Source organism: Kitasatospora sp. NPDC040550 (assembly GCF_055594965.1).
The window spans coordinates 391,655-505,169 of record NZ_JBVIWC010000002.1 but is presented as its reverse complement, the minus strand read 5'-3'; the positions used below and the strand labels follow the sequence as shown (position 1 = coordinate 505,169).

The 113,515-nt window shown below is 73.9% G+C and carries 99 protein-coding genes and 1 riboswitch (1 of these 100 only partly in view); of the genes, 36 read left to right on the top strand and 63 right to left on the bottom strand.

What is annotated here, in order from left to right:
* On the bottom strand, positions 1-1,601 hold the 5' portion of the coding sequence (locus ACZ58X_RS05010; protein ID WP_470332282.1) for a hypothetical protein. The gene continues 586 nt to the left of window position 1, outside the view; only the first 1,601 of its 2,187 coding nucleotides appear in the window; the start codon lies at positions 1,599-1,601; its stop codon lies beyond the left edge, outside the window.
* Between the two features lie 172 nt (positions 1,602-1,773).
* On the opposite strand from ACZ58X_RS05010, the gene ACZ58X_RS05005 reads away from it, so the two are divergent.
* Positions 1,774-2,304, top strand: coding sequence for an HAD domain-containing protein (locus ACZ58X_RS05005; RefSeq protein WP_470332281.1), 531 nt, complete (start codon positions 1,774-1,776; stop codon positions 2,302-2,304).
* A gap of 132 nt (positions 2,305-2,436) precedes the next feature.
* Here ACZ58X_RS05005 and ACZ58X_RS05000 read toward each other — a convergent pair whose 3' ends face one another.
* From ACZ58X_RS05000 to ACZ58X_RS04940, 13 genes are all read right to left on the bottom strand, one after another.
* Positions 2,437-6,429 (bottom strand): LysM peptidoglycan-binding domain-containing protein, encoded by a 3,993-nt coding sequence (locus tag ACZ58X_RS05000; RefSeq protein ID WP_470332280.1) that lies wholly within the window; start codon positions 6,427-6,429, stop codon positions 2,437-2,439.
* Between the two features lie 176 nt (positions 6,430-6,605).
* Positions 6,606-7,088, bottom strand: a complete 483-nt coding sequence (locus ACZ58X_RS04995; protein WP_470332279.1) for a hypothetical protein — start codon at positions 7,086-7,088, stop codon at positions 6,606-6,608.
* Between the two features lie 149 nt (positions 7,089-7,237).
* Positions 7,238-7,792, bottom strand: coding sequence for a TadE/TadG family type IV pilus assembly protein (locus tag ACZ58X_RS04990; protein WP_470332278.1), 555 nt, complete (start codon positions 7,790-7,792; stop codon positions 7,238-7,240).
* A complete protein-coding gene (locus tag ACZ58X_RS04985; RefSeq protein WP_470332277.1) occupies positions 7,789-8,163 on the bottom strand; it encodes a TadE/TadG family type IV pilus assembly protein in 375 nt (124 codons plus the stop codon). Before ACZ58X_RS04985 ends, ACZ58X_RS04990 begins: the two co-directional genes overlap by 4 nt.
* A 47-nt stretch (positions 8,164-8,210) precedes the next feature.
* Positions 8,211-8,510 carry a hypothetical protein gene (locus tag ACZ58X_RS04980; protein WP_470332276.1) on the bottom strand — a complete coding sequence of 100 codons (300 nt, stop codon included), beginning with the start codon at positions 8,508-8,510 and terminating at the stop codon, positions 8,211-8,213.
* Positions 8,511-8,561: 51 nt separating this feature from the next.
* The gene (locus ACZ58X_RS04975) at positions 8,562-9,440 is read right to left on the bottom strand and encodes a hypothetical protein (RefSeq protein ID WP_470332275.1); all 879 of its coding nucleotides are present in this window, start codon (positions 9,438-9,440) and stop codon (positions 8,562-8,564) included.
* Entirely contained in the window at positions 9,437-10,396 is a 960-nt protein-coding gene (locus tag ACZ58X_RS04970; RefSeq protein WP_470332274.1) for a type II secretion system F family protein, read from the bottom strand. The genes ACZ58X_RS04975 and ACZ58X_RS04970 overlap by 4 nt, the downstream gene beginning before the upstream one ends.
* A complete protein-coding gene (locus ACZ58X_RS04965; protein WP_470332273.1) occupies positions 10,396-12,030 on the bottom strand; it encodes a CpaF family protein in 1,635 nt (544 codons plus the stop codon). Before ACZ58X_RS04965 ends, ACZ58X_RS04970 begins: the two co-directional genes overlap by 1 nt.
* Positions 12,020-13,369 carry a hypothetical protein gene (locus ACZ58X_RS04960; protein ID WP_470332272.1) on the bottom strand — a complete coding sequence of 450 codons (1,350 nt, stop codon included), beginning with the start codon at positions 13,367-13,369 and terminating at the stop codon, positions 12,020-12,022. Before ACZ58X_RS04960 ends, ACZ58X_RS04965 begins: the two co-directional genes overlap by 11 nt.
* Positions 13,369-14,217, bottom strand: a complete 849-nt coding sequence (locus ACZ58X_RS04955; protein WP_470332271.1) for an SAF domain-containing protein — start codon at positions 14,215-14,217, stop codon at positions 13,369-13,371. The genes ACZ58X_RS04960 and ACZ58X_RS04955 overlap by 1 nt, the downstream gene beginning before the upstream one ends.
* A 65-nt stretch (positions 14,218-14,282) precedes the next feature.
* On the bottom strand, positions 14,283-15,221 hold the full coding sequence (locus tag ACZ58X_RS04950; protein ID WP_470332270.1) for a hypothetical protein: 939 nt from the start codon (positions 15,219-15,221) through the stop codon (positions 14,283-14,285).
* The gene (locus ACZ58X_RS04945) at positions 15,215-15,838 is read right to left on the bottom strand and encodes a hypothetical protein (protein ID WP_470332269.1); all 624 of its coding nucleotides are present in this window, start codon (positions 15,836-15,838) and stop codon (positions 15,215-15,217) included. Before ACZ58X_RS04945 ends, ACZ58X_RS04950 begins: the two co-directional genes overlap by 7 nt.
* A 137-nt stretch (positions 15,839-15,975) precedes the next feature.
* The gene (locus ACZ58X_RS04940; RefSeq protein ID WP_470332268.1) at positions 15,976-16,827 is read right to left on the bottom strand and encodes a hypothetical protein; all 852 of its coding nucleotides are present in this window, start codon (positions 16,825-16,827) and stop codon (positions 15,976-15,978) included.
* A gap of 149 nt (positions 16,828-16,976) precedes the next feature.
* Here ACZ58X_RS04940 and ACZ58X_RS04935 point away from each other — a divergent pair, with 149 nt between their 5' ends.
* The 3 genes from ACZ58X_RS04935 to ACZ58X_RS04925 all read left to right on the top strand — a co-directional run bounded on the left by ACZ58X_RS04935 (position 16,977) and on the right by ACZ58X_RS04925 (position 19,517).
* Positions 16,977-17,420 carry a pyridoxamine 5'-phosphate oxidase family protein gene (locus ACZ58X_RS04935; RefSeq protein WP_470332267.1) on the top strand — a complete coding sequence of 148 codons (444 nt, stop codon included), beginning with the start codon at positions 16,977-16,979 and terminating at the stop codon, positions 17,418-17,420.
* 108 nt (positions 17,421-17,528) lie between these two features.
* Complete coding sequence (locus ACZ58X_RS04930) at positions 17,529-17,981, top strand: MaoC family dehydratase (protein ID WP_387924648.1); 453 nt, start codon at positions 17,529-17,531, stop codon at positions 17,979-17,981.
* A 357-nt stretch (positions 17,982-18,338) separates the two neighbouring features.
* Positions 18,339-19,517 carry an MBL fold metallo-hydrolase gene (locus ACZ58X_RS04925; protein WP_470332337.1) on the top strand — a complete coding sequence of 393 codons (1,179 nt, stop codon included), beginning with the start codon at positions 18,339-18,341 and terminating at the stop codon, positions 19,515-19,517.
* Positions 19,518-19,551: 34 nt separating this feature from the next.
* On the opposite strand, the gene ACZ58X_RS04920 is transcribed toward ACZ58X_RS04925, so the two are convergent.
* From ACZ58X_RS04920 to ACZ58X_RS04910, 3 genes are all read right to left on the bottom strand, one after another.
* Positions 19,552-20,514, bottom strand: a complete 963-nt coding sequence (locus tag ACZ58X_RS04920; protein WP_470332266.1) for a DUF389 domain-containing protein — start codon at positions 20,512-20,514, stop codon at positions 19,552-19,554.
* A 150-nt stretch (positions 20,515-20,664) separates the two neighbouring features.
* On the bottom strand, positions 20,665-23,370 hold the full coding sequence (locus tag ACZ58X_RS04915) for a DUF7824 domain-containing protein (protein WP_470332265.1): 2,706 nt from the start codon (positions 23,368-23,370) through the stop codon (positions 20,665-20,667).
* A gap of 86 nt (positions 23,371-23,456) precedes the next feature.
* Positions 23,457-24,812, bottom strand: coding sequence for an SWIM zinc finger family protein (locus ACZ58X_RS04910; protein WP_470332264.1), 1,356 nt, complete (start codon positions 24,810-24,812; stop codon positions 23,457-23,459).
* A gap of 126 nt (positions 24,813-24,938) precedes the next feature.
* Between ACZ58X_RS04910 and ACZ58X_RS04905 the strand changes: the two genes are divergently transcribed.
* Complete coding sequence (locus tag ACZ58X_RS04905) at positions 24,939-25,850, top strand: acyl-CoA thioesterase (protein WP_470332263.1); 912 nt, start codon at positions 24,939-24,941, stop codon at positions 25,848-25,850.
* A gap of 165 nt (positions 25,851-26,015) precedes the next feature.
* Positions 26,016-26,666: a TetR/AcrR family transcriptional regulator gene (locus ACZ58X_RS04900; RefSeq protein WP_470332262.1), complete on the top strand. Its 651-nt coding sequence runs from the start codon at positions 26,016-26,018 to the stop codon at positions 26,664-26,666.
* 94 nt (positions 26,667-26,760) lie between these two features.
* On the opposite strand, the gene ACZ58X_RS04895 is transcribed toward ACZ58X_RS04900, so the two are convergent.
* Positions 26,761-27,906, bottom strand: coding sequence for a sulfite oxidase (locus tag ACZ58X_RS04895; protein WP_470332261.1), 1,146 nt, complete (start codon positions 27,904-27,906; stop codon positions 26,761-26,763).
* Between the two features lie 56 nt (positions 27,907-27,962).
* Between ACZ58X_RS04895 and ACZ58X_RS04890 the strand changes: the two genes are divergently transcribed.
* The 5 genes from ACZ58X_RS04890 (at position 27,963) to ACZ58X_RS04870 (ending at position 32,929) form a co-directional block, all read left to right on the top strand.
* Positions 27,963-28,760, top strand: coding sequence for an alpha/beta fold hydrolase (locus tag ACZ58X_RS04890; RefSeq protein WP_470332260.1), 798 nt, complete (start codon positions 27,963-27,965; stop codon positions 28,758-28,760).
* A gap of 66 nt (positions 28,761-28,826) precedes the next feature.
* The gene (locus tag ACZ58X_RS04885) at positions 28,827-29,198 is read left to right on the top strand and encodes a MerR family transcriptional regulator (RefSeq protein ID WP_470332259.1); all 372 of its coding nucleotides are present in this window, start codon (positions 28,827-28,829) and stop codon (positions 29,196-29,198) included.
* A gap of 125 nt (positions 29,199-29,323) precedes the next feature.
* On the top strand, positions 29,324-30,976 hold the full coding sequence (locus ACZ58X_RS04880; RefSeq protein ID WP_470332258.1) for a BCCT family transporter: 1,653 nt from the start codon (positions 29,324-29,326) through the stop codon (positions 30,974-30,976).
* Between the two features lie 216 nt (positions 30,977-31,192).
* The gene (locus tag ACZ58X_RS04875; protein ID WP_402488284.1) at positions 31,193-31,372 is read left to right on the top strand and encodes a hypothetical protein; all 180 of its coding nucleotides are present in this window, start codon (positions 31,193-31,195) and stop codon (positions 31,370-31,372) included.
* A gap of 183 nt (positions 31,373-31,555) precedes the next feature.
* On the top strand, positions 31,556-32,929 hold the full coding sequence (locus ACZ58X_RS04870; RefSeq protein WP_470332257.1) for an FAD-dependent oxidoreductase: 1,374 nt from the start codon (positions 31,556-31,558) through the stop codon (positions 32,927-32,929).
* Positions 32,930-32,965: 36 nt separating this feature from the next.
* On the opposite strand, the gene ACZ58X_RS04865 is transcribed toward ACZ58X_RS04870, so the two are convergent.
* The gene (locus ACZ58X_RS04865) at positions 32,966-34,729 is read right to left on the bottom strand and encodes a DUF2398 family protein (RefSeq protein ID WP_470332256.1); all 1,764 of its coding nucleotides are present in this window, start codon (positions 34,727-34,729) and stop codon (positions 32,966-32,968) included.
* A 233-nt stretch (positions 34,730-34,962) separates the two neighbouring features.
* On the opposite strand from ACZ58X_RS04865, the gene ACZ58X_RS04860 reads away from it, so the two are divergent.
* Positions 34,963-35,670 (top strand): lysoplasmalogenase, encoded by a 708-nt coding sequence (locus tag ACZ58X_RS04860; RefSeq protein WP_470332255.1) that lies wholly within the window; start codon positions 34,963-34,965, stop codon positions 35,668-35,670.
* Positions 35,671-35,749: 79 nt separating this feature from the next.
* Here ACZ58X_RS04860 and ACZ58X_RS04855 read toward each other — a convergent pair whose 3' ends face one another.
* The 7 genes from ACZ58X_RS04855 to ACZ58X_RS04825 form a co-directional block, all read right to left on the bottom strand.
* Positions 35,750-36,337 (bottom strand): hypothetical protein, encoded by a 588-nt coding sequence (locus tag ACZ58X_RS04855; RefSeq protein WP_470332254.1) that lies wholly within the window; start codon positions 36,335-36,337, stop codon positions 35,750-35,752.
* A 183-nt stretch (positions 36,338-36,520) separates the two neighbouring features.
* Positions 36,521-37,324, bottom strand: coding sequence for an exodeoxyribonuclease III (locus ACZ58X_RS04850; RefSeq protein ID WP_470332253.1), 804 nt, complete (start codon positions 37,322-37,324; stop codon positions 36,521-36,523).
* A 183-nt stretch (positions 37,325-37,507) separates the two neighbouring features.
* Positions 37,508-39,295 (bottom strand): gamma-glutamyltransferase, encoded by a 1,788-nt coding sequence (ggt, locus tag ACZ58X_RS04845; protein WP_470332252.1) that lies wholly within the window; start codon positions 39,293-39,295, stop codon positions 37,508-37,510.
* Positions 39,296-39,531: 236 nt separating this feature from the next.
* Positions 39,532-40,638 carry an ROK family glucokinase gene (locus ACZ58X_RS04840; protein WP_470332251.1) on the bottom strand — a complete coding sequence of 369 codons (1,107 nt, stop codon included), beginning with the start codon at positions 40,636-40,638 and terminating at the stop codon, positions 39,532-39,534.
* Positions 40,635-41,513, bottom strand: a complete 879-nt coding sequence (locus tag ACZ58X_RS04835; RefSeq protein WP_470332250.1) for an ATP-binding cassette domain-containing protein — start codon at positions 41,511-41,513, stop codon at positions 40,635-40,637. Before ACZ58X_RS04835 ends, ACZ58X_RS04840 begins: the two co-directional genes overlap by 4 nt.
* Positions 41,510-42,550 (bottom strand): ABC transporter permease, encoded by a 1,041-nt coding sequence (locus ACZ58X_RS04830; protein WP_470332249.1) that lies wholly within the window; start codon positions 42,548-42,550, stop codon positions 41,510-41,512. The genes ACZ58X_RS04835 and ACZ58X_RS04830 overlap by 4 nt, the downstream gene beginning before the upstream one ends.
* On the bottom strand, positions 42,547-43,566 hold the full coding sequence (locus ACZ58X_RS04825; protein WP_470332248.1) for a sugar ABC transporter substrate-binding protein: 1,020 nt from the start codon (positions 43,564-43,566) through the stop codon (positions 42,547-42,549). Before ACZ58X_RS04825 ends, ACZ58X_RS04830 begins: the two co-directional genes overlap by 4 nt.
* A 310-nt stretch (positions 43,567-43,876) precedes the next feature.
* On the opposite strand from ACZ58X_RS04825, the gene ACZ58X_RS04820 reads away from it, so the two are divergent.
* Complete coding sequence (locus tag ACZ58X_RS04820) at positions 43,877-45,010, top strand: alpha/beta hydrolase (RefSeq protein ID WP_470332247.1); 1,134 nt, start codon at positions 43,877-43,879, stop codon at positions 45,008-45,010.
* A gap of 196 nt (positions 45,011-45,206) precedes the next feature.
* Here ACZ58X_RS04820 and ACZ58X_RS04815 read toward each other — a convergent pair whose 3' ends face one another.
* Positions 45,207-46,799 (bottom strand): PucR family transcriptional regulator, encoded by a 1,593-nt coding sequence (locus tag ACZ58X_RS04815; protein WP_470332246.1) that lies wholly within the window; start codon positions 46,797-46,799, stop codon positions 45,207-45,209.
* A gap of 398 nt (positions 46,800-47,197) precedes the next feature.
* Between ACZ58X_RS04815 and ACZ58X_RS04810 the strand changes: the two genes are divergently transcribed.
* From ACZ58X_RS04810 to ACZ58X_RS04780, 7 genes are all read left to right on the top strand, one after another.
* Positions 47,198-48,085, top strand: a complete 888-nt coding sequence (locus tag ACZ58X_RS04810; protein WP_470332245.1) for an FAD binding domain-containing protein — start codon at positions 47,198-47,200, stop codon at positions 48,083-48,085.
* Entirely contained in the window at positions 48,082-48,570 is a 489-nt protein-coding gene (locus ACZ58X_RS04805; protein ID WP_470332244.1) for a (2Fe-2S)-binding protein, read from the top strand. The genes ACZ58X_RS04810 and ACZ58X_RS04805 overlap by 4 nt, the downstream gene beginning before the upstream one ends.
* On the top strand, positions 48,567-50,933 hold the full coding sequence (gene pucD, locus ACZ58X_RS04800; RefSeq protein ID WP_470332243.1) for a xanthine dehydrogenase subunit D: 2,367 nt from the start codon (positions 48,567-48,569) through the stop codon (positions 50,931-50,933). The genes ACZ58X_RS04805 and pucD overlap by 4 nt, the downstream gene beginning before the upstream one ends.
* A 133-nt stretch (positions 50,934-51,066) precedes the next feature.
* Positions 51,067-51,204 carry a hypothetical protein gene (locus tag ACZ58X_RS04795; RefSeq protein WP_470332242.1) on the top strand — a complete coding sequence of 46 codons (138 nt, stop codon included), beginning with the start codon at positions 51,067-51,069 and terminating at the stop codon, positions 51,202-51,204.
* An 88-nt stretch (positions 51,205-51,292) separates the two neighbouring features.
* Positions 51,293-52,777 (top strand): NCS2 family permease, encoded by a 1,485-nt coding sequence (locus tag ACZ58X_RS04790; RefSeq protein ID WP_470332241.1) that lies wholly within the window; start codon positions 51,293-51,295, stop codon positions 52,775-52,777.
* A 91-nt stretch (positions 52,778-52,868) separates the two neighbouring features.
* Entirely contained in the window at positions 52,869-54,056 is a 1,188-nt protein-coding gene (locus tag ACZ58X_RS04785) for an XdhC family protein (protein WP_470332240.1), read from the top strand.
* A gap of 95 nt (positions 54,057-54,151) precedes the next feature.
* A complete protein-coding gene (locus ACZ58X_RS04780) occupies positions 54,152-54,451 on the top strand; it encodes a hypothetical protein (RefSeq protein ID WP_470332239.1) in 300 nt (99 codons plus the stop codon).
* A gap of 45 nt (positions 54,452-54,496) precedes the next feature.
* Here the strand turns inward: ACZ58X_RS04780 and ACZ58X_RS04775 are convergent, their stop codons facing one another.
* The 12 genes from ACZ58X_RS04775 to ACZ58X_RS04720 all read right to left on the bottom strand — a co-directional run bounded on the left by ACZ58X_RS04775 (position 54,497) and on the right by ACZ58X_RS04720 (position 69,361).
* The gene (locus ACZ58X_RS04775) at positions 54,497-55,117 is read right to left on the bottom strand and encodes a LysE family translocator (protein ID WP_470332238.1); all 621 of its coding nucleotides are present in this window, start codon (positions 55,115-55,117) and stop codon (positions 54,497-54,499) included.
* A 77-nt stretch (positions 55,118-55,194) separates the two neighbouring features.
* Entirely contained in the window at positions 55,195-56,928 is a 1,734-nt protein-coding gene (locus ACZ58X_RS04770; RefSeq protein WP_470332237.1) for an SDR family oxidoreductase, read from the bottom strand.
* On the bottom strand, positions 56,925-57,881 hold the full coding sequence (locus tag ACZ58X_RS04765; protein WP_470332236.1) for a M24 family metallopeptidase: 957 nt from the start codon (positions 57,879-57,881) through the stop codon (positions 56,925-56,927). The genes ACZ58X_RS04770 and ACZ58X_RS04765 overlap by 4 nt, the downstream gene beginning before the upstream one ends.
* A 12-nt stretch (positions 57,882-57,893) precedes the next feature.
* On the bottom strand, positions 57,894-58,988 hold the full coding sequence (locus ACZ58X_RS04760) for a PDR/VanB family oxidoreductase (RefSeq protein WP_470332235.1): 1,095 nt from the start codon (positions 58,986-58,988) through the stop codon (positions 57,894-57,896).
* A 197-nt stretch (positions 58,989-59,185) separates the two neighbouring features.
* Entirely contained in the window at positions 59,186-60,103 is a 918-nt protein-coding gene (locus ACZ58X_RS04755) for a metal-dependent hydrolase (RefSeq protein ID WP_470332234.1), read from the bottom strand.
* Positions 60,104-60,310: 207 nt separating this feature from the next.
* Positions 60,311-61,090 carry an IclR family transcriptional regulator gene (locus ACZ58X_RS04750; protein ID WP_470332233.1) on the bottom strand — a complete coding sequence of 260 codons (780 nt, stop codon included), beginning with the start codon at positions 61,088-61,090 and terminating at the stop codon, positions 60,311-60,313.
* Between the two features lie 357 nt (positions 61,091-61,447).
* The gene (locus tag ACZ58X_RS04745) at positions 61,448-62,908 is read right to left on the bottom strand and encodes a catalase (protein ID WP_470332232.1); all 1,461 of its coding nucleotides are present in this window, start codon (positions 62,906-62,908) and stop codon (positions 61,448-61,450) included.
* Between the two features lie 68 nt (positions 62,909-62,976).
* Positions 62,977-64,236 carry an allantoicase gene (gene alc, locus ACZ58X_RS04740; RefSeq protein ID WP_470332231.1) on the bottom strand — a complete coding sequence of 420 codons (1,260 nt, stop codon included), beginning with the start codon at positions 64,234-64,236 and terminating at the stop codon, positions 62,977-62,979.
* Between the two features lie 54 nt (positions 64,237-64,290).
* Positions 64,291-65,649, bottom strand: coding sequence for an allantoinase AllB (allB, locus tag ACZ58X_RS04735; protein WP_470332230.1), 1,359 nt, complete (start codon positions 65,647-65,649; stop codon positions 64,291-64,293).
* Between the two features lie 231 nt (positions 65,650-65,880).
* Complete coding sequence (locus tag ACZ58X_RS04730) at positions 65,881-67,023, bottom strand: glycerate kinase (RefSeq protein ID WP_470332229.1); 1,143 nt, start codon at positions 67,021-67,023, stop codon at positions 65,881-65,883.
* A gap of 455 nt (positions 67,024-67,478) precedes the next feature.
* Positions 67,479-68,372: a 2-hydroxy-3-oxopropionate reductase gene (locus ACZ58X_RS04725; protein WP_470332228.1), complete on the bottom strand. Its 894-nt coding sequence runs from the start codon at positions 68,370-68,372 to the stop codon at positions 67,479-67,481.
* Positions 68,373-68,518: 146 nt separating this feature from the next.
* Complete coding sequence (locus ACZ58X_RS04720) at positions 68,519-69,361, bottom strand: TIM barrel protein (protein WP_470332227.1); 843 nt, start codon at positions 69,359-69,361, stop codon at positions 68,519-68,521.
* A 218-nt stretch (positions 69,362-69,579) separates the two neighbouring features.
* On the opposite strand from ACZ58X_RS04720, the gene ACZ58X_RS04715 reads away from it, so the two are divergent.
* The 7 genes from ACZ58X_RS04715 (at position 69,580) to ACZ58X_RS04685 (ending at position 75,597) form a co-directional block, all read left to right on the top strand.
* Complete coding sequence (locus tag ACZ58X_RS04715; protein WP_380404961.1) at positions 69,580-69,825, top strand: thiamine-binding protein; 246 nt, start codon at positions 69,580-69,582, stop codon at positions 69,823-69,825.
* The gene (locus tag ACZ58X_RS04710) at positions 69,822-70,202 is read left to right on the top strand and encodes a helix-turn-helix domain-containing protein (RefSeq protein WP_360229668.1); all 381 of its coding nucleotides are present in this window, start codon (positions 69,822-69,824) and stop codon (positions 70,200-70,202) included. Before ACZ58X_RS04715 ends, ACZ58X_RS04710 begins: the two co-directional genes overlap by 4 nt.
* Positions 70,203-70,417: 215 nt before the next feature.
* Positions 70,418-70,921: a 2-oxo-4-hydroxy-4-carboxy-5-ureidoimidazoline decarboxylase gene (gene uraD, locus ACZ58X_RS04705; RefSeq protein ID WP_470332226.1), complete on the top strand. Its 504-nt coding sequence runs from the start codon at positions 70,418-70,420 to the stop codon at positions 70,919-70,921.
* A gap of 118 nt (positions 70,922-71,039) precedes the next feature.
* The gene (gene uraH, locus ACZ58X_RS04700; protein WP_470332225.1) at positions 71,040-71,375 is read left to right on the top strand and encodes a hydroxyisourate hydrolase; all 336 of its coding nucleotides are present in this window, start codon (positions 71,040-71,042) and stop codon (positions 71,373-71,375) included.
* 30 nt (positions 71,376-71,405) lie between these two features.
* Complete coding sequence (gene pucL / locus ACZ58X_RS04695) at positions 71,406-72,326, top strand: factor-independent urate hydroxylase (protein WP_470332224.1); 921 nt, start codon at positions 71,406-71,408, stop codon at positions 72,324-72,326.
* Between the two features lie 327 nt (positions 72,327-72,653).
* Positions 72,654-74,144 carry a nucleobase:cation symporter-2 family protein gene (locus ACZ58X_RS04690; RefSeq protein ID WP_470332223.1) on the top strand — a complete coding sequence of 497 codons (1,491 nt, stop codon included), beginning with the start codon at positions 72,654-72,656 and terminating at the stop codon, positions 74,142-74,144.
* Between the two features lie 67 nt (positions 74,145-74,211).
* The gene (locus tag ACZ58X_RS04685) at positions 74,212-75,597 is read left to right on the top strand and encodes an 8-oxoguanine deaminase (protein WP_470332222.1); all 1,386 of its coding nucleotides are present in this window, start codon (positions 74,212-74,214) and stop codon (positions 75,595-75,597) included.
* A gap of 337 nt (positions 75,598-75,934) precedes the next feature.
* Here the strand turns inward: ACZ58X_RS04685 and ACZ58X_RS04680 are convergent, their stop codons facing one another.
* Positions 75,935-76,336: an allophanate hydrolase-related protein gene (locus ACZ58X_RS04680; RefSeq protein WP_470332221.1), complete on the bottom strand. Its 402-nt coding sequence runs from the start codon at positions 76,334-76,336 to the stop codon at positions 75,935-75,937.
* A 115-nt stretch (positions 76,337-76,451) separates the two neighbouring features.
* Positions 76,452-78,152: a malate synthase A gene (gene aceB, locus ACZ58X_RS04675; RefSeq protein WP_470332220.1), complete on the bottom strand. Its 1,701-nt coding sequence runs from the start codon at positions 78,150-78,152 to the stop codon at positions 76,452-76,454.
* A gap of 201 nt (positions 78,153-78,353) precedes the next feature.
* Between aceB and ACZ58X_RS04670 the strand changes: the two genes are divergently transcribed.
* Positions 78,354-79,151 (top strand): IclR family transcriptional regulator, encoded by a 798-nt coding sequence (locus ACZ58X_RS04670; RefSeq protein WP_380521128.1) that lies wholly within the window; start codon positions 78,354-78,356, stop codon positions 79,149-79,151.
* A gap of 172 nt (positions 79,152-79,323) precedes the next feature.
* Positions 79,324-79,932, top strand: coding sequence for a hypothetical protein (locus ACZ58X_RS04665; RefSeq protein ID WP_470332219.1), 609 nt, complete (start codon positions 79,324-79,326; stop codon positions 79,930-79,932).
* Between the two features lie 96 nt (positions 79,933-80,028).
* Here ACZ58X_RS04665 and ACZ58X_RS04660 read toward each other — a convergent pair whose 3' ends face one another.
* Positions 80,029-81,339, bottom strand: a complete 1,311-nt coding sequence (locus tag ACZ58X_RS04660; RefSeq protein ID WP_470332218.1) for a glycoside hydrolase family 16 protein — start codon at positions 81,337-81,339, stop codon at positions 80,029-80,031.
* Positions 81,340-81,505: riboswitch (cyclic di-AMP (ydaO/yuaA leader) on the bottom strand.
* Positions 81,506-81,957: 452 nt separating this feature from the next.
* On the opposite strand from ACZ58X_RS04660, the gene ACZ58X_RS04655 reads away from it, so the two are divergent.
* Entirely contained in the window at positions 81,958-82,287 is a 330-nt protein-coding gene (locus ACZ58X_RS04655) for a phenolic acid decarboxylase (RefSeq protein WP_375891436.1), read from the top strand.
* A 118-nt stretch (positions 82,288-82,405) separates the two neighbouring features.
* On the opposite strand, the gene ACZ58X_RS04650 is transcribed toward ACZ58X_RS04655, so the two are convergent.
* Both ACZ58X_RS04650 and ACZ58X_RS04645 read right to left on the bottom strand, forming a co-directional pair.
* Entirely contained in the window at positions 82,406-83,566 is a 1,161-nt protein-coding gene (locus ACZ58X_RS04650) for an alpha/beta hydrolase (protein WP_470332217.1), read from the bottom strand.
* A 284-nt stretch (positions 83,567-83,850) separates the two neighbouring features.
* On the bottom strand, positions 83,851-84,516 hold the full coding sequence (locus ACZ58X_RS04645) for a TetR/AcrR family transcriptional regulator (RefSeq protein WP_470332216.1): 666 nt from the start codon (positions 84,514-84,516) through the stop codon (positions 83,851-83,853).
* Positions 84,517-84,614: 98 nt separating this feature from the next.
* Between ACZ58X_RS04645 and ACZ58X_RS04640 the strand changes: the two genes are divergently transcribed.
* A complete protein-coding gene (locus tag ACZ58X_RS04640) occupies positions 84,615-85,379 on the top strand; it encodes an SDR family NAD(P)-dependent oxidoreductase (RefSeq protein ID WP_470332215.1) in 765 nt (254 codons plus the stop codon).
* A gap of 295 nt (positions 85,380-85,674) precedes the next feature.
* Here ACZ58X_RS04640 and ACZ58X_RS04635 read toward each other — a convergent pair whose 3' ends face one another.
* The 6 genes from ACZ58X_RS04635 to ACZ58X_RS04610 form a co-directional block, all read right to left on the bottom strand.
* A complete protein-coding gene (locus ACZ58X_RS04635) occupies positions 85,675-86,331 on the bottom strand; it encodes a Pr6Pr family membrane protein (RefSeq protein WP_470332214.1) in 657 nt (218 codons plus the stop codon).
* Between the two features lie 159 nt (positions 86,332-86,490).
* Positions 86,491-87,441, bottom strand: coding sequence for a phosphotriesterase family protein (locus ACZ58X_RS04630; protein WP_470332213.1), 951 nt, complete (start codon positions 87,439-87,441; stop codon positions 86,491-86,493).
* The gene (locus ACZ58X_RS04625; RefSeq protein WP_470332212.1) at positions 87,438-88,046 is read right to left on the bottom strand and encodes a carboxymuconolactone decarboxylase family protein; all 609 of its coding nucleotides are present in this window, start codon (positions 88,044-88,046) and stop codon (positions 87,438-87,440) included. The genes ACZ58X_RS04630 and ACZ58X_RS04625 overlap by 4 nt, the downstream gene beginning before the upstream one ends.
* A gap of 17 nt (positions 88,047-88,063) precedes the next feature.
* On the bottom strand, positions 88,064-88,648 hold the full coding sequence (locus ACZ58X_RS04620) for a DUF4865 family protein (protein ID WP_470332211.1): 585 nt from the start codon (positions 88,646-88,648) through the stop codon (positions 88,064-88,066).
* Positions 88,649-88,796: 148 nt separating this feature from the next.
* On the bottom strand, positions 88,797-89,363 hold the full coding sequence (locus tag ACZ58X_RS04615) for a TetR/AcrR family transcriptional regulator (protein ID WP_470332210.1): 567 nt from the start codon (positions 89,361-89,363) through the stop codon (positions 88,797-88,799).
* A gap of 299 nt (positions 89,364-89,662) precedes the next feature.
* Entirely contained in the window at positions 89,663-90,682 is a 1,020-nt protein-coding gene (locus ACZ58X_RS04610) for an LLM class flavin-dependent oxidoreductase (RefSeq protein WP_470332209.1), read from the bottom strand.
* A 521-nt stretch (positions 90,683-91,203) separates the two neighbouring features.
* On the opposite strand from ACZ58X_RS04610, the gene ACZ58X_RS04605 reads away from it, so the two are divergent.
* The gene (locus tag ACZ58X_RS04605; protein WP_470332208.1) at positions 91,204-92,196 is read left to right on the top strand and encodes an aldo/keto reductase; all 993 of its coding nucleotides are present in this window, start codon (positions 91,204-91,206) and stop codon (positions 92,194-92,196) included.
* 127 nt (positions 92,197-92,323) lie between these two features.
* Here the strand turns inward: ACZ58X_RS04605 and ACZ58X_RS04600 are convergent, their stop codons facing one another.
* The 6 genes from ACZ58X_RS04600 to ACZ58X_RS04575 all read right to left on the bottom strand — a co-directional run bounded on the left by ACZ58X_RS04600 (position 92,324) and on the right by ACZ58X_RS04575 (position 98,402).
* The gene (locus tag ACZ58X_RS04600; protein WP_470332207.1) at positions 92,324-93,397 is read right to left on the bottom strand and encodes an LLM class flavin-dependent oxidoreductase; all 1,074 of its coding nucleotides are present in this window, start codon (positions 93,395-93,397) and stop codon (positions 92,324-92,326) included.
* Between the two features lie 3 nt (positions 93,398-93,400).
* Positions 93,401-94,306: an ABC transporter substrate-binding protein gene (locus ACZ58X_RS04595; RefSeq protein WP_470332206.1), complete on the bottom strand. Its 906-nt coding sequence runs from the start codon at positions 94,304-94,306 to the stop codon at positions 93,401-93,403.
* A 137-nt stretch (positions 94,307-94,443) separates the two neighbouring features.
* Complete coding sequence (locus ACZ58X_RS04590) at positions 94,444-95,232, bottom strand: ABC transporter ATP-binding protein (protein ID WP_470332205.1); 789 nt, start codon at positions 95,230-95,232, stop codon at positions 94,444-94,446.
* Complete coding sequence (locus tag ACZ58X_RS04585; protein WP_470332204.1) at positions 95,229-96,095, bottom strand: ABC transporter permease; 867 nt, start codon at positions 96,093-96,095, stop codon at positions 95,229-95,231. Before ACZ58X_RS04585 ends, ACZ58X_RS04590 begins: the two co-directional genes overlap by 4 nt.
* Entirely contained in the window at positions 96,092-97,120 is a 1,029-nt protein-coding gene (locus tag ACZ58X_RS04580) for an NrtA/SsuA/CpmA family ABC transporter substrate-binding protein (RefSeq protein ID WP_470332203.1), read from the bottom strand. The genes ACZ58X_RS04585 and ACZ58X_RS04580 overlap by 4 nt, the downstream gene beginning before the upstream one ends.
* Positions 97,121-97,352: 232 nt before the next feature.
* Positions 97,353-98,402 carry an ABC transporter substrate-binding protein gene (locus tag ACZ58X_RS04575; RefSeq protein ID WP_470332202.1) on the bottom strand — a complete coding sequence of 350 codons (1,050 nt, stop codon included), beginning with the start codon at positions 98,400-98,402 and terminating at the stop codon, positions 97,353-97,355.
* 530 nt (positions 98,403-98,932) lie between these two features.
* Between ACZ58X_RS04575 and ACZ58X_RS04570 the strand changes: the two genes are divergently transcribed.
* Entirely contained in the window at positions 98,933-99,715 is a 783-nt protein-coding gene (locus ACZ58X_RS04570) for an IclR family transcriptional regulator (RefSeq protein ID WP_360229722.1), read from the top strand.
* A gap of 214 nt (positions 99,716-99,929) precedes the next feature.
* On the opposite strand, the gene ACZ58X_RS04565 is transcribed toward ACZ58X_RS04570, so the two are convergent.
* From ACZ58X_RS04565 to ACZ58X_RS04545, 5 genes are all read right to left on the bottom strand, one after another.
* Positions 99,930-100,757, bottom strand: coding sequence for a winged helix-turn-helix domain-containing protein (locus tag ACZ58X_RS04565; RefSeq protein WP_470332201.1), 828 nt, complete (start codon positions 100,755-100,757; stop codon positions 99,930-99,932).
* A gap of 732 nt (positions 100,758-101,489) precedes the next feature.
* Positions 101,490-102,137, bottom strand: a complete 648-nt coding sequence (locus ACZ58X_RS04560; protein WP_470332200.1) for a GTP-binding protein — start codon at positions 102,135-102,137, stop codon at positions 101,490-101,492.
* The gene (locus ACZ58X_RS04555) at positions 102,118-102,729 is read right to left on the bottom strand and encodes a DUF742 domain-containing protein (protein ID WP_470332199.1); all 612 of its coding nucleotides are present in this window, start codon (positions 102,727-102,729) and stop codon (positions 102,118-102,120) included. Before ACZ58X_RS04555 ends, ACZ58X_RS04560 begins: the two co-directional genes overlap by 20 nt.
* A gap of 8 nt (positions 102,730-102,737) precedes the next feature.
* Positions 102,738-103,157, bottom strand: a complete 420-nt coding sequence (locus ACZ58X_RS04550) for a roadblock/LC7 domain-containing protein (RefSeq protein ID WP_470332198.1) — start codon at positions 103,155-103,157, stop codon at positions 102,738-102,740.
* A complete protein-coding gene (locus ACZ58X_RS04545) occupies positions 103,154-106,285 on the bottom strand; it encodes a sensor histidine kinase (RefSeq protein ID WP_470332197.1) in 3,132 nt (1,043 codons plus the stop codon). Before ACZ58X_RS04545 ends, ACZ58X_RS04550 begins: the two co-directional genes overlap by 4 nt.
* A 621-nt stretch (positions 106,286-106,906) precedes the next feature.
* On the opposite strand from ACZ58X_RS04545, the gene ACZ58X_RS04540 reads away from it, so the two are divergent.
* The 3 genes from ACZ58X_RS04540 (at position 106,907) to ACZ58X_RS04530 (ending at position 111,488) form a co-directional block, all read left to right on the top strand.
* The gene (locus ACZ58X_RS04540) at positions 106,907-108,736 is read left to right on the top strand and encodes an AMP-dependent synthetase/ligase (protein ID WP_470332196.1); all 1,830 of its coding nucleotides are present in this window, start codon (positions 106,907-106,909) and stop codon (positions 108,734-108,736) included.
* A gap of 273 nt (positions 108,737-109,009) precedes the next feature.
* Positions 109,010-110,164, top strand: a complete 1,155-nt coding sequence (locus tag ACZ58X_RS04535; protein WP_470332195.1) for a polysaccharide deacetylase family protein — start codon at positions 109,010-109,012, stop codon at positions 110,162-110,164.
* A gap of 433 nt (positions 110,165-110,597) precedes the next feature.
* Positions 110,598-111,488: a nitroreductase/quinone reductase family protein gene (locus tag ACZ58X_RS04530; protein WP_470332194.1), complete on the top strand. Its 891-nt coding sequence runs from the start codon at positions 110,598-110,600 to the stop codon at positions 111,486-111,488.
* A 112-nt stretch (positions 111,489-111,600) separates the two neighbouring features.
* Here ACZ58X_RS04530 and ACZ58X_RS04525 read toward each other — a convergent pair whose 3' ends face one another.
* Positions 111,601-112,398: an SGNH/GDSL hydrolase family protein gene (locus ACZ58X_RS04525; protein WP_470332193.1), complete on the bottom strand. Its 798-nt coding sequence runs from the start codon at positions 112,396-112,398 to the stop codon at positions 111,601-111,603.
* A 288-nt stretch (positions 112,399-112,686) separates the two neighbouring features.
* Positions 112,687-113,484, bottom strand: a complete 798-nt coding sequence (locus ACZ58X_RS04520) for an SGNH/GDSL hydrolase family protein (RefSeq protein WP_470332192.1) — start codon at positions 113,482-113,484, stop codon at positions 112,687-112,689.
* Positions 113,485-113,515: the final 31 nt, after the last annotated feature.

The window sequence follows — 113,515 nt, the reverse complement described above, 5'->3', positions numbered from 1 at the left end:
GTCGGGACCACGTCGGCCGGGACGGCGTCGGCCGGCACCGCGTCCTGCGGGACCTCGTCCGTCGGGCCGGTCTCGTCCGGGACGGCGTCCCGGGGCTCCTCGACGGGCTCGACCGGCTCAGCCGGCTCGCTGAGCTCGGCAACCTCCGTGGCACCAGCGGCGGTTCCGGCCTCCTCGACGGCCTCGACCGCCTCCACGGCCTCCATCGCCTCGACCGCCTCCGGCAGGGCCTTGCGCAGCGTGACGCCCGCCGCGGGGGGCTCCTCCGCCGGGGCGGCGGGCTTGTGCAGGCTCACTCCCGCAGCCGCCTCGGCGGGCTGCTCGCCCGCCTTGCGCAGGCTGACCGGGCGGACCGGGCGGGGCGGGGTCGGCGGCACTCCGGGCTTGACCAGGCTCACCGGCCCGCCGGCGGGAGTGACCGGCAGCGGGGCGGGCGCCACCGGAGCCCGCTCGCCGACGGCGTCCTGCGGCTCCGCCTGCCGAGGCAGCGGCACCACAGCGGGCATCGGCAGCTCGGTCGGCACGGCGTCCGCAACGGCCAGCACCTCCGGCACCGGCAGCACGACGTCCGCCACCGGGGCCTCGCCCCGGCGGGCGGTGTTGCGGAAGACCGGGCGGTCCGGGGTGTGGGTGGCCAGGATGACCACGTCCGGGCGCAGCACCGAGTACACCTGCTGGCGCAGCTGCTCAGGGGCCAGCACCTCGCCCGCGCCCGGACGGCCGCCGTGCAGCGCCTCGATCAGGGCGCGGGTGAAGGTGCCGATCTGCTCCGGGTCCGGGCTGACGACCGCCCACAGCGGGATGCCCTCGCTGAGCGGCGAGACGGTGCCCTGGAGGTAGGGCCAGGCGTTCTGGTCGGCGCTCAGGTCGGCGATGACCAGGGTCTGCCATTCGGCCGGACGGTGGCTCAGCTCGGCGGCGATCGCCTGCCACGGCAGGCCGTCCTGCTTGGCGTCGCGCAGGGTGAGCTGGAGCTGCCCACCGCGCTTGTCGGCCACCACGTGCCCGCCCAGGTGGACCAGCAGCGGGCCCGGGTGGCGGGAGGCGGCGCGCAGGTGGGCGAGGACGGTGTGCGGGTCGCTGGCGCCGGGGAGGTGGACGGCGTCCACCGCGTCTGCGGCGAGCAGTACCTGCGGCGACACGGCCGCGAGCATCGCGGACAGTACCGGCGCCTGGGCGGGACCGCCCCGACCCCAGGTGCGGCGGCCGGAGTTGCCGTAACCGCCCTCGATCACCAGGATCCGGCCGCGCGGCGCCGCACCGAGCCCGCCGGGGCCCGCCAGGGCCGTCGACGGCATGGCTGCCGCGGAGACCGTCGGCACCGCAGCCGCGTACGGCGCCGGCGCCTGGGCCGGCGCCTGGGCGCCCGCGGCGGGCAGGCCGGTGAGGGTCCATCCGGTGGGCGCGACCGGCGGCGCGGGCGGCACCGTGGCGGCGAAGGCCGCGGGCGGCACCGGGGGCGCGGGCGGCGGCTCGTACAGCGCTGCGGGCCCGGGCGGGTGCTCCTCGGGCCGCCCTGCGGGCTGCGGCGGTACGGCGTCCCAGGGGCCCGAGTCCGCGGTCGGCTCGGGACCTCCGGAAACAGCAGTCGTCTCCGCCATCTTCTGGTCACCGCCCCGCCCCGCCGCGTCCGCGGCGTCTGATGCCCTTGCCTCCGTGGTGCCTGCCACCACGTCCCGTGCGCGCCACCCTACGAGATCCCGGCACGCCCGAGCCAGGCCGGGTGGCCGATCGGCGCACCACACCGCGGGCACCGGCCGCTATCGTGCCGTCATGACCGATCCGGGGCTCCCCCTGCTGTTCCTCGACGTCGACGGTCCTCTGATCCCCTTCGGCGCCCCGCCGCCCGGCGGCCACCCGACCTACCCGGGCCCGGGCGCGGGCCCGGGCGGCAACCCGCTGGTGGCCAGGGTCGACCCGGGGCTCGGGCCCCGACTGCTCGCCCTGCCCTGCCAACTGGTCTGGGCCACCACCTGGTTGGCGGACGCCGACGCCTGCCTCGCACCCCGACTGGGCCTGCCCCGACTGCCGTACGTGGACTGGCCGGACCCCGACAGACCGGGCGACGACGGCACTCCGGACACCCAACTGCACTGGAAGACGGCGGCCTTGGTCGCCTGGGCGGCCGGACGCCGCTTCGTCTGGGTGGACGACGAGATCACCCGGGCCGACCGGCGCTGGGTCGAGGCCAACTCCCCCGCCGCCGCGCTGCTGCACCGCGTCGACCCCCGAGTCGGGCTCACCGAAGCCGACTTCGCCACCATCGATGCCTGGCTGCGCACCGCGCGACCGCACTCCTCCTGACCGCGCTCCGCCTGACCGCACTCCTCCTGAGAGCGCTCCTCCTGAGAGCGCTCCGCCGCCACGGCCGACGCCGACCGGCCGCACCCGACGGATCGGGTACGGCCGGTCGGCCCTCCGGGCGGCCCCGGCGGCTCAGGACCCGGCGAGCAGGTCCCGCAGCAGGGCGACCGTGTCGGCGTCCAGGTCCCGGCCGGTACGGCGGCTCAGCGCGTCGAGACGGTTGACGGCACGCAGGAGCTGGTCCCGCGCGCCGGCCGACGCGTAGGCGTAGAAGAGGTCCCGGTGCAGGAGTTCGACGTCCGGGGCGACGGCGAGGCCGCGGAAGACGGCGGCCTCGGCGCTGCGGTGGTCGCCGTACTGGAGGCGGCGGGCCGCGAGTTCGTGGGCGGTGTCCACGATCGCGGCGATCATGTCCTGGCGCTCGGCCTCGGCCCAGCCGTAGGAGGCCGGCGGCGCCTCGGCGAACGGGGCCCCGCGGACCAGCGCCAGGGCGTGGGCGAGGGCGGCGTCGGCGGTGGCACTGGTGCTGCGCATGCCGCGCCGGTAGAGGCTGCGGAACTCGTCCCAGTCGCAGGTGACGGCGGGGGCGAAGGCGTAGCCCTCGGTGGTGTCGGTGGGCAGGTAGGCGCGGCCGTCCGGTGTGCTGCCGAACCATGCCGCCAGGTCGGCAAGTTTGGCCGGCAGTGGGCTCCTGGCGTCGGCGGCGGTGGGGTGCGGGTCGAGGTGGGCGGCGCCCGGGTGCAGGTCGTGGTCGAGCGCGTGGTGGTCGGCGCCCGGCCGCAGCGCGAGGTAGACGGCGAGTTCGGTGAGCCGGGGCAGCGCCCCGGGTTCGACGGCGCCGGGGGTGCCCGCCACGTCGACCGGTCCGAGCAGCCGGATCCGGGGGGCGTTGCGCGGGGTGTGCGCCTCCGGGGAGCGCAGGATGGCGAGCAGGTCGTCGCTGTCGCTGCGGCCGGACGTGGTCCGGGCGACGGGCGCGACGGCGGCCGGGCCGGGCTCGACCGTCGCCGTCGCCGTCGCCGCACCGGCGGAGCCGCCCTCGGAGCCGCCGTCAGGACCGCCCTCGGGACCGGGGACGGCTCCGGGGACGGGGCCGACGCCGGGGTCCGGCCGGGCCGGGACGCGCGGGTCGACGCCGGTGGGCGCGGGCGCGCTCTGGTGCGTCGGCACCGGCTCGGTGGGCGACGCGGGCGACGCGGGCGACGCGGGCACAGCGGGCGCAGCGGCCACAGCGGGCGCCTGTGGGGCCACGGGTCGCACCGGCTGGACGGGGAGCACCGTCACCGTGGCCTCGGCCGGACCGTCCGCCCCGGTCGACTCCGCAGGCCCGGCGGGCCCGCCCGCCTCAACCGGCTCAACCGCCTCAACCGGCTCGCCCGCCTCCGCGGACTCCCCGGGCGCGCCCGGCAACCGCAGGTCGCGGGTGGCCTCGTCGGCGGGCTGCTCCGTCCCGGTGGCCGCCTGCCGCCCCTGCCCGTTGACGGCGAAGCGCGCCGGGCCGGGCGGCGTGGGAGCGGGGACAGCGGCGGGCCCGGGCACCGGAGCCGGCAGCGGAGCAGCAGTGGGAGCGGGCGCGACCGGGTCGGTCCCGGCGAACGGGCTGGCGCCGGTCCCGATGACCCGGGCCAGCAGCCGGGGACCGGCCGCCGCTCCCGCGTCCTCCTCGGCCGCCGCCCCCGGAGCGCCGACGGCGGCCAGCACCGCTACAGCGAGCGGGAGTTCGGTGGTGTCGGTGTCCTCGTCCGGGTCGAGGCCGGGACCGTCCAGGGTCCAGGCGGGCGCCGGGTGCTGGGTGCTGTCGTCGGCGACCCGGAGCAGTTCGGCGACCTGGTCGTACTGGTGGTCGTCCAGCCGCTGGAGTTCGACGGTCAGGTGCAGGCCGGGAACGGCGGCCTGGCCGGTGGCCGGCAGGGTCCAGCGGGCGACCGGTCCGGTGCCGCGCTCGGGGGCGCGGGTGATGACGGCGACGCAGGTGCGCGGGCGGGCGTCCAGCAGGCGGCCGAGCTCGGCCGGGGTGTCCCCGCCGGGCTGCTGGGCGCAGAGCACGATCTCGGGCACCCAGGACTCGTCCGCCTGGCCCCGGCTGCGGGCCTCGCGCGGGCTGGTGGCCTCGGCCGCGACCAGAGTGGCGCGGGCCTTGGCGGTGCGCGGGCCGAGCGCGGCGAGCGCCGCCTCCAGGGTGGGGTGGCGGTGGACCCGCTCGGCGGCCGGTCCGGTGATCGGCACCTCCTCGGCGAGATCCACCAGGTGCAGGTGGAGCCGGTCGGCCAGCGGGCTGTGGGCGAGCTCGATGGCGAGGGTGCGCAGCACGGCGCGGGCGTCGTCGGGGTGCCCGGACAGGTGGAGCAGCCGGACGGCTTCCAGATCGGCGAGGACCACCGAGCCGTCGGGCGAGGTGCCGAGGGTGACCAGCGCGGGGTAGGGCGCGGGGGTCTTGCGGGCCTGGGCGGGGCTCAGCAGGTCGGAGGACTCCTCGCTGCACCACCAGACGTTGGCGGCGTGCGCGGCGCGGAACGGCGCGATCGGGGTGGCCGGGCCGGACAGGTGCAGCTCGATGGTGTGGTCGGGGGTGATCCGGGCCGCCACGATCGCGGGCAGCCGCTTGCCGCCACGGGTGGTGTTGCGGGCCAGGGTCCGCAGGGCGCGGTCGAGCAGTTCCAGACCGGCCTGGTCCTGACGGACCATCAGTTCGTTCTCGAAGGCGGCGGCCTCGGCCTCGGGCATCGCGATGCGGTGGCCGGGGCGGCGGCCGCGCTGCTGGGTGCCGCGCTTGTAGGCGACGGTGCCGACCATGACGGCGGCGAGCAGCACGCCCACGGTGGACGCGGCGAGGGCGACGCTGTAGTCGTCGCTGGGTGCCGGGGAGGCGTGCGCGGCGGGGGCGGGTGCGCGGTCGGGGGCGTGGGTCGGTGTCGGCGTCGGTGTCGGTTTCGGTGTCGGGGCCTGGGTGGCCGGCGCGGGCTGGGGCGTGGCGGCGGGGGCGGGGGCGGGCGCCTGCCCGGCCCCGGCCCCGGAACCCTCAGGCTCGGGCGCGGGGGCGGGCGCGGGCGCGGGGGCGGCCGCGCCGGGCACGGTGAGCACCATCCCCGGCTCCAGCACGTCCGGGTCGGTCAGCCGCTCCCCGTCCGGCGCCTGGACGCCCTTGTTGGCCTCGAACAGCTTCGGCCAGGCCTCGGCGTCCCCCAGCTCCCGCTGGGCGATGGCCGACAGGCTGTCCCCGGACCGGACGGTCACCGTCTTCGGCCCGTCCGCCCCCGGCTCGGTCCCGGCCTGCGGCACCTGCGCCGTGGCGGCCGTCGCCGAGGCCGAGGAGCCGCCGGACGAAGGCCCCTGGGCCGGTCCGGAGGCCGGTCCGGACTCCTGCCCGGCGGCCTGGGCGGGCGCCGGGGCCTTCGCCTCGTCCGGCTTGGCGTCCGTCGGCATCAGCAGCTCCCAGCCGGGCTGGATCGGCCGCTCCGCGTCGAAACGGATGCCCGAATCGCCCATCACCCGGCCTTCGTTGAGCTTGGCGATCTCCACCCAGCGTTCCCCGGAGCCCAGTTGGCGCTCCGCGATGGACCACAGGCTGTCGGCCGGACGGCTGTCCCGCACGGTGTAGGTGGGCTGCTGGTCCGCCGCCTGGACGGGCGCCGCCGCGGGTCGGGCGGCGGGCAGCGCGGCCCGCTGCACGCCCGGGGTCAACTGCGCCTGGGCGGACGGGCCCTGGGTGAGTTCGGGAACCGCGGCGAAGGCCGAACCGGCCACCGGCAGCAGCGCCAGCACCGAGCCGACCAGCCCGGCCGCCATCCGCTGGCTCCAGCCGAAGGCCGGGATCCGGCGGGCGATCCGGCCGCGCAGCTGGGCGGGGATCTCCAGCAGGACGGAGAGCGCGAAGCACGCCCAGGCCAGCCAGCCGACCACCACCAGCAGCCAGAGGAACAGCCGCCCGTCGTCCGGACTGGTGAGCGCCTCGCCCACCCCGCCGGAGGCGACCTCACCCATCGAGGCGACGGCCTGGGTGCCGTACAGCAGCAGGGCGGGCACGCCGAACAGCAGGGCGAGCAGGGTGACCAGGGCGGCGAGCGCGGCGAGCACCGCGCCGCCACGGCCTGGTCGGCGGCGCCCGGGGCGGGCGTGCCCCCTCACCGTCGGCCTGCCGCCCTTCCCTGTTCCGGGCTGCCCGGTTCCGCCGTTCCCGGTTCCACCGTTTCCGGCGCCGTTCTTCCCGGCTCCGCTCTTCCCGGTTCCGCCCGGGCCGGCGCCGGCCCCAACCGTACGGGCCTGGGCGGTACGGGCCTGGTCCTTGGCACGTGGCGCGGCCATCAGTCGGTCTCCGCTTTCTCGACTCCGTGGACGAGGGTCGCACTGCCCTTGCCCGTTACCTTCCGCTCCCCGAGGGCGCCCAGCAGGACCGGCCGGTAGTCGGCCCGCACGGTGACGGTGACGACCTTGCCGTCGTCGGAGAAGACGACGTCGTCGACCTTCAGGCCGTACCGGTCGAGGTAGATCCCGGCGGCCTGCCGGACGTAGTCCTGGCGGACCTTGAAGCCCTTCCCCTGCAACACGTCCGCCTGGTCGAGCTGCTGGCCGCCGACCCGCGCGGCCTCCTGGGCGTAGGCGTCGGTGCGTTCGGCGACCCGCAGGCGGCCGCCCGCGTCGATCACCAGCGCGATGACGAGCACCAGGTAGGCGGCGCAGATCGCGACGAAGAGGGCGACCGCGCCCCGGTCGGACCGTCGCCCGGCCGTACGCCGGCGGCGGCCCCGCAGCCCGCTCAGCACCCGCACCTCCTCCCCCCGATCCACACGATCTCTCCCCACCGGCTCCCCACCGGGCGCCCCTCGGTGTCGTTGCGTCATCCCCCGAGCGCTCTCCGCTTGCGTCTCCCCCGCGCGGGCCGTCCCCAATCCCCCGGCCGCGCCCGTTGCGGCCCGTGCGCCGCCCCCTGCCGTGGTCATGTGCCGCGGTAGCGGTCCATCACCGAGGTGAACTCCCCGACGAGGTGCTTCGTCACGGGCAGCCCGGACGGTCCGCCGAGCAGGTCGGCGAGTTCGACGTCGCAGGTCACGGTGACCGTCACGGCCACCACCCGGCCGCCCGGCAGGTCCATCGGCGCCTGGGCGACCTGGACGTCCGAGTTGCGGCAGGACACGCCCTGCTGGCGCAGCGTCGCGAGCGCGGATTTCTTGGCAGGCTCGTCCACCGCGGTGACGCTGCGCTGGAGCGAGCCGGTCCGGGCCCCGACCCGGGCCGCGGCCTCGACCGTGCCGGCCGCGGTCTGCACCCGCCCGGCGGCGATCGCGAGCAGCACCAGTGCGACCACGCCGGGCACGACGATGGCCGCCTCGATCGCGACCCCGCCCCGGTCCGGCCGCCGGAGCCGCCCCCGCCACCCCGGCCGTCCCAGGCGTCCCGACCGTCCGGACCGCCCCGGCCGCTCCGCCCGTCCCAGGCGCCCCGGCCGCCGCTCGCCCTCCGACCGGTCGGCACCGGCCGGTGCCCGCCTCACGGCGTCACCACCGGGGGGACGAAGCGCTCGCGCGGCGCCTCGGCGAACTGCCGGACGCTGGGCCCGGTGAGCCCAGGGATCAGCAGCGGCGGCGTCAGCTCCACCGTGACCTTGATCGTGTCGGCCGTGCTGTCGTCCGTCCCCACCTGGTACGCGTGCACGCCCTGCCGGTCCAGGAAGTCCCGGGCCTGGCGCGCGGCGGCCTCGTTCGCCGCCTGCTCCGTCGCGTTGCCCTGCACCCGGCCGGCGTCCACGCCCTCCCGGGCGGCGGTGAGCGCGACCTGCCGGTCGTACCAGATCAACGCGGCCTGGACGACCAGCAGCAGGAGCAGCAGGACGACCGGGAAGACGATGGCCAGACTGATGCTCATCGATCCCCGGTCGCCCCGGCGGCGGAGCGGACGGCGACGGGCCCGGATCACTTGGTGGCGCCCCCCGCGCCGCCCGCGCCGCCACCGCCGGGCAGGTTCGGGTCCTGCTCGACCTTGGTGACCACCTTGTCCTTCAACAGGTACAGCGCGGTCGCGACGGCCCCGGCGACGAACACCAACGCGATGATGGCGAGGGCGAGTTCGATGCTGATGGCGCCGCGGTCGCCGCGGGCCCGGGCGGCCCGCAGCCGGCCCATCCGCAGCGTGAACAACAGCAGGGCGAACTGCACGGGCAGCAGGACGGGCCGCAGCACCCGGCCTGCCAGCTGGACGAGTCGTACGGTCATCGGGGTCTCCCGGGGGTGTGGTGTGTGGTGTCAGCTGCTCGGTCGGGAAGGTCAGTTGAGCATCTGGTGGAGTGCGGGGAAGACGATCAGGACGGTCATCAGCAGGGTCAGGGCGGCGCCCGGCGCGACCATCCGCTCGCTGTCGGCGTTGGCCCGGGCCAGGTCCTCGGCGAGCAGTTCGCCGCGCAGGCCCTTGGCCCGGGCCCGCAGGGTGTCGTAGACGGCGGCGCCGTCGGTCCCAGACAGCCGCATGATGTCGGCCACGTCCTGGAGCGGGCTGAGGCCCAACTCCTCGGCCAGCGCGTCCAGTCCGGCCCACGGCGGGAGCCGGTCGGTGGCCGCGCGCTCCAGCGCGTCGCGGATCCGCCGGAACACCACGCCCTGCCCGACCGAGGCCGCCCGGCGCAGCGCCTCGGCGGGGCCGCAGTCGGCGGCCCGCTCCATCGCGACGAGTTCCAGGTAGGCGGCGATGCCGTGCAGGTACTCGGTGCGGGCCTCCTTGGCCTCGCCGCGCACCACGGCGTCCGGGACGAACCACAGCAGCCCGGCCAGCAGCGGCCCGGCCACCAGCGGCAGCGCGAACGGCAGGCCGACGTCCATCAGTACGGCCATCGCGCCCAGGTAGGCGGGCAGCAGCAGGCCGAGCGCGGCGAACAGCAGCTTGTGCACCATGAAGCGGGCCGGGGTGCGGCCGATCAGGGCGAGTTCGCGGCGCGGGATCGTCACCCCACGCAGGGTGAGCGAGCGCTCGCCGATCCGGTCGTACCAGCGCGGCCGCTCGTCCGGGTCCGGTTCGCGGTCGGCCGGGGTGCGGTGCAGCCGGTCCAGCGCCTGGCGCAGGTCCGGTGGCGCCGGCCGCAGTTCGGCGACCAGCAGGGCGAGGCCGCCGGCCGCGACGGCGCCGGCCAGCACGGACCAGGGGGAGATCACCGGACCTCCCCGAGCCGCTCGACCGGCTCCGGCCCGGAACCGCGCAGCCGGCGCCCGCTCCTGCTGCGCCGGTCCGGGGCGAGCAGCCGGGGCACCGGCGGGTGCGCGGCCAGGGCCCGCATCCAGGCGATGATCGCGACGAACAGGGCGGCGACCACGGCCAGCACGATCTGGCCGAGGAAGGTCCCGTACGGGCGGGTGTACTCGCTGTTGAAGGAGCCGACCGTGACGACCAGCACGATGATGCCGACCAGCCAGCGGATGGTGGTGCGGTGCTTGGCCCGGTCCGCCTCGATGGCGCGGCGCTGGCGGACCTCCTCGCGCACCGACTCGGCCATGTCGGAGAGCGTCCGGGCCAGGCCCGGTCCGCTGTCCCCGGCCCGCAGCACCAGGGCGGCGAGCACCTTGTCGGCGGTGGCGTCGGCCAGGCTGTCGGCGAAGGCGTCCAGCGCCTCCTCGGGCCGCCAGCGGGCCTGCAGCCGGGCGGCCAGTTCGCCGATCTCCTCCTCCAGGGCGGCGGGGGCGGTGCGGCGGCTGGTGACGATGGCCTGGTTGAGGCCGACCCCGAGCAGCAGCACGTCGGCGATCCGCTGGGTCCACTCGGAGAGCGCCTCCAGCCGCTCGATCCGGTGAGTGTCCGGGCGGGTGGTGTCGAACAGCCAGGGCAGGCCGAAGACCGCCAGCGGGACCAGCAGGGCGGTCAGCGGGATGCGGGTGAACAGCCAGGCCAGCGGGGCGCCGACGAGTGCCAGCGGCAGCTGGATCCGGCGCAGCCGCACCATCCGCAGCGAGGCGCTGCCGGGGGCGCCGTACCAGAACACGTGGGCGCGGCCCGCCAGCGGGTTGTCCCGGCCGGCCGTCTCGTCCTCGTCGACGGGCTCGCTGCCGCGCACCCAGACCACCAGGGCGACCAGGCCGCCCGCGAGCGCCAGCCCGCACAGGGCGAAGAGCAGCATCACCGCGCGCCACCGCCGATCCGCAGCTGGAGCGGGGCGGCCCAACTCCCGTACCGGGAGCCGAGCAGCGAGGCGTCGAAGCCGGCCCGGCGCAGGTCGTCCAGGCACTGCGGCGGGGTGTGCGGGACGGCGCGCGGCTCGCCGAGGTCCGGCCGGGGGCCGAAGACGGTGTTCAGCGCGGGCCGGCCGCTCTCGCCGAGGCCGGTGACCTCCAGGACGTGGGAGACGAAGCGGTGCCGACGGCCGCCGACGGCGGTCTCGTCGACCATGGAGACGTGCACGATGAGGTCCAGGGCGTTGGCGGTGAGCCGGTAGGCGAGCGCGTCGGTCATGTGCGAGCCGTACTCGAGGCAGAGTTCGGCGATGCGGTCGACCACCATGTGCGGCCCACGGGCGTGCAGGGTGCACATCGAGCCGCCCTCGCCGTTGGTCATCACCCGCAGCATCGGGACGACCTCGCCGGAGCGGACCTCGCCGACGATGATCCGGGAGAGGGTCATCCGCAGCGCGGCCGGGATGAGGTCGCCGATCGTCAACTCCCCGGCCAGGCGGCCCTCGACGCGCTCCCCGTTGCCCTCCCGGGCCTCCATCGGGACGACCTGGCGCAGGTGGCCGAGGGTGTGCAGCCAGAGCTCGAACTCCGACTCCAGGGTGCCGATCCGCTCGTCCGGCGGGATCTCTGCGGCCATCGCGCGCAGCAGGCTGGTCTTGCCGACGCCCTGGGTGCCGGTGATCATCACGTTCTTCCGGGCCCGGATCGCGGCGGCCAGGAAGGCAGCCAAGGTCCCGTCCAGGGTGCCGAGTTCGACCATCTCGGGGAGCGTCGCGGAGGCCACCCGGTGGCGGCGGATCGCCACGTACGGGCGGGGCGTCACCTCGGTCAGCGCCTGGAGGCGCATGCCGCCCTCCAGCCGCAGGGCGAGGGTGGGGCTGGCGGTGGACAGGCTGCGCTCGCCGCCGCCGTGCTGCCGGGCCAGGTCCTGGAGGAGTTCGACGAGTTCGGCGTCGCTGTCGGCCACCGGCGGTACCTGGCGCAGGGGTTGGTGCACCTTGGAGACCCAGACGTCGTCGCAGCCGTTGACCAGGATGTTCTCGATCTCCGGGTCGTCCAGGTAGGGCTGGAGGCGGCCGGCCCGGAACAGCAGGTCGAAGACGGCCTCGGCGAGGGCGCGGTCCTGCTCCCGGGTGGGCGGGATGCCGTGGGTCTGGGCGTACGCATCGGACCAGCGGGCGACCGCCTCCTCGATCAGCGCACGGCCGCGCTGACGGCGGGTGGCCCGGTCCGGCTCGGCACCGGAGGTGGCGGTCAACCGGGTGATCTGCTGGTGCAGTTCGGCCGCGACCTGGCGCTTGAGCTCGCGCGCGACCTGCGTGTCGACGGCCGGCCGGGTGGCGCTGCCGCGCACGTCCAGCGAGGGCAGCTGGGCGGGCACGGCGGTCGGCCCGGGGGCCACCGGCTGGGGCGCCGGCGGCTGCGACTGCGACTGCGACTGCGGATGTGGATGTGGATGCGGCGCGACCGGGCCCGGCTGGTACGGCTGCTGCTGCTGCGGTGCGGCGGCCGGGACGGGCGCGGCCCAGGGCAGGGCGGCCGGGTCGGCCGTCGGGTGCTGGTGCAGGGGGCTACCGCGCACGGAGCACCTCCCCGGGGTCGTAGGGGTGGCGGTCGTCGGTCCGACGGTCGGTCACCGTCGGCTGCTGGAGCTGGTAGGGGCCGTCGTCCTCGTCGGCCGGCCCGGCGGCCCCCTGGACGTGCGCCGGGAACGGCGCCGGGGCGGCCGGCTGGGGCGCCAGCCCGGCGAGCGGCGCGACCGGGCCGGTGGTGATCACCGGCGGGGCGTACGAGGGCGGTTCCGCCTCACCGGGGGCGGGCCCGGGGGCCGCCTGGCCGTAGCCGGGCTGGGGGTAACCAGGCTGGGGGTGGCCGGGCTGAGGGTGGCCGGGCTGGGGGTGGCCGGGCTGCGCGAACTGGGGGTGGCCGGGCTGCGCGAACTGGGGGTGGCCGGGCTGGGCCTGACCCTGGTACGTCCGGTCCGGGTACGCCTGCGGCCCGTACCCGGCCTGCCCGTACGGGCCAGGCGTGGGCGCCACGGGCGGCACCGGCGTCGGTGGAATGGGCGTCGGCGGCACCGGGGCCACCGGCACCGGGGTCGGCGGCAGCGACGCCGCCGTCGGGCCCGCGGTGGGCGCGAGCCGCTGCCGCCGTCGGCGGACCAGCAGCTGCACCTCGTCCGCCGCCGACCGCGCCGTGCGCATCAGCTCCGAGCGGATGAACCGCCGGTCGGTGGTGTCCCCGCCGTCGGAGAGCACCCGGGCGGTGCGGGGGGCGTGCGGCAGCTCACCGAGCACCGGCAGGCCGAACTCGCGGGAGACCTCGGCGCCCGAGTAGGGCCCTTCGGAGACCAGCAGCAGCCCGAGCGCGTCCGTCCCGGTCCCGGCGGCGGCCAGGTCCTCGCCGAGCGCGGCGAGCCGCGGCCGGGCGGCGCTCAGCCCGCGCAGCGTGCTGCGGACCGTCACCGCCACCACGTCGGCGCGGCGGGCCAGCACCGCGCCGGCCCCGGTGGCGCCGGAGCGGCCGAGGTCGACGATGACGTCGTAGCCCTGCTGCTCGATGCCGTGCAGCAGTTCGGCGAGCGGCTCCCAGGTGTAGGCGAGGCCGGGGGCCTGGGCCGGGTCGGTGAGGCCGGGCAGCAGCAGGCGCTCGGCGTCGCCCTCGGGCGAGAGGTCGATGAGCTGTTCCCAGATGGTCTGGGCGAGCAGTCCGCGCCGGTCGGCGACGGCCAGGTTGCGCAGCCCGTACACCGCCTCGACCCGGCCCTCCAGGGCGCCGGCCAGCACCGCGCCGCCGTCCGGGTCTGCCTCGACCAGCAGGATCCGGCGGCCGGGCTGGAGCGGCCAGGCGAGCAGCAGTGCCAGGGCGGTGGTGGTCGCCCCGGGCGCGCCCGGGCCGCCGACCACCGCGATCACCGCCATCAGGCGCCACCCGCCCCGGCCGGGGTCGAGGGCCCGCCGGTGCCCGCGGGGGCCGCCCCGCCGGCGGGCGTCGTGCCCGAGGGGGTGGCGCCCGTGGGGGCCGCGCCGGAAGGGGCGGCCGAGGGCGAGGCCGGGGCGCCGGTGGCGGCGCGCGGGGCCAGCAGCACCTGGATCCGTCCGCCGGCCACCCACTGCGCCAGCCGGGGCCCGTCCGCCGTGCCGACCGCCACGTCGATCACCTGGCTGCCGTCGGTGTCCACCCGGCCGACGGTGATGACCGTCGCGGCCAGCGAGTCGGGCCGGCCGTTGTCGGGGGTGTTGACCACGACGATCTGCACCCCGGGCTGGAGCCGGCTGGCGGGCAGCTGGGTCCGCTTGGCCGACACCCCGACCACGATCTGCCCCGGCTGCACGGTCAGGCCCTGCGCAAGGTCCGAACCGGTCAGCATGGCACCGCGCTTGAGGTCGGTGGCGGCCCGCAGGCCGACCGCCTTGGCCCGGTCCTGGGCGGACACCGGCCGCAGCGCCGGGTCGCCCGCGATCCGGGCCACCACCAGGTCGTCGTCGGTGATGACCTGCCCCCAGGGCACGTCCCGGGCGAGCGCCAGCACCGCGACCCGCTGGCCGGTGCTGTTGTAGAGGACGGCGCCGCCGAGTCCGCCGGCCGCGATCAGCGCGACCGCCATGGCGAGCACCGCGGGGCGCCGGCGCCGGGCCCGCATGGTGCGCCCGGGCGCGTGCGGCGTGCCCCGGCCCCGGCCCTGGTCCTGCTGCTCCGGTACCGCCACGGACACCGCGGCGCCCGCCGGCGTGCCGGACCCCGGCGTCGCGAATGTACGGTTCTCCACCGGGTTCCGCCCTTCCCTCGTTCGCTTTCCTGATCGTCAGTGGCCGAACTGCCCTTGTGGCGCGGTCAGTTGAGGACCTGAACCTCGGCGACCTTGAGCGCGAGGTCCGCTCCGCGCGGCATGTCGATGTCGAAGGTCTTCGCGTTCGGCCCGGTGATCACCACATGGGCCCGCCAGTGCGCGGTCACCGTGCCGGTGAACACTCCGCCCTTGCGGGTGCCCGAGCCGACCGCGAACTCGTAGCCGCAGTCGGGGGACTTCGCGTCCCCGTACTTCGGGTCGTACGGCGTCCCGGCCGTGGCGCAGTCCACCGTCATGCCCTGACCGAAGTCCCAGGTCATGCCGTTCAGTTGCGCGGTGACGGTGACCGAGGCGCCCGGCACGGTGAGCGAACTCGGCCTGGGCGCCACCATGCCCTCGGCCCAGAGCCAGACCGGCAGCTTGACCACCGCGGTGTCCTTGGGCGCCAGGCTCGCCTTCGGGGTCGGGAAGGCCATCCGGTCGGCGAGCAGCTTCGCCTGCACGGTCAGGTCGATCACCGGGGTCGCGCCCGCCGCGTTGCTCACGAACTGGGTCTGCAGGCCGTCCTGCCCGCCGCCGGTCTGCGGACAGACCCTGGAGTAGACGGCGCCCTCCGAGGGCTTGTGTCCCTCCCAGGCCGGGTCCCCCTCCGGCGGCTGCGCGTCCAAGGGCCGGAAGTAGCACCCGACGTCGCTGTTGAAGTAGCCGCGCTCCGGGTCGTAGCAGGCCCACTGGGTGCCGTGGTAGCTGCACAGTTGCGGCCCGCCGCTCCCGGTGTCGCCCCCGCCCTGCGCGGGGCCCGTCGTCGAGCCGGTACTCCCGCCGGTTCCGGCGTGCGAGCAGATCACGCTCGGGGAACAGGTCTCCGCCCCGGCGCCCGGTGGTTCGTCCGCGGTCGCCGTTGCCGCCGAGGACAACAACAGCCCGGCGGACAACGATGCGACGGCCGCGAACCGTCGGCCCGGTTTCCGCGAGTTCAGCATGTCCGGTCCACCTCTCGCTTGAAGTCGTAGATCAGCCAGTGCGCTTGGAACCATCGCAGGGAAGCGGTCGCGAGATAGCGGTCGAGCCGGTCGGCCGGATCCTTCGCGGTACGGGTGACGGCATCGACGCGGTGCCAGTCCGAGAGGTCGAGGCAGTCCTCGATCACGGCGGTCTGCGGATCGGCATTCAGGTCGACGGCCTTCACCACCGCCGAATTCCGCGGCATTCCGGTCATCACCAGTTTGGCGTCGTGGAGTTGACGCAGGCCGACCAGGGCGTCGGACAGCGCCCGCCCGGACGAGTACGCCTCGAGCGCGGAACCGTCCGAATCCGTACGCCCGAAGGCCGTGGCCTGCGCCTGCCACCAGTCCTGATACGTCCTCAGGGCCAGCCGCCCCCGGGCCCCTTCCGGTCCGTCGGTCGGCGCGATCGCGCCGTTTGCCGGACCACCCGAAGGAGTTAACGGGTTCACTCCCGCGACCGTGGGCACGGGCGACCCGAGACGATCGACGGAACCGCCGCCACCGCCACTCGCACAAGCGCCGAGCAGCAACACCAGAACCGCCCCGCCAGTCCCAATCGCCCCAGGGCGCAACACATTTCCGCGCTGCCGCATCGCCCCACCTCGTCGCGACCGAGCCGATCCGTGATCAACGGTCGCCAGGAGAATTCCGAAGACCCGCCGATGTTTCCGCTGGGGATCGATTCTTCGCCAACCCACCCCATCACGGCAACACCTCAGGCCCCCTGACCTTACGCGTAAGGCGGTTCCGTCGGGGCACTTTCCCGCCACAGAACGGCCAACAGTTCTTCGGAAAGCGACAATCCGGCCAATGCGCCCCGAACGGCGGCCCGATTGCGCATCAACAAGCGCCCGCCGTGCGGCGGAACGAGCAGGCGCGCGCCCGGCGCTCCCGAACCACCGGACGGATCGCCACCGTCCAGCAGCCCGGCCACGGCGGGCTGGAGGTCCAGCGGGGCGACCGCCGCCGGGGCACCCGGGACGCCCTGCCGCAGGACGGTGGTGAGCGCCCGGCTGAACGAGCCCTCCTCGCCCGGCAGTACGGCGTCCCGGCCGCGTCTGCCCGGGGCGTAGCGGCCGATCCGGCCCCACAGCGGCACCCGGGAGTAGCTGAGCAGTTCGCCCGCGCTGTCCTCGCCGGCCCGCTCCAGCGCCGTCCAGGTGTCCCGGTCGGCCACCGCGTCGACCAGCAGCAGCGCCTCCTCCTGGTCCCCGTGCACCATCGCGCTGACCACCCAGTCCCAGGCCAGGCCCCGCCGGTAGGCGTTGCCGGGGGTGCTGCCGCCGGTGACCAGGGCGAGCCGGCGCCCGCGCGGGTCGGCCACCAACTGGCCCACCAGGCAGACCACCAGCCAGCGGCCGGGGCGCCGGGCCGCGTCCCGGACGGCCGTGAGCATCGCATTGGCGTCCGCGTCCGGCGCCACGGCCGTCACCCGGCAGCCCGCGGCACCGGTGTCGAAGCACATCCCGGGCAGCACCTCGGCCAACAGCCGGGCGCCCGCCGGGGCGTGCGCCGACCCGCCGTAGGCCCGCTCGGGCCCGCCGTCCGCCCCGATCACCACCAGATCGATCCCGCCGGCCATCCGTCCGCCCCCTCCTGCGCCCGCCCCTCCACCGATCCCGACGCCGGGCAGGCTACCGCTCCGGGCGGGCGCCGACGGGGCTCCCGGCCCGTCCGCTCAGGGACCATGGGCCCTATCGACGCCCGCGCCGACCGAGGACGATCGGACGCATGGAGCGTGAGGACCGAGTGGAGACCCTGAGCGAGGCCGAGTGCCTACGGCTGCTCAGCACCGTGCCCGTCGGGCGCGTGGTGTACACCGAGCACGCACTGCCGGCCGTCCTGCCGGTCTCCTTCGAGGTCCTGGACGGGCGGCTGGTGCTCGCCGTGCGCCGGGGAAGTGCCACCGCGCGCGGGCTGGACGGCACGGTGGTGGCCTTCCAGGCGGACCTGCTGGACCCGGTGACCCGCACCGGGTGGAGCGTGCTGGTGCACGGCCGGGCGGACGCGGTCAGCGAACCCGAGCAGGTGCGCCGGGTGCTGCGCTCCGGCCTGCGGCCGTGGGTGGGGGACCCGGAGCCGCTGTTCATCGCCCTGGTGCCGGAACTGGTGAGCGGCCGACGGCTGTTCCCCACCGGACAGAGCTCGCTCGACCGACCGCTGCTGCGGCCCTGAGCTCGGCTTTCGCACTCCGCTCCTGACAGGTACCGGCGGGTAGGCATACGCTTCCGGCGTCCTGCCCCCGTGACCCCTCCCCGGGGCCGTCCCCTCCAGGAGCGCACCGTGACGACCTTCGCCTCCCTCGCCGAACTGACCGCCGCCGTCGGCACCGAGCTGGGCACCAGCGAGTGGCACACCATCGACCAGCGGAGGATCGACCTGTTCGCCGAGGCGACCGGCGACCACCAGTGGATCCACGTCGACCCGGAGCGGGCGAAGGAGAGCCAGTTCGGCTCGACCATCGCGCACGGCTACCTGACCCAGTCGATGATCCCGGTGCTGGCCAAGGAGTGCTACGGCGTCGAGGGCGTGCGGATGGCGCTGAACTACGGCTCGGACAAGGTGCGCTTCCCGGCCCCGGTGCCGGTCGGCACCGCGATCCGGGCCACCGCCGAGCTGCTCTCGGCCACCGAGGTGCCGGGCGGGGTCCAGGCGGTGGTGCGCTTCACCATCACCAGCGAGCGGAGCAGCAAGCCGCACTGCGTCGCGGAGGCGATCACCCGCTTCTACGCGTAGCGGCGGGCCGACGGGGGCGCGGGGCACTGGCCCGGCGGCGGGCCCTCGGTACGGACCCGACGGCGGGCCCCGGGTACGCCGATTGGACCGTGCCGGGCTCCTCACCGGGTCCGAACGGCCCACGGCGAGTAACGTCCGACGAGATGGTTGTCGTACCCCAGTGGCCCCACGGCCCCCGGGGTACGCGCCCCGGCCTGCCCGGTAGCCGTGACCGTCCCAGGAGGAGCCGTGCCCCGCCCCGCCCCGTGGTTCTCCCGTCTCGCCGGTCTGACGTCACAGTTCGCGCCGCCGCCCAGCGCACCGGAGGCCGACCGCGCCGCGCTCGGCCGCGGCGCCCCGGACCGCCCACTCCCCGGCCTGGCCGGACTGCCCCGGGCCGCCTGGCACCGGGTCCGCACCGACGCCTTCGGGGCCGACCCCCGGGGCGAACGGCTGGCCCGGATCCGCCGCTCGCCGCAGTTCTCCGACGGGGCCTTCCGCAACCCGGTGCCCACCCGCCGCCTGGTCTACGAGCGCAGCCCGCTGGAGATCACCCTCGCCCAGCTGAGCGGGGACAAGAGCCGCCGGGCGCCGTCCGCCGCCGTACCGGTGCACCGGCTGCTCCCGGTCGACCTCGCCGCCCCGCCCGCCTCCGGACTGCGGCTGACCTGGCTGGGGCACGCCACCGTGCTCGCCGAGATCGGCGGGCGACGCGTCCTGATCGACCCGGTCTGGGGCGAGCGCTGCTCCCCGTTCGGCTGGACCGGCCCCAAGCGGCTGCACCCGGTGCCGCTGCCGCTGTCCGAACTCGGACCGGTGGACGTGGTGGTGATCTCGCACGACCACTACGACCACCTCGACATGCACACCGTGAAGGCCCTGATCGGCAGCGGCGCGGTGTTCGCGGTGCCGCTCGGGGTCGGGGCGCACCTGGAGCACTGGGGCGTGCCGGCCGGGCGGATCGTCGAACTGGACTGGTGGGAGTCGGCCGAGGTCGCCGGACTGACCCTGACCGCCACGCCCGCCCGGCACTACTGCAGCCGGGGCCCGCGCACCAGCGCGCTGTTCCTCTGGGCGTCCTGGGTGGTCGCGGGCGGCGGGCACCGGATCTTCCACAGCGGGGACACCGGCTACTTCCCCGGCTTCGCGGAGATCGGCCGCCGGCTCGGCCCGTTCGACGCGACGATGATGCAGGTCGGGGCGTACAGCGAGTTCTGGCCCGAGGTGCACATGACCCCGGAGGAGGGCGTCCGGGCGCACCTGGACCTGGGCGGCGAGCTGATGCTGCCGATCCACTGGTGCACCTTCAACCTGGCGATCCACCCCTGGGAGGAGCCCGCCGAGCGCGTGGTCACCGCCGCCCAGGCACTCGGCGCCCACCTGGCGGTACCCCGCCCCGGCAAACCATTCGAGCCCGCCGACCCGCCGGCCCTGCGGCTGTGGTGGCGCGCTGTCGCGGCCACCCCGCGCGGCATCGAACCGCTGGTCGCGGAGCAGACGGAGGTGCGGGAACAGGCGACGGGTTTCAGCGAACAGATTTCAAACTCTGTCATCTGAAATCTGTTCGCTGAAATCTGTTATCTGTTCGCTGTCATCTGTTCGCCCTCCGCTGTTCTCCGCCGGTCCTCCGGCGGCGTCGGATCACCGCCCAGCCCGCCTCCTGCACCACCAGGGTGAGCACCCCGGCCAGCACGATCCCCAGCAGGTTCAGCAGCAACTGCACGCTGGAGCCCCAGAACTGATCGACCTTGCCGTAGCCCAGCGCGACCGCCGCGTTGGCCGCGGCCGGCACGGTGGTGACGGAGATCGCGACGCCCACCAGGGTGCCGGCCTTCGCCGAGGTCACCGAGAGCAGCCCGGCGACGCCCGCCAGGAAGGCGACCACGAAGGAGGTCGCGTCGGGCTGCCAGATGAACGAGGTGTTCGGACGCGCGGCGTCGAACCTCGCCTCCGAGAAGAGCCCCAGAGCGTCCATCAGCAGCCCGAAGCAGACGGTCAGCGCCATCGCCACCAGGAAGCCCGTGACCAGGGCGTTCAGCGAGCGCAGCGCCGGGCGCGTCCGGCGCTGGACGATCGCCACGCAGAGCCCGGCCAGCGGCCCGAACTCCGGGCCGACCGCCATCGCGCCGACGACCAGGATGGCGCTGTCCAGCACCGAGCCGCAGGCCGCCAGCATGGTGGCGACGGTGAGGAAGGCCAGGAACACCCAGCTGAGGGTGGACTCCTCGTGGGTGATCTCGGAGACCGACTCCCACACCAGCGCGTCGGCCCCCTCCCCCGGGGCGAGTCGCTCGGCCTCGTCGGCCGCCGCCGAGAGGGTCAGGTCGAGCGCCGAGACGTCGATCGCCCCGCGCTCGACCAGGCCCGTCCCGCGCAGTGCGCCCAGCACCTCGTCCAGCGCCTCCCGGGCCACGTCGCAGAGCACCACGTCCCCGGCGGGCCGGACGGCCGCGTCCGGCAGGACCACCACGTGGGTGACCCCGACCGAGTCGTCCAGGCAGCCGAGCACCGGCTCGCGCAGGTCGGGCGGGACGATCAGGCGAAGGTGCAGCACGGGCTCTCCGGTACGTAGCGGACGGGACGGAAATCCCGCCCACCCTAGAACCTGACGCCCCGCCCGCCCGCTCGGCCCGCCCCACCTGCCTACCCGCCCCACCCGCCCCACCGGCCCGCCCCGTCAAGGTGCCCGACCGACACGCCCCGCTCAGCCCGCGAGGACGTCCCGCAGCGCCCGGGCCTCCTTCGCCACCCGGCTCGACCCGCCCTGCTCCGCCACCGCCGTCACCTCGGCCACCGCACCCCGCGCCCCGGTCCGCCGGGCACAGTCCGCGGCGAGGGCGAGCAGGTCCCCGAGCCCGCGGACGGTCGGCCCGGACGGGCCGAGCAGCCCGGGCAGCGCGGCCCGCAGCACCGTCCACACCGTCCGGTACGCGCCGGTCTCCGCCGCCTGGCCGAGCACCGCCACCAGCCTGGTCGGCTTGACCGCTCCGAGCGGGACCAGCTCGCCCAGCTCGCGCCCGAGCAGCCCGCCGTCGAGGTCCCCGCGCGCGGCGAGCACCAGCAGCGCGTCGACGGCGCCGGTCCGGTCCTCGGCCTGCCGGGCGCCCAGGCCGTACGCGAGCGCCAGGTGCAGCGCGAGCCCGGCGGGGCCGCCGGACTCGGCGAGCAGCGGGAGGTGGCGCGCGGTCCCGCGCTCGTCCCGGTCGGCGCCCGCGGCGAACTGGTCGAGCCAGCGGGCGGCCAACTCCTCCCGGTGGTGGGGCAGGACCGCCACCCAGTGCGGGACCGGCCGCCAGACCCACTCCTCGACGGCGCGGGCCCGGGAGACGCTGGGCCCGGTCGGGTCGAGCAGTTTGCGGAACTCCGGGGCGAGCCGCTCGCCGGCCGGCCCGGTCGGCCCGGAGCCGGTGCCCGGCTGGGCGACGACGATCCGCTCGATCTCCTCCCACCAGCGGTCCAGGTGGGTCCGCCGGCTCCGTACGCCCCGGCCGGGCGCGAAGAGCACTCGCTCGGAGGGCTGTCCGGGCAGGCCGCCGGTGCGCAGCCAGTGCGCCAGCCACCGTCCGGCGGGTGAGGTGAGCGCCTCGGCGGCGGCCAGCACCCGCGGCTCGGCGGTCGGCCGGACCCTGAGCAGGGCCGCGCACAGGTCGGCCTGGCCGGGGGTGATGCGCGCCGCCTGGTACCCGGCGAGGCGTTCGACCAGCGTGGCCGGCTCGATCGCCCCGGTGGTGTCGGTCGGGACGGCGAGCAGGTACGGCGGGCGGTTGGCGGTCACCTGCCAGGCGGCCTCCTCCAGCCGGGCGGCGAGGACGGCGCCGTGCGGGCTGGTGCGGGGGCCGCGCAGCGGGGTGCGGCCGTTGCCGGTGAGGGCGTCCCAGAGCCGGCGTGACGGTGTCTCGCCCGCGAGCGCGGCCACCACGTAGGAGATGTCCCGGGGCGTGCAGTCGGCCCAGTGGCCGGCGCCCTGCCAGGGGTGCGTCCGGCGGACGGGTTCCAGCGCCGCGAGGAGCGCGGCCCGGTCCAGGTGGGCCTGCCGGACCAGCCCGTCCAGCACCCGTTCGAAGGCGGCGACCTCGGGTGCCCGGGCCGCGAGCAGCGCGGAGAGTTCCTCGGCCAGTTCGGCCGCCGAGCCGATCGGCGGCCCGAGCGGGCGCGGTCCGGGCACCGGCGGCAGGATCTCGTCCGCCCCGGTCGCCGGGTCGTCGGCGTCGCCGACGGGCGCGCCGAACAGCTCCCCGGCCCGGGCGTGATGGGCGGGGTTCAGCAGTTCGGCGGCGCCGCGCAGTTCGGGGAGCACTGCCTCGCCCGCCGCGGCGAGGTGCCGGGCCACCACGTTCAGCGCCCGCTCCTGGATGCCGGGGTCCGGGTGGCCGAAGGCCCCGGCCGCCGCGAGCACCGCCGGCCCGGAGCGGTCGGGCGTGCGCCGGGCGGCCTTCTCCAGCCAGGCCAGTTGGGCCCGCACCAGCTTCTTCTCGGTCCGGAACAGCACCACGGCGGAGGCCTCGGTGAGGGTCCCCGGCGCGGTCAGCCCGGCCTCGTCGAGTCCGGCGAGCACCTCCTGGGCGTGGCCGGCGAGCACCGACAGCCCGTCCAGCAGGGCCAGGACGTCCCGCTGCCGGGCGGCGTACTCCCGGGGCGTCGGGTCGAGCGCCCGCAGCAGTTCCAGGAAGGCCCGCTGGTCGGCGGGTTTGCCTCCGCGCAGCAGCCGGGCCAGGCAGCGGTCGAGCAGTTCGACCCGGTCCACCACCCCGGCCGTGGCCAGTTCGGCGATCGCCTCGGTCCAGACGTCCCCCGGGCGCGGGCTGTGCCGGCGGGTCAACGTGCCGCCGATGTCGGCGAGTTCGATGATCCGGGGCAGCAGTACGGGCGTCAGGGCGTCGACCCGCAGCCGCTGGACCAGCGGCGGGCGGGGGCCGTACTCCGTGGACAGGGCGCCGAACCAGCCCCGGACGAAGGGCTCGCTCACCGGCACGGCGCAGCCGGTGCGCCGGACGATCGCCTCGGCCAGCGGGTGCATCGACCAGCTCCAGGAGCGCGCCGGACGCTCAGCGAGCCGGGTGGCCACCTCGATCTGCCACTCCTGCGGCTGGGCCTCGACGACCACGTGCAGCGCCGGGTGCCGGGCCCAGTCGCGGCTGCCGAAGTCGGTGCCGGCGAGCCAGGTGGCGGCGCCCGCCGGGCCGGGGTGGCAGCCGGCTCCGGCGACCAGCAGGGCGCCCCTGGTGTCCGTCCCGGACTGCGACCAGTCGTCGCGCAGTTCCTTGCGCAGTTCCTTGAGCGCGGCCAGGCACTCCCGCCGCTGGGCCCGGTCCAGCTCGGCCAGCAGGTCCGGGACGGCTCCGACGAACCCGGCCCGGACGGCCGCGAGCAGTTCCCCGACCGGCCCCGCCGTCCGCTCCGCGTTCGCCATCTCCGCCTCCATCTCTGCCTCTGCCTCTGCCGACCCGACCACGGCCTTCTCCCCCCGGCCCCGCTTCTCCGCCCGCTCCCCCTGGCTCATGCCCCGGCCTCCCGCACCATGCCGACCGCCAGCGCGTGCTTGCACGGCCCGCGCCCGCCGCGGTACCGGGCCCACCACAGGCAGGTGCAGCTCACCCGCCCCGACGGGTCCGTCCGCACCCGCTGGATGTGGTCGTCGACCGTGACGACGGCCGTCGCCCCGCCGCCTTCCAGCCGGACCGCGCCCGCCGCGACCAGCGCGCGGGCGGCCCGCAGCCGGGGGTTGGCGGCCTCGGCGCGCCCGGCGTCGTACGGGAGCCGCCGGTGGAAGTGGGCGGCCTCGGCGGTGTCGTAGCCGATCTGCCCGGCGGTGCCGAGCCGGATGAGCGCGGCGCGGGCCCGCTCGACGCTCAGCCCGGACTGCTCGGCCAGCTCGGCGACCTCGATCCGGGGCTCCCAGGCGAGCAGCACCGCGATCAGCTCGGCGTCCTGCTCGGCCGTGCCGGTGGCGAGCGCGTCGAGCACGCCGCCCTCGCCGGAGAAGCCGCGCGAGGCGTCCGGCGAGAGGGTGAGGGTCAGCCGCATGCCGGGCAGCACGACCTCCCAGGCGGAGGCCGTCGGGGCCGGACCGGCGACCGGCCCGTACACCCGCAGGGCGAGCGCGTGCCGCAGCACCCGCTGGAGGGCGACCAGCCGCTCGGGCCCGGGCAGGCAGACCGCGCCGGGCGCCGGGCGGGTGGTGGGCCGCAGGGTGCGCCCGGCCGGGACGACCCAGCCGGTGCCGCCCCGGCCGCCGCGCGGCAGCGAGCGCAGGAAGCGCACGGCCTCGGCGGCGCCGAGTTCGGCGCGCAGGTCGAAGCCGGCGGCGACCACCTGGGTCTCGGCGAAGCCGCGCAGCCAGCGCTCCGGCAACGGCACCTTCTTCTCGACCAGCGTGCCGTCGAAGCCGGTGACCTCCAAGGCGTCCGGCCCGACCGCGAGGTGCAGCGGCTCGGCCGGACCGATCCTGGTCAGCGCCTCCCGCAGCGGGTCGTTGACGTCCACGTTGGTGGTGCCGTGGCCGATGTCGCCGCCGTCCAGCCCGGCCCGGAGCACGTCGAGCCGGGCGTACACGCCGCAGCAGCCGGAGAAGGACTCGAAGCGCAGCCGGTCCCCGTCCGCGGTGACCACCGGGTCGAGCGAGGCGCGCAGCCGCGGCTGGTGGTAGCGGGCGGCGGCGACGTCCGCGACGGCGAGCAGTGCGGCGGCGGCCGGGGCCGGCTCGGCCAGGAAGCCCGCGAAGAAGCGCGGGTTGGCGGCCGCGCCGAGCGGGGTGGCGCCGCCGGAGGTGGCCAGGTCGAGGCTCCGGCCGGCGGCGCCGTCCAGGACGGCCGACGGGCGCAGATAGGCGTACGCCTGTGCGGATTGCGTCATGGGCAGCACGCTAGGTGACCGGTCCGACATTCCCCCGACCGGGCGTCTCGGTGAAACACGTTCTACCCAGGGTCCGCGTTACCCAGGTCACACCACCGCACGGTTGGCTTCTGCCACTATGGGCCGGTGACCGACCTGACAGAGCAGCAGAGACCGACCGAGCAGGCGCCCGCTCCGGCCACCCCGTTCGCCGCCCTGCTGGAAATCGAGCAGCTGAACGAGAACACGTTCCGGGGCCACTGCCATGCCGGCGCCCCGATGCGCGCCTTCGGCGGCCACGTCGCCGCCCAGGCCCTCGCCGCCGCCGGACGCACCTGCGCCCCGAAGCGCGCGGTGCACTCCCTGCACGGCTACTTCCTGCTGCCCGGCGACCCGACCCGGCCGATCGAGTACCAGGTCGACCGGCTGCGCGAGGGCTTCACCTACACCACCCGCCGGGTCCGGGCGGTGCAGGACGGCAAGGAGATCTTCAACCTCACCGCCTCCTTCAAGCTCCCCGAGGCGGCGGCCGGCGACCGCCAGCGCGAAGTGCCCCCGCTGCCCGCCCCGGAGACCCTGCCGGACGCCTTCTCGCACTGGGACGAGGAGCTGCGCACCGCGATCAAGGCCTCCGACGGCTTCCGCGACCTCGAACTGCGCTTCGTGCCCCCGGACGCCCCGGGCCTGCCGCCGGCCGTCCCCGGCATGCCCCAGCAGTTCGTCTGGCTGCGCATCGCCACCCGGCTGCCGGACACCGACCCGCTGCTGCACACCTGCGCGCTCACCTACCTGTCCGACCTCACCCTGGCCTCCACCGCCGGGCTGCACGAGCAGGCGAACTTCTTCCAGCGCACCGAGCCGCCCCGGCTGCTGATGACCTCGCTGGACCACGCGATGTGGTTCCACCGCCCCTTCCGGGCCGACGAGTGGCTGCTCTTCGCCCAGCGCAGCCCCTCCGCCTCGGACGGCCGCGGCCTGTCGCTCGGCGAGTTCTACGACCGGGCCGGCCGGCTGGTGGCCTCCGCCACCCAGGAGGCGCTGATCCGCCGGATGCCGTGAACCGGGCGGCCCCCGGAGGCCGCCGGGAGCCGCGGGGGAGCCGCCCGGGAGGCCGCCGGACGCCCCCGCGCGCCGCCCGGGGCGACCGCGGTGGACGACGGGCGAACGGAAGGGGGCCGGTCGGCGTCATACTCCTGAGCGGCCCCGGCCCGTATCATGGTGCGGGTGACCAAGGTTGACCTGTCACCACGGCCGGTGGAGGCGATGTCTCCACGTCAGCTCGAACGCCGCGAGAGCCTGATCGCGGCCGCGCTCGCCCTGGTGAACGAGATCGGCGTCGAGCGGCTGCAGATGAAGCAGGTCTGCGAGCGGTCCGGAGTCGCCCTGGGGACGGCGTACCGCTACTTCTCCTCCAAGGACCACCTCCTGGCGGCGGCGATCGCCGAGTGGCACCGGCTGCTGCTGGCGGACCTGGTGGCCGAGCTGCGCGGACCGCGCGCCGGGCTGGGGGCCACCGACCGGGCGGTCCGGTTCGTCCGGGGCGGGATGCGGGCCTACCAGCGCCAGCCCGAGCTGGCCCGGTTGCGGGTCGCCGTCGCCGCCTCCACCGACCCCTTCGCCAGCGAGGCCCTGCAAGGCATGGCCCGGGCCGACAGCACCGCGCTCCAGGCGGTGACGGCCGAGGTGCCGGCAGCGGCCAGCGACCTGGTGCGGCACATCGTGGCGCACGCCTGGCAGGGGGAACTGACGGCCTGGGTGACCGGCCGCACCACCCTCGGGGACGCCAGACGGCGGCTGGAGGACGTGGTGCGGCTGGTGCTGACCCCGTACGAGGCCCACTACCCGGCCCCGTACGAGGTCCAGTCCACCGGCTGAGCCCGGACGCCCCGAACCAGCATGCCCCGAGCCAGCATGCCCCGAGCCCGGGCGCGCGGGCCCGAGGCGCCCCGGGCCGCGCCCCGACGGCCGCTCAGACCACCGTCACCGGGTGCGCCACCACCGCGCCGAACAGGTAACCCTCGCGGTTGAGGGCCGCCCGCTCGGGCTGGGTGGCGCCGCCGCGGTCGGTCGCGCGGGCGCGCAGCTCGTACCGGCCGGGCCGCTCGGGGCGCCAGCCGACGCTCCAGCATGCCCAGTCCCCGGCGGGCGGCTCGCCGTCCAGCTCGGCGGGCCGCCAGTTGCGGCCGCCGTCGGTACTCACCTCGACCAGCCGCACCGGGGCCGTCCCGGACCACGACCGCCCGTACAGGCGGTGCTCGCGCCCGGCCTCCAGCCGCGCGCCCTCGGCCAGTTCGAAGGCGGACTTGACCACCTGGGTGGTGAGCGCGACGCCGCCGGGCGGGTGGCCCGGGCCGAACATCCGGTAGAAGACGGTGTTCCAGGGCGACCGGAGCGGGTGGTCGGCCACCTCGATGCTGCCGACCCACTTGATCGAGGCGATGCCGACCCAGCCGGGCACCACCAGCCGCACCGGCGCGCCGTGGTCGGGGGTCAGCGGGGCCCCGTTCATCTCGTAGGCGAGCAGCGCGTCGTCCAGCGCCTTGGCGATCGGCAGCGGCCGGCGGACCGGGCCGTGGTTGGTGCCGTCGACGACGTAGTCCGGGTCCAGGCCGGTGGGCAGCACGTCCACCGCGCGGTCGGTCAGCCCGGCGGCCCGCAGCACCTCGGCGAGCCGGACGCCCCGCCAGGCCGCCGAGCCGATGCTGCCCAGCGTCCACGGGGTGCCGGGGACGCGCTGGCCCTGCTGGCGGTGGAAGAAGTCGCGGCCGTTGCCGGCGCACTCGATCAGCGCGTCGGTCCGGGTGGCGGGCATCGCCCGCAGGTCGGCCAGGCCGAACTCGACCGCCCGCTCCGGCGCCGGCGCGCCGTGCAGGCCGCTGCCGAACAGCCGCAGCCGCCAGGCGGCCGGGTCGATCAGCGGGGTGCTGGTGTGGTTGCGGACGAAGAACCGTTCCACCGGGACGTGACGGCCGACGGCGGCCCCGCCGTCGGCGTCGCGCAGCGCGTCCCACCGCATCTCGGCGTTGGTGTCGCGCCGGACGAACCACCGGGCGGGCAGCGGCTTGACGATTCCGGGCAGCTCGATGCTCCCCGGCGGGTCGACGCTTCCGGGCACGGGTCTGGTACCTCCTCGACGGCGGGGCGCGACGGCATCCGGACGGCACTGTCCGGATGGCGCTCCCGCTCTCCCAGCGTAGGCGCTCCGGCGCTTTCCGTGACCAGGGCGACGGGCGGAGGTTCGCTCCCGGCCCCGGCCTGCTACTCGCCCACGGCGCCGCCGGCAGCGCCCGGGAGGACTGGGGCCCGCTGCTGCCCGACCTCACCGCGCACCGCACCGTCGTCGCCCCCGGCTACCCGGGCTCGGGCGACAGCCCGTACGAACCCGGCGAGCCCACCCTCGACGAGTACGCCGACCGGCCGGTCGCCGCCGACGAGGAGGGCCCAGACACCTTCGACCTGGCCGGCTACTCCCTGGGCGCCGCCGTGGCCGTCCGGATCGCCACCCGGTATCCCGGGCGGGGCCGCTCGCTGCTGCTGATCGCGGGTGTGGCCGGCGGCTCGCCGCGCCGGAGCGCGCTGTCCGAGCTGATGGTCCGGCTCCGCGACCGGCCGGCCGAGCTCGCCGACCTGATGCTCACCGTCGTACTCGGCCACCGCCGGGTGGACGCGCTGCCCGCCGACCGGTTCGCCGCGCTCCGGGAGGGGCTCAACTCCCCGCTGCCGACCGGTTTCCCGCAGCAGCTCCGGCTCGCCGCCCGCACCGACGTACGGGCCGAACTGCCCTCGATCACCGTGCCCACCCTGGTGATCGGCGCCGCCGAGGACATGCTCGTCCAGCCGGACCAGCACCGGCTGCCGACCGAGGGCATCCCCGGCGCCCGCCACCTCGAATTCCCGTCCGGGCACCTGGCGATGGTCGAGGCACTGCCCCAACTGCGCGGAGCAGTGCTGGAGTTCGTCAAGGGCTGACACCGCGCCCGCCGACCTGGGCCGGGGCCCGGGAACACCCCGGCAGCGGCCCACGTTCGGACCGTCATGCGCATCGGAGAACTCGCCCGCCTCACCGGGGTGTCCGCCCGCCTGCTCCGCTACTACGAGGAGCAGGGGCTGCTCCGGCCCGGCCGCACCGCAGCCGGGTACCGCGAGTACGCGGAGGGGGACACCGTCCGGGTCCGGCAGATCCGCAGCCTGCTCGCGGCCGGCCTGCCCACCCGGATCATCGCCGGGATCCTGCCCTGCGCCACCGGCCCGCTCCCCACCCTGACGGCCTGTCCGGACCTGCTCGCCACCCTGCGCGGCGAACTCGCCGACCTGGACGCCCGGATCGGCGACCTCACCCGCAGCCGCCGGGTGCTCTCCCGCTACCTCGCGACGGCGCACGCGCCGAGCGGGGAGCGGGCGGCCTGACGGGACGAAGGTCCCCACACTCCGCCTGCCCGGCGCGCCCTCCCGCCACTCGCGCCGCCCACTGGACATAGTGCGACATACATCGCGATTCCCCGTGTTCCGAGTATGTCGAGAGGTCCGCCCGCATGAGCAGCCAGCCGCCGCAGCCCTCCCCGCGCGTGCGGGAGCCCGACGAGCCCGGCGAACCCGCCGCCACCCTCCCCACCGACCGGGCGGTCTTCGGGATCAGCGCCGTCCTGGTGCTCGCGGTGGTTGCCTGGGGCGTGTTCGCCGAGGACTCGCTCGGCCGCACCTCCAGCACCGCGCTCCGCTGGGTGCTGCACAACTTCGGCTGGCTGTTCGTGGTGGCCGCCGACGTCTTCCTGGTCCTCACCGTGCTGCTCGCCTTCAGCCGCTTCGGCCGGATCCGGCTCGGCCGCGACGACGACGAACCGGAGTTCTCCACCCTCGCCTGGGTCGCCATGATGTTCAGCGCCGGCATGGGCATCGGCCTGATGTTCTACGGCGTCGGCGAGCCCCTGCAACTGTTCGCCGCCCCGCAGCCCGGCTCCGGCCTCGAACCGCAGAGCGCGGCCGCCGCCCAGCAGGCGCTGGAGTTCTCGCTCTTCCACTGGACCCTCCACCCCTGGGCGATCTACGCGGTCGGCGGCCTCGCCCTCGCCTACACCACCTTCCGCAAGGGCCGGGGCAACCGGATCTCCGCCGCCTTCGTCCCGCTGATCGGGCAGCGCGGCGCGGACGGCTGGCAGGGCAAGGCGATCGACCTGCTCGCCGTCTTCGCCACCGTCTTCGGCTCCGCGACCAGCCTCGGCCTCGGCGCGCTCCAGGTCGCCGACGGACTCGGCTACATCACCTCCGTGCGCAACACCCAGAACGCCCAGCTCGTCATCATCGGCTCGCTGACCGCCGCCTTCGTGCTCTCCGCGTTCTCCGGGGTCCACAAGGGCGTCAAGTGGCTCTCCACCGCGAACGTCGTACTGGCCTCGCTGATCATGCTCTTCGTCTTCGTGTTCGGGCCCTCGGTGTTCGTCCTCGACTCGATCCCGTCCACCGTCGGCGGGTACCTCTCCGATCTGCTCGGGATGTCCACCCAGACCGGCGCCTTCACCGACGAGAGCTGGCTCGGCTCCTGGACGATCTTCTACTGGGCCTGGTGGCTCTCCTGGGCGCCCTTCGTCGGCACCTTCATCGCCCGGATCTCGCGCGGCCGCACCATCCGGCAGTTCCTGCTCGGCGTGCTGCTGGTGCCCAGCGGAGCCACCGTGATCTGGTTCTGCGTCATGGGCGGCACCGCGATCCGGCTCGTCGGCACCGGCACCGCCGACCTGGTCGCGACCATCCCGCGCGGCGCGGAGGCCTCCCTGTTCGAGATGTTGCGCTCGCTGCCGCTCGGCTCGGTCACCAGCGTCGTCGCGGTCCTGCTGGTGATGACCTTCTTCATCACCAGCGCCGACTCCGCCTCCCTGGTGCTCGGCTCGCTCTCCAGCCGCGGCTCGCTGCACCCGCGCACCCCGCTGGTGGTGGTCTGGGGCGTGCTGATGGGCGGGGTCGCCGCCGCCCTGCTGCTGGCCGGCGGACTCACCGCGCTGCAGAACGCGACCATCCTGGTCGCGCTGCCCTTCGTCGTGGTGATGCTGCTGCTCTGCCTCTCCCTGGTGAAGGAGCTCCGCGAGGACCCGGCGGCCGGCCCCTCCCGCTTCCACCCCGCCCACGGCCTGCGGGACGCCGTCCGGGTCGCGGTGGGCGAGGCCCTCGCCGAACGCGGCCGACGGCGCTGAGGCCCGGCCCGGACCTCCTGTTGGACCCCGTTCCGGACCCCGTTCCGGGCGTCGCTCCGAACCTCGCTCCGAACCTCCTGCCGCACCAGGGCTGACCAGCGCATACGCCCCACCAGACGGCCGGGTGGGGCGTATGCGGCCAAGCGACGCCCGTTCCCCGTCCGGACTTCACCCGCGCGTACCGACCGTTCACACCGCCCTGGGAGCCTCCCTGTCATGAACGCCAGCCCTCAGGCGCCCTACCAGGAACCGCGCTTCCCGCTCCCCCAGCGCCACCGCCGTCTCCTCGCCTGCACCGCCGTCCTCGCCTCCATCGCCCTCGGCACCCTCGGGGTCGGTGCCACCGTGGAGACCGTCCAGCACGGCCCGATCGCCGCCGCCACCGCGAGCAAGTAGCCGACCGGGCCGCGCCCCGTACCACCCGCCCGCCCCCCAGCACCGCCCCCAGCACCGCCGTCCGGCACCGGACGCGGTGCTGCCGCCTTTCCGGGGCCGCGGTCACGGGCTCCTGGGGGCCGTGTCAATCCGAAGATCAGCAAGCCCTATGATCGCTCTGCAACACGACGCGAAGGGGATGCAGTGGCGCGGGTTGCAATCATCGGAGGCGGGATCAGCGGGCTGGGAACGGCCCTCATGCTCGGACGACGGGGCCATGCCGTCACCCTGTTCGAACAGGAGACCCGGCAGGCCGACACCGACCTGGACCAGGACTTCTACCAGTGGAAGCGGCCCCGCGTCCCCCAGGCCGACCAGCCCCACTCCTTCCTCGCCCCGGTCCGCACGGTGCTGCGCGCCGAGGCCCCCGACGTCCACGCCGACCTGCTGGCCCGGGGCGCCAGGGAGTACCACGACTTCGACTGGTTCGACCAGCGCCCGCCGCACCGGGACGGCGACGACGACCTGGTGACCCTGCGCACCCGCCGCATCGTGCTGGAAGCCGCCCTCACCGCGGCCGTACGGCGGGAGCCCACCGTCGAGGTACGGCGCGGCCGGCGGGTGAGCGCCCTCACCGTCCAGGACGGCCACCCTCCCCGGGTCACCGGCCTGCGGGTCGACGCCGAGACCCACCCGGCCGACCTCGTCGTCGACGCCGCCGGCCGCCGCTCCGCCGTCCCCGGCTGGCTGACGGCCGCCGGCTGCCGCCCGCCCGTCGTCGACAGCCACCGCACCGGCATCACCTACCTGTGCCGCTGGTACCGCCTGCGGGCCGACGGTCCGCGCGACCCCGGACGGGTACGGACCGGCTCGGTCGCGGGATTCGCCGCCGCCGGGGTCTTCCCCTCCGACAACGACACCTTCGCGCTGAGCATGGTGCTCTCCACCGGCGACCCGACCCGCGGCGCACTCCTCGACCCCGCCGTGTTCGAGGCCGTCCTCCGCCGCTTCCCCGCCTGCGCCGCCTGGCTCGACCTCGACCCCGAACCCCGCTCGGCCGTCCTGGCGATGGCCGGCCTGGACAACCGCTGGACCTCCCTCACCGACGACGCCGGCCCCGTCGTCACCGGCCTGGTCAACGCCGGGGACAGCCTCATCCACACCAACCCCACCCTCGGCCACGGCGTCGCACTCGGCCTGCTCGCGGGCCAGTACCTCGCCGGCCACGCCGACCAGGTCGCCGCCGACCCCACCGGCTACCACGACTGGGCCACCCGGACCCTGCGCCCCTGGTTCGACGCCCAGGTGGCCGGCGACCGCGCCAACGAGCAGCGCCTCCTGGACGGTTCGGCCCTCCCCGAGCGCCGCGCCGCCGCCCTCGCCGCCTGCGCCTTCGACGACCCGGTCGTCATGCGCGCCCGCGCCCACGTCCGCCACCTGGTCCGCACGCCCGACGACGCCTACGGCAGCGAGGAGGTCGACCGCCACGTCACCGCCTGGCTGGCCGCCCACCCCGACTTCACCCCACGCCACGACGGCCCCACCCGCACCGAGTGGGAAGCCCTCATCCCGGCCTGACCGGCCCGCTCAACGGACCACAACGGGGCCCGGGGCTCAGCTCCCCAGCGAGGTGGCGGGGCGGGAGTGGCGGCCGGTGCCGGGGGTGGGGTGGAGGTCCGGCGCCGGGGCGTAGCGGGCGGCCGGGGGGCGGAGGAGCCAGGTGGTGCGGGGGGTGGGGGTGATCAGGCCGAGCCGGTGGAGGAGGTCGAGGGCGTCGCGGCGCAGGGCGGTGCGGTCGGCGAGGTAGCGGGCCGGGAGGTCGTGGTCGTCGGCGATGTCGCCGAGGAGGCCGTCTATCAGCGCGTCGGCGATCGGGACGTCACCCTTGGTGGCCTCGCCGGGCAGTGGCCGGACCTCCTCCACCAGGCCTTCGACCAGCAGCAGGGCGGCCTGGGAGAGGGTGCCGGTGCCGGGGAGGGCGAGGTCGGTGAGTTCCGCGGCCGGGTCGAGCAGGGCGACGCCCTCGGCCCGCAGTTCGGCCTCCAGCCCGAGGAAGTCCGCGAGTGCGGCCGGGCCGCTGAGCCGGTGCTCGTGCAGCCAGGCGCGCCGGTCCTCGGGGAGGTCGGCGGCGAGGACGGCGGGCGTCTCGGCGAGGAGGCGCCGTACGGCGGTGGCGGGTTCGGCCTCGGCGGCGCGGCGGATCAGGTCGGCGGCGTCGGCGGCGAGGGCGGGGGGTCCGGCCGGGACGGCGCGGGCGAGTTCACGGTCGACGGTCAGCACGAAGGCGGTGTCGGCCGGGTCGGCCGGCAGGTCGCCGAGGACCTGCCAGTCGGCCAGCGCGGCGAGCGCCATGGCGGGGGCGTCCGGGTCGGCCGCCTGGGCGGCGAGTTCGGGGGCGGCGGCCCGCATCGCGTCGAGCAGCCGCCCGTACGGGAGTTGTTCGGGGGCGTCGACGAGCAGGGCCAGGGCGAGGGCGAGCTGGGCGTAGCCGGCCGGGGTGAACGGGGCGCCGGTGGCGGGGTGTTCGAGGCGGCGGGCGGCGCCGGGGCCGAGGCCGGCCTTGCAGAGCCGGGCGTGCCAGGGGCCGACGACCAGGCGGTAGCCGAGCAGGGTGTCGAAGCGTTCGACGAGCCAGTCGCGGTGACGGCGGATCAGCGGGAAGCCGTCGGCGTGCGGGCCGGAGGCGGTGACCAGCGGGTGGGCGAGCAACAGCCGGGCGGCGATGCGGCGTTCGGCGTCCGGGAGCTCCTCGCCCGCCGGCTCGGGGGCTTCGCCGGGCGGCTCCGGCAGGGCCTGGGCGCGCTCCGGCCTGCGGTGGCGGCCGGGCCGGCCGGGCTTGGCGCCCGACCGGACGACGGGCAGGGCGGCGGCGTCGCGCCGGGCGCGGCGCAGGCCGCCGTCGGCGCGCCCCTCACGGGCCTCGCGGGCACGCGGGACGGCGGCCGTGTGGGCGGTCGGGCCGTGCCACCAGCTGACGGCGGGGTCGCCGGGCTCGGCGGCGGTGCCGAGGTGCCGGGCGGGGTAGAGGCCGAAGGAGGCGGTGCACAGGTCGTCGGCGGCGCCGGGGGTGGCGGCGGCGAACCAGTGGGCGAGCCGGAGCAGTCCCGGGTCGGGCGAGAGCGCCCCGTCGGTCTCCTGCGGGCCGTCAGCACCGTGCCCGCCCACGGCATCGGCCGGGTCGGCGGGCCCGGTGGCGGCGGCGCGGGCTTCGGCGGCTTCCGCCTCCGCCTCCGCTTCGACTTCGGTTTCGACTTCGGCTTCGGGTCCGCGTACGGCGAGGACGGCGGCGGCGGTTCCCCGCCCTGCCCCGCCCCTGCGTCCGTCCGGCCTGCCGGCGGCCACCCGGGTGGCGCCGACCGCGTACTCCTGCTGCTCCATGTCGGGGTCCAGCGTAGACGGTGACCGGCTCACCCGGTGGCAGCAACCGTGCTCCTGAGGAAGTCTCCGCAAGAGCCGTCGAAGCGGTCGCGGCCGCTCCGCTCTCCCGGCCGGGCCGTCACTCCCCGCTCCCCGCTCGGGTTACGCACCGGTAACCTGGTCTTCCCCCACCCCGCCGGCTCCCTTAGGGTCGGTGGACCCCCACCCCGGGCGACCTCGGAGGCAGACGCCGCATGAGCATCCGTACGACCACCCGCGCCACCGGCCTCGGCGGGCGCCTGCGTTCGGCCACCGGCCTGCTCGGCGGCTTCGCGGCCACCTCGGCGGTGCACCTGGGCTCGATCCTCTCCGGGGCCCAGGTGCTGCGCAACGCCACCAAGCCGGCCCTGATGCCGCTGCTGGCCGCGCACGGCGTGGCGGCGGCGGCCCGGACCGAGCGCGAGGCGCCGAAGCTGCTGACCCCGGCGCTGCTGGCGAGCGCGGGCGGGGACGTGCTGCTCCAGTTGAAGGACGACACCGCGTTCCTGGCCGGGATGGGCTCGTTCGCGGCCGCGCACGTCTGCTACGTCGCGATGTTCGTCCAGCGCGGGGCGCTCACCGACCGGCGGCGCGCCCTGGTGGTCGCGGCCGCGTACGCGACGGCCTGGGCGGGCATGATCGGTCAGCTCTGGCCGGATCTCGGGGAGCTCAAGGTCCCGGTGGCCGGCTACAGCCTGCTGCTCACCTCGACGGCGGTCACCGCGGCCGGCCTGGGCTGGCGGACCGGGCTGGGCGGGGCGCTGTTCCTGCTCTCCGACACCCTGATCGCGACCCAGCTGGCGAAGTGGCGCGAGCTGCCGGGGCATCAGTTCTGGATCATGGCGACGTACGTGCTGGCCCAGTACCTGCTGGCCAGCGGGCTGCTCCAGCACGAGGAGCGGCAGGAGCGGGCGGCCCTCTGACGCACCGCCGCACCGCCGCGCCGCCGGTCCGGTCAGGGCTCGGCGGCGCGGCGCGCGCGTACGCGGGGGGGCGTGGCCGTCAGGCACCGCGCCTCCGGAGCAGCCAGAAGCCGCCGACGGCGCCCGCGACCAGGGCCAGCCCTCCGGCCAGCTCCGCCGGGTCCGCCGCGACCGAGCCGCCGAGCCCGGTCTTCACCGCACCGTGCGGGGCGACCTGCTGACTGCCGGCGCCGGACTGGCCGAGCGAGCCGGCCCACTCCCCCGCCGCCTTGCCCCAGTCGCCGAGGCCCGTCTCGGGGGCGGTGGCGGCCACGGTGGTGACCTTGACGGTGGTGGAGAAGGCGCCGCCGTCCGGGCAGGTGCCGTCGACCTTGCTGTCCCCGTTGTGCTGGGAGGCGAGCCGGGCGGAGCCGGTGTGCCTGCCGTCGGAGCCCAGGGTCAGGGTCGCGGGGCCGCCCTCGAAGGCGGCGGAGTGGGCGGTGATGGTCTTGGCGTCGGGCTTGTCCGACTTCTCGCAGGAGACCGTGACCGTCACGGTCTGGCCCGGTGCGGCCTGGGACGGGCTGACCGAGGCCGCGCCGTCCCTGGCTGCTGCGAGGGGGGCCGTCAGACCGGTCAGCACCGTCGCGCCGATCAGGGCGGCGGCGGCCGTACGCGTGGGGCGCATGCCGGAACCTCCGGGATTCTCGGGCGCAGCCGGGGACTCCCATGTCCACGTGGTGTGTCTACTGCACCCGGTCATTCACCGACGGTAGGCAGGCCCAGCGGGCCCGGCCACCGCTCAGGACCGTTCGAGCGACGGCCCGTCACCCCGCGTGACCGTCACGCGGCGTCACCGCCGCCCCGGGGCTCAGAGGTCCAGGTCCACCACGACCGGGGCGTGGTCCGAGGTGCCCTTGCCCTTGCGGGCCTCGCGGTCCACGTAGCTGTCGGTGACGGCGTCGGCGAAGGGCTTGTTGGCGTAGGTGAGGTCGATCCGCATGCCGCGGTTCTTCGGGAACGCCAGCTGACGGTAGTCCCAGTAGGTGTAGGGGTGGTCGTACTTGAGGGGGCGCGGCACCACGTCGTGCAGGCCGATCTCGCCCAGCGCCGCCAGCGCGGCGCGCTCGACCGGGGTGACGTGGGTGAGGCCCTCGAAGGCGGCGACGTCGTAGACGTCGGCGTCGGTGGGGGCGATGTTGAAGTCCCCGAGGACGGCGAAGGGGCGGGGGCCGGCCGCGTCCTCGGCGGAGGCCTTGCGCAGCGCCTCCAGCCACTCCAGCTTGTAGTGGTAGTGCAGGTGGTCGACCTCGCGGCCGTTGGGCACGTAGACCGACCAGACCCGGACCGGGCCGCAGGTGGCGGCGATGGCGCGCGGCTCGACGTCGGGCAGCAGGGCGCCGTCGGCCAGGTAGCCGGGCTGGCCGGGCAGATCGCGCACGACGTCCTCCAGCCCGATCCGGGAGACGATCGCGACGCCGTTCCACCGGCCGGTGCCGTGCGCGGCCGTCTCGTAGCCGAGCTCGCGGACCTGCTCGTACGGGAAGGCGTCGGCCGCGCACTTGAGCTCCTGGAGGCAGAGCACGTCGGGCTTGGCGCTCTCCAGCCACTCCAGGAGCTTGGGCAGCCGCGCGGTGACGGAGTTGATGTTCCAGGTGGCGATGCGGACGGTCACGGCGGGCGGCCTTCCCGGTGGTTCGGTCGGTACGGACGGGGGTGGGCCCCACGGGGAGACCCACCCCGAACATACCGCCCGGCACCGACAACCCGGCCCGACCGGCGCCACGGCCGGGCGCTCGGCGGTCGGCGCCGCGCCGGGCCGGGTCGGGCAAGGCCGGGCAGGGCCGGCGCCGGGCGGTCAGCCCGCGGGGCGGACCACCGCGGCCGAGCCGCCGCCGCGTCGCACCGGCTCGGCGGCGGCCACCCAGCGGCCGTCCGGCAGCCGCTCCACGCCGGTGGCGGCGCCGATCTCGCCGCCGTCGGCGAACCGGTGCCCGAGGGCCTCCAGCGCGGACCGCTCCGGCAGCGCCAGGAAGCCGGGCTCGGCCTGGGTGACGGCGCTGTTGCGCTGGCTGGCGCGCGGCGCGGCGATCGCCTGCTCCAGGCTCAGGCCCCGGTCGAGGCGGCCGAGCAGCACCTGGAGGGTGGTGGTGATGATGGTCGCGCCGCCCGGGCTGCCGGTGGCCAGCAGCGGCTCACCGTCGCGCAGCACGATGGTCGGGGACATCGAGGACCGCGGCCGCTTGCCCGGGCCGGGCAGGTTGGGGTCGGGGACGCCGGCGGCGAGCGGGACGAAGTCGAAGTCGGTCAGCTCGTTGTTGAGCAGGAAGCCCCGGCCGGGGACGGTGATGCCGCTGCCGCCGGTCTGCTCGATGGTGAGGGTGTACGAGACGATGTCGCCCCAGCGGTCCGCCACCGTCAGGTGGGTGGTGTTGGGGCCCTCGTACGGCTCGGGAAGAGCCTGCCCGGTGTCCGCGCAGTCGGCCGGGTGGTACGGGTCGCCGGGGGCGAGCGGGCTGGTGAGCGCGCGGTCCGGGCTGATCAGGCAGGCCCGGGAGGCGGCGTAGCGCTCGGAGAGCAGTCGCTCGGTCGGGACGTCGCCGAAGGCCGGGTCGCCGACCCAGCGGTTGCGGTCGGCGAAGGCGATCCGCGAGGCCTCCAGGAAGTGGTGGTAGTACTGCGTGCCGCTGTAGCCGGAGAGGTCGCCGTCCTCCAGGATGTGCAGCGCCTCGCCGACGGTGGTGCCGCCGGAGCTGGACGGGGCCATCGAGTAGACGTCGTAGTCGCGGTAGGCGACGTGGGTGGGCGTCTGGCGGCGGGCCTGGTAGGCGGCCAGGTCGGCGGCGTCGACCTTCCCGGGGCGGGCGTTGCGGCCGGAGGCCGGGTCAACTGGCGGGTGCTGCACGGTGTTGGCGATGTCCTGCGCCAACTCGCCCTGGTAGAAGGCCTTCACGCCGTCCTTGGCGAGCAGCTTGTAGGTCGCGGCGAGGTCGGGGTTGCGCAGGACGGAACCGACCTCGGGGAGCTTGCCGTTGGGGAGGTAGATCTTCGCGGTGGCCGGGAAGTCCTTGAAGCGGCTGTAGTTGTCGGAGGTCTGGCCGCGGAAGGTGCCGTCGACGACGAAGCCGTTCTCGGCGATCCGCTCGGCGGGTTCGAGGTTCTGCGCGAGCGAGCGGGTGCCCCACTGGCGCAGTGCGGAGTCCCAGGTGGCCGGGGTGCCGGGGACGCCGACGGACAGTCCGCTGGTGACGGCGTCGGCGAAGGCGAGCGGCTTGCCGCCCTCCAGGAACAGTCCGGTGTCGGCGGTGCGACCGGCCGTCTCGCGGCCGTCGATGGTGTGCACCTTGCCGGTGGCGTGGTCGTAGTAGACGAAGTACCCGCCGCCGCCGATCCCGGAGGAGTAGGGCTCGGTCACGCCGAGCGCGGCCGCGGCGGCGACGGCCGCGTCCACCGCGTTCCCGCCCTTGCGCAGCACCTCGATCCCGGCGGCGGTGGCGTCGGCGTCCACCGAGGCCACCGCCCCGCCCCAGCCCACCGCCTCGGGCGCCTTGGGCGGCGGCGCCGCGGCGCCGGCGGGCCCGGTGGTGGCCCAGACCAGTGCGGTGGCGATCAACAGTGATGGCGCTAGGCGGGACAGAGCCCTCATCCGAGTCCTCCTGAGTCGACGTCACGTCAGTTGTTCCACAGGAGACATGAATCCGACAACCACACCGCACGGCTACCAATGGGTAGTTGACAGGAGGGACGGAAGGGGCGAAGGGCGTGCGGGGGAACGGATAACAGCTGACAGATTTCAGCGAACAGATTTCGTTATCTGTTCGCTGAAATCTGTTATCTGAAATTTGTCAGCTGAACCCTGTTCGCCGCCCCACCCCGCCCCCGCTACAGCGCGCTGCGCTCCACCCGCCGCCGCTTGATGGTGCGGAACCTCCGCGCGACCTGCCGCGCCAGGTCGGCGGCGCCGACCAGCCCCGCCTCGTTGCCGAGGGCCGCGTGGACGATGCTGGCCTCGGGCCGGAAGCCGCGGCCGGTGAGGGTGCGGCGGAAGGTGTCCCGGGCCGGGCCGAGCAGCAGGTCGCCGGCCTCGGAGACGCCGCCGCCGATGACGAAGCGCCCCGGGTCGAGGCCGGCCGCCAGGTTGGCGATGCCGACCCCGAGCCAGGTGCCGACCTCGTAGAGCAGCTCGATGGCGGTCGGGTCGCCCTCCCGGGCGGCCTCGGTGACCAGCGGCCCGGTGATGCCCTCGACCGTGCCGCCGGCCCGGGCGAGCAGCGGCTCCACCACCGGGGACTCCTCGGCGACCAGTTCCCGGGCGTCCCGCACCAGGGCGTTGCCGGAGGAGTACTGCTCCCAGCAGCCGCGGTTGCCGCACGGGCAGCGGTGGCCGCCGGGCACCACCTGCATGTGCCCGAACTCGCCCGCCAGGCCGTACTTGCCGCGGTCGACGTAGCCGTCCCGGACGACCGCGCCGCCGATGCCGGTGCCCAGGGTGAGCATCACCATGTGGTCCTCGCCGCGCCCGGCGCCGAAGCGCCACTCGGCCCAGGCGGCCGCGTTGGCGTCGTTCTCCACGATCACCGGGAACCGCAGCCGCTCGCTGAGCGCCTGCTGGAGCGGCTCGTTGCGCCAGTTGAGGTGCGGGGCGAAGAGCACCCGGGAGCGCTCGGCGTCGACCCAGCCGGCCGCGCCGATGCCGACGGCGTGGACGTCGTGCCGGTCGGCGAGCTGGAGCACCAGCTCGACGATCACGTCCTCGACCACCTTGGCGCTCTTGCTCTTGTCGGGGGTGTCGGTGCGCAGCTTCTCCAGCACCTTGCCCTCGCCGTCGACGACCCCGGCGACCACCTTGGTGCCGCCGATGTCGACGCCGATGGTGGGCAGCCGCAGTATGCCCGCGGGCAGGGCGCGGCGGCGGCGCTCGGCGCGTGGGCCGAGGCCGAGCAGGGTGGGCAGGACGGCCGGCCGAGTGCTGCCATGGGGGCTGGTCACGGCTGCGGACGCTCCTCACGAGAGTCGGGTTCGGTGGGGCCGGGGGCCGACGGTCGGGCCAGCTCGTGCGAGAGTTCGGCGAGGTCGGAGCCGCCGGCCATCTCGGTGGTGAGCTGTTCGAGGCCGATCTCGGCACGCGGGTGGCTGCCGGCCATCCGCCCCCGTTTCAGCAGGGTGAAGTGGTCGCCGACCAGGTAGGCGTGGTGCGGGTTGTGGGTGATCAGGACGACCCCGAGCCCGGCGTCGCGGGCCGCGGTGACGTACTTGAGGACCACCCCGGACTGCTTGACGCCGAGTGCCGCGGTCGGCTCGTCCAGGATGAGCACCTTGGCGCCGAAGTGCACGGCCCGGGCGATCGCCACGCACTGGCGCTGGCCGCCGGACAGGGTGCCGATCGGCCGGTCGACGTCGTGCAGGTCGATGCCCATCCTGGCGAGCGCCTCGCGGGTGGTGGCGCGCATGCCCTCGGCGTCCAGGCGCAGGCCGCCCCAGCGGCGCGTGCCCCGCTCGGAGCCGAGGAAGAAGTTGCGCCACACCGGCATCAGCGGGACGACGGCGAGGTCCTGGTAGACGGTGGCGATGCCGCGGTCCAGCGCCTGGCGCGGGGAGTCCAGCCGGACCTCCTCGCCGCCGACGGTGTAGCGGCCCTCGTCGTGCCGGTGCAGCCCCGCGATGATCTTGATCAGGGTGGACTTGCCGGCCCCGTTGTCGCCGAGCACGCAGCTGATCTCGCCGGCCCGCAGGGTCAGCGAGACGTCCTGCAGCGCGCGGACCGTTCCGTAGGTCTTGCCGACGCCCTCCAGCGCGAGCAGTTCGGTGCCCGCCGGTTCGGTGGCCACCGGGCGCTCCGTGCCGGAGCCGAGCTGGTCGTTCATCGCGGACCCCGTTCCGCCCGGCGCTTGACGTAAGCGTTGAGCAGCGCGGCCAGCAACAGCATCGCGCCGAGGAAGAACTTGAACCAGTCCGGGTTCCACTGGGCGTAGATGATCCCCTTGCTGGCCATGCCGAAGATCAGCGCGCCGAGCGCGGAGCCGGCCACCGAGCCGTAGCCGCCGGTGATCAGGCAGCCGCCGATCACCGCCGCGACGATGTAGATCAGCTCGTTGCCGACGCCCTCGCCGGACTGCACGGTGTCGAAGGAGAACAGCAGGTGCTGCCCGAGCACCCAGGCGCCGAAGCCGACGCCCAGGTAGAGCAGCGTCTTGGTCCGGGCGACCGGCACGCCGACCGCGCGGGCGGCCGCCGCGTCGCCGCCGACGGCGAAGATCCAGTTGCCGAAGCGGGTGCGCAGCAGCACCCAGCTGCCGACCACCAGCAGGCCGAGCCACCACCAGACGGTGGCCTTGACGGTCAGCCCGCCGATGTTCACCTCGGAGGCGAACAGCCACCGGCAGCTTTCGAAGCCCTGCATGTCGGCGATCGACTTGGTGGAGACCGTCCCGGAGATCGCCTTGGTGACGCCCAGGTTGGCGCCGGTCAGCATCAGGAAGGTGCCGAGGGTGACGATGAAGCTGGGCAGCCTGGTGCGGCCGAGCATCCAGCCGTTGAACCCGCCGATCGCCAGCGTGGTGGCCAGCGAGACCAGCACGCCGACCCAGGTGACGGCGGTGAACTGGTACGAGACCATCGAGGAGGTCAGCGCGGCGGTGGTGACCAGCACGCCGGCCGACAGGTCGAACTCGCCGCCGATCATCAGCAGCGAGACCGGCACGGCCATGATCCCGATGGTGGAGGCCGCGTAGAGCACGGTGCCCAGCGAGGAGACCCGCAGGAACGGTTCGGCGACGGCGGCGAAGACCGCGAACACCGCGACGGCGGCGATCAGCGAGCCCAGCTCCGGGCGGGCGAGGAGGCGCCGCAGGGCGGCCGGACGGTCCTGGACGAGCAGGTCCGGGGTGGTGGAGCCGCTCACCTGGTCCCCCTCGCGACGTACTCGGCGAGCGCGCCGGCGTCGTCCTTGGTCAGGATCTGCGGGCCGGTCGCGACGGGCTTGCCGCCGCCGAGCATGTCCAGGTTGGACTTGTACAGCCAGAGCAGGTCGACGCCCTCGTAGCCCTGGAGGTAGGGCTGCTGGTCGACGGCGAAGCCGACAGTGCCGGACTTGAGCCCGGCGACCACCTGCTGGCCCAGGTCGAAGGTGTCCAGCTCCACGCCGCGGTGGGCGTCCTGGACGGCCTGCAGCCCGGTGGCGGCCATCGGGCCGGAGAGGGTCAGCACGGTGTCGATGGACGGGTCGGCCTGGAGCTTGGCGGAGATCGCCGCCCGGGCGTCGGGCATGTCGACGCCGTTGACGTACAGCACCTGGAAGCCGCCGCCGGCCTTGGACTGGGCGCCGGAGCAGCGCTGCTCCTGGCCGACGTTGCCCTGCTCGTGGATCACGCACAGCACGTTCTTGCGGCCGCGCGAGGCCAGCTCGGTGCCGGCGGCCTGGCCGGCCGAGGACTCGTCCTGGCCGATGTGGGTGAGGGCGCCGAACTTCGCGGAGAACTCCTGACCGGAGTTGATCGTGATGACCGGGATGCCGGCCGCCTTGGCCTTGCCGAGGACGTCGGCCATCGCGTCGCCCTTGGCGAGGGTGACCAGCAGGCCGTCGACCTTCTGGTCGATCGCGGCCTGGACGAGCTGGACCTGGTTCTGGGTCTGCGCGTCGTTGGAGTACAGGAAGGTGATGTTGTCCTTGGCGGCGGCCTGCTCGGCGCCCTTGCGCACGCTGTCCCAGAAGGCGTCGCCGGCGCCGGCGTGGGTCACCATGGCGACCTTCCAGCGCGGGGTGGTGACGGCGCTGCCACCGGCGGCCGCGGCCTTGGCGCGGGCCTCCTCGGCGCGTCTGCCTCCGGTACTGCTGCAACCGGCCGCGGTGACCGCGAGGGCCAGGACGGCGCACACGGGCCAGAAGCGGCGGGACGGGCGAAAGCGGGTTGTGCTCATCCCCATAGTCTCTCTGGCCCGGCCGCGCGGGATCGCACCGCCTCGCCCGGCAGTGCGAACGGCGCGCCAGGTAAGGTGCCCCGGGGGACCTTCCTGGAAGTTCGCTGAACATCTGGTCCGGAGCACCGCCGCCCGGGTGACAGACTAGGCGCCGACCCGAAGCGGGAGCAGCTCGGAAACGTGATGTTCCTCTCAGGTTCCGCACAGATTCGGACAGCAACCGATCATCCGCTGGTTGCCGTCTGATGCCATTGACGTGCGTTCGGGCGAGTGGGGCCCGGGCGGCGAGCGACCCGGATACGAGAACTCGATGGAACTGACAGGTACGCCATTCTTCATCCTCACCGTCATCCTGGTGCCGGTGTCCATCACGGTGGCGCTGCTCTTCTGGGGGAAGGTGCGCGGCCCCCAGCCGGTGCGCACCCTGTCCCGGATCGTCATGATCATGTTCTGCCAGGTCACCGCCGTCCTGATGGTCTTCGTGATGGTCAACAACGCGAACCTGATCTACGGCAACTGGGACGACCTGCTCGGCACCGGTGACCACGTCCGCGCGGTGCCCTCGGTGGCACCGGTGGACCCGGCCGGCAACGGCAAGGACGGCTCCGGCGACGCCGCCAAGCAGCCGCCGAAGGTGCTGCAGAAGTTCGGCGGCGTGAACGACCCGGCGGTGCCCGGCGACGTCCAGAAGACCGAGCTCAAGGGCCAGGTGTCCGGGGTCGACGGCGAGGTGCTGGTCTGGCTGCCGCCGCAGTACAACGACCCGGCGTTCAAGGACAAGAAGTTCCCGGTGGTCGAGCTGATCCCCGGCTACCCGGGCTCCTCCTCCACCTGGTACGGCACCCTCAAGGTCTCCGAGCAGCTCAAGCCGCTGATGCAGCAGGGCAAGGTCGCGCCCTTCATCCTGGTCTCGCCGCGCACCCTGCTGCTGGGCAGCCACCAGGACGCCGGCTGCACCGACATCCCCGGCAAGATCAACGCGGACGCCTGGATCACCCGCGACGTCCCGCAGATGGTGATGGACAACTTCCGCGCCGACCCGTCCTCGGACCGCTGGGCCATCGCCGGCTACTCGGCCGGCGCCCACTGCGCGGCCAAGCTCGCGGTCGCCCACCCCAACCGCTACCGCGCCGCCATCGCGATGTCCGGCTACAACGACCCGGCCACCGAGGGCGACTCGCTGGTCGGCAAGGACCCGAAGCTGCGCACCGAGAACAACCCGGTCAACATCCTCAAGTCCGCCCAGCAGCCGCCGAAGGTCGCCCTGCTGGTCAGCGGCGCCAAGGGCGACGGCTACGAGGACGGCCAGGCGATCGCCGCCGCGGCCAAGGAGCCGACCAAGGTCCAGGTCGAGGAGAGCACCGGCCCGCACACCACCGACATGTGGAAGCGGATGGTCCCGAGCGCCTTCGAGTGGCTGACCGGGATCATCCCGGTGCAGTGACCGACCGGCACCGCCGGAACGGCCGGGGGCCCGTCGCGAGTGTTCGCGACGGGCCCCCGGCCGTTTCCCTGACGGCTTCCGACCGGTTCCGAGCACTTCCAGCCGCTCCCGACCGGTTCCGGCGGCCCCCAGCGACCTCCCAGGAAGCGGCCGTTCCCTGGACCGGCGTTCACCGGGCGGAACTGTCAGGAAACGGTCAGGCCAGTTCCAGCGCCAGGTAGAAGTCCACCCGGTCCTCCAGGCGGGAGAGGTCCCGCCCGGTCAGCTCCTCGATCCGGCCGATCCGGTAGCGCAGGGTGTTCACGTGGACGTGCAGCTGCCCGGCGCAGCGGGTCCAGGAGCCGTCCGAGCGCAGGAAGGCCTCCAGGGTGCGGACCAGGTCCGCCTGGTGCTCGATGTCGTACGCGATCACCTTGTCCAGCAGCCGGCTGCGGAAGGCGCGGCGGACCTCGTCCGGGACGGCGGCCAGCAGCAGCACGTGCGAGGCCAGCTCCTCCGGGCCCGCGACGCAGACCCGGCCGACCCGGGCGGCGGCGATCCGGCGGGCGTGCCGGGCCTCCTCCAGGGCGCCGCGCAGGCCGCCGGCCTCGGAGGCGGGGGCGGAGACGCCGAGGGTGATCCGGCCCTCCGAGCCCAGCCCGGCCTCCAGCGGGGCGAGCAGCTCGCGCAGGGTGTCGGCGGGCACCGGAGTGTCCATCGCGGGCAGCACCACCACGGCGCCGTTGCCCGCACCGGCGACCAGGGCGCGGTCGCCGGTGCCGCCGAGCGCCTCCTCCAGCACGGCCCGTACGGTGCCCTCGGGCAGGCCGGTGCCCTCGGCGCTGAGCACCAGCCAGGAGGCGTCCTGGGCCGGGGACTTGGGCTCGTGGCTCTCGTAGCGGGCGGCCATCGCCGAGGAGGCGTACAGGGTGCGGCTGATCTCGGCCGGGTCGGCGTCCCGGCGCAGCAGGGCGAGCAGTTCGTCGGCCAGCCGGCGGCGCAGCCGGCGGCCCTCGTCCCGGCGGTGGCGCTCGGCGGCGACCAGCCGGGCCAGGTTCTCGGCGAGCTGCTGGCGCTTGGTGGTCCATTCGGTGACGTCGCCGGCCACCGCGAGCACCCAGTCGACGAGCGGCGCCTCGTGCTCGGCGGAGGCCGCGGCGGGCAGCAGCGAGTAGGCGCCGCCGGCCAGTCGGGCCCGGTGCGGGGGACGGCGGCGCTGGCGCTGGGCGGCGAGGTGGGCGCGGACCAGCTGGTCGCGGTCCTCGGCGGTGAGCCGGTCGGCCGGGCCGGCGATCACCGCGCCGGTCGGGGTCAGCACCCAGCAGTCCAGGTCGAGGTCGCCGCCGAGCAGGTCCAGCACGGCGTCCAGTCCGCCGCCGCCGGCCGCCGACACCAGCAGCCGGTGCCGGTCGACCAGGGCGGCGAGGTCGGCGGCGCGGTCCGCGGAGACCTGACGGCCGATGAACTCGGTGACGGTGCCGAAGGCGATGTCGTCGGGGACGGCCAGCAGCGGCATCCGGTGCCGGCGGCAGGCCTCGACCAGGTCCTCGGGCACCGGGCCGACCTCGGCCTCGCCGGCCGCCAGGGCGACCGCGCCGCCGGCCGCGATGGTCCGCACGAAGCGCTCGGAGTCGGCGGGGCCGCCGCGCCAGAGCATCCCGGTGAGCACCAGCTCACCGCCGTGCAGGTAGCGGCCGGGGTCGTGCAGGTCCGTGGTCATCACGCCGCTGACCTGCCGGTCCAGCTCCTCCTCCGCCGCGAGCAGGCGCAGTCGGGGGGCGCCGGGGGCGAGCAGGTCACGGACACGCATCCGCGGACTCCTAACGGGGGGCTGGAACAGGGTGGCGAGGCGGGGTGGAAGCGGGGGTGGAAGCGGGGATCGGGGGCCTGGACGGGGGGTGGGGGCTGCCGGGCACGCCGTCCGGGGCTGACAGTGTGCCCGAACATCCGTGCTCGGCGTTACGTACCAGCGGGCCGCCGGGTCACGGGCCCGTAGCCCGTGAATCACGGCCGGATTACGGTCGTAGGTAGCACTCGGCGAACACCTGGGCTGCGGATTCTCCTGCTTAGAGGAACGTACAGGATGCCGGGCGGGCTCACAGCCGGGGCTTCATGCCATCGGTGACTGCCAGTGGGCCGCGTCACAGGGGTTCACTGGGCGACACGCCACCGGACACCCGGTCGGCGAAGACCTGAGGAGAAACCCGCATGGAGTTCCTTCGGCCCGCCACCTGGGACGAGGCTCTCGCGGCGAAGGCTGAGTACCCGACCGCGCTGCCCATCGCGGGCGGCACGGACGTCATGGTCGAGCTGAACTTCGACGTGCACCGGCCATCCGCGATTCTCGACCTGAACCGCGTCACCGAGCTCACCGAATGGACGAACGACGGCAGCGTCGTCCGACTCGGCGCCTCCGTCCCGTACGCCCGGATCATCTCGGAGCTGTCCGGGCCGCTGCCCGGGCTCGCCCTCGCGGCCCACACCGTCGGCTCGCCGCAGATCCGCAACCGCGGCGGCGTCGGCGGCAACCTCGGCGGCGCCTCCCCGGCCGGTGACGCGCACCCCGCGCTGCTGGCGGCCGGACGGGACGTCTTCGTCGAGGCGGCCTCGGTGCGCGGCACCCGGCTGATCCCGATCGACGAGTTCTACGTCGGTGTGAAGCGCAACAGCCTGGAGGCCGACGAGCTGATCCGGGCCGTGCACATCCCGGTCGCGGACGGCCCGCAGCAGTTCTCGAAGATCGGCACCCGCAATGCCATGGTGATCGCGGTCTGCGCCTTCGGTTTCGCCCTTCACCCGAAGAACGGCACCGTCGGCACCGGTATCGGTTCGGCTGCCCCCACGCCGCGCCGCGCCGTCGAGGCCGAGGAGTACCTCCAGGGCGTGCTCGCCGAGCGCGGGCTCTGGGAGTCCGGGGAGCTGCTGGGCACCGAGGTGATCCAGCGCTTCGGCGAGCTGGTGAAGGCCGCCGCCTCCCCCATCGACGACGTCCGCGGCACCGCCGACTACCGGCGGCACGCGCTGGCCGTGATGGCCCGCCGCACCCTCACCTGGTGTTGGAACGACTACAGCAAGCAGATCAGGAGCGCGGCATGAAGGTCACGTTCACCGCCAACGGCAAGCCGGTCGAGGCCGACGACGTGTGGGAGGGCGAGAGCCTGCTCTACGTCCTGCGCGAGCGCGTCGGCCTGCCCGGTTCGAAGAACGCCTGCGAGCAGGGCGAGTGCGGCTCCTGCACCGTCTACCTGGACGGCGTGCCGGTCTGCTCCTGCCTGGTCGCGGCCGGCCAGGTGCAGGACCGCGAGGTCCGCACCGTCGAGGGCCTGGCCGAGGAGAACGGCGAGCTGGGCCTCGTCCAGCAGGCCTTCGTCGACGCCGGGGCCGTCCAGTGCGGATTCTGCACCCCGGGGCTGCTGGTGCAGACCGACGCCCTGCTCGGGCGGGACGCCCAGCCGAGCGACAACGACATCCGCGAGGCGCTGTCGGGCAACCTGTGCCGCTGCACCGGCTACGAGAAGATCATGGACGCGGTGCGGCTCGCCTCCGCCCGCAAGTGCGCCGGTGAGGGGGCTTCGGCATGACCACGCGGACCATCCAGGGCCAGAAGAACCTGCAGAACATCAACCAGGCGTCCAAGGACGGCATCGGCGGCTCGCCGCTGCGCCCGGACGGCAACCTGAAGGTCAAGGGCGAATTCGCCTACTCCTCGGACATGTGGCACGAGGACATGCTCTGGGGCATGGCGCTGCGCTCGCCGCACCCCCGGGCCAACATCCTCTCGGTGGACATCTCCGAGGCGCTCAAGGTGCCCGGCGTCCACGCGGTGCTCACCCATGAGGACATCCCCGGCGCCAAGTACTACGGCCTGGAGATCCAGGACCAGCCCGCCCTGGCGATCGACAAGATCCGCTACCACGGCGAGGCGATCGCCCTGGTCGCCGCCGACCACCCGGAGACCGCCCGGCGCGCGGTGAAGAAGATCGTGGTCGAGTACGAGGTGCTCACCCCGATCGTCACCGAGGAGCAGTGCCTCGACCCGGAGACCCACGGGTACGTGCACGAGCCGCACGAGTACAAGTCCCACGCGTACGGCAACATCTGCCACGAGCAGCGACTGGTCTCCGGCCTCGGCGTGACCGACGAGGTGCGGGCGATGGCGGACGTCATCGTCAGCGGCGACTACGAGGTCGGCATGCAGGACCAGGCCTTCCTCGGCCCGGAGTCCGGACTGGCCGTGCCCGCCGAGGACGGCGGCATCGACCTCTACATCGCCACCCAGTGGCTGCACGTGGACCGCGAGCAGATGGCCCCGGTGCTGGACCTGCCCGAGGAGAAGGTCCGGCTCACCCTGGCCGGCGTCGGCGGCGCCTTCGGCGGCCGCGAGGACATCTCGATGCAGATCCACGCCTGCCTGCTGGCCCAGCACACCGGCAAGCCGGTCAAGATCGTGTACTCCCGGGACGAGTCCTTCTACGGCCACGTCCACCGCCACCCCGCGCGGATGCACTACGAGCACGGCGCCACCCGCGACGGCAAGCTGGTCTTCGCCGACTGCCGGATCGTGCTGGACGGCGGCGCCTACGCCTCCGCCTCCCCGGCCGTCGTCGGCAACGCCGCCTCGCTGGGGCACGGCCCGTACGTGATCCCGAACGTGAAGATGCATGCCATCGCGCTCTACAGCAACAACCCGTCCTGCGGGGCGATGCGCGGCTTCGGGGCCGTCCAGGCGGCCTTCGGCTACGAGACCCAGATGGACAAGCTGGCCGTCGAACTCGGCATGGACCCGGTCGAGTTGCGGCAGCTGAACGCGATGTCGGAGGGCGACTTCATGCCCACCGGCCAGCAGATCGACTCCCCCGCCCCGGTCGCCGAACTGCTCCAGCGGGCCAAGGACATGCCGCTGCCGCCGCCGCTGGACACCGAGCACCTCGACGTGCGCTCACTGCCCGGCGCGCTCTCCAACACCTCGCACGGCGAGGGCATCGTGCGCGGGGTCGGCTACTCGGTCGGCATCAAGAACGTCGGCTTCTCCGAGGGCTTCGACGACTACTCCACCGCCCGGGTGCGCCTGGAGGTGATCGGCGGCGAGCCGGTCGCCATGGTGCACACCGCGATGGCGGAGGTCGGCCAGGGCGGCGTCACCGTGCACGCCCAGATCGCCCGCACCGAGCTGGGCGTCGAGCAGGTCACCATCCACCCGGCCAACACCGAAGTGGGATCGGCCGGTTCGACCTCCGCCTCGCGCCAGACGTACATGACCGGCGGCGCCGTGAAGCTCGCCGCCGAGGCCGTCCGGCGGGAGCTGATCGAGAAGGGCCGGCGCCGCTACGGCTGGACCCACAAGGACATCACGCTGGCCGGCGGCAAGGTCGTCTCGGAGAGCGCCGGCGTGCTGGTGCCCATGGTGGACCTGCTCGGCGACGAGGCCATCGACCTCACCCGCGAGCACCACCACCGGCCCACCCAGGCCTTCGACAAGGAGACCGGCCAGGGCTTCGGCCACGTCCAGTACACCTTCTGCGCCAACCGCGCCGTGGTGGACGTGGACGTCGAACTCGGCCTGGTCAAGGTGGTCGAGCTGACCGCCGTCCAGGACGTCGGCAAGGCGCTCAACCCGCTCTCCGTGGTCGGCCAGATCCAGGGCGGCTGCACCCAGGCCCTCGGCCTGGCCGTGATGGAGGAGATCATCGTCCGGGACGGGAAGGTGCGCAACGCCTCCTTCACCGACTACCTGATCCCCACCATCCTGGACACCCCGCCGATCCCGGTGGACGTCCTCGAACTGCCCGACCCGCACGCCCCGTACGGGCTGCGCGGCGTCGGCGAGGCGCCGACCGTGTCGGCGACCCCCTCGATCGTGGCGGCCATCCGCAACGCGACCGGACTCGCGCTCAACCGGATCCCGGTCCGGCCCGAGCACCTGACCACCGAACAGCCCGGCTGATCCCGGGAGTTCGACCGGCACGGTTCCACCAGCGCGGTTCCACCACGGCCGTACTTCCCGGGGCGGCGACACGTCTTCCCCGCCGCCCCGGGACCCCCCACATCCGCTGCCCTGCCCACGCCGGGGTTCCGCAGTGGTGCGCACCACCCTCAACTGCACCACCCTCAACTGCACCACCCTCATCCGCACCACCACGCACCACAACCACGCACCACCCCATCCGCACCACCCAGCCGCACCGCTGGCACTCCCCGACGAGTGCCACCAGTGAGTCGATACCGTCCCCCTGTGCCAACTTCGTTGACTGGCAGTCAGGTCGGCTCGCCCACCCCAACCCCCTTTGACACTTGGGAGTGGACATGACCAGGATCCCCACGGAGCCCGGCACCACTGAAGCAGACAGACCCGTTGAGGACGAGACCCACCCCTCGTCCTCGACAGCAGAGCCCAAGGGCGCGCTCGACGCGTACTTCAAGATCTCGGCCCGCGGCTCGACCCTCGCCAACGAACTACGCGGTGGCCTCACCACGTTCATGGCGATGGCGTACATCATCCTGCTCAACCCGCTGATCCTCAGCGGCGCGGACGTCAACGGCCTCAAGCTCGACCACGCCGCGCTGACCACCGCCACCGCCCTCGCGGCCGCCGTCACCACCATCCTGATGGGCGTGGTCGGCAACGTGCCGCTCGCGCTGGCGGCCGGGCTCTCCGTCTCCGGCGCGGTCTCCGCACTCGTCGTACCGCACACCACCTGGCCCCAGGCCATGGGCCTGTGCGTGATCTACGGCCTGCTGATCGTGCTGCTGGTGGTCTCCGGACTGCGCGAGAAGATCATGAACGGCATCCCGCTGCCGCTCAAGCACGCGATCACCATCGGCATCGGCCTGTTCGTCACCATCATCGGGCTCTACAAGGCCGGCTTCGTGCACACCGGCGGCCCCACCCCGCTGTCGCTCGGCCCCTTCGGCGAGCTCTCCGGCTGGCCCGTCCTGATCTTCAGCCTCACCGTGCTCACGATCTTCGTGCTGATGGCGCGCGGCGTACGCGGCGCGATCCTGATCGGCATCGCCGGCGGCACCGTGGTCGCCGTCGTCGTCAACAAGCTCGCCGACGTCCCCGCCAAGGCCTGGGGCAACTCCGTCCCGGTGTGGCCCGGAAGCCCCGTCGCCGCCCCCGATTTCAGCCTCTTCGGCCACGTCGACCTGTTCGGCGCCTTCGGCGGCAAGGGCCTGGGCGCGATCAGCGCCTCCGTGGCCGTGTTCACCCTCGTCCTGGCCGGCTTCTTCGACGCGATGGCCACCATCATCGGCGTCGGCACCGAGGCCGGGCTCGCCGACAAGCAGGGCCGGATGCCCGGCCTGTCCAAGGCCCTGTTCATCGACGGCGCCGGCGGCGCGGTCGGCGGCCTGGCCGGCGCCTCCGGACAGACCGTCTTCGTCGAGTCCGCGACCGGCGTCGGCGACGGCGCCCGCACCGGCCTCGCCGCCACCGTCACCGGCGGCCTGTTCGCCCTGATGCTGTTCTTCTCGCCGCTGGCCGGCATCGTCCCGGTCGAGGTCGCCTCCGCCGCCCTGGTGGTGATCGGCTCGATGATGATGAGCCAGGCCCGGCACATCGACTGGTCCGACCGCGAGGTCGCCATCCCGGCCTTCCTCACCTGCGTGCTGATGCCGTTCACCTACAGCATCACCGCGGGCGTCGCCGCCGGCGTCATCTCCTACTCGGTGATCAAGGCCGGCCAGGGCAAGTGGCGCGAGCCCGGCCTGCTGATGTGGATCCTCACCGCGGTGTTCGTCGTGTACTTCGCCCTCAGCCCCGTCAAGTCCTGGCTGGGCGTGCACTGAGTGCCCCTTTGATCATCACCGCCGCCGTACGGGATCGTTTCCCGTACGGCGGCGTCCCCGCTACTGTCGAAACGTGTAAGGAGCATCCGACATGCAGGACATCGCCGAGCAGTTGCAGGCCTGGCACGCGTCCGGGCGCTCCTTCGCCGTGGCCACCGTCGTCGGCGTCTCCGGCAGCGCCCCGCGCGACCCCGGAGCGGCCCTGGCCGTCGACGCCGCCGGGGAGGCCGTCGGCAGCGTCTCCGGCGGCTGCGTCGAAGGCGCCGTCTACGAGCTCTGCCAGGCCGCCGTCGAATCCGGCGAACCCGTCCTGGAACGCTTCGGCTACAGCGACGAGGACGCCTTCGCCGTCGGCCTGACCTGCGGCGGGATCCTCGACGTGTTCGTCCAGCCGGTCGTGCCCGGCACCGACCCGGGCATGGACGCCGGCCTGCGCCACATCGCCGACGGGACGCCCGTCGCCCTCGCCCGGGTGATCGACGGCCCCGCCGGACTCCTCGGCGCCACCCTCGCCGTCACCGCCGACGGCCGGCACGGCGCGCTCAGCGTCGGCCCGTCCACCGTCGGCGCGCTCGAACGCGCCCTCGTCGCGCAGGCCCGGGCCATGCTCGACGCCGGACACACCGGACGGATCGTGTTCGGCCTCGACGGCCGGCCCTGCGACGAACAGGAAGAGGGGACGGTCACCTGCTTCGTCGAGTCCTACGTGCCCGCACCCCGGATGCTCGTCTTCGGCGCGATCGACTTCGCCGCCGCCGTCGTGCGGATCGGCAAGTTCCTCGGCTACCACGTCACCGTCTGCGACGCCCGGCCCGTCTTCGCCACCACCCGGCGCTTCCCCGACGCCGACGAGGTCGTCGTCGACTGGCCGCACCGCTACCTGGACTCCCAACTCGGCCGGATCGACGGCCGCACCGTACTCTGCGTGCTCACCCACGACGCCAAGTTCGACGTCCCGCTGCTCGAACGCGCCCTGCGCCTCCCGGTCGGCTACGTCGGCGCCATGGGCTCCCGGCGCACCCACCGCGACCGGCAGGCCAAGCTCCGCGACGCCGGCCTCACCGACGCCGAACTCGCCCGGCTGCGCTCCCCCATCGGCCTCGACCTCGGCGCCCGCACCCCCGAGGAGACCGCCGTCTCGGTCGCCGCCGAGATCATCGCCCACCGCCGCGGCGGCAGCTGCCTGCCGCTGAGCGCCGGCCACGGGCCGATCCACCACGACACCGCGGCGCTGCCCGCCGAGGAGCGGACGCCCGCACGCCGGACCCACGCGGCCTGAGGGCCGTCCCGTCCGGTGTCACGTTGCGTGGCCGCCGCGGCGGCGGGAGGCTGGAGGTGCGGACTCACCCCGAGCCCGGGGAAGGAGCGGGGACCATGCGCGCCCTGCTGGATGTCACCCTCGACACCGCTGCCTCCAACAAGCTCATCGCCGACGGCTCGATGGGCGCCGAACTGGAACGCGTCCTCGGCCAACTCAAGCCCGAGGCCTCGTACTTCTTCGCCGGCGGCGACGGCCGCCGGGGCATGCTGCTGGTCGTGGACGTACCGGACGAGGCCTCCGTCGTCGCGATCTGCGAACCGTTCTGGCTGCGGCTGGAGGCGAACGTGGACGTCCGGATCTGCATGAACGCCGACGACCTGCGCGAGGGGCTGCGGCGGCTCGCACCGGCCTGAGCCGGCCCGGAAGCGGCCCGCTCCGACCCCGTACGGCAGCGCGACTCAGTCGGCCAGCGCCAGCTTGAGGCCGAAGCCCACCACCACCGCGCCGGTCACCCGGTCCATCACCCGCCGGGCGGCCGGGCGGCGCAGCCAACCGCGCAGCACCCGGGCGAAGCCGACCAGGACCGTCGACCAGAGCACGCCCTCCACCACGTGCACGCAGGTCAGCGCCACCCCGGCGGCGAAGTGCGGGGCCCCGGCCGGGATGAACTGCGGCAGCACCGCCACGTAGAACACCCCGACCTTGGGGTTCAGCAGATTGGTCAGCGTCCCGCGCCGCCAGCCATGGACGAACCCGCCCTCGGCGGGCTCCTCCTCGGTCGCGGCCTCCGCCCCGCGCTTGCGCAGCATCCCGACGCCCATCCACACCAGGTAGGCGGCACCGGCCCAGCGCAGCACCTCGTACGCCGCCTGCGAGGCGGTGAGCAGCGCCGTGACGCCCGCCGAGGTCAGCGTCCCCCAGATCAGCGTGCCGGTCTGGATCCCCAGCACCACCCCCCACGCCTGCCGCCGCCGCCCCAGCGCGGACGTCCGCAGGATCAACGCGGTGTCGAGCCCGGGGGTGAGGGTGAGCAGCCCCACGACGAGGGCGAAGGACCACAGAGCCGTTGTCATCTCCATGGGCCTCGATGCTCTCACAGCCCCGGGCGGCCGCTGCGGGCCGCCCGGGGGCCGCTCGGAGGCCGCTCAGGGGCCGCTCAGGTGACGTTGAGGCGGGCGGCGAGGCGGAGCAGCCCGGGGCTGAGGCGGGAGAGCAGGCGGGCGGCCTTGGCCTCGGGGGTGACCGGGACGACCGGTTTGCCGGTGCGGACGGCGGTGACGATGGCGGTCGCGACCTTCTCCGGCGGGAAGCCGCGGCGGGCGTAGAGCCTGGCGGCGCGGGCCCGCTTGGCGGACTGCTCGTCGGCGGTGGTCGCCGAGAAGGTCGAGGTGCGGGTGATGTTGGTGTTGACGATGCCCGGGCAGATGGTCGAGACGCCGATGCCGTGGCCGACGAACTCGGCGCGCAGGCAGTCGGAGAGCATGAAGACGGCGGCCTTGCTGGTCGCGTAGGCGGTGAGCGCCTTGGCGGGCAGGTAGGCGGCGGCCGAGGAGACGTTGACGATGTGGCCGCCCTGGCCCCGGTCGGCCATCAGGGTGCCGAAGGCGCGGCAGCCGTGGATGACCCCCCAGAGGTTGACGTCCAGGACGCGCTGCCACTCCTTCTCGGTGGTCTGCAGGAACGTCCCGGAGTGGCCGATGCCGGCGTTGTTGACCATGACGTCGGGCACGCCGTGCTCGGCGGCGACGCGCTGGGCGAAGGCGTCCATCGCGGCGCCGTCGGAGACGTCCACCTGGTAGGCGTGCGCCTGCGGGCCGATCAGGGAGGCGAGTTCGGCGGTGCGCTCGGCGGCCGCGAGGTCGAGGTCGCAGACCACCACCCGGGCGCCCTCCTCGGCGAAGGCCAGCGCGGTGGCCCGGCCGATGCCGCTGCCACCGCCGGTGACCACCACCAACCGGCCGTCCCCGTAGGACTCTTGGGCCCCTCCCGCGCTCCCGGTGTCGATCCGGGTGGTGAACTCGCGGACCATTGCGGCCACGGTGGCTCCCTTCTCCAGCAGCGCCGACCAGTGGCCGGCGTGCAGCGTGCGGCGGGTCAGGTGGGGCACCCAGCGTTCCAGGCCCTCGGAGAGGTAGGTGCCGACGTAGCGGTCCCGGGTGAGGGTGACCAGCTGGACCGGCACCTCGGTCGGCCGCTCGCGCGGACTCCCCAGCGTGGGACGGAAGTTGGCACGGTACAGCTCGATGCCGCGGACCGCGTCGCGGCGCAGGGTGTGCTGCGGGTGGTCGGCCCGCGGGGTGACGTGCTCCAGGTCGCGCAGCACCCGCGGCCAGGCCCGGGCGAGGCCGAGGCGCCACACGGCCGGGGCGAGGAAGGGCAGGTGGAAGGCGGTGATGTACCAGGAGTGCGCGCCCTGGTGCAGCAGTTGGCGCAGGTGGCGCGGGGTGGGGCGGCGCAGCCGGTGGCGCAGCCAGAAGCCCATGTGGTCCAGGCTGGGGCCGGACAGGGTGGTGTAGGAGGCGATCCGGCGCTCGGCGCCGGGGGCGGTGACGGCCTCCCAGGACTGGATCGAGCCCCAGTCGTGGGCGACCAGGTGGACCGGGCGGTCCGGGCTGACGGCGTCGGCGACGGCGAACAGGTCGGCGGCGAGCTGCTCCAGGCGGTAGCCGTCGCGGTGTGCCGGGGCGCCCGACTCGCCGGCGCCGCGCACGTCGTAGCGGACCACGTGGTGGTCGCGGGCGAGGTCGGCGGCGATGTCGTCCCAGACGGTGTGGGTGTCCGGGTAGCCGTGCACCAGGAGGACGGTGGGGGCGCCGGGGTCGCCCTGCTCGAAGACGGCGAGCGGGATGCCGCCGGAGTGGGCGGTCCGGCGGCGGGTGGGGGTCGTCATCGGGTGGCCTCCTGGGCGGTCGGCTCGGCGGGGGCGGCATCGGCGGCGGGGGCGGGGGCGGGGGCAGGGGCGGGGGCGGCCGGCTCGGCGGGGGCGTTCCCGGCGCCCGGGGCGGCGGCGGTCCAGCGGCGGACGTGCGGGAGGCCGTCGTCCAGCCAGTAGGCGTCGTCCTCGGTGACCACCAGCAGTTCCTCGAACTTGATGCCCACGCCGCGGAACCCGATGTGCGGCTCCACCGCCCACAGCCCCGGGGTGGGCGCGTGCCGGGACGACCGCCCGTCCGCCCACAGCGGTGAACGGCCGTGCAGGCGCTCGGAGATGAGCTCGCGGCCGAGGGTCTGCAGGGTGCGCACGCCGAAGCCGAAGACGTTCACCCCGGCCGGGCCGCGCGCCGTGTTGCGGGTGACCTGGTGACCGATCACCCGGCCCGGGTAGACCTGGTGCCGGTTGTCGTAGCCGTGCGCGGCGATCTGCGCGTCCACCGCCGCGTACACCTCGCTGAGCGGCTTGCGGGCGCGCACCTCGGCGAGGATCAGCTCGCGGTAGACCTGGAGGTCGGCGGCCAGCCGGTCCCAGACCCGGTTCTCGCCGACCTTGCCGCCGTAGCCGATGTCGGCGGTGTAGCCGTCCACGACGGGCGCGCAGTCCAGCACGTACGGCATGCCCTCCTCCAGGCGGCGGTTGCCGGCGAAGAACTGCAGCGGGGTGTGGAAGTGCCGGAAGGCCGTACGGTCGCCGAACCAGGCGAAGGGGACGTGGAAGAAGTCCTGCACCCCGGCGGCGACCAGGCGGCGGCGCAGCTCGGCGGTGGTCTGGCGCTCGGTGACCCCGGGTTCGATCCAGGCGGCGACCTGTTCGGCGCAGTGGTAGGCGAGTTGCTGGGTCTCGCGGAAGCGGGCGAGGTCGCGCTCGGAGTAGGAGAACGTCGGCATCGCATGCGCCGTCGGGGGCATCGGGGGCTCCTTCTAGACGTCGAGGTCGAGCACGAGGGTCTCACCCTCGGCGGCGCGGGAGACGCAGGGCAGCAGGGCGCCGGCGGCGCGCTGTTCGGGCGTGAGGCGGCGGTCCCGGTGCTCGGGCGCACCGGCCAGCAGGCGGACCTCGCAGGTGCCGCAGAAGCCCTGGTGGCAGGAGTACGGGAGGTCGGGGCGGGCCTCGCGCAGCACGTCCAGGGCGGAGCGGTCGGCGGGGACGTCCAGGATCGGGCCCTCGGCGCCGAGCCGGACGGCGAAGGGCCGGCCGTCGGTGACCGGGGCGGCGCCGAAGCGCTCGAAGTGCAGGGCGGTGGCGGAGGATTCGTCCAGCGCCGCCTGGACGGCGGCGAGCATCGGGGCCGGACCGCAGCAGTAGACGGCGGCGCCGCGCGGGGCGTGGGCGAGGAGTTCGGCGCCGGTGGGGACGCCGCCGTGCTCGTCGTCGGTGCGCAGCACGACCCGGTGCGGGTCGAGGGCGCGCAGCTCGCCGCTGTACGGGAGGGTGTCGGCACTGCGGCCGACGTGCACCAACGTCCAGTCGAGGCCGTGCCGTTGGGCCTCGCGGGCCATCGGGAGCAGCGGGGTGACGCCGATGCCGCCGGCGAGCAGCAGGACGGCGGGCTCGGCACAGAAGGCGAAGCCGTTGCGCGGGCGGCGGGCGGCGAGGCGGGCGCCCGGGTGCAGGGCGTCATGGACCTCGACGGACCCTCCGCCGCCCCCGGGCAGCCGCCGGACGGCGATCCGGTAGTGCCGGCGGTCGGCGGGGTCGCCGCTGAGCGAGTAGTGGCGCTCCCGACCGGAGGGCAGGGCGAGCCGCAGGTGGGCGCCGGGCTGCCAGGGCGGGAGTTGACCGCCGGAGGGGTCGGCCAGGGTCAACTCGATCACGTCGGAGGCGAGTTGACGGCGCTCGGCGACGACCAGCCGGAGCAGCGGGGTGGGGCGGCTGAGCGGCCGGCGGGGGTTGCGGCGCAGCAGCGGGCCGCCGAGCGCCGGGGAGTAGCGGTCGCCGAAGGCGGTGAGCCAGCGCATGAAGCCGTCGGCGCGGGGTCGGCCGTAGAGGTCGGGGGGCGGGGTGAGCAGGTCCATCCGGGCGGATCCTTGGCGGGGAGAGGGGACGGGCGGCGGGCGGGCGAGGGGGTGACGGGCCGAGGGGGCGGCGACGGCGGGCGGCAGCTGCCGGCCGACGACTGATGACTGACAACTGACAGATTTCAGATTTCAGATTTCAGCGAACAGATAACGTTCGCTGTTCGTTGAAACCTGTCAGCTGTCAGCTGTTCCCCTCAGCCCCGCCCCGCCGCCGCCCGGGCGGCCGGGGAGGTGGCGAGGTAGCCCAGCGCCTGACTGGAGGAGCCCTCCTGGGTCGGGTGGTAGCCCGGCCGGAGGTAGCGCAGCCCGGAGCGGACGGAGCGGATCGGGTCCGGCAGCAGTCCACGCTTGGCGATCCGGCCCGCCTCCCGCCAGGTGGGCTTGAGCCGCCCCGCCAGGGTCGGGTCGGCGGCGAGCAGGAAGCGTGCGCCGCGCACCCAGAGGTGCACCAGCAGCGGCCCGGAGATCGCCATGCCGCGGACCCGTCGAAGGTAGCCCGGGTCCAGGTGGACCATCAGGTCGAAGGCGACGCTGCGGTGCTCGACCTCCTCGGCGCCGTGCCAGCGCAGCAGGTCCAGCATCGTCGGGTCGGCCTTGGCCCGGTCCAGGCCGGGGGAGTTGAGCGCCCAGTTGCCGAGGAAGGCGGTGAAGTGCTCGATCGCCGCGACGAAGGCGACCCGTTCGATGACGTTCTCCCGCCGCTGCGCCGGCGTCAGGCCCGGCTTGTCACCGAGGACGCGCTGGAACAGCCAGGAGATCTGCCGGACGTACGGGCGCGGATCGAGGCCCTGGCCGAGCAGGTGGTCGAGCACCTCCTGGTGGGCCTGGGCGTGGATGGCCTCCTGCCCGATGAAGCCGAGCACCTCCTCGCGCAGCTGCTCGTCCCGGATCAGCGGGAGCGCCTCCTTGAACACCTTGACGAACCAGCGCTCGCCCTCGGGCAGCAGCAGGTGCAGCACGTTGATCACGTGGGTGGCCATCGGCTCGTCCGGGATCCAGTGCAGCGGCAGCCGGGCCCAGTCGAAGCGGACGTCCCGGGGTTCCAGGACGAGGCTCTCGTGCACCCGCGCGGCGGGGGCGGCGACGGCGGGGACGGGGGTGGAGCGGGGCATGGCAGGCCCTCCTGACCTGGGGGCGGCGGCTCGACTCTCGGAAACGTACTCGCCGGTAGCGGTGCGGACAAGGGGTTCGACCACTCTTATCGACATCGAGTCTAATAAGTGATGTGCACCGCGGGACACCCCCGGAAACCCTCCCGTGGAAAGCGCGCGGGCCCCGCCGGACGGCGCGTCCGACGGGGCCCCACGAGCGAGCGGTGCTCAGACCGCCATCGCCAGCATCAGCGGTGCCGCCCGGGCGGCCAGCAGTTCGGCGGCGGCCCTGAGCTTGTGGATGTTGTCCACCGGCATCGAGGTGGCCAGGCAGCCGACCGTGCTGCCGGCCGTGATCGGCACCGCCGCGCAGACCGTGCCGAGCGCGTACTCCTGGATGTCCAGCACCGGCACCGTCGCGGGCTGGCGCTCCAGCCGGTGCATCAGCTGGTCGGCGTCGGTGACGGTGCGGGAGGTCAGCCGGGCGACCGGGTGCCGGGAGAGGTGGTCCCGCCGGCCGTCCGCGTCGAGCTGGCTGAGCAGGCACTTGCCGATCGCGCTGGCGTGCGCGGTGGCGCGGAAGTCCACCCACTCCTGCACGGCGGGCGCGTAGTCGGCGGCCGCGACCGCCTCGACCGACAACTCCCCGTCGTGGTACCGGGTGAAGTAGACCGCGGCGCCCAACTCGTCCCGGAGTTCGGCGAGTTTGCGGTTCAGCCGGGCCTTGACGAGCTGTTCCCGGTTGTGCTGCCCGAGCAGGGCGAAGGTGCCGCCGAGCACCCAACCGCCGTCCTGGCACTGGAGGTAGCCCTCGATCTCCAGGATCTCGGCGAGCCGGCGGACGGTCGGCAGGCCCAGCGAGGTCTCCCGCGCGAGCCCGACCAGGGTGGCGCCGTCGGGGTGCCGGTCGACGGCCTCCAGCAGTCTGAGGGCGTGCTGCAGGGAGGTGAACGGGCCCGTCGGGCCCGGGTCCAGCGCGGCGTGACGACCCGGGGCTGGTGTCGACATGTCGTCCCCTTCCGATGTCCCCCCACGGAGCGACCGCGGGCGGTCTCCAGCCTATCCACCCCCGGCCCCGGGCGACTGCCGTCCGTGAATATCCGTGAACATTCCGTGGAGCACGGCCGGTCGGCTGGTACAAGGGGCCCCGCGCACACGCACCAACGGAACCCGCGCCCGGCGCCCCGTGCGCCGTGAGGCCCCCACCACGAAGCCCGACGGGCCCCTCCCCCACTGCCCGGGGGGAGGGGCCCGTCGTGGAGCCGCCGGGGTGCGGGCCCCGGCGGTCCTGAGGGTGCGGAGGGTACGGCGGGTGCGGCGGGAGTCGACCCGCGGCGGGTGCGGCGGGAGTCGGCCCGCGGCGGGTCAGCCCTCGTCGCCCGCGCGGAGCTTGGCGACGGCGGCCTCCAGACGGGCGCCGTACTCCTCGTCGGCGGCGTGGAAGTGGGCGAGGTTCTTCTCCACCACGTCGTCCCGGGTGACCTGCGCCAGGAAGCCCGCGATGTTGTCGATCAGGCGGCTCTTCTCGCCCTCCGACATCAGCCGGTAGAGCTCGCCGGCCTGGAAGAAGTCGTCGTCCTTGGTGTGGGCCGGCGTGGTGTAGGTGCCGGTGTAGCCGTCGACCTTGACCGGCGCGGCGAGCGCGCTGTCGGTCTGGGCCGGGCCGTCGTACGAGTTGGGCTCGTAGTTCTTGCCGCGGCCGGCGCTGTTGGCGGCCATGAGGCCGTCCCGGCCGTAGTTGTTGGCCTCGGTGGCGCGCGGGGCGTTCACCGGCAGCAGGGTGTGGTTGACGCCGAGGCGGTAGCGCTGGGCGTCGGCGTAGGCGAACAGCCGGCCCTGGAGCATCTTGTCCGGGGAGGGGCCGATGCCGGGCACGAAGTTGTTCGGCGAGAACGCGGACTGCTCGACCTCGGCGAAGACGTTCTCCGGGTTCTTGTTGAGCACCAGGCGGCCGACCTTGACCAGCGGGTAGTCGGCGTGCGGCCACACCTTGGTGAGGTCGAAGGGGTTGAAGCGGTAGTCCGCGGCCTCGGCGACCGGCATCAGCTGGACGTAGAGGGTCCAGGACGGGAACACGCCCCGCTCGATGGCCTGGTGGAGGTCGCGCTGGTGCGAGTCGGCGTCGGCGCCGACCACCTCGGCGGCCTGGCCGCCGTCCAGGCTGCGGATGCCCTGGTTGGTCTTGAAGTGGTACTTCACCCAGTAGGCCTCGCCCTCGGCGTTGACCCACTGGTAGGTGTGCGAGCCGTAGCCGTTCATGTGGCGGTACGAGGCGGGGATGCCGCGGTCGCCGAACAGCCAGGTGATCTGGTGGGTCGAGGCCGGCGAGTGGGCCCAGAAGTCCCAGACGTTGTCGGCCTCCTGCACGCCGGTGTACGGGTCGCGCTTCTGCGAGTGGATGAAGTCGGGGAACTTGACCGGGTCCTTGATGAAGAACACCGGGGTGTTGTTGCCGACGAGGTCGTAGTTGCCCTGCTCGGTGTAGAACTTGAGCGCGAAGCCGCGCGGGTCGCGCACCGCGTCGCTGGCGCCGAGGTTGCCGGCCACCGTGGAGAAGCGCAGGAAGACCTCGGTGCGCTTGCCGACCTCCGACAGGAACGCCGCCCGGGTGTACTTCGACACCTCGTCGGTGACCTCGAAGTAGCCGTACGCGCCGGAGCCGCGGGCGTGCACGACGCGCTCCGGGATGCGCTCGCGGTTGAACCGGGCCAGCTTCTCCAGCAGCTGCTGGTCCTGGATCAGCAGCGGGCCGTACTCGCCGGCCGAGGCCGAGTTCTGGTTGTCGGCGACCGGGGCGCCGGACTCCGTGGTCAGGATCTTGGACATGGAGGGTCCTTCAGGTGTCGATAAGGCGGTGCGTGGAGAGGTGGAGCGGGCGAGCGGGCGAGCCCCGCTCAGACGCCCAGCAGGCGCCACAGCGCCGAGCGGCGGCGGGCGGAGTGCTCGCCGTCCGGGCCGTCGGCCGGCTGGAGGCCGGCGACCGCGGCGGTGGCCGCGGCCGGGTCCGCCAGCGGGCGGGCGGCGGCCAGGGCGGCGGCCTCCTCCGCGCCGAGGCCGGCGTCGGCGAGGGCGGCGGCGGCCTCCGCGGCCGGGACGGCGTTGAACCAGCGCAGCGCCAGGGCCGCGCGGCCGGCCTCGGTGAGGCGGCCGGTGAGCCGGAGGCGGGCGAGGCCGCCGTCCGGGTAGACGTTGATCCGCACGTGGGTCACCGGACGGCCGACGTCGAGCCGGAAGCGGTGCCGGGTGTCGGGCTGCAGGCGGGTGCGGGGCAGGATCTCGAACCACTCGCCGTCGGCCGGGTCGTGCCCGGTCGAGGCGTCGAAGCCGATCAGGTCGGCCCAGCCGGGGGCATTGGCGACGAAGTGGGTGGTGTCCACCTCGGCGGCCAGGACCTCACCGCCCCCGGCCAGGGCGATCTGAACCCAGTCGTTGGCCTTGTCGCGCCGACGACGGGTCTCCCAGCCCTCGCCCATGACGGAGGCGCGACCGGGAGCGTTCAGGTTGTGCGGGGAGGAGAAGTAGCGGTCGGACGCCGCCTCGGCCACGCCGCCGTACTCCTGGGCGGCCAGGTCGAAGGTGAGGCCGTCCAGTTCGCGCGGGTCGGGCAGCACCTCGCCGTGCACCCGGAGCCGGGCCACGCCGCCGTCCGGGTAGATGTTGAGCCGCACGTGGGTGTAGCGGGAGTCGTCCTGGACGGCGAACTCGTGGGCGGTGTCGCCGCGCAGCGGGGTGCGGGGCACGAGGACGGTCCACTCGGCGGCCTGCAGCTCCTCGGGCGAGGGGTGCCCGGGGACGGAGGCGGCCTCGACCACGGCGCTCTCCGGGTAGTTGCCGGTGAAGTGCGCGGTGTCGACGATCACGCCGCGGATCGCACCGCCGACGCCGAGCCGGACGATCGCCCAGTCGTGGTCCTGGTCGGTGGGGTGCGGCTGGTCGGCGGAGACGCCGCGGCGGCGCTTGGACTCCCAGCCGTCCATGATCTGGCCCTTGTGGCCGAAGGTGTGCGGGCGGAACTCGGCCGGCTTGGCCACCAGCAGGTTCTCGGCGTCCGCGAAGGTGTCCTCATTGGTGGCGACGACGCCCGCGCCGAGCAGCCGGGAGGCCAGGTTGACCAGCTCGGTGAAGGGAGCGCTCGGGGTGTCGGCAGTGGTCACTGACTCTCCTCGGAAGACGTGGTGGGTAAGGGAGTTGGCGGGCCCGAAGACGCCCTAGTCCGCCGGGCGCAGCAACTGGCGGCCGAAGGGCTCGGCCCCGGTGTCCACCGCCCGGCCGCGCAGCCAGGTGGTGCGGACGGCGCCGCTCAAGGTCCGTCCGGCGTACGGGGTGACCGGGTTGCGGTGGTGCAACTCGCCCGCGTGGACGGCGAATTCCCCGTCGGGGTCGAAGGCGACCAGGTCGGCGTCGCAGCCCGCCGCGATGGCGCCCTTGGTACCGGTGAGGCCGACCAGGCCGGCCGGTCCCGCCGACATCCAGCGCACCACGTCGGCCAGTGTGTGGCCGCGCCGGCGGGCCTCGCTCCAGATCGCGGGCAGGCCCAGCTGGAGCGAGGCGATGCCGCCCCAGGCCGCCGCGAAGTCGCCGCTGCCGCCGAACTCGGGCAGCAGCTTGAGGTCGGGGGTGGACGGCGAGTGGTCCGAGACGACGGCGGTGAACTCGCCGTCGGCCAGGGCCTCCCAGAGCGCGTCCCGGTTGGCCTCGTCGCGGATCGGCGGGCAGCACTTGAAGGCGGTGTCGCCGTCGGGCACCTGCTCGGCGGCGAGCGTCAGGTAGTGCGGGCAGGTCTCGGCGGTGACCCGCACGCCCTCCTCGCGAGCCCGGCGCAGCAGGGGCAGCACCGCGGCCGAGGAGACGTGCAGGATGTGCACCCGGGCGCCGGTGCGCCGGGCCGTGTCGAGCAGGTGGGCGACCGCCGCGGTCTCCGCGCCGGCCGGGCGGGAGGCGAGGAAGTCCCGGTAGTGGACGCCGGGTTGCTGTGGCGCGGCGGCCAGCACGGCCGGGTCCTCGGCGTGGATGATCGCCAGCGCCCCGAGCCGGGCCTGCTCGGCCAGCGCGGCCTCCAGGTCGGCGGCCTCGACGTGCGGGAACTCGTCGACGCCGGACGGGGCGAGGAAGCTCTTGAAGCCGAACACGCCCGCCCGGTGCAGGGGTTCGAGGTCCGGGACGTTGCCGGGGACGGCCCCGCCCCAGAAGCCGAGGTCGACCCAGGCCTGGCCCTCGGCGGTCTTCCGCTTGACGTCCAGCCCCGCCACCGTGGTGGTGGGCGGCACGGAGTTGAGCGGCATGTCGATGATCGTGGTGACGCCGCCGGCCGCGGCGGCCCGGGTGGCGGTGGCGAAGCCCTCCCACTCGGTCCGGCCGGGCTCGTTGACGTGCACGTGGGTGTCGACCAGGCCGGGCAGCAGCGCGGTGTCGCCGAGGTCGACGAGTTCGCTGTCGCCGACCACGAGCGATCCGTGGGCGGCGACCTGCTCGATCCTGCCGTCCCGGATCAGCACGTCCGCGGGGCGCTCGCCGTCGGGCAGGACCGCCCGGCGGGAGCGGATCACCGCTGGCTGGCTGATCGGCATGGGGACCTCCGAAACCTGGGACTGGGGGGATGGCGGTACGCGGGGGCGCACCGGGCACGCGGCCCGGGAGGCGCTCGCGCGGCGGTGGGCGGGGGGCGGTCGGCGTGGGGCGGTCGGCGTGGGGCGGTCGGCGTGGCTGGAACCGAAGGATTGCCGGGAGCCTAGGCCCGCCTTCAACAAAACGTCAATGGAGGAACGTACGGAGGAACGTCCAGCGGAACGCCCGCGGGATCAGCCCGGCAGCAGCGTTTCGGCCAGCCGCTCCCCCGCCACCTCGGCCAGCTCGCCGGCCCTGGTCATGCTGTCCCCCGGCTGCTCGGCCAGGTCGGTGAGGGCGATCGCGGCGGTGAAGCCGGCCGCCCGCCACTCGGGCTCGGACAGCTCCAGCCGACCCGCCACAGCGGCCACCCGAACCCCCGCCCGGGCAGCCGCCGCGGCGACTCCGGCGGGGGCCTTGCCATGGAGCGTCTGAGCGTCCAGGCAGCCCTCGCCGGTGACGACGAGGCGTGCCCCACGCACGGCCTCGTCGAAACCCAGCAGTTCGAGCAGCAGCTCGATACCGGGTCGCATGGTGGCACCGAGCAGGGCGAGGGCGGCGAAGCCCACCCCGCCCGCGGCCCCGGCGCCGGGGGCCTCCCGCACGTCCCGTCCGGTCACCGCGGCCACCTGGTCGGCGAAGCGGGTCAGCCCCTGCTCCAGGACCACCAGGTCATCGCCGTCGGCGCCCTTCTGCGGGCCGTAGACGGCGGTCGCGCCGCGCGGGCCCAGCAGCGGGTTGTCCACGTCGCAGGCGACCACGACGTCCACGCCGGTCAGCAGCTCGGCCAGCGGGCCGAGGTCGATCCGCTCCAGGCGGCGCAACGCGGCTCCGCCGGGCGGCAGTTCGACGTCGTCGGCGTCCCGCAGCCGGACCCCGAGCGCCTGCACCATGCCGGCCCCGCCGTCCGTGCAGGCACTGCCGCCGAGGCCGAGCACGATCCGCTTGGCGCCCATCGACACCGCGCGGGCGATCAGCTGGCCGACGCCGTAGGAGCCGGCCGCGAGCGGGGCCGTCCGGCCGCCGGGCAGCCGGGCGAGCCCGGAGGCCTGGGCCAGTTCGACCACGGCGGTGTCGCCGCGGACGGCCAGTGCGGCGTCCACCGGCAGGCCGGTCGGGCCGGCCACCTTGGCCGGGACGCGGTCGAAGCCGGCCGCGAGCGCCGCGGCCAGGGTGCCCTCGCCGCCGTCGGCGACGGGCAGTTCGCGCACGTCGCTGCCGGGCGCGGCGCGCCGGATGCCGGCGGCGATCCGGGCGGCGACCTCGGCACCCTCCAGGGTGCCCTTGAACTTGTCCGGCGCTACGACCACGTGGCCCTTGAGGGGGGTGGGGGGCATCGGTGGTCCTCACTTCCGTGCGGGTCGGGCGGTGTTCGACGAACTCTGGTCCGGACAAGCATGGGTCCGGTGGCGCCGGGTTGCGACCCCCCGGCCGGGCGGTGCGGCCCGGCCCGGGCCCGGGCTCCCACGGGAGCGCCGCTCCCGAAGGAGCGCTGCTCCGGTTGGAGCGCCGGTCCTGGAGGGGGTGCGACCCCCTCCCCGCCGTTCCCCTCGACCCGCTTCCGACGTTCGAGGGGCTCCCCTCGGCGAGGAGGGGGCCAGGCGACGCACCGCTGGCACGACCGAAGTGCCCCCAGGGGAGGGTGGGTGCGTCACCGGCTTGGATCGACCGGCGGGCGGGCGGATGAGCCCCTGCCCGCACGCCGGTCGGGTCTGGCCTCCTGGTGGCGCGGGCACGACCGGATCAGGTACACGCCACCAGGAGGAGTCTGGGGGGGCCGTAGCCCCTCGGGTCAGGCGACCTCGCGGCCCGAGAGCCGCTCGACGCCGCGCAGCAGCGCCGAGTGGTCGAGCGAACCGTCGCCGTTGGCCCGGGCGGAGGCGACCAGCTGGGCGACCACGGCGCCGACCGGCAGCGCGGCGCCCACGGCGCGGGCGGCGTCGGTGACGATGCCCATGTCCTTGTGGTGCAGGTCGATCCGGAAGCCGGGGGCGAACTCGCGGTTGAGCATGTTCGCCTTCTTGCGGTTGAGCACCGTGGAGCCGGCCAGGCCGCCGCCGAGCACGTCCAGCGCGGCCGCGAGGTCGACGCCGGCGTTCTCCAGGAACACCACGGCCTCGGCGAGCACCTGGATGTTGACCGCGACGATCAGCTGGTTGGCGGCCTTGACGGTCTGGCCGGCGCCGTCGGGGCCGACGTGGACGACCGTGGTGCCGAGCGCGTCGAACAGCGGCTTCGCCTCGGCGAAGTCCGCCGCCTCGCCACCGACCATGATCGACAGCACCGCCTCGACCGCACCGGCCTCGCCGCCGGAGACCGGGGCGTCCAGGGTGCGCACGCCCTTCTCACGGGCGGCCTTGCCGACCTTGATGGAGGTCTGCGGGGTGATCGAGGACATGTCGATCACCAGGGTGCCGGCCTGGACGTTCTCCAGGACGCCGCCCTCACCGAGGATGACCGCCTCGACGTGCGGGTCGGCCGGGACCATGGTGATGACCACCTCGGCGTCCTTCACCGCTTCGGCGATGCTGGCGGCGCCGTGGCCGCCGGCCGCGACCACGGTGTCGATCGAGGCCTGGGAGAGGTCGAAGCCGGTCACGTCGTGGCCGGCCTTGACCAGGTTGACGGCCATGGGCTTGCCCATGATGCCGAGGCCGACGAAGGCAATCTTGCGGGAGGCGCTCATCGCGTCGGGTTCCTTACGTGTGCGGGTGGGGAGGGGTGACGGGCCGGACGGGCGCTGCGGTACGCCGCGTACGCGGACCGGACGGGCGCCGCGGGCGCCGGCTCAGCGGGCCGCGCGGGCCGGGCCGGCGGGCTGCGGGCGCCGGCTCAGCGGGCGGCGCGCAGCTCGCGCGGCAGCCAGTCGAAGCTGTCGGCGCTGACGCCGGTGGAGGGGCGGTACTCCAGGCCGATCGAGCCGGTGTAGCCGGCCGCACTGAGCCGGGCGAACAGGTCCTCGAAGTCCAGCTCGCCGGTGCCGGGCTCGTTGCGGCCCGGGTTGTCGGCGATCTGCACGTGGCCGATCCGGTCGGCGTAGGTGTCGATGACGGCCGCCAGGTCCTCGCCGTTCTTGGCCAGGTGGTACAGGTCGCAGAGGAACCTGGCGTTCCCCAGGCCGGTGGCGGCGTTGACCTTGTCGACCACCTCGACCGCGGCGGCCGCGGAGACCAGCGGGTAGTCCGGGGACTCGGCCTTGTTGAGGGCCTCGACCAGCAGGACGGCACCGATCCCGTGGGCCGCCCGGGCCGCGAGCACCAGGTTCTCCAGTGCGACCGCGTCCTGCTCGGCCGGCTCGACGCCCTCGACCCGGTTGCCGTACAGCGCGTTGAGCGCGGTGGCACCGAGCGAGGCGGCCAGTTCCGCGGCGACCGGGACGTTGGCCCGGAAGCGGTCCCGCTCGGACGGGACCGAGACGGTTCCCCGGGCGCCCTGGCTGAGGTCGTCCAGGAAGTTGAGGCCGGTGAGCCGGATGCCCGCGTCACTGAACGCCTTGCGCAGCGCGTCGAGCTCGGCCCGGTCCGGGCTGTGTTCGGTGCCGAAGGGCCACCAGAGTTCGGCGGCCGTGAAGCCGGCCGCCGCGGCGGCCGCGGGCCGCTCCAGCAGCGGGAGTTCGCCGAACAGGATCGACAGGTTGACCGTGAAGCCGTGCTTGGCAGCCGCCGTCACGTCCATCACCTCTCACTCTCTCTTCCTTCATCCGCAACTTCCACGATCCGGAAGAGGGATTCTGTGTGGTGGAAGCATCTCCGGCCCGCCGAGCGGGTGTCAAGGCTGCCGCAACATTTTGTTGAAGTAGCCCGGAGGGGTCCGCCCACCGGCCCCGCGACTGTTCGATCGCCCAGCCCCTGCCCCCGCCCACCCCCGCTCGCTACAGTGAGCAGGTGCGATTGATGGTGGAGTTCACGACAGAACCGTTCGAACTGGACACGTTCCCCGAGCACGCCGCGACGGCCCGCAAGGTCGTCGACGAGGCCGGCCTGGACGTGTCGGTCGGCCCCTTCGGGACCGGCGCCGAGGGCGAGGCCGACCAGGTCCTCGCCGCGGTGACCCGGCTGCTCCGGGAGACCCTGGACGCCGGGGCGACCCGCATCTCCGTCCAGGTGAGCGTGCTGGGAGAGGAGGGCGGTACGCCGTGACCGAGCACGTGGAGCACCCGCTCGCCGCGGCGGTCAAGCCGCTGCTGGACGCGGTCGGCGCGACGCCCGTCCCGCTGGACGAGGCGAAGGCCGAGGACGTCGTCCTGGAGTGGGAGGGCACCCCGGCCCTGGCCGTCCGGCTGCCGCACCTGAGCAGCGCGCTGGACCGGCTGCTGGCCGAGATGGCCCGGCAGTTCGACGGCCGCCCGCTGGCCGAGCTGGACCGCTGGGAGAAGCAGCGGGTCGTCGCCCTCCTGGAGGAGCGCGGCGCCTTCACCGTCCGCCACGGGGTCGAGACGGTCGCCTCGGCCCTGGGCGTCAGCCGCTTCACCGTGTACAACTACCTGAACCGCCAGGACGGCTCGAAGCCGTCCTGAGCGCGGCTCGCGAGGAGCTCGCGAACGGGTGACCCCGCCGCTGTGGACAGTCTCGACCGGCCCACGGCGGGGCACACTTGGCGAATCGCACACGAAAGGGCCCCGCAGCGCGGCCCGGTTCAAAACGTAACCACCAAGCGTTCAACAAACTGTTGACGGCAGGGTGGGGCCGATCTAGCTTTTCCGGGTGGCACCACTCTTCAGGAGGTCCACTCGTGACCAACCACCCCCACGCCCTCGACTCCCTGGCCGCGGCCGATGCCGCGAAACTTGAGGAGATCCTGCTGGAGATATGCTCCAGCCCCCGTTGGGCCGCCGCCGTCGCACAGGCCCGCCCCTGGTCCAGCCGTGAGGCCCTGCTCGCCGCCAACGCGGCGGCGATGGCCGCACTGACCGTCGCGGACCTGCATGACGCGATGGCCGGACACGCCCGGATCGGCCGGCCCAAGGAGGGCGACGCCACCTCCGAGCGCGAACAGGCCGGCATCCAGGGCGTGGACCGGGCGATCCTCGACGAACTGCGCGAGGCCAACGCCGCCTACGAGGCGAAGTTCGGCCACGTGTTCCTGATCTGCGCGACCGGCCGCACCGCGGCCACCATGCTCACGGCCCTGCGCGAGCGCCACCCCAACGACCCGGCCACCGAGGCGGAGATCGTCCGGGGCGAGCTGCGCAAGATCAACGACATCCGGCTGAACCGCCTCCTCGACGCGTCCTGACGCATCGTCAAGAATGCTTCGTGGGAGCGACGTCCCACTCGGGAGGCCTCACCCCGGACGTGCGCTCCGCGCGATCTGACGCACCATCATCTCTGCCATCAGTAAGGTCACTTCACCCATGACTGGCATCTCCACCCACGTGCTCGACACCAGCCTCGGCCGCCCGGCCGAGGGCGTCCCGGTCGAGCTCGCACTGCACACCGAGGGTGGCTGGCAGGTGCTCGGCACCTCCGCCACGGACTCCGACGGCCGGGTCAAGGACCTCCCGGCCGTGGAGGCGGGCTCGGTCGTCCGGCTGCTCTTCGACACCGGCGCGTACTACGCGCTCAAGTCCGCGGAGCAGCCGTTCTTCCCCGAGGTCTCGATCGTCTTCACGGTCGCGCCCGAGCAGCACCACTACCACGTGCCGCTGCTGCTGAACCCGTTCGGATACTCGGTCTACCGCGGAAGCTAGTAGACCGACCTGGAAGCTTAGGAGCCTGTCATGGCCCACGTGCTCGGTCAGAACCAGTACGGCAAGGCGGAGAACCGCATCGTCCGGGTCTACCGCGACTCCACCCGGCACGAGATCAAGGACCTGAACGTCTCGGTCTCCCTCCAGGGCGAGTTCGAGGACGTCCACCTCACCGGGTCGAACGCCAACTGCCTTCCCACCGACACCACCAAGAACACCGTGTACGCCTTCGCCAAGGAGTACGGCATCGACTCGGCCGAGGCCTTCGGCATCCTGCTGGCCCGGCACTTCGTCGACGACACCGAGCGCGGCGTCGTGCACAGCGCCCGGATCCGGATCGAGGAGTACGCCTGGGACCGGATCCGGACCCCGGACAGCTCGGCCCGGTTCATCGGCTCGGAGGAGGTCGGCCACTCCTTCGTCCGCACCGGCCAGGAGACCCGCACCACCGAGATCGTCTACGACGGCGAGCGGATCCAGGTCATCTCCGGCCTCAAGGACCTCATCGTCATGAACTCCACCAACTCGGAGTTCTGGGGCTACATCAAGGACCAGTACACCACCCTCCAGGAGGCGTACGACCGCATCCTCGCCACCCAGGTCACCGCCCGCTGGAAGTACGGCTACAGCGGTCGCGACGGCGAGGCCCAGCCCAACTGGAACCGCTCCTACACCCACGTGAAGCGGCACATGCTGGAGGCGTTCGCCGAGACCTACTCCTACTCGCTGCAGCAGACCCTGCACGCGATGGGCACCCGGGTCCTCAACAACCGCGCCGAGGTGGACGAGGTACGCCTCGAACTGCCCAACAAGCACCACTTCCTCGTCGACCTGGAGCCGTTCGGCCTCAAGAACGAGAACGAGGTCTACTACGCCGCGGACCGCATGTACGGCCTGATCGAGGGCACCGTGCACCGCGAGGGCGTCGTCCCGGTCATCCCGGTCGTCTGACCTCCCCCACCGGCACCTCCCCGTACCAGCCGTACCACCCGCGCCACCCGCGCCACCCGCACCACCCCATGGACTCCGCCCGGAATCGCCGCACCCTCCGGCCCGCTCGGGCCGGTCGAGTTCGGGCGGACCGCACCACCCGCACCATCCGCACCACGCTCCACCTGTTTCTCCACCCCCACCAACCGGAGTTCGTGCTCGCCTCGCGGCGGCCGGCCCGGGGCACTGGAGAAGCGTCCCGAGGGATCCTTGCTCCGCCGTCCCGCCCTCGGGGAGTCTCCAGCGCCACGGGCGCGCCGGGAGCCACGGGCACAAGAGGGGCTCGACATGGCACCCAGCAACACCAGCAGTAACGACGGCGGTTCCACCCCTGCAAGAACCCCAGGCCCGGACGGTACGTCGACCCGCCTCCCCGGCGGGCCGTCCGGGTCCGGGACCCACCCCGTGGACGAGGTGCTGCCCCCGGTGAAGCTGTTCTCCACCGGGCTCCAGCACGTCGCCGCGATGTACGCGGGAGTCGTCGCACCCCCGCTCATCGTCGGCGCCGGCGTCGGACTCTCCGCCACCGACCTCGCCCTGCTCATATCGGCCAGCCTGTTCACCGCCGGACTGGCCACCCTGCTCCAGACCCTCGGCATCTGGAAGATCGGCGCACGACTGCCGTTCGTGAACGGCGTGTCGTTCGCGGGCGTCGCGCCCATGATCGCCATTGCCAAGGGCTCCATCGAACGGACGGGGGGACCGAAGGACGCCCTCCCGGTGATCTTCGGCGCGGTGATCGTCGCGGGAGCACTGTGCTTCCTCGCGGCGCCGTACTTCTGCAAGCTCATCCGGTTCTTCCCCCCGGTCGTCCAGGGCACCGTGATCACCCTCATCGGGGTGTCCCTGCTCCCGGTGGCGGTGAACTGGGCGCGCGGCGGCTCGCCGGGCGCCCCCGGGTACGGCTCCGTGCGGGCCGTCGGCCTCGCCGCGATCACCCTCGTCGCGGTGGTGCTCTGCAACCGGCTGCTGCGCGGCTTCTGGCAGCAGCTGTCCCTGCTCATCGGCTTGGCGTTCGGCACCCTGGTCGCCTTCCCGCTGGGGCTGGCCGACTTCGGCGCGGTCCAGGACGCGAAGGTCTTCGCGCTCCCGTCCCCGTTCCACTTCGGCGCGCCCGCCTTCGACGCGGCCGCGATCGTCTCGATGTGCATCGTCATGGTGGTCTCGATGACCGAGTCCACCGCCGACATGCTCGCCCTCGGCAAGATCGTCGAGCGCGAGGCCGACGAACCCACGCTCGCCGCCGGCCTCCGGGCCGACGGACTGGCCACCGCGCTCAGCCCCGTCTTCAACGGCTTCGCCGCCAGCGCCTTCGCCCAGAACATCGGGCTGGTGGCGCTGACCAAGATCCGCAGCCGCTTCGTGGTCGCGGCCGGCGGCGGCATCCTGATCCTGCTGGGGCTCTTCCCGGTCCTCGGCTCGGTCGTCTCGCTGGTGCCGCAACCCGTCCTCGGCGGTGCCGGGATCGTACTCTTCGGCACGGTCGCGGCGAGCGGGATCCGCACCCTCGCGGAGGCCGGCATGGAGTCCAGCGCCAACACCATCCTGGTGTCGGTCTCGCTCGGTGTCGGCATCATCCCGATCGCCGTACCCACCTTCTACGACGCCTTCCCGGAGGCGGTCCGGACCCTGATGCACTCGGGGATCTCGGCCGGCTGCGTGATGGCCGTCCTGCTCAACCTGCTGTTCCACCACGTCGGAACCGCCCGCCGGTCCGAATCGCAGTCCAGATCCGGCGAGGCCCCCGGCGCGACGGTGCCGACGGCGACACCGTCCTGACCGGTCCGGGCAGGGGCGCACACCACGGTGCGCGCCCCTCCTGGCCCTCCCCCATAGGAGTGACACCATGGCAGTCCAGCCCCCGCCCGCCGACCAGCGGATCGTGATCGAGAACGTCGCGATCGCCACGGTCGACGCCGTCGACACCGAGTACGCCCGCGGCCACGTGGTCATCCTCGGCAACCGGATCGAATCCGTCGGCAACGGCCCCGCCCCGGCGTGGCTGGACAACGTGGTGCGCCGGATCAACGGGGAGGGCCACCTGCTCACCCCCGGCCTGGTCAACACCCACCACCACTTCTACCAGTGGATCACCCGCGGCCTCGCCCAGGACAACATCCTCTTCGACTGGCTGGTCGCCCTCTACCCGACCTGGGCCCGGATCGACGAGAAGCTCGTGCACGCCGCCAGCCAGGGCTCGGCCGCCGCCCTGCTCAAGTCCGGCTGCACCACCGCCTCGGACCACCACTACGTCTTCCCCAAGGACGGCGGCGACGTCCTCGGCGCCTCGATCGAGGCCGTCCAGGAACTCGGCCTGCGCTTCACCGCGCTGCGCGGCTCGATGGACCGCAGCAAGAAGGACGGCGGACTGCCGCCGGACCACGCCGTCGAGGAGCTGGACGACATCCTGGCCGCCTCCGAGGCCGCCGTCGACCGCTACCACGACTCCTCCTTCGGCTCGATGCTGCACATCGCGCTGGCGCCCTGTTCGCCCTTCTCGGTCTCCACCGACCTGCTCCGCCAGTCCGCCGAACTCGCCCGCCGCAAGGGCGTCCGGCTGCACACCCACGGCTCCGAGACGGCCGAGGAGGAGCAGTTCTGCAAGGAACTGTTCGGCATGGGGCCGACCGACTACTTCGAGTCGGTCGGCTGGCTCGGCGAGGACGTCTGGATGGCGCACTGCGTCCACATGAACGACTCCGACATCGCCAAGTTCGCCGAGACCGGCACCGGCGTGGCCCACTGCCCCTCCTCCAACGCCCGCCTGGCCGCCGGGATCGCCCGGGTGCCCGACATGCTCAAGGCCGGCGTACCGGTCGGGCTCGGCGTCGACGGCACCGCCTCCAACGAGTCCGGCGAACTCGGCACCGAGCTGCGCAACGCGCTGCTGATCAACCGGCTGCACGGCTACCCGACCGCGCTGACCGGGCGCCAGGCGCTGCGACTGGGCACCATGGGCGGCGCCCGGGTGCTCGGGCGGCAGAACGAGATCGGCTCCATCGAGGCCGGCAAGCTCGCCGACCTGGCGCTCTGGAAGATCGACGGGGTCATGCACTCCTCGATCGCCGACCCGGTCGCGGCCCTCACCTTCGGCGCGCTGCCGCCGCTGGCGACCCTGTTCGTCAACGGCAACGCCGTCGTCGAAAAGGGCGAGCTGACCACCGTCAACGAGGACCGGATCGCGCGTGCCTGCGCCCGCGCGGCCAAGGAGCTCGCCTCCCGGCCCGTCTGACGGTCCGCCGGGCCGGGCCGGAGCTGCCCTCCGGCCCGGCCCGGCCCACGGGTTCCGGAGCGCGCCCAGGGACGGTGCGTGACCCGGACTCCGTACGCCCGCCCGGGCGTGCGGACCGCGGCCCCGAACCCACGGCGAGGGTTCGGGGACGCGGCGTGCCCGGGGGCGGGGGGTGGGGGGTGAGGGCTGGGGGCGGGGGCGGGGGCGGGGGCGAACAGATAACAGCGAACGGATGACAGATGACAACTTTCATCATCTGTTATCCGTTCGCTGTTATCTGTTATCTGTCTTCTGTTATCTGTTCGCCGTCATCCGTCCGCCGCCGGCCGCCCGCCCGTCAGGCCGTGCGCCCCAGCGTCGCCAGATAGGCCCGCCAGCCGCCGTGGTGGGTGATCTCGCGGTGCACCCCGCGCTCGACCTCGCCGCGGGCGAGCAGCATCGAGAAGCACGCGGAGCCGTCCTCCAGCTCGATCACACCGAGCTCCAACTCCCTGGGCTCGCCGGGCAGGATGACGTCCCGCAGGCGCTCCAGGCTGACCTCGTACAGCTCGCCCTCGATCGCGGTGTCGACGGACGGGTCGGCCAGCAGCCCCGGGCAGACGTCCGTCCCGCCGCTGTGGTCGATGGAGAAGAAACGGTAGCCGGGGGCGGTGCGGGCCGGGCCGATCAGGGCGTCGGCGACCTTGGCGTGGAACGGTCCGCCGACCATCGCCTGGCCGTTGAAGAAGATGCGTGCCATCGGTGAACTCCTCAGGAGAGTAAGGCCGTACAAAGAAAAAAGACCGTTCCGCACGGCGACGAGAGGACAGGTGGATTCGTCGCCGTACGGAACGGAGCAAAGGGCGGCGGAACTGCTACGACCCGGCAGGCGGAAGCGGCGGCGCCGGCGGATAGATTGGTGCTCGGCCCAGCAGGGGGAGCGCGGGGAGGGTCAGGAAGTCCGCGAACTCCTCGGCCAGGGCGACCTGTTCGAAGAGCTGGGCGGCCTCGCGCCAGCGACCGGCCTGGTAGGCCTCGTCGCCGAACTCGGCACGCAGTTCGGCCAGTTCGGTGGCGACCAGGGTGCGGACCAGCTCGGCGGTGGCCTTCTCGCCGGTGTCGGACAGCACGACCCCGTTGTGGATCCACTGCCAGATCTGCGAGCGCGAGATCTCGGCGGTGGCCGCGTCCTCCATCATGTTGAAGATGCCGACCGCGCCGAGCCCGCGCAGCCAGGCCTCGATGTAGCGGACGCCGACCTGGACGGCGTTGTGCAGCCCGGCCCGGGTGCAGGTGCCCCCGGCGCCCGCGATGTCGAGCAGTTCGGCGGCGGTGACCGGCTCGGCCGGGCCCGGGTTGTCCTTCTGGTCGGGCCGCTCGCCGAGCACCACGTCGAAGGAGGCCCGGGCGACCGGGACGAGGTCCGGGTGGGCGACCCAGGAGCCGTCGAAACCGTTGCCGGCCTCGCGGTCCTTGTCCGCCTTGACCTTCTCCAGCGCGGCGGCGTTGACCTCCGGGTCCCGGCGGCTGGGGATGAACGCGGCCATGCCGCCGATCGCGTGGGCGCCGCGCTTGTGGCAGGTTCGCACCAGCAGCCGGGTGTAGGCGGCCATGAACGGCGAGGCCATGGTGACGCTGTTGCGGTCCGGCAGGATGTAGTGCTCGCCGGCGTCGCGGAAGTTCTTGACGATCGAGAACAGGTAGTCCCAGCGACCGGCGTTGAGGCCGGCCGCGTGGTCGCGCAGCTCGTAGAGGATCTCGTCCATCTCGAAGGCCGCGGTGATGGTCTCGATCAGCACGGTGGCCCGGACGGTGCCGTGCGGGATGCCCAACTCGGCCTGGGCGTGGGTGAACACGTCGTTCCAGAGCCGGGCCTCGAGGTGGCTCTCGGTCTTCGGCAGGTAGAAGTACGGGCCGGAGTTGGGGTCCTCGGCGCCCTTGGCGATGAGCCGGGCGGCGTTGTGGAAGAAGTACAGGCCGAAGTCGACGAACGCGCCGGCCACCGGGACTCCGTCGACCAGCAGGTGGTTCTCGTCCAGGTGCCAGCCGCGCGGGCGGACCACGACGGTGGCGAGTTCGGCGGCGGGCTTGAGGGCGTAGGCCTTGCCGGCCGGGCTGGTGAAGTCGATCCGGTTCTCGAAGGCGTCGATCAGGTTGACCTGGCCGCTGACCACGTTCTCCCAGGTCGGGGAGGTGGCGTCCTCGAAGTCGGCGAGCCAGATCCTCGCCCCGGAGTTGAGCGCGTTGATGACCATCTTGCGGTCGGTGGGCCCGGTGATCTCGACCCGGCGGTCCTGGAGGGCGCGCGGCGCCTCGGCGACCTTCCAGTCGCCGGCCCGGACCTCGGCGGTCTCGGGGAGGAAGTCCAGCGTGCCGGTGCGGGCGATCTCGGCGCGTCGGCTCTTCCGCCTCGCCAGGAGCTCCTGTCGACGACCCTCGAAGGCGCGATGGAGGCCCACGACGAAGGCGACCGCCTCCGGGGTGAGCACCTCCTCGGCCCGATGGACGCGCGGTCCGGCGACAGTGACGACCGGAGCGGCGGGGGAGGCGCCGACGGGCCCCTGATCTGCAGCCATGAGCAGGACACTCCTAAGACGGTTGAGCCTGGCGAAGGGAGCTCCGGTGGGAACTTCCTCGGGAACTTCCTCGATCGTTACCCGCCTGTCGGCGGGTTCGATTCTGTAAGGTGGAGACTAGTTTCCGCGATACAGAATTTCAACGGTTTGTTGAAGAGGTCGCCGGGACTCTACTCCTCCCCGACAGCGAAGGGAACGCCGGTGGTTGCGACCCCCGACACAGCATCGACGACAGGCGCCGACCGCGCGAGCGGCGGCGTGCAGTCCGTCGAGCGCGCCTTCCAACTCCTGGAGGCGCTGGCCGACTCGGGCGGCGTGGCCACCCTCAGTGAGCTCTCCACCAGCTCCGGCCTCCCGATGCCGACCATCCACCGACTGGTTCGTACCCTCGTCCAGCAGGGCTATGTCCGCCAGGACACCGCCCGCCGCTACACCCTCGGCCCCCGGCTGATCCGGCTCGGCGAGACGTCCGGCCGCCTGCTCGGCAGCTGGGCCCGCCCGTACCTGGCCGAGCTCATGGAGGCCACCGGCGAGACCGCCAACCTGGCGGTGCTGGAGGGCGGCGAGGTGGTGTACGTCGGGCAGGTGCAGTCCCGTCGCTCGATGCGGATGTTCACCGAGGTCGGACGGCGGGTCCAGCCCCACTGCACCGGCGTCGGCAAGGCGCTGCTCGCCCAGCTCCCCGAGGACGAGGCGCGCGCGGTCCTGGGCCCCAACCCGCTGCCAGCGCACACCGAGTACACCCTCACCGATCCGCAGGAGCTGATGGACCAGCTCGCCGAGGCACGCGAGCGCGGGTACGTGGTCGACGACCAGGAGCAGGAGATCGGGGTCCGCTGCATCGCCCTCGCCGTCCCGGGCGCACCCACGCCCACCGCGCTCTCGGTCTCCGGCCCGGAGGCCCGGATCCGGGCACTGGAGGAGCAGGCTGGAGCGTCCGCGCTGGTACCGGTGATGCACCAGATCGCGGCCCGGCTCGGGCAGGTCCTGGCACCTTGACGATCCGTCAATCACCGTCGGGGGCAGGTGTGATCCGGTGACGATCCGGCGCCCGCCGTTCGAGTGGACGGCGGGTGAGTTGCGCCCGGTCGCGGCGGTCGCTCGGACACCCTGGTGCGGACGCGGCCCGCGACGGCGCGGGCCGCCGGAGCACGGGAACAGGGTGAACGGCGTGGAACAGCACGGAGTACGGGGCGGCACGGGGCGCAGGAGGTTCGGCGGGGCCGGATTGGTCGCGGCGGTGACGGCCGGCTGCGCGGTCGCCGCGCTGGCCGCCGGCCCGTCCTGGGCCGTGCGGCACCCGGTGCCGCGTCCGGAGCTGGGGGTCGTCGAGGCGGGGGTGCCCGAAGCGTCCACCCTGCCCGCCGTTGTCGCCGCGCCGTCCGACTCCGACCTGGAGGTGGTCGGGATCGACCCGGACCCGGCACCGCCTGGCGGCAGGACCAGCGTTCACGCCTTCATCGACAACCGCGGCCCGGACACCACGGCATCGCCGTTCGACGTCGTGGTCACCCTGCCGGCAGGGGTCACGGCGGATGAGCCGTTCTTCCCCGAGACGTGCAGGGCGTCCGCGAACAAGCGCTTGGTGCGCTGCACCTTCGGGCCCGGCCTGCGGGAGGGACGCACCGCGACCGCGATCGTCCCGCTGCGGATCTCCCCCGACACGCCCTTGGGCGTGCTGACCGGCGGGGAGGTCTCGGTGCACAGCCCGGACGACCGGCATCCGCGCAACAACCGGCAGCCGTTCGACATCAGGGTCGTCGAGACGGCGGGCGGCTGACGGACCGGATCGCCCCACCGGTCACCGGCCGCCGGCGAGCGGCTGCCGGACGTCCGATGACCGGTGGGGCGGGCTCGTGGCTACCGGTAGACGCGGTTACCGGTACACGCGGACGTAGTCGGCGGCCATGGTGATCGGGGCGGTCCCCTGCGGCGCCGGGTGGTACTTGCCGGCGCTCACCGAGAGGTTGAGGATCAGGTACGCCGAGAAGTTGGCCCCGACGCCCTTGCCGTCCGAGTACACCTTGACGCCGTTGACGTACCAGTCCACCGAGTTGGCGCCGTAGTAGGTGCCGATGGTCACCCACTGGTCGGCGGCGACGGCGCTCGCGTCGGTGTAGTAGTCGGGGTTGCCGGGGTTGACGTGGTTGGTCAGCTCCAGCAGGTTCGGGTTGTCGGGGTGGTACTCGAAGGAGTCGATCTCCCCGTTGCCGTTCTTCCAGGTCCACAGGGCGGGCCAGGCGCCGGTGCCGGCGGGCAGCTTGACCCGGGTCTCGGCGTAGTCGCCGGTCTTGACCTGGAAGCCCTCGGCGGAGCCCTCGGTGGTCAGGAAGCCCGTGTTCCAGGACTGCTTGCCGTTCTCCAGGGTGGGCCCGCCCGGGGTGGCGGTGAAGGTGGCGACGCCGTTCGCGACGGCGACGTTGTTCCTGTTCAGCCAGTCGAGCTTGTTGTCGTCCGGGTTGTGGTTCCCGTACTTGTACGAGGTGCTCTTGTCGCCGACCCAGCGCTGGCCCCAGCTGATCGGGCCGTTGAACTCGTCGGACCAGGTCAGCGACTTGCCCGCGATCGGGGAGGACGGCGCCGTGGTCGTCGGAGTGGCCGTGGCGCTCGGGGTGGTGGTCGGGGTCTGGGTCGGCGTCGCGGTGGGGGTCGTGGTGGGCGTCGCGGTGGGGATCGTGGTGGGCTTCGCCGTCGGGGACGGGGTCGGCGTGGGCGTACCCGTGGCCGAGACCACCAGCTGCTGCGAGGGCAGGTTGTGCCACGCGCCGCCGAGGTCCTGCCAGAAGCCGAACTGGGTGTACGTCCCCGCGGGCAGGGTGCGGGCCGCACTGGTGTAGTTGAATCCGCCCGGGCAGATCTGCACGTTGCTCGCGTTGCCCGGGAAGTCCAGGTTGGTGCCGCGCGCGTCACGGACGCCGACGCCGACGGTCCTGGCGGTGAAGCAGGACGAGGAGTGCAGGGCCAGCGAGGCGGTGCCGGCCTTGCCGGCGACCATCGTGGCGGGGGCGAGCCGGTCCTGGGTGACGGTCGGGCCGGTGGCGGCCTGGGCACCGGAGACGGACGGCAGGCCGAGCAGGCCGGCACCGGTGATGGCGAGCGCACCGGTCGTGGCGAGGGCGGCGTTGCGGCCCCGGTGGGACGGACGGGCGTGGCGGGGCGCGCGACGGCGCCGGGCAGGCTGGTGCATGGGGATCCTCTGCGACGCCTGCGAGGTGAGCTGTCGGATTCGGGCTGCAGTTGCCCGGCCGCCTGTGGAGCGGCTTCACCCCTAGCCTCGACCCGCACGCTGGTGCGTACGGGCCGGGCGCTGACCTTGGTTCCCCCGCTCCCGTCCGCTGTGGTGCTCGGGTACTCGCCGGCGGGTGGACGGGACTCGGCGTCCCGGCGGCGGGGTCCGCGACAGCGGACGACGAGTGCAGGCTAGGCAGGCCGTCCGTGGACGGACAACCTGATCAAGCCGGTTGTCGCGCAGCTCACAGTGGTGTCGATCAACGACGCTGCGTGGTGGCCGAGTTGATCACTGGAGTCGACGCCGGCGGATCACCCCGTACGGGGCCTCCCGGGATGTCGGCCGACCCGTCCGCGGGTACCCGATCGGACCCGCCGTGCGGCCCGCCCGGGGTGCCGGTCGCACACGGTGCGCGGTGCGGCGGTGGCGGACCGTACCGTGACCGCCGTGGCGTGGAGCCGCCCGAATCCGCCCGGTCGGATAAATTGGAGCCCTGGGATTTTCCGCGGTGCACAAGAGCACCGGCCAGAGCCGTACGACCCGTCCCCCGTTCCAGAGAAGAGGTTCCGCCCCACCATGACCGCGCCCCTGCCCGCCTTCGCCGGCCGTACCTACGTCTTCCGGGCCGACAACGGCGCGGCCTTCCGCAACTCCTACTCGGCCGACGGCACCCGGCTGCGCTGGGAGGGCCTCGGTGAGTCGGCGGGCCAGTGGGAGGACGTGCGACTGCACGTGGCCGAGGTCGCACCGGAGATCTACTTCATCAGCTGGACGGAACAGAGCGGGATCACCGTCAGCCACGTGATGGACCTCAACGCGCTGACCGTACGGGCCTTCTGGACCTTCGAGGGCGAGGGCGGCCGGGTCGGCCAGCTGCACACCGGGACGCTGGAACGGGTCGCCTGACCGGCGCCGGAACGGGCCGAACCCCCGGGAGCCGCGGCTTCCGGGGGTTCGGCCCGTTCCGTGCGTTCTGCGTGTCCTGCGCGGTCCGCGTGTTCCGTGCGTTCCGTGGGCGGCGCCGTCAGACGGTCTGGCCCGGGTGGCCCGGCTGGTTCGGAACCTTGAGGTGCTGGGACAGCCACTCCAGCGAGGACGGCAGCAGGGCGCTCCAGGTCTCGAAGTTGTGGCCGCCGTTCTCGAGCATGCTGTAGGAGACCTTCATCGGGCTCTTCGCGGCCTCGATGAACGCCTCGGTGTCATGCTTGTAGTTGCCGTCGCCCTTCTTGGTGCCGGCCAGCAGCACGGAGACGTTCGGCTGCGGCAGGTTCTTCAACCGCCACATCAGGTCGGCCTCGTTGCGGCGCTGCTTGCTGCCGCCGAAGAGGTCGCCGGTGGTCGGGTCGTCGGCCGCCTCGTAGTACCCGGACAGGGACACGGCGGTCGGGAAGACGTCCGGGTGCCGCATGGCCAGCTTGAGCGCGCAGTAGCCGCCGGTGGAGTTGCCCATGACGGCCCAGGCCTGCGGGTCGGTCGAGACCCGGTAGCTGGCCTGGACCGCCGACGGGACGTCCTTGGTGAAGTACGTGTCGGACTGGGCGCCGCCCGGGATGTCCTCACACTCGGTGTCCTGCGGCAGCGCGGGCGAGGGGCGCATCAGGACCATGACGGTCGGCTGCATCCGACCCTCCTGCAGCAGCTTGAGCGCGGCGCCCGGGTAGTTGAAGCGGGTGATCAGGTTCTCGGCGATTCCTGGGAATCCGGTGCTGACGATCACGGCCGGGAACTGCTTCTGCGCGTACTCGGGCTGGAAGTACTGCGGCGGAAGGTAGACGTAGCCCTCGGTCGACAGCCGGCTCTCCTTGCCGTCGATCCGGACCTTGCGGATCTCGCCGGACTGGCTGGGCTCACGGCCCATGGCGCCGCCGCCCTTGACCGAGGCCTGGCCTATGGTCTCGACCAGCAGTCGGCCGGAGGCGTCCGCCTTGTTGTGGATGACCACCGGGCCGGTGCTGCCCGTGCCCATCAGATCGTCCCAACTGCTGTAGAAGGCGAAGTAGTTGTTCGCCACCAGCCCGAGCGCGGCGAGCACCGCCAGCTGGGTGGCGAGTAGCGCACCGATCCGGCCGAGCACCGCCTGCCAGCTCTTCCGGGCGAGTCTGGGCCAGAGCCAGACCGTGCCGACCATCATCACGACCGCCATCAGCACGGCCAGTGCCAGCACCTTGTGGCTCGTCAGACCCATGTTCCAGTTGCTCCCACGCCTCGAACTCCGCGCCCCCTCCGCTCAGGGACATCCGAGGAGGTCACCCCGGTTCCCCCACCGGGGCGCGAGCACCAACCCTAGCGGGAGCTGGGAGGAAGCTGATCGGGGGCTGTGGGCAGGCCGCGAACAGATGACAGGGTTCAACTTTCAGATGACAGCTTTCAGATAACAGATAACAGATTTCAAAAGTTGTTCGCTGTCATCTGTCAGCTGTCATCTGAAAGCTGTCATCTGTTCGCCGTCACCCGCTCGCCGCCGACCCGCTACTCCCCCGCCGGCCGGGCCCACAGTCGCAGCCCCGCCGTGAGTTCGCGCATGCAGCGGGCGCCGAGGTCCTGCGGGGAGCCGGGGCCGGTGACGGCGGCGTCGGAGCCGGCCCACTGCTCCAGGGCCACCCGGATCGCCGCCGTGGCCGCGGCCGCGGCCAGCCGGACCTCCAGCGGATCGGTGCCGCCCGGACAGCGGGCGGCCAGCACTCCCCGCAGCCGCTCCTCCGACCCGGCGTGGACCCGCTGCCAGGTGCCGTCCAGTCGCGGGTCACGCAGCAGGTCGCGGGTCCAGTGCATCGCCTCGACGGCCGCGTCGTCGGCCGGGGTGAGCGACTCGACGGCCGAGCGCTCCAGCGCCTCGCGCAGCGGGACGTCCGCCGGACTCTCGGCCAGCAGGTCCACCCAGCGCTGCCCGCCGGCCGCCAGCAGCGGGGCGACGGCGTCCTCCTTGACGGAGAAGTAGCGGTAGAAGGTGCGCAGCGAGATGCCCGCGGCGGCGGCGATCTCCTCGGCGGTGGTCGCCTCGGCGCCCCGCTCGGCGAAGAGCGCGGCGGCGGTGCGGGCGATCTCCAGCCGGGTGGCGTCGCGGCGGCGCTGGGTCAGGGTCGGGCGTCCGGTCACAGGGGTCAGCGTACGCAGACGGCCACGGTCACGACACATCGCGCCAGAATGGCACATCCAGACTTCTTGGCACAACGTGCCACATCGGCGTACCGTGCCTCTTGAGGCCGAGAGACCACGAACGAAGGAGTACCACCATGGAGCGCTTCAACGGACGGAACGTCCTGATCACCGGCGGCGGCTCTGGCATCGGCCAGGCGACCGTGCACCGGATCCTCGCCGAGGGCGGGAAGGTCGTCGCCGTCGACGTCAACGAGGACGGCCTGAAGAAGACCCTGGACCGCGCGACCGCCGAGGGCACCGCCGACCGCCTGACGATCCAGGTCCTGGACATCTCGGACGAGGCCGCCGTGGTGGCGGGCGTCGCCGAGGCCGTCGCGGGCCTGGGCGGTCTGGACGTCCTGGTCAACGCGGCCGGCATCCTCCGCTCCTCGCACACCCACGAGACCACCCTGGAGTTCTGGAACAAGCTCCTCGCGGTGAACCTGACCGGCACCTTCCTGATGACCCGCGAGGCGCTCCCCGCGCTGCTCGCCGCCGGCAAGGGCGTGGTGGTCAACTTCAGCTCCACCTCGGCGAGCTTCGCCCACCCCTACATGGCCGCCTACGCCGCGACCAAGGGCGGCATCCAGTCCTTCACCCACGCGATCGCCTCGGAGTACTCGAAGCAGGGCCTGCGCGCGGTCTGCGTCGCACCGGGCAGCATCGACAGCGGCATGACCAACAACCCGGGCCTGCCCGCCGACGCCGATTTCAGCCTGCTGGCCAAGCTCTCCCCCGCCCTCGGCCAGGGCTTCGCGGGCCCCGACACGGTGGCCGGCGTGATCGCCATGCTGGCCTCCGACGACGGCGCCTTCGTCACCGGCACCGAGCTCCGGATCGACGGCGGCACCCACATGTGAGCCCCGGCCGGTCGTCGGCGGGGTCCCTGCCCTCCCCCATCGGGCACGGGCCCCGTCGGCGTCCTCCTTCTCGGGCGGTGCGCGTCCTCCTCGGGCGGTCGGTGTCCTCCTCCTCGGGCGAGCGGCTTCGCCAGCAGCCGTTCGCGGGTGGTCCCGTCCGCGAGGCCGACCGGGGTGCCGTCGAGCAGGGCCGCCGGGTGGAGGGCCCCGGAGCGCTGGCGCGCCCGGCTCCGCCTCCCGGGTGCGGCGCGTCGGTCAGCGTGGCCGCCACCGTATGGGCGGGCGGCCACGGCCGTCAGCCGGTCGCCCGGGCGTGCCGACCGTTCGAGGCCACGCCCCGCCGGGCGTCGCGGTGGGCGGCGAGGGCGTTGCCGGCCGCCGCGACCGCGGCCCCGAGCAGCAGGAACGCCACCGCCAGCAGGACGCACGCCCCCGCGATCCGGCGGTAGCCGCCGTGCCGGGCGGGGTCGAGGAACGGGTACGGGTACCAGTCGGCCGCGTGGCCGCGGAGCAGCGCGTACGCCACGTAGACCAGCGGGAACCCCAGCCAGCCGAGCACCGCCCGGGCCCGGACCGGCCGGGCGGGCGGGTCGACCAGCCAGTCGGCGAGCACGAGCAGCGGCATCACGCGGTGGACCACGTCGTCCACCCACGGGATCACCAGCGGCGCCGGGTACGTCGCCAGCAGCGTGCCGTACGCCAACCCGGTGACCACCAGGTAGAGCACCACGGCGCCGCGCACCGCGTCCGGTACGGGCCGGCGGCCGGTCAGCCCGGCCCAGCCGCCGTAGCCGAGGACGGCCGCGCCGGCGAGGTTGGCGAGGTTGGTGAAGTAGCTGAGGAAGTTCACCACCCCGGAGCCGTCCGTCGCCGCGTGGTAGCCGGAGAAGCAGAGCGCGACGGCGAGGAAGGCCGCGACGGCGAGCCGGGCGGGGGCGAGCCACGAGTGCATCGTCGGAACCGCCTCTCTGGGGCGTGGTCCGGACAGGGGCTCTTCGGATTCAAACCCCGGCGGGCGGACTCGGCCACACGAGGGACCGCATCAGGGCGTGCGCGTCCGGGGGTGCGGCTCAAGGGGGGACGACTCAGGGGACGCCTCAGGGGACGCGACTCAGGGGGTGCGCCAGTGCGTGGCCAGGGCGGCCGCCGGGTTGGCGACCAGCAGCAGGTCGCCCAGCTCGGGCCCGAAGGTGCGGGCCAGTCGCGGGGCGAGGTCGGTGAGCAGCCGGGTGGGGCCGCCTACCTCGCGGGCCGTCCGGGTGGTGGTGTCGGCCCCGAGCAGGAGCCGGTCGGCGTGGCCCGCCTCGACCAGGTCGGCGATCACCTCGAAGGCCTGGAGGTCGGCGGGGTGGCCGATCCGTGAGGGGCTGTCCAGGGCGAGGAACGCCCCCTCGGCGGCGAGGCTGCGGTGCAGCGACCGGTCGGTGAAGCGGGTGAGGTGGCCGAGGAGGATGCGGTCCGGGGCGACGCCGTGCCGCCGGTGCAGCCGGTCCAGGACGACGTGCGGGTCGCCCTCGGGTTCGAGGTGGACGGCGATCGGGGCGCCGGTGGCATGGTGCGCCTCGGCGGCGGCGGCCATCGTCCGGCGGGTGTGTCCGGTCAGCGGGCCCGCGTCGTCGGCGATCTTGATCAGGCCGGCCCGGACGCCCTCGGGAGCACCGGGGAGCCCGGTGCTGAGCTCGGTGACGAAGTGCGCGGCGAGGTCAGCCGACGCGGCGGGGCCTCCGGGCGCGCCGGGGGTACCGGCGGGGAAGAGGCCTTCGGGGTAGTGGGCGGCCTGGTGGGCGCCGGTGGCCGCGATCACGTGGACGCCGGTCGCGCGGGACAGTGCGGCGAGGTCGCCCGCGCCGCGCCCCATGCCCCGCGGGGTCCACTGGACGAAGGAGCGGCCGCCGGCCGCCGCGTACCCGCGCAGCACCGCCTCGGCGGCGACCGGATCGTCCAGCTCCTGGCCGGGGAGCAGGGGGCTGCGGATGAAGAGGTGGTCATGGGAGTCGGTGACGCCCAGGTCGCCGGGGGCGAGATCGCCCAGGACGGTCCGTACGGTGCGGGTGGCGGTCATGCCGCGCCTCCCGCCGGGGAGTCGGTCACGGGAGCGTCGGCCGACGGGGCGTCGGCCGGCGGGGCTGGGGGCGTCGGCGCGTCGGCCGGCGGGGCCGCGGACGCCGCGAAGGTGGCGGTGGCGACCCGGAGGCCGGCCAGGGCCTTGGGGACGCCGACGTACGGGGCCAGGTGGACGATCACCTCGGTGATCTCCTCACGGCTCATCCCGATCCGCAGGCTGTTGCGCACGTGGTCGGCAAGCTGCGGCTCGACCCCGCCGAGGGCGGTGAGCGCGGCCAGGTTGGCGATCTGGCGGTCGCGCAGGGCGAGGCCGGGGCGCTGGTAGGTACCGCCGAACAGGCTGGTGACGATCCAGTCGGCGAAGCCGGGGGCGAGCGCGTCCAGGCCCCCGAGGGTGCCGGCGGCGGCCGGGCCGGCGAGCTCGGCGAGCAGAGCGTAACCGGCTTCGCGGTCGAGCGGCGCCGGTGTGAGGTCGGCGGGGACGATGTCGATCGGGACGGGGTCGGCCGAAGCGGGGGCGGCCGAAGCGGGGTCGGCCGGGGTGAGGGGCCGGGGCACGGCGGTGGCGGTGGAGGAGTCGGTGGCGGGGGTCGTGGCGGGCATCGCGGCGAGGGGGCCTTTCACCAGTGGCGGCCGGCCGGCAGCCGGTCGAGTTCGGGGCGGGACAGGTGCAGCACCCGGAAGCGGGTTCCGGGCGCGTCCTCCGGGACGGGGCCGGACCAGAGGGCGAGGCTGAGCAGTTCCCAGCGGCTCGGGTCCACGGCGACGGCGGCGGTGTGCAGGGCGGGGTTCGACGGGTGTGCGGGGAGCTCGGCGAGAGCCCGCTCGACGGCCTCGGCCGGGTCGGCGGTCTCCGGCAGCCGGACGAGCGTGCGGGTGGCGGTGCTCGGAGCCTCCGTCCGGGCGCCCCCGGCCAGGCCCGCGCCGAGCCAGTGGCGGACGACCGGGCGGCCGAAGTCGGCGCTCAGGCCGCGGAAGCCCGGGCCCCAGAGGAAGCGGTTCATGCCTTCGGCGGTGCGCCAGAGGTAGAACGGCGCGTACTGGTTGACCGGCGATCCGTCCCGGCCGCGTTCGCGGACCAGGTATGCCTTGAGGCCGAGGCCGGGGTGGGTGTCCAGCAGGTGGCCCTTGTCGGCCACGCGCTGACGGATGACGGCCATGTCGTAGTCGGCGGGGAGGGTGATCTCGTACTGCATGGCGTGCACGGCGGGCTCCCTGGGTCGGGGGCGAGTGGCGGCCGTCGAGTCGCGGTCGGCGGCTGACGGGCTCGGCTGACGGGCTCGGCGGACGGTCCCGGCTGACGGTCCCGGCTGGCCGGCTCGGCTGGTGAACGGGGAGGCGGGTCGCCGCCCGTCAGGCTCGGCGGTGGGTGGCCAGCAGGCCGAGGGCACCGCGGACGGCCTGTTCGAAGGGGGCGGCGCTGTCCGCGGCGCGGGCCAGGACGTAGCCGCCCTGGACGACGGCGACCACGGCCGCGGCCGTGTCCGCCGGGTCGAGGCCGGTGGCGAACTCACCGTGCGCCTGGCCCTCGGCGATCAGCTCGGCGATCCGGCCGCGCAGCCAGTCGAAGGTCTCCTCGACCGGGGCGCGCAGCTGCGGGTCCGCGACCACGTCCGGGTCCTGGGCCATCCGGCCGATCCGGCAGCCGCGCAGCACCTCGCGGTCACGGTGCAGGTAGGCGGCGATCCGGTCGTACGCGGTGCCGGGGGCGGCGAGGTCGGCCTCGGCGATGCTCCGCATCTGCTCGGCGCTGCGGCGCAGGGCAGCGGCGGCGAGGTCGGGCTTGCCGTCGAAGTGGTGGTACATGCTGCCCTGGCCGACGCCGGAGCGCTGCTGGATGGCCTTCGGGCTGGTGCCGACGTAGCCGCGCTCCCAGAGGAGGGCCTGAGTGCTCTCGATGAGGCGGTCCTGGGTGGTCATGGCCCCACTGTACATACCAGTAGGTACAGAGGGAAGGGGTTTCTCCGACATCGGAGGTGCGGCGGAGGTGCGGCGGAGTCGGGCGAGGTCGGTGGGGCCGGCGGGCGCCGCCCGGCGGAGGGAGGCGGAAAGACCGAGGGCCGTGCGCCGCCCCCCGGCGGCCACGGCCCCTCGACCGTTCGTCATCCCCCGCGCCGACCATGGGCATTCGGCCCGGACCGGTGGCGCGCGTCACGTTACGCACGGTGTCGGGCGTCACGCCGGGTAGGGAGTGCGCGGCGCCCTGCGCGGGCGGGCGTTCAGGGCAGTTCGCGCCGGATCACCGGTGCCACCTCGGCCGCGAACAGCTCCAGTTGCTCCCGCTGCACGTCCTCGGTCAGCGCGTCGACCCCGATCCCGACCACCTCGTTGCCGAAGGCCTCGTGGTAGCGGTGGATCTTCTCGATCACCTGCTGCGGGCTGCCGACCAGGGCCGAACCCTCCTCCAGCGCGTCCTCCAGCGAACGGAACGGCGAGTTGTTGTGCTTGCCCGCGGCCGAGTTGACCATGGCGTCCCAGTACGGACGGAAGCCCTCCACCGCGTCCTGCGAACGCCTGGCGACGTACAGTCCACCGAAGCCCGCGCCCACCCGGGCCTCCTTCGGGTCGCGGCCGTAGTGCTCCCAGCGCTCGCGGTAGTCCTCCACCAGGGCGCGGTACTTGGCCAGCGGGTGGAAGGAGTTGGCGGAGAACAGCGGATCGCCGTAACGGGCCGCGAGGTCGGTCGAGCGGGTGCTGGTCGCGCTGCCGTGCCAGACCGGGATCGGATCCTGGAGCGGGCGCGGCGACACGGTGGCCTCCGTGAGCGGCGGGCGGGTCGAGCCCCGCCACGTCACCTTCTCCTCCCGCCAGAGCCGGTGCAGCAGGCCGTAGTTCTCGGCGAGCGCCTCCCACTGGCGCTCCTCGGGGAGGCCGAACAGCCCGAAGTGGCGCGGGTCGTTGCCCTTGCCGATGATCAACTCGATTCGGCCCCCGGAGAGTTGGTCGAGCATCGCGTAGTCCTCCGCGACCCGGACCGGGTCCAGGATGCTGAGCACCGTCACCGTGGTGAACAGCCGGATGGCGCTGGTGCGGGCGGCGATCGCGCTCAGCAGCACGGGAGGCGCCGGGGAGAGGAACGGGTCGCCGTGCCGCTCCCCCACCCCGTAGCCGTCGTAACCGAGTTGTTCGGCGAGGACGGCCTGGTCGACCACGTTCCACAGCTTCTGCTGCGGGGTGCGGTGGATGCCGGTGACGGGGTCGGGGGCGTTGGCGACGAGGGACGAGACGGTGAACCGCACGGCGGTCTCCTTGGGGCGCTCGGTGGTCGGACGACGGAACGGCACTGGGCCGTCCGGGGCGCTGCGGGTGCGGGACGCGCGGGGTACGCGACCGACGCGGGGAGCCCGCGGTGCGGAGCCCGTGGTGCGGAGCCCGTGACGCGGTGGGCATGGCGCGGTGGGCGTGGCGCGGTGGGCGTGGCGCGATGGGCGTGGCACCGGCGGAGGCGCGGGTACGGCGGCGCTGCGCTCGGACGGGCAGCACCGGGGGCGGACCGGGGCGGGCCTGACGGCCCGCGGGCGGCGTCAGCGCAGGGTGCTGCGGCGGTGGCGGCGACAACAGCGGGGCACGACGGTCACGGTGGCCTCGGCCGCTACGGTCCGGACTGCCATCACGCTCCCCCTCCGCCTCGTCCGGGCGCGGCCGCAACCGGCCCCGCGCCGTCCCACCTGGTCCTCCGCGAGGATAAGCAGCGGAAGGAGGCGGGGCAAGACACTCCCGGGGACTTGATCGGGCGGGGCCGACTGGCAAGATGTCCGGCATGAGCTACCTCGCCGCGGATGACCGCTATGCCTCGATGACCTACCGGAAGGCCGGCCGCAGCGGAGTTCAGCTGCCCGCCGTCTCACTGGGGCTCTGGCACAACTTCGGTGACGCCCAGCCGCTGGACGTGCAGCGGGCGGTGCTGCGCCGGGCCTTCGACCGGGGCGTCACGCACTTCGACCTGGCGAACAACTACGGACCGCCGTACGGGAGCGCGGAGCGCAACTTCGGCTACCTGTTCGCACAGGACTTCCGGCCGTACCGCGACGAGCTGTTCATCGCCACCAAGGCCGGCTGGGACATGTGGCCCGGCCCGTACGGGAACGGCGGCAGCCGCAAGTACCTGCTGGCCAGCCTGGACCAGTCGCTGGGCCGGATGGGGCTGGACTACGTCGACGTCTTCTACTCGCACCGCTACGACCCGGACACCCCGATCGAGGAGACGATGGGCGCGCTGGACAGCGCGGTGCGCTCGGGCCGGGCCCTGTACGCGGCGATCTCCAACTACCCGGCGGAGCAGCACCGGGAGGCGGTGGCGATCCTGCGCGAGCTCGGGACGCCGGTGCTGCTGAACCAGTCGGCGTACTCGATCCTCAACCGGAACGTGGAGGAGGGTGGCGTGCTGGAGGCGGTGGGCGACACCCGGACCAGCCTGATCGCTTACTCGCCGCTGGCCCAGGGCCTGCTGACGGACCGCTACCTCTCGGGCCGGGTCCCGGCCGGGTCGCGCATGTCGGTGGGGAAGTTCCTGACCGAGGAGGTGCTGACCGAGTCGAAGCTGGACCAGCTGCGGGCACTGAACAAGGTCGCCGAGGAGCGCGGCCAGACGCTGGCCCAGCTCGCCCTGTGCTGGGTGCTGCGGGACCCGCGGGTGGTCTCGGTGATCATCGGCGCGAGCAGCGTGGCCCAGCTGGACCAGAACCTCGACGCACTGGCCGGCGGGCCGCTGACGGAGGAGCAGCTGGCGGAGATCGACCGGCTGAGCGCGTGACGGGAACGGGCCACGGGTGACGGGCGACAGATGACGGATGACAGCTGACAGATTTCGAAATCTGTCAGCTGTCATCTGTTCGTCGACATCTGTCATCCGTCAGCTGTCGACGGTTACCTGTCAGCCGTCAGCGGCGGATGCCCAAGGCCGGAAGAACCGTTTCTGCCACCCGGTGGGCCTCCTCCAGCAGCGGGTTGCCGGAGAGGATGAAGGTGTCGACGCCCAGCGCCTCGAACTCCTTCAACCGCTCGACCACCTGGGCCGTCGAGCCGACCACCGCCGTCCCCGGACCGGGCCGGAACAGACTCATGCCGGGCCAGAGATTGGGGTAGGCCTCCAGCTCCCGGGCTCGCGCCGGGACCTTTCCGCCGTGCTGACGGAACTGGCGCTGCCAGCCCACGCCGTCCTCCCCCTCCGCCGATCCCAGCTGCCGGGCGTACGTCGCCTCGCTCGTCACGTCCAGCAGCCGGTCGGCGGCGGCCCAGGCCTCCTCCTCGGTGTCCCGGACGACCAGGTGCAGCCGCAGCCCGATCCGCAGGCTCCGTCCGTGCGCGGCGGAGCGCTCGCGGACCAGGTCGAGCTTCTCCTTGAGCAGGTGCGGTGGCTCGCCCCAGGTCAGGTAGACGTCCACGTGCTGGGCGGCCATCTCGATTCCGGCCGGCGAGCTGCCGCCGAACCAGAGCGGGATGCCACCGGGCTGCACCGGGGTGAGCTCGCGCAGGCTCGCACCGGCGTTCTTCAACCGGTAGAACTCGCCCTCGTGGTCGAAGACTTCGCCGGAGGTGAGGCGCTTGACGATCGACCAGTACTCGGCGCTGAGGCGGTAGCGGTCGTCGTGCTCGACGTCCAGACCGTACTCGCGGAGCTGCGCGGTGGAGCCGTTGACCACGTTGAACCGCAGCCGCCCGCCGTGCAGGCGGTCGAAGCTGAGCGCCATCTTGGCGAGCAGGGTGGGCGAGACCAGCCCGGGATGGACGGCCAGCAGCGGCTTGAAGGCCGGTCCGGTGGCGGCGGCGAGCGCGCTGCCGAGCGTCCAGACGTCGTACAGGTCGGTGGCGAGCAGCGCACCGGTGTAGCCCAAGCGCTCGACACTGCCCGCGAGTTGCTGCAGGTACCGCAGGTCCACCGGGCGTCGGCCGGACGGCTCCCAGGGGTAGTGCCCTTCGCGCGGGATGATGTACCAGAGGACTTCGGAGGCCACGGCTCAGCTGTCCTTCCCGAGTGCGGCGGCCACCGGGGCCTCCAGAACGGACAGTTGGGCGTCGGCGACGGTCAGCGCGCGGTCGATGAAGCCGACCCGGTGAAAGATGTCCGCCGCCTCCTGCTGCTCGGCCACGAACGCGTCGGTGGCCGGCTCCAGTCGCCAGGGCAGCGCGGCGAGCGCGGCACGCCAGTCCGCGGCCGTTCCGCCCAGCTCCCGGGCCGCGATCGCGGCCGCCTCGGCCGGGTGGGCGGCCACCCAGGCGTCCGCCCGGCGCAGCGCGGTGGCGATCGCGGCGACCACCTCGGGGCGGTCGGTGGCGAAGTCCCGGCGGGTGAAGAAGACCGAGCGGTCGGTGATGACGTCCCCGGTGCGGACCAGCTCGCGAAACTCCCCGCCGCGACGGGCCGCGGCGAGCTCGGCGCCCTGGGCGACCCAGCCCGCGATCTCGCCCTCGCGCAGCCTTCGGGCCTGGTCCTCCCCCGCCACCGGCCGCGCCGGGGTGACGTCCTCGCCGTACGAAAGCCCGTGCGCGTCCAGGGCCTTGGCGAGCAGGTGGGTCTGCCAGGAGCCGACGCCGAGCACGACGGTGCCGCCCTTGAGGTCGGCGACCGTACGGACCGGCCCGGCGTCCAGGACGAGCAGCGCGCCGTGGTCGGGGCGGGGCGCGGAGACCGCCGCGTACACCAGGTCGTGGCCGGCCGCCTGGGCGGTGATCGGCGGGGTCGAACCGGTGCCGCCGAAGTCGATGGTGCCGTCGGCGAGCAGCTGCCCGGTGCGGGTGCCGTCGGTGTAGTGGTGGAACGCGCCGCTCTCTCCGAGCGGGGCCAACTCCTCCTCCAGATAGGGCAGTCGGGCGAGGTAGTAGAGCGTGGGATTGCTGGCGTGGACGCCGAGGGTGACGGTCATCTGGTCAACTCCAGTGGTGCGTACGGGTTCGTGCGGGAGACATGTGTGGCGTGCTGTACGGAAAGAGCGGAACGGCGGAACGGCGGAACGGCGGAACGGTGGCGCGGTGGCGCGGTGGCAGCGTGGCGGAACGCCGTTCATTGGACGCCGAGGTCGGCGAGCAGTCGGCGGCGCAGGGCGGCGAAGGCGGGGTCGGCCGGGTCCCGAGGGCGTTCGACACCGACGGTCTCGTCCCGGACCAGCAGACCGTCGCGCAGTACGGCGACACGGTCGGCGAGCCGGACGGCCTCGTCCACGTCATGGGTGACCAGCAGCACGGCGGGACGGTGGCGCCGGACGAGGTCGCCGACCAGGTCCTGCATCCGCAGCCTGGTCAGGGCGTCCAGCGCCGCAAACGGTTCGTCCAGGAGCAGGAGTTGAGGCTCGCGCACGAGCGCCCTGGCCAGTGCGACACGCTGTGCCTCGCCGCCCGAGAGGGTGGCCGGCCAGTCCTCGGCGTGCCCCTCCAGGCCCACCTCCGCGAGTGCCTTCAACCCGGTCTCCCGGGCCGCCGCACCGCGCGGCAGACCGACCGTGACATTGGCCAACACCCGCTTGGACGGGACGAGTCGGGGCTCCTGGAAGACCACCGTACGGACCCGCGGCACCAGCACGGTGCCGCTGTCGGCCTGGTCCAGCGCGCCGAGGATCCGCAGCAGGGTGGTCTTCCCGGTACCGCTGGCACCGAGCAGGGCGACGAACTCACCCCGGGCGATCGACAGGTCGACGCCGTCGAGCACGGCCCTGGTGCCGAACACCCTGCGCAGGCCGCGCAGATGGACGGCGGGGGCCGCGCCTTCGGTTGTTGCGGTGGTGCTTCCAGCGGAGCTCACGGCGGTGCTCACGGTCGAGGCCGGGGCGGGCGGCGAGCCGGCGGGGGCGGTCATCGGGCGGCTCCTCGGACGGCGCGGCGCCACGGCATCAGCAGCCGTTCCAGGATCCGGACGATGCCGTCGGCAGCGAGGCCGAGCAGACCGTAGATCAGGATGCAGACGGCGAGCACGTCGGTGCGCGAGTAGTTCTGGGCCTGGGCCATCAAGTAGCCGATGCCCTCGGTGGAGTTGATCTCCTCGGCGGCGATCAGGGCGATCACGCTGAGCGTCATGGAAAGTCGCAGGCCGGATAGCAGGGAGGGCAGCGCCCCGGGCAGCACGACCGTCCGCACGATCGCCCAGCGGCCCAGGCCGAAGCTGCGCATCGCCTCCACCAGCTTGCGGTCGGTGTTGCGGACCCCGCCCGAGGCGGATACGTACATCGGGAAGCTGGTGGCCACCCCGATCAGGGCGACCTTCGCGGTCTCGGTGATGCCGAACCACACCATGAAGAGCGGGACGAGCGCCAGGAACGGTACGGTGCGCAGGACTTGGATCGCCGAGTCGAGCAGTTCCTCGCCGAGGCGGGTGAATCCGGTCACCACACCGAGCACCAGTCCCGTGGTGGCACCGAGCAGCAGTCCGAGTCCGGCCCGGGTGAGCGACACGGCGAGGGCGTCGGTCAGCTGGCCGTTGCCCCACAACTCGCCGACGGCTTCGGCGACCTGGTCCGGCGAGGCGAGTACGTCCTGGGTGAGCGCGCCGGTGACGGAGGCGAGCGCCCAACCTCCGAGCAGGGCCAGCGGACCGAGCGTGCGCAGCAGCACGGCGAGGGCCCGCGGGCGGGGCCGTCGGAGCTGGGCGCGCGGCGCCACCAGGCCCGCGGCCAGGGCGGCCCGGGTGTCCTCGGAGTCCTGTTCCGTTGCGGGCGCGGTCACTTGGCACCGCCGCCGAAGGTGTCGATGTCGATCAGGTACGGCTTGACGTCGACCAGCTGCTTGGTGACCTTCTGGTCGGCGAAGAACTGGGCGACGGTGCCGAAGCGGGCGGTGTCGGCCGCCGAGATGACGTCGGCCGGGGCGGCCTGCCGGCTGACGTTCACCGCGACGTCCTTCTCGGCCGGGGTGACGGCGGTCGGGCCGGAGTCGGTGAAGACGTTGAGGTAGGCGGCCGGATCGGCCTTCTCCTTGGCGCCGTTGTCGCGCAGGTAGGCGTAGAAGGCCTTGACCACGTCGGGGTGCTTGTCGGCGAAGCCGTTGCGGACCGCCCAGACCGCGTAGTTGTCGGAGCCGATCGCCTTGCCGTCGACCAGGAAGTGCGCGCCGGCATTGGCGATGGTGGGCGTGGAGAAGGTGTTCCAGGTCGCCCAGGCGTCCACCTGGCCGGAGTTGAAGACTCCCGAGGTCTGGTCGGCGCGCAGGTAGACCCGCTGGACCTGGTCGGCCGGGACGCCGTTCTTCTCGAGCGCCTTGAGCAGGAGGTACTCGCTGGTGCCGCCCTGGGAGACGGCGACCTTCTTGCCGACGAGGTCCTGCACGGTCTTGATGGGCGAGTCGTTCTTGACCAGGATGCCCTCGCCGACACCGTCCGGAGCGGTCTGGGCGAACAACTTGAAGCCGGGCTTCTGGGCGAGCGCGGCGACGGCCGAGGTGATCGAGCCCTGGGCGACGTCGAGCTGGTCGGCGGACAGGGCCTGCGCGGCGGGGGCGAAGGGGCCCGCGCTGCCGGTCCAGGCCACCTTGGCGTGGACGGCGGCCAGGGCCCGGTCAAGCGAGCCGTCCTTCTTGCCACGGGCGAGGAACCCGTTGTTCCCGGGGTCGGGCAGGCGGAGCACGGTGTCGGCCTTGCCGCCGGCCCCGCCTGCGGCGGAGGCGCTGCCCCCGTCGGTGGACGAGCCGCAGGCGGCCAGGGCGGTGGTGGCGAGCAGCGCGGTGGCGGCGAGGGCGAGGCGGGCGGTGTTCACGGGGTCTCCAAAACGGGTGACAGATGACAACTGACAACTTTCGAAAGTTGTTCGCTGAACTCTGTTATCTGAAATCTGTTCGCTGAAAGTTGTTCGCCGAACTCCACCGAGCGGCGCCGGATGGCGTCGGGCCTCTGGCGTTGGGCGCCGGGCGCCGGGCGGCACCAGCCGACGCCACCGACTGGCACAGCCGACTGGCACAGCCGACTGGCCGGACGAACGACCGGGACGGTCAGCCGGTCACGCTCGCCCCTCGCCCGCTACCCACCGCCCGCCGCTCGCGCAGCAGTTCGCGCGCGGCGCGGAGTGGCTCCGGATCGGCCCAGGCGCGGACGTCGACCGGCGTGGCGAGGAAGCCCTGCCCCGCAAGGAAACGTTCCTGCTGCGCCAGCAGCTCCAGCCGGTCCTCCGAGAGGTCCAGGTGCAGCGTGCGATGGCCGCCCGCCGCATAGGCGCCCGCGACGCCCTCCGCACCCGCGCCGGTCTCGGCCTGGAGGATCCTGGCCACCTCCGCCGGACGCTCGGCGGCCCAGTCCGCGGCCTCCAGCAGGACCGCCAGGAAGCGGGCGACCAGGTCCGGGTGCTCGTCCAGCAGCCGCTGGTGGACGGTGACCGGCCGGGGCGTGCCGTTGTTGACCCGGGCCCGGCAGTCCGGGGCCGTGTCCAGTTCCACCGCCACCTCCGCGCCGATCCGGCGGGCCGCCTCGACGGCCAGCGCCCCCTTCACGTAGACGGCGTCTACCAGGCCGTCTCGCAGTGCGGACAGCTCGGCGGACCACTGACCGCCGCCCGGGACCGCCGGCACGTCGACCAGCTCGGCGTCCTCCAGCCCGAGACCCGCGAGCGCCAGGGCACCCCGGAAGCCGGCCAGGGCCATGGCCCGCCAGAAGTCGATGCCGATCCCATGATGTGGAACAGCCAGCCTGAGCCCGCGCAGCTGCCCGGGCTCGCCGATGCCGCTCCCGGCCCGGACCAGGACGACCTGCCGCTCCTCGATCCAGGTCAACCCGATCAGCCTGGTCGCCTCCCCCCGCGAACGGGCCCACAGCGCCGGCACGTTGCCGCCCTCGCGGAAGAGTCCGGTGAGCGCGTGGGTGTAGTGGTGGTCGGCGGCCACCTCCGGCGGGGCGTCCTGGAGCGAACGGACGGCGATCCCGTCCGCGGCGAACTCCCGCGCCAGCCACCCCTGATCGGCGGCGATACCGGTCGCGGTGGGCACCGGGCAGCGGGTGAACCAGAGGGTTTCGGGAACGGCGGAGGAACTCGGCGAACGACTGGGCACGGGGCGTGGTCCTCTTCGGGGGTCCGACGACGGTCGGAGGCATCGGAGTTCGGGTGCACCGCCGCCGCGCGGCAGGGCGCGCAGCAGCGAGCGGGAAGCAGAGCGCAGAGCACACACGCACGGTGTACGAAGGCGCAGAAGCAGGAGCAGGGGGAACGAGGAGCGTCAGCGACAACAGGAACAGGAGGGAACACGCCGGTGGGACGTCACGGCGCTGCTCCTTCCGGTTCCGGCGCACGGAGATCCACGCGTCGCGGCGCACGGGTGCACCGAGCGCGGGCGAGGTGGGACGGCGATGACGATGGCGATGGCGATGTCGCGCCGTCCGCACCGGGGAGCCGGGCGGCGCGATGCGAGGAGCGTTCCACGCCGGTCGAGCCGGAAGCAAGCCTTTGCCACATGGTGGGACCAGTTGTTCATCAACGCCATTCCATTGCAACGTCGTTGACACATCTCCGCAGCACGCGCTGCCCTACGCTGAGACTCCCTCCGGCGCACCGCCCGGAGCCACGAACCGAACGCGAGGTGCCATGGCCGAGGCCGCCACCGCCGTCCAGAGCCCCCCGGCCGGCGCCCAGGCCGTCCAGCGCGCGCTCGGGCTGCTGCACTGCTTCCACGACAACGGCCCCGACCTCAGCGCCTCGGACCTGGCCCGCCGGATGGACCTCTCTGTCTCCACGGCGCACCGGCTCGCCCGCACGCTGGTCAGCGCCGGGTTCCTGGAGCAGGACGATCAGACGGCCCGCTACCGACTGGGCCCGGCGGTCGCCGAACTCGGCCAACTCACTTTCCACCAGCGCGGACTGCATCTGGCCGGCCCCGAGCTGGAGCTGCTCTCCCGGCGCACCGGAACGACCGCCGACCTGGCGATCCGCAGCGGCCCGCACGCCGTCATCCTGGTCGGCGGCTCGGTCCGGCCGGACACCGGACTCGGCCTGCGCCGGCCGCTGCACTCCACCGCACTCGGCAAGGTCCTGCTCGCCTGGCCGCGCGCGGGTGAGGCGGCCGTGTCCGCACTCGGCCCGCTACCGTCGTTCACCGACCGCACGATCACCGAACCGGCGCTCCTGGAAGAGGAGTTGGCGCGGGTGCGGGCGGCCGGTCACGCGCTCAACGACGGCGAGTCCGCCGCCGGGGTACGGACGCTCGCGGTTCCCGTACTGGACGCCGCCGGGCAGGCCCGGTTCGCGCTCGCGGTCCGCTCGACCCCGGCGCACCTCACCGACGACCGGCTGGACCGGTTCCTCGCCCACGCCCGGACCTGCGCCGAGGCCCTGTCCGTCCTCCTGCTGCCACCCGACCAACGAGCCTGACCGGCAGGCTCATCCGGCCCCACTCGCACGGCCCACTCGCACGGCCCGCTTGCACGGCCCCCATGCTCAGCACCGACACGCCGCAGCGGACCGCCCGTTCACGGAAGGAACGGACGGCCCGCTGCGACGCGAAGCGGCCTCGCACGGAAGGCGACGGACCGAAGAATGTGGCCCGAAGCAGTGGGCCGACAGCCGAACAGGGTGGAGCAGCAGCTCAGTTGACCGGCGTGTACTTGTACCCGACCCGGCGCACCGTCACGATCGAGTCCCGGTAGGCGGGGCCGAGCTTGCGGCGCAGCCGGGCGACGTGCACGTCGACCGTGCGACCGTCCCCGACGTGGCCGTAGCCCCAGACCGCCGAGACCAGGTGGTCCCGGGTGTGCACCCGCTGCGGGTGCTCGGTGAGGTGGGCCAGCAGCTCGAACTCCAGGTAGGTGAGGTCGAGCAGCCGCCCGTCGACGTAGGCGTTGCGCCGCTCGGCGTCGACGGCGATGCCGCGTCCGGCGGGCCGGACCGGACGGACGGCGGCCGGTGCGGCGCCCGTACCCGCGGCGCCCGTACCGACACCTCCCGCACCGGTACCGCCAGGCAGCGTGCCCGGTGCGGCGTGCCCGGCCAGGCCGACCGGCCCGGCCGTCGGGCCCTCGGCCGGCACCAGCACCAGGTAGCCGATCATCGGGTGACCGGCGGGCGCGCCGGTCTGCGCACCGTACTGGGCGAGCAGGCCCTGCGGCAGCACGCCCTGCGGCAGGGCGGCGACGACGGCCGCCCCCTCCGGCAGTGCGGCGAGCAGCGACGCGGGCGCCGGCGGCGCGACCGCCCCGGGCTGGGGGCCGACGACGACCGGGGCGCCGGCCGGACCGGCACCCGTACCGGCCCCCGGACGGACCGACCCGACCACGGGCGAGACCGACGGGACGGAGGAAACGACGGAGGGAACGACGGAGACGGGAGGGAGGGAAACCGGAGGAACGGAGCGGACCGCGCGCAGGTGCGGGGTCGCGGTGGGCAGGGGCAGGGTGGCCGTGGAGGAGGAAGACATGGTGTGCCGCTCATTTCGCGCGTGACGGACGGGGTGGAGTCGTCTGCGCGTCGACCGGGCGTACTGCCGGAGCTGGACCGGGGGGACCGGGTTCAGCGGGCGGAGGGCCGGGACGCGCTGGGCGAACCCGGACACGTCTGATCGAACAGGTGTGGCTGCCGGGACGGCCAGAACGGTTCGAGGGAGTTGCTGGGGCGAACGGTGTTCACTGGTGGTCTCTCCGCGGGGCGGGGCCGGATCGGTCGGCCGCGGGCGCTCCTGACGTGCGGTCCGCTACGGCCTGGTCGACGGGGTCGGTGGTGCGTCGGGCGGCGGCCGGGTGCAGGCCTGGGGTGCCGGGGACGTACCGGAGGGGAGGAGGCCGGTCAGCGACAACAGGCGCTGCAGATCAGCGCGTGGTCGATGTAGCGGCGGACGGTGAGCACCGGCACGACGGGGCCGGGGACGGTGGTGATGCGTCGCTTGCCGACGGTCATCCCTGCTGCCCTCCCCCTTCGTCCTGCCTGGTCGTGCTCCACGCGTTTGCGCTTCGTTGCGCTTCATCGCGCTTCGTTGCCCGCGCGGCGACACACCCATGATCCGGTGCGCGCCGGGACGGCTTACGTCCACAGAGCCTTCCACGCCCGAGCCTGTCTAGGCAACCTTCCGCGCACCGTTCGTCCGACATGTGGACCACCGAATGAGACGTCGGGTGCACGAAGCGCCCCTGACCAGGGCCGATCCCACGGAGCCTCAGGTCCCGGCCGCGGCCCGCCGACGGAGCTCGGCGGCGTGCTCGACCAGCGCCACGAGCAGTCCCTTGCCGTCCTCCCGCAGCCGGGCGTCGCACAGCACCACCGGGATGCCCGGGTCGAGGTCCAAGGCGTCCCGGACCTCCTCCGGGGCGAACCGCTCGGTGCCGTCGAAGCAGTTGACCGCGACCAGGAACGGGATGCCGCGCTGCTCGAAGAAGTCGACGGAGGGGAAGCAGTCGGCCAGCCGCCGGGTGTCCGCGAGCACCACGGCGCCGAGCGCGCCGCGCGCCAGCTCGTCCCAGACGAACCAGAACCGGTCCTGCCCGGGCGTCCCGAACAGGTAGAGCGCGAGGCCGGGCCGCAGGTCGATCCGGCCGAAGTCCATCGCCACCGTGGTGGTCCGCTTGGCCTCCACGCCCGAGGTGTCGTCCACCGGGCGGCCCAGCTCACTGAGCTCCTCCTCGGTGCGCAGCGGCCGGATCTCGCTGACCGACCCGACCAGGGTGGTCTTGCCCGCGCCGAACCCGCCCGCCACCAGGATCTTCACCGCTGCGGCCGGACCGCCGCGCCAGCGCGGGTCGTTGGCGCTCCCGGCGGGTTCGGGAGCGGTGCTCGGCGGGGTGGGGTCAGAGCGCACGGAGTCCATTGATCACGTCTCGCAGCAGGCGCTCGTCCGGCAGCTCGGCGAGCGGAACGGGTCGGGTGACGCTGATCAGGTCGGCGTCGTAGAGGTCGCCGAGCAGGACGCGCACGACGCTGACCGGCAGGTCGGTGTAGGAGCCGAGCTCGGCGACGGACAGCGGCTCGTGGCGGCACCAGGCCAGCAGGGTCTGGTGCTCCGGGTCGAGGACGTGCGCGGGAACGGCCCCCGCGTCCGGCCCGGGCTCCTTGGCGGTGACCAGCGAGATCAGGTCGAACAGCCCCTCCTCGACCGGCCGGGTGCGGCCCCTGGTCATCGAGTAGAGCCGCACCACCGGACCGGCCTCGTCGTCGAACCACCGGTCGTCGGCCGAGGTGCGCGGCCGGAACAGGTCGACCTCGGGTCCACCCGGGGTGTCCTGCTCCGGCCCCGCACCATCGGAGGCCGGGCCGTCGGGCCCCACGCCGGCCGGGGCCGTGCCACCGGAGGCCGGACCGTCGGACCGCGCACCGTCCGGGGCCGTGCCCGCCGGTTCCGCGCCCTCCGGGGTCACCGAGCCCTCCGGGGTCACCGAGCCGCCCGCCATCGGATCCGCCATCGGACCGCTCAGCCCCTCGGCGCGGCGGTTTCGGTGCGCGGCTCGGCGGTCATGTGCTCGCCGACCCGCTTGACCAGCAGGGCCATCTCGTAGGCGATCTGGCCGATGTCCGCCTCGGCCTCGCTCAGCACGGCCAGACAGCTGCCGTCGCCCGCGGCCGTGATGAACAGGAACGCCTCGTCCAGCTCCACCATGGTCTGCCGGACCCCGCCGACCTTGAAGTGCCCGCCGGCCCCCTTGGCCAGGCTGTGGAACCCGGCCGCCACCGCGGCGAGGTGCTCGGCGTCCTCGCGCTCGAGGTCGCGCGAGGCGCCGGTGGCCAGCCCGTCGCTGGAGAGGATCACCGCGTGCCGCAGGGCCGCGACCCGGCCCACCAGGTCGTCCAGGAGCCAGTTGAGGTCCCCGGACGGCTGCGTCGAAGTGGTCATGAATCAGTTCCTTCCGCTGGAGCGGGTGGTGCGGGTACTGCGAGGGCTGCGGATCCTGCCGGTGTGGCGGGTCCTGCCGGTGCTACGGGCACTGAGGGTGTCACCGGTGGTACGGCCGGGACGGCCGCAGGGTTCCGCCGCACCGGCTGGCCCGGCGGGATCCGGCGGGCCAGCGGCGCCCGGGCGGCGTCGCCGGGCGCCGGTGCGGGCAGCGCCGCCGGGGCGGGCGCGGGGCTGATCGCCCGCCGGGAGGTGTCCGGCGGCTGCCAGCGCGGTACGGCGACGGGCCGGGCGGCCGACGCGGCCGTACGGTCCGCCGGGGCGGTCGTGCCGCGGCCCCGGGTGAAGCCGCGCTGGAACGAGGCGAAGGTGGCCCTGGCCTCCTCCGGCGAGCGCTCCCGGACCTCCGCGGCCCGGCCGGCCTCCCGCGTGTCGGTGGCCTCCGACGACGGTCCTCCGGCCCGGCCCGCGGCCTCGGTCTCTCCGCGGAGGCGGTCCTTCGCCAGTTCCTTGAGCTGCGGCGCGAGGTTCGCCTGCCGGACCCGACGGGGCAGCCCGCCCGGCGTCCGGGGCGCGGCATCGGCCGGAGCGGCGGCGACGGGGGCCGCACCTGCGGACCCGGCATCCTCGGGCACGGCGCCTCCGGGCACGGCGCCTCCGGGCACGACGTCCACGAGGGTGCGGCCCGCCCGCTCGGCGCCCACCGGCACTGCGTCCGCCGGCACTGCGTCCGCCAGCGCTGCGCCCACCGGCACTGCATCCGCCGGCCCGGTGTCCACCACGGTGTCCACGGCAGCGCCCGCAGCGCCCGCGGCGTGGGCCGCGTCCCGCCGGTGACGGCCCGTCCCCGCTCCGCTCTCGACGTCCGACGGCGGCGCGGGCACCAGCACCGGACCGCTCTTGGTCCGTGCCGCCCGGCGCGGCAGTCCGTTGGCCGTACGCCCGGCTTCGGGCACGGACGGCCGCGGTCCGCCGGTCACCCGGTGGCGCCCGGCCGTTCCCCCGGTCGGCGCCGGACCCGCGGACCTGCCCGTGGCCGGATCCGTGCCCGCGGTCGCGGCCGGGGCAGCGCCCGCGGACGGGTCCGCGGTACCACCGGAGGCCGGGTCGGGCACCGCGACCAGGTCACGCCGCCCGGCTGTACGCCCGACCGCCCGGCCCACCGACCGTCGCCCCCCGCCGGTAGCACCACCGGCACCAACCCCGGTCGCGGGCGGCTCCGGCAAGCCGTCGGGCGCCTCCGCCAGCAGTTCGCGCGGGATCAGCACCACCGCCGTCGTCCCCCCGTACGGGGACGGCCGCAGGTGGACCCGGATGCCGTGCCGCCGGGCGAGCCGGCTGACCACGAACAGCCCCAGCCGGTCGGTGTCGGCGAGGTCGAACTCCTGCTCCTCGGTGATGCGTTCGTTGATCTCGGCGAGCAGCTGTTCGCTCAGCCCGAGCCCGCGGTCGTCGATCTCCAGCGCGAAGCCGTGCGCCACCACCTCACCCTGAACGGTGACTTGGGTGGACGGCGGGGAGAACACCGCGGCGTTCTCGACCAGTTCGGCGATCAGGTGGGTGACGTCGGCGACGGCGCTGCCGAGCAGGCCGGTGCCGGGGAACGGCCGGACGGTCACCCGGGCGTAGTCCTCGACCTCACCGACCGCCGCGCGGACCACGTCCACCATCCGGACCGGCTTGCGCCAGGCGCGCCCGGGCGAGCCGCCGGCCAGGATGATCAGGCCCTCGGCGTGTCGGCGCATGCGGGTGGTGAGGTGGTCGACCTTGAAGAGGTCCTCCAGCTCCGCCGGATCCTCGGTGCGGCGCTCCATGGTGTCGAGCAGGGTGAGCTGCCGGTGCAGCAGCACCTGGCTGCGCCGGGCCAGGTTGACGAAGACCGCCGCGACGCCGCGACGCAGCTCGGCCTGTTCGACGGCCGCCTCCACGGCGGCCCGCTGGACCGCGTTGATGGCCTGGCCGACCTGTCCGATCTCGGCCTGGCCGAACCGCAGTTCGGGCGCCTCGACGGCGACGTCCACCGGCTCGCCGCGGCGCAGCCGGAGCATGACGGACGGCAGTCGGGTGCTGGCGAGTTCATTGGCCGCGTTGCGCAGGTTGATCAGCTCGCGGGCCAGGCCGCGCCCGATCCGGAAGGAGATCATCACCGACAGCACGACGGCGACCAGGCCGATCGCGCCGGCGATGCCACCGCGCCACAGCGCCGCGATCGCGGCCGAGCGCCCGCGCTCGTCCATCCCGGCGGTGATCCGGGAGTTGATCGAGGAGAGGTCGCCGAGCGAGCGGTCGGCGGTCTCCCGCCAGTTGTCGCCGTTGAGCGCCTGGACCACCCGGTCGGGGCCGCCGGCGCCGACGAAGTCCGCCTCGGCCCGGGCCAGCGCGCCCCAGGCCTCGCCGCCGCGCAGTGCGATGTAGTCGGCCTGGTCGGCGGGTTCCAGCTCGGCGATGTAGACGGTGAACAGGGCCTGCTGGTTGTGCAGGGCGTCCAGCGCGGCCTGGTACTGCTCGGCGGTGGGCCGGGCCGCGCCGGTGCGCAGGCCCTCCATCGCCGCGTCCTCCTGGGAGAGGTACTCGCGGGCGCGCACCAGCTCGATCAGGATGGTTCCCTGGCGCGGGAGTTGGCCGCTCTGCCGGGCGACGTACGCGGACCGGAAGCCGAACACCGGGCGGATCAGGTCGCTGTACTGTCCGAGGGCGAACTCCCAGTTGAGCGCCAGTCGGCCGACCTGGGCGCGGAGCGGGCCGAGCTGGTCGGCGGCGGCGATGATCTGCATCAGGCGGGCCCGCTGGCCGGTGGAGAGCCGGTCGCCGGCGGCGTCCTTCTTCTGCCGCAGCACCGCGAGGCTGTGGTCGGTGGCCGCCCTGGCGTGCTCGAAGCCGTCCCGGGCGACCGGCGAGTTCGGGTCGGCCAGGTGCTGGACGGCGGCGCGGCGCTCGTTCTGCAGGTCGCCGGTGTACTGGTCCACCGCCGCCCCGTAGTCCTTGTACGTACGGCTGATCGAGAGCTGGCTCCAGGCGTCCCCGGTGGCGGCGAGCGTCGCGTACGCCCACAGGGCGACGAGCGCGACGATGGGCACCAGGAGCAGCGCGATGATCTTCGCGCGGATCGAGCTGCTGCGCAGACGCATGGAGTCCTCGGTCGGGAAGTGCCAGGCGCGGACGGGGAGCGGTTCGGAGGGTTTCCGGGGTACTGGGGGGGGTGCTGGAGGGGGAGCCCTGGGCAGGGAGCTGCGGGGGCTCCCGGTCACGGGTCTGCGAGACTCTACTACGCCCTGACCACACGTTCGAGGGTCGAACCATTCCGCTTCTTCGCCTTGCCCGGGACACGTCAGGGGGCGGCCGCGATCCACCCCCGCCCTGCCCCGCCCCGACCCGACCCGAGTCGAACCCGGCCCCTCCCCGCCGACCCGTCACCCGGCCGTCACCGACGGTTCCCGGACGCGCCCCGGACGACTCCCCGACGGCCCATGGGCCGCTCCCCCGGACGGCTCCTCGACGGCCCATGGACCGCTCCCAGGCGACCCCCGGAGGGCCCACGGGAGAGCGACGGGCACCTCCGCGACTCCTCCCCAACTACGACACCATCCGTGCGGACCGGTGCCGATCTCGTCGCGTCACCGTCACAACCCTGGGCAGTGACAGGCCGATCCGATAGTTTCGCACCACCCCGCACGACCGGGCGCCGCCATCCCGGTGCCCGTGCGCCGGGGCCGACGGACAGCGCCGCGAGACGCGAACTGGGGAGGACTGTGCGCGAGTTCACCACCCCCGCCCCGGCCGGGCCCGAGGCCACCGGAGGACTCGCCGACTCCTTGTACGACACCGCCGAACGCCGCCCCGACCTGGTGCAACTGTCCCGGCGGACCGGCGACGGGCGCTGGCGGGACGTCACCGCACGGGAGTTCCGGGACGACGTCCTCGCCCTCGCCAAGGGCCTGCTGACCCGCGGCGTGCGCTACGGCGACCGGGTCGCCCTGATGTCCCGCACCCGTTACGAGTGGACGCTGTTCGACTACGCACTCTGGTCGATCGGCGCGATCACCGTCCCCGTCTACCCCACCGCCGCCCCCGAGCAGGTGCGCTGGATCCTCGCCGAGACCCAGGCCGTGGCCTGCCTGGTCGAGGACGAGGACGCCGCGATGACGGTCGGCGCGGTCTGCGACGCCCTGCCCGACCTGACCGGGATCTGGCAACTGGACCGCGACTGCGTCGCCGCGATCACCGAGGACGGCCTGGGCGTCCCCGACGCCCTGGTGCACCGCCAGCGGCTCGGCGTCACCGCCGCCAACATCGCCACCGTGGTCTACACCTCGGGCACCACCGGGCGCCCCAAGGGCTGCCTGATCAGCCACGCCAACCTGGCCGCCGAGGCCGACTCGCTGCTCACCGGCTGGGGCGAGGTGCTGCGCGACACCGGCGGTGGCGGCCAGCCCGCCACCCTGCTCTTCCTACCGCTGGCGCACGTCTACGGACGGGCGGTGCAGATCGCGGCGATCCGCGGCGGCTTCCGGATCGGGCACGTCCCCGAGGTCTCCACCGACGCGCTACTGCCCGCCCTGGCGAGCTTCCGGCCGACCTTCCTCCACGCCGTCCCGTACGTCTTCGAGAAGATCTTCCAGCGGGCCAGGCGAGCCGCCGAGGAGGCCGGGCGCGGCGAACTCTTCGAGCAGGCCCGGCAGGTGGCCGTCGACTGGGCGGCCGCCCGGGAGCAGAAGGCCTTCGGTCGCGGGCCCGGCCCCGGTACGACCCTGCGGCTGCGCCACCTCGCCTACGAGCGGACCGTCTACCCGAAGCTGCGCGCCGTGCTCGGCGGGCGGGTGCGCACCGTGATGTGCGGAGGCTCTTCGCTGCGGCGGGACTTGGGCCTCTTCTTCACCGGCGCCGGGCTCCAGTTCTACGAGGGCTACGGCCTCACCGAGACCAGCGCGGCGATCACCGCCAACCCGGCCGGCCGGCAGAAGCTCGGCACCGTCGGGCAGCCGGTGCCGGGCGCCTCGGTGGCCATCGCCGACGACGGCGAGGTGTGGGTGCGCGGCGGCTCGGTCTTCGGCGGCTACCTCAACCACCCGCAGTGCACGGCGGAGTCGCTGGTCGACGGCTGGTTCGGCACGGGCGATCTGGGCCGGCTGGACGAGGACGGCTACCTCACCATCACCGGCCGCAAGAAGGACCTGATCGTCACCAGCAGCGGCAAGAACCTCGCCCCGACGGCGCTGGAGGAACGGGTCGAGGCGCACCCGCTGGTCTCCCAGTGCCTGGTGGTCGGCGACGACCGCCCGTACGTGGCGGCGCTGATCACCCTCGACCCGGCCGCGCTGGCGCACTGGCTCAAGACCCACGGACGGGAGCAGCTGGACGCCTGGGCGGTGCTGGCGGACGAGCAGCTGCACATCGAGGTCCAGCGCGCGGTGGCGGCGGCGAACACCGCCGTCTCGCGGGCCGAGTCGATCCGCGCGTTCCGCTTGCTGCCGCGGGAGTTCAGCCTGGAACAGGGACTGCTGACCCCCTCGCTCAAGCTGCGGCGGACGGCGATCGCGGAGTACTACTCGACGGACATCGAGGAGTTGTACCTCTCCTGAGCCGGGCCGACCACCATCCGAACCATCCCGCCGGACATGGCTTCTGACGTACCGTCTTGTCCCGCTTCAGGATGGATCGTTCGCCCTGCGGTTCACCTGCCGTTCCCTTGACGGGTGGATTGGTCCAGTCCATTGTTGCTCTTCGGTCCGAGTGCGGCGCACCTGCACCACCCGCTCCCGCCCCTCCGGGAGCGCCCCGGTTCCACGGTCCAGATTCCCGTTTCGCGCCCTCCCCACGGGCGTGCCCCCACCTGCTGGAGTCCTCACGTGTCAATGTCCACGCGCCTGTCCGCGCTGGCCGCCTCCGTCGCGCTGCTCACCGCCTTCGCCGTCCCGGCGGCTTCCGCCTCTCCCGCCGCTTCCTCCGCCGCTTCCTCCGCCGGGCCCGTCGGCGGCGCCGGCGGCGCGACCGTCAACCTGGCCACCAACCCCGGCTTCGAACTACCCTCCCCCAACCTCGCCGACTGGGGCAGCATCCCCGGCTGGAGCTGCACCGGCGGGCCGGCCGAGGCGGCCGTCGCCACCGCCGCGCACTCCGGCACCTCGGCGCTCACCGTCACCCCGGCGAACGGCGACTCCACCGGCGAGTGCGCGCAGACCGTCGCCGTCCAACCCAACACCACCTACACCGCCTCGGCCTGGGTACGCGGCAACTTCGTCTACCTGGGCGCCACCGGCACCGGCCGGGACGTCGCCCCCGCCTGGACCGAGACCACCTCGGGCGGCTGGCAGCAGCTGACCACCCGCTTCACCACCGGCCCGAACGCCCACAGCATCCGGCTGTACGTGCACGGCTGGTACCAGCAGGGCCCGTTCTCGGTGGACGACGTACGGGTCGACGGCCCGGCGCCCGCCCCGGCGGTGGCGGCCGGCTCGATCCCGACCACCGACAAGGTCGTCTTCTTCACCGTGGACGACGGCTGGCAGCGCACCCCCGAGGCGGAACGCTTCATCGCCGACCACCACCTGCCGATCACGGCCTTCCCGCTGCCGATGCCGGCCGGCACCGACCCGGACTTCTTCAAGCGGGTCACCGCCGTGCCCGGCTCCTCCATCCAGGACCACAGCGTCTCGCACTCCGACCTGAGCAAACTCCCCTTGGAGCAGCAGCAGGTGGAGATCTGCGACGCACGCGACGCGATGACCCGGCTGTTCGGCACCGCGCCCGTGGTGTTCCGCCCGCCGTTCTTCACCTGGAACGCCGACACCCTGCAGGCCGCCGCCAACTGCGGCATCCGCACCGTGCTGACCGCCGACGCCGACTACAGCTGGGGCGCCTCCAACATCTGGCACCCGGGCCCGCTCCAGCCGGGCGACGTGGTCCTCATGCACTGGACCGACACCCTCGCCACCGACCTGCCGCGCGCCCTCGCCGCCGCCGACGCCGCGGGCCTCAAGCCGGCCGGACTGATCGACTACCTGGGCTGACCGACCACCTTGGGTTGACCGGTCTTGTCCGCCCCGGGCCGCGAACGGATGACAGCTGACAGCTGACAGATTTCAGATGATGAAATCTGTCAGCTGTCAGCTGTTCCCTGTCATCTACCATCCGTTCGCTGCCACCCGTTCGGCGCCGTCACTCCCGCCCCCTCTCCCTGCGCACGCTCCGCGGTGATCACACCCATTGACAGGGCATCCGCAGCCCACCTCTAATGGGGGCGTGCAGCGCGGCGTCGGCCACAGAGCAGTGGGCCGGCCGACGGCCGAGCCAGCACCTTGCACGCAAAGGGACGATGCGCGATGAGCACCTTCTCCGCTGCCCTGATCTGACCCAGGCGGCCACCACGGTGTCCGCCGGTTCGTCGCGTGATGCCGTGTGTGGCCGCGCCCCCTCACTCGCAGGAGACTTCACCACACACCCATGCCCATGTCCTTCAACCTGAATGTCATCGAGGAGTTCCGCGCCAACGACGGCCGGGTCGGCGGTCCGTTCGAGGGCGGCGACCTGCTGTTGCTGACCACCACCGGGGCGCGCTCCGGTCGGCCGCACACTGTACCGCTCGGGTACGTCCGGTCCGAGGGGCTGCTCCTGGTCGTCGCCTCGGCCGCCGGCGCACCCGAACACCCGCAGTGGTACCGCAATCTGCTGGCCCATCCCGTGGTCCGGGTCGAGCTCGGCACCGAGACCTTCGACGCGATCGCTGTGCCCGCCGAAGGCCCGCGCCGGGAGCGGCTGTTCACCACCGTCGTCCGCCGGGCACCCGGGTACGGCGACTACCAGGCGCACACCGAGCGGGAGTTGCCGGTGGTCGTCCTGGAGCGCCCCGAAGCGCCGCCGGGCCATCCGCGCGACGTCCGCAGCCTGGCCGACAAGCTGCTGGAGGCGCACAGCTGGCTGCGGGCCCAGCTGCGCCATGTCCGGGCCGAGGCCCACGCCCACTCCCCCGGCCGCCCGGCCGGGCTCGGGCTGCAACTGCGCCAGCACTGCCTCGCGTTCTGCGAGGGGTTGACGCACCACCACACCGGCGAGGACTCCGCGATCTTCCCCGCCCTCGCGCGCAGCCACCCCGAGCTCGCCGGGGTGCTGGAGCGGCTCGGTGAGCAGCACCGGGCGATCGGGCGGATCAAGGAGGAGCTGGTGGCGCTGCTGGCCGGGATCGAGGTCACCGAGCCGGACCGGCTCCGCTCCGAACTGGACCGGATGTCGGCCGAGTTGGAGGCGCATCTCGACCACGAGGAGGCGGAGCTGCTGCCCGCCCTGGCCGGGATCCCCTTCCCGCCGGTGCGGCCGGGCCCCGGCGCCGGGCACTGACGTGACGGTGCCGCCGTCCCCTCCCGGGCCCTGGGGGAGGACGGAGGCACCGGCGTCGCACCCTCAGCCCACCAGGGACGGCGGAGTGACGGAGCGGCAGCGCGGGGACGCCTCAGGACTGGCTGAACACCGGGAGGTAGCCCCCGGACTGGCCGGCCGAGTTCGGGTGGTAGCTCTCGTCGATCGGCAGGGTGGTGCTGTGCAGCCAGGTGTCCTGCGAGCCGCAGATCTCGTGGCCGGCGAAGGCGTCACGCACGTCGCCGAAGGTGAAGCCGGCGTTGGCGACCTCCTTGGCGATCACGCCGTCCAGGGTGTCGGCGGCCTCGTTGATGGCGGCCCGCTTGGTGTCGCCGATGCCGAAGAGGCAGTAGCCGCCGATCTGGTAGAGGTGCGGGTAGCCCATCACCACGACGTGGGCGTTCGGGGCCTTGGCGCTGATGGCGCTGTACACCCGGTCCAGCTGGCCGGGCAGGGTGTTGGTCGCGTAGTTCTCGGCCGTGTTGACGGCGTTGAGGCAGTCGCTGTCGGAGCCCAGCACGCAGGTCTTCATGGTGCTGGAGAAGCCCGCGTCGTTGCCGCCGACCGAGAGGCTGACCAGCGTGGTGCCGCTGTTCAGTGCGGAGATCTGGCTGTTGAGGATGTCACCGGTTCTCGCACCTGAACAGGCGACGAAGGTGAAGGAGGCCGGGGAGTTCGCGTTCGTCCAGAGCTCGGCGTACGCGTTGGCGCTGCGCTTGCAGCTGCCGCTGTCGCCCAGGTAGTTGCCGGCGCCGACACCGGCCGAGTAGGAGTCGCCGAGGGCGACGTAGTTCACGCCGGCCGCATCGGCGGCCGACGCGGTGAAGAGCGTCGTCATGGTGAGGGCCGCCGCGACAGCGGCGACGGAGAGGGCACGGGCAGGGCGGAGCATCGCACCTCCAGGTATGACGCGGGTCACAGAAAGGGATACCAAGCGGTAATCGAGCATGGAAGCGTTCATGCCAAAGACATTGACGGACGGTCCGTCGGCGCCGAGGTGAACTACCGCGCACGCGGGGTCAGTTCACGCCGACCATCACGCCGACTGCCGGCGCGCACGCGGACGCACGGACACGCGCACAGGGACGCGCGGACAGGGACGCGCGCTCCGACACGGAGAATCGCGCCGATGCCTGCCGGCCGTGGCCGCCCGGCACCGACGCACTCGACGCCGCTCCGCTCAGGAGCGACTGAACACCGGGAGGTAGCCCCCGGACTGGCCGGCCGAGTTCGGGTGGTAGCTCTCGTCGATCGGCAGGGTGGTGCTGTGCAGCCAGGTGCTCTGCGAGCCGCAGATCTCGTGCTCGGCGAAGGCGCCGCGCACGTCGCCGAAGGTGAAGCCGGCATTGGCGACCCGCTTGGCGATCACGCCATCCAGCGTGTCGGCCGCGCCGTTGATGGCGGCCCGCTTGGTGTCGCCGATGCCGAAGATGCAGTCACCGCCGACCTTGTAGAGGTGTGGGTAGCCCATCACCACGACGTGGGCCTTCGGGGCCTTGGCCCTGATGGCGGAGTACACCCGGTCCAGCTGGCCGGGCAGGGTGTTGGTCGCGTAGTTCTTCGCCGTGCTGACGGCGTTGAGGCAGTCGCTGTCCGAGCCCAGCACACAGGTCTTCATCGTGTCGGCGAAGCCCGCGTCGTTGCCGCCGATCGACAGGCTGACGAGCGTGGTGCCGCTGTTCAGCGCGGAGACCTGACTGTTGAGCACATCGCCGGTTCTCGCCCCCGAACAGGCCACGAAGGAGAAGGAGGACGGCTTGTTCGCGTTCTTCCACAGGTACGCGTACGCGTTGGTGCTGCGCTTGCAGCTCCCACTGTCGCTCAGATAGCTACCGGCGCCGACGCCGGCCGAGTACGAGTCCCCGAGGGCGACGTAGCTGACACCCGCCGCATCGGCGGCCGACGCCGTGAAGAGCGTCGTCATGGTGAGACCGGCCGCTACGGCGGCGATGGACAGGGCACGAGCAGGGCGGAGCATGGCACCTCCAGATATGACGCGGGTCACAGAA

Bases quoted from the DNA above. Each gene is read 5' to 3' on its own strand.
- ACZ58X_RS04730 (WP_470332229.1), bottom strand. From the start codon at position 67,023: ATGCCCCCCACCCCCCTCAAGGGCCACGTGGTCGTAGCGCCGGACAAG.
- ACZ58X_RS04835 (WP_470332250.1), bottom strand. From the start codon at position 41,513: ATGAACGACCAGCTCGGCTCCGGCACGGAGCGCCCGGTGGCCACCGAA.
- ACZ58X_RS04825 (WP_470332248.1), bottom strand. From the start codon at position 43,566: ATGAGCACAACCCGCTTTCGCCCGTCCCGCCGCTTCTGGCCCGTGTGC.
- ACZ58X_RS04550 (WP_470332198.1), bottom strand. From the start codon at position 103,157: ATGACCACTTCGACGCAGCCGTCCGGGGACCTCAACTGGCTCCTGGAC.
- pucL (WP_470332224.1), top strand. From the start codon at position 71,406: ATGGCCCACGTGCTCGGTCAGAACCAGTACGGCAAGGCGGAGAACCGC.
- ACZ58X_RS04525 (WP_470332193.1), bottom strand. From the start codon at position 112,398: ATGCTCCGCCCTGCCCGTGCCCTCTCCGTCGCCGCTGTCGCGGCGGCC.
- ACZ58X_RS04910 (WP_470332264.1), bottom strand. From the start codon at position 24,812: ATGACGCAATCCGCACAGGCGTACGCCTATCTGCGCCCGTCGGCCGTC.
- ACZ58X_RS04565 (WP_470332201.1), bottom strand. From the start codon at position 100,757: ATGTCTTCCTCCTCCACGGCCACCCTGCCCCTGCCCACCGCGACCCCG.
- ACZ58X_RS04545 (WP_470332197.1), bottom strand. From the start codon at position 106,285: ATGCGTCTGCGCAGCAGCTCGATCCGCGCGAAGATCATCGCGCTGCTC.
- ACZ58X_RS04950 (WP_470332270.1), bottom strand. From the start codon at position 15,221: ATGCTGAACTCGCGGAAACCGGGCCGACGGTTCGCGGCCGTCGCATCG.
- ACZ58X_RS04810 (WP_470332245.1), top strand. From the start codon at position 47,198: ATGGAGTTCCTTCGGCCCGCCACCTGGGACGAGGCTCTCGCGGCGAAG.
- ACZ58X_RS04650 (WP_470332217.1), bottom strand. From the start codon at position 83,566: ATGGGTCTGACGAGCCACAAGGTGCTGGCACTGGCCGTGCTGATGGCG.
- ACZ58X_RS04890 (WP_470332260.1), top strand. From the start codon at position 27,963: ATGGCGCTCCCGCTCTCCCAGCGTAGGCGCTCCGGCGCTTTCCGTGAC.
- ACZ58X_RS04745 (WP_470332232.1), bottom strand. From the start codon at position 62,908: ATGTCCAAGATCCTGACCACGGAGTCCGGCGCCCCGGTCGCCGACAAC.
- ACZ58X_RS04820 (WP_470332247.1), top strand. From the start codon at position 43,877: ATGGAACTGACAGGTACGCCATTCTTCATCCTCACCGTCATCCTGGTG.
- ACZ58X_RS04555 (WP_470332199.1), bottom strand. From the start codon at position 102,729: ATGGCGGATCCGATGGCGGGCGGCTCGGTGACCCCGGAGGGCTCGGTG.
- ACZ58X_RS04590 (WP_470332205.1), bottom strand. From the start codon at position 95,232: ATGACCGCCCCCGCCGGCTCGCCGCCCGCCCCGGCCTCGACCGTGAGC.
- ACZ58X_RS04535 (WP_470332195.1), top strand. From the start codon at position 109,010: ATGTCCACGCGCCTGTCCGCGCTGGCCGCCTCCGTCGCGCTGCTCACC.
- ACZ58X_RS04780 (WP_470332239.1), top strand. From the start codon at position 54,152: ATGCGCGCCCTGCTGGATGTCACCCTCGACACCGCTGCCTCCAACAAG.
- ACZ58X_RS04770 (WP_470332237.1), bottom strand. From the start codon at position 56,928: ATGACGACCCCCACCCGCCGCCGGACCGCCCACTCCGGCGGCATCCCG.
- ACZ58X_RS04715 (WP_380404961.1), top strand. From the start codon at position 69,580: ATGGTGGAGTTCACGACAGAACCGTTCGAACTGGACACGTTCCCCGAG.
- ACZ58X_RS04765 (WP_470332236.1), bottom strand. From the start codon at position 57,881: ATGCCCCCGACGGCGCATGCGATGCCGACGTTCTCCTACTCCGAGCGC.
- ACZ58X_RS04570 (WP_360229722.1), top strand. From the start codon at position 98,933: ATGGCCGAGGCCGCCACCGCCGTCCAGAGCCCCCCGGCCGGCGCCCAG.
- ACZ58X_RS04725 (WP_470332228.1), bottom strand. From the start codon at position 68,372: ATGAGCGCCTCCCGCAAGATTGCCTTCGTCGGCCTCGGCATCATGGGC.
- uraH (WP_470332225.1), top strand. From the start codon at position 71,040: ATGACTGGCATCTCCACCCACGTGCTCGACACCAGCCTCGGCCGCCCG.
- ggt (WP_470332252.1), bottom strand. From the start codon at position 39,295: ATGAGGGCTCTGTCCCGCCTAGCGCCATCACTGTTGATCGCCACCGCA.
- ACZ58X_RS04750 (WP_470332233.1), bottom strand. From the start codon at position 61,090: ATGTCGACACCAGCCCCGGGTCGTCACGCCGCGCTGGACCCGGGCCCG.
- ACZ58X_RS04760 (WP_470332235.1), bottom strand. From the start codon at position 58,988: ATGGACCTGCTCACCCCGCCCCCCGACCTCTACGGCCGACCCCGCGCC.
- ACZ58X_RS04815 (WP_470332246.1), bottom strand. From the start codon at position 46,799: ATGCGTGTCCGTGACCTGCTCGCCCCCGGCGCCCCCCGACTGCGCCTG.
- ACZ58X_RS04640 (WP_470332215.1), top strand. From the start codon at position 84,615: ATGGAGCGCTTCAACGGACGGAACGTCCTGATCACCGGCGGCGGCTCT.
- ACZ58X_RS04690 (WP_470332223.1), top strand. From the start codon at position 72,654: ATGGCACCCAGCAACACCAGCAGTAACGACGGCGGTTCCACCCCTGCA.
- ACZ58X_RS04560 (WP_470332200.1), bottom strand. From the start codon at position 102,137: ATGGACTCCGTGCGCTCTGACCCCACCCCGCCGAGCACCGCTCCCGAA.
- ACZ58X_RS04805 (WP_470332244.1), top strand. From the start codon at position 48,082: ATGAAGGTCACGTTCACCGCCAACGGCAAGCCGGTCGAGGCCGACGAC.
- ACZ58X_RS04775 (WP_470332238.1), bottom strand. From the start codon at position 55,117: ATGGAGATGACAACGGCTCTGTGGTCCTTCGCCCTCGTCGTGGGGCTG.
- allB (WP_470332230.1), bottom strand. From the start codon at position 65,649: ATGCCGATCAGCCAGCCAGCGGTGATCCGCTCCCGCCGGGCGGTCCTG.
- ACZ58X_RS04915 (WP_470332265.1), bottom strand. From the start codon at position 23,370: ATGGCGAACGCGGAGCGGACGGCGGGGCCGGTCGGGGAACTGCTCGCG.
- ACZ58X_RS04630 (WP_470332213.1), bottom strand. From the start codon at position 87,441: ATGACCGCCACCCGCACCGTACGGACCGTCCTGGGCGATCTCGCCCCC.
- ACZ58X_RS04755 (WP_470332234.1), bottom strand. From the start codon at position 60,103: ATGCCCCGCTCCACCCCCGTCCCCGCCGTCGCCGCCCCCGCCGCGCGG.
- ACZ58X_RS04875 (WP_402488284.1), top strand. From the start codon at position 31,193: ATGAACGCCAGCCCTCAGGCGCCCTACCAGGAACCGCGCTTCCCGCTC.
- ACZ58X_RS04790 (WP_470332241.1), top strand. From the start codon at position 51,293: ATGACCAGGATCCCCACGGAGCCCGGCACCACTGAAGCAGACAGACCC.
- ACZ58X_RS04530 (WP_470332194.1), top strand. From the start codon at position 110,598: ATGCCCATGTCCTTCAACCTGAATGTCATCGAGGAGTTCCGCGCCAAC.
- ACZ58X_RS04520 (WP_470332192.1), bottom strand. From the start codon at position 113,484: ATGCTCCGCCCTGCTCGTGCCCTGTCCATCGCCGCCGTAGCGGCCGGT.
- ACZ58X_RS04940 (WP_470332268.1), bottom strand. From the start codon at position 16,827: ATGGCCGGCGGGATCGATCTGGTGGTGATCGGGGCGGACGGCGGGCCC.
- aceB (WP_470332220.1), bottom strand. From the start codon at position 78,152: ATGGCTGCAGATCAGGGGCCCGTCGGCGCCTCCCCCGCCGCTCCGGTC.
- ACZ58X_RS05005 (WP_470332281.1), top strand. From the start codon at position 1,774: ATGACCGATCCGGGGCTCCCCCTGCTGTTCCTCGACGTCGACGGTCCT.
- ACZ58X_RS04625 (WP_470332212.1), bottom strand. From the start codon at position 88,046: ATGCCCGCCACGACCCCCGCCACCGACTCCTCCACCGCCACCGCCGTG.
- ACZ58X_RS04960 (WP_470332272.1), bottom strand. From the start codon at position 13,369: ATGGCGGTGATCGCGGTGGTCGGCGGCCCGGGCGCGCCCGGGGCGACC.
- ACZ58X_RS04605 (WP_470332208.1), top strand. From the start codon at position 91,204: ATGAGCTACCTCGCCGCGGATGACCGCTATGCCTCGATGACCTACCGG.
- ACZ58X_RS04655 (WP_375891436.1), top strand. From the start codon at position 81,958: ATGACCGCGCCCCTGCCCGCCTTCGCCGGCCGTACCTACGTCTTCCGG.
- ACZ58X_RS04720 (WP_470332227.1), bottom strand. From the start codon at position 69,361: ATGGACGTGACGGCGGCTGCCAAGCACGGCTTCACGGTCAACCTGTCG.
- ACZ58X_RS04880 (WP_470332258.1), top strand. From the start codon at position 29,324: ATGAGCAGCCAGCCGCCGCAGCCCTCCCCGCGCGTGCGGGAGCCCGAC.
- ACZ58X_RS04635 (WP_470332214.1), bottom strand. From the start codon at position 86,331: ATGCACTCGTGGCTCGCCCCCGCCCGGCTCGCCGTCGCGGCCTTCCTC.
- ACZ58X_RS04970 (WP_470332274.1), bottom strand. From the start codon at position 10,396: ATGCTGCTCTTCGCCCTGTGCGGGCTGGCGCTCGCGGGCGGCCTGGTC.
- ACZ58X_RS04980 (WP_470332276.1), bottom strand. From the start codon at position 8,510: ATGACCGTACGACTCGTCCAGCTGGCAGGCCGGGTGCTGCGGCCCGTC.
- ACZ58X_RS04615 (WP_470332210.1), bottom strand. From the start codon at position 89,363: ATGACCACCCAGGACCGCCTCATCGAGAGCACTCAGGCCCTCCTCTGG.
- ACZ58X_RS04935 (WP_470332267.1), top strand. From the start codon at position 16,977: ATGGAGCGTGAGGACCGAGTGGAGACCCTGAGCGAGGCCGAGTGCCTA.
- ACZ58X_RS04885 (WP_470332259.1), top strand. From the start codon at position 28,827: ATGCGCATCGGAGAACTCGCCCGCCTCACCGGGGTGTCCGCCCGCCTG.
- ACZ58X_RS04985 (WP_470332277.1), bottom strand. From the start codon at position 8,163: ATGAGCATCAGTCTGGCCATCGTCTTCCCGGTCGTCCTGCTGCTCCTG.
- ACZ58X_RS04685 (WP_470332222.1), top strand. From the start codon at position 74,212: ATGGCAGTCCAGCCCCCGCCCGCCGACCAGCGGATCGTGATCGAGAAC.
- ACZ58X_RS04660 (WP_470332218.1), bottom strand. From the start codon at position 81,339: ATGCACCAGCCTGCCCGGCGCCGTCGCGCGCCCCGCCACGCCCGTCCG.
- ACZ58X_RS04865 (WP_470332256.1), bottom strand. From the start codon at position 34,729: ATGGAGCAGCAGGAGTACGCGGTCGGCGCCACCCGGGTGGCCGCCGGC.
- ACZ58X_RS04785 (WP_470332240.1), top strand. From the start codon at position 52,869: ATGCAGGACATCGCCGAGCAGTTGCAGGCCTGGCACGCGTCCGGGCGC.
- ACZ58X_RS04945 (WP_470332269.1), bottom strand. From the start codon at position 15,838: ATGCGGCAGCGCGGAAATGTGTTGCGCCCTGGGGCGATTGGGACTGGC.
- ACZ58X_RS04595 (WP_470332206.1), bottom strand. From the start codon at position 94,306: ATGACCGTCACCCTCGGCGTCCACGCCAGCAATCCCACGCTCTACTAC.
- ACZ58X_RS04860 (WP_470332255.1), top strand. From the start codon at position 34,963: ATGAGCATCCGTACGACCACCCGCGCCACCGGCCTCGGCGGGCGCCTG.
- ACZ58X_RS04645 (WP_470332216.1), bottom strand. From the start codon at position 84,516: ATGTGTCGTGACCGTGGCCGTCTGCGTACGCTGACCCCTGTGACCGGA.
- pucD (WP_470332243.1), top strand. From the start codon at position 48,567: ATGACCACGCGGACCATCCAGGGCCAGAAGAACCTGCAGAACATCAAC.
- ACZ58X_RS04680 (WP_470332221.1), bottom strand. From the start codon at position 76,336: ATGGCACGCATCTTCTTCAACGGCCAGGCGATGGTCGGCGGACCGTTC.
- ACZ58X_RS04855 (WP_470332254.1), bottom strand. From the start codon at position 36,337: ATGCGCCCCACGCGTACGGCCGCCGCCGCCCTGATCGGCGCGACGGTG.